The sequence below is a fragment of the Bacillus sp. FF-1 genome (assembly GCF_028548245.1).
In the GTDB taxonomy this organism is placed as follows: Bacteria; Bacillota; Bacilli; order Bacillales; family Bacillaceae_G; genus Bacillus_A; species Bacillus_A paranthracis.
Genome location: NZ_JAQQGG010000012.1, coordinates 1 through 96,680, shown reverse-complemented (window position 1 = coordinate 96,680; position 96,680 = coordinate 1). Strand labels below are relative to the sequence as shown.

The 96,680-nt window shown below is 35.9% G+C and carries 94 protein-coding genes, 20 tRNA genes, 3 rRNA genes, 1 pseudogene and 3 riboswitches; of the genes and pseudogenes, 91 read left to right on the top strand and 27 right to left on the bottom strand.

Going from position 1 to position 96,680, the window contains the following annotated elements; all coding sequences use genetic code 11:
• The 25 genes from PQF83_RS26665 to PQF83_RS26545 all read left to right on the top strand — a co-directional run.
• Positions 1–119: ribosomal RNA gene (locus tag PQF83_RS26665) — 23S ribosomal RNA — on the top strand; the annotation flags it as partial.
• Between the two features lie 100 nt (positions 120–219).
• Positions 220–335: ribosomal RNA gene (rrf, locus tag PQF83_RS26660) — 5S ribosomal RNA — on the top strand.
• Between the two features lie 8 nt (positions 336–343).
• A tRNA-Asn gene (locus PQF83_RS26655) sits at positions 344–418 on the top strand.
• 2 nt (positions 419–420) lie between these two features.
• Positions 421–512, top strand: a tRNA-Ser gene (locus tag PQF83_RS26650).
• A gap of 17 nt (positions 513–529) precedes the next feature.
• A tRNA-Glu gene (locus tag PQF83_RS26645) sits at positions 530–604 on the top strand.
• A gap of 5 nt (positions 605–609) precedes the next feature.
• Positions 610–685 (top strand) — tRNA-Val (locus PQF83_RS26640).
• Between the two features lie 17 nt (positions 686–702).
• Positions 703–786 (top strand) — tRNA-Tyr (locus PQF83_RS26635).
• Between the two features lie 65 nt (positions 787–851).
• Positions 852–926 (top strand) — tRNA-Gln (locus PQF83_RS26630).
• A gap of 5 nt (positions 927–931) precedes the next feature.
• Positions 932–1,007: transfer RNA gene (locus tag PQF83_RS26625), tRNA-Lys, on the top strand.
• Between the two features lie 5 nt (positions 1,008–1,012).
• Positions 1,013–1,084, top strand: a tRNA-Gly gene (locus tag PQF83_RS26620).
• A 10-nt stretch (positions 1,085–1,094) separates the two neighbouring features.
• Positions 1,095–1,167, top strand: a tRNA-Ala gene (locus PQF83_RS26615).
• 115 nt (positions 1,168–1,282) lie between these two features.
• On the top strand, positions 1,283–2,428 hold the full coding sequence (locus PQF83_RS26610; protein ID WP_000869604.1) for a glycerate kinase: 1,146 nt from the start codon (positions 1,283–1,285) through the stop codon (positions 2,426–2,428).
• A 209-nt stretch (positions 2,429–2,637) separates the two neighbouring features.
• Positions 2,638–3,531, top strand: a complete 894-nt coding sequence (gene rocF, locus PQF83_RS26605; protein WP_000711569.1) for an arginase — start codon at positions 2,638–2,640, stop codon at positions 3,529–3,531.
• A gap of 248 nt (positions 3,532–3,779) precedes the next feature.
• Positions 3,780–4,601 (top strand): diadenylate cyclase CdaA, encoded by an 822-nt coding sequence (cdaA, locus tag PQF83_RS26600; protein ID WP_001115701.1) that lies wholly within the window; start codon positions 3,780–3,782, stop codon positions 4,599–4,601.
• On the top strand, positions 4,594–6,081 hold the full coding sequence (locus tag PQF83_RS26595) for a CdaR family protein (RefSeq protein WP_000359576.1): 1,488 nt from the start codon (positions 4,594–4,596) through the stop codon (positions 6,079–6,081). The genes cdaA and PQF83_RS26595 overlap by 8 nt, the downstream gene beginning before the upstream one ends.
• Positions 6,074–7,420, top strand: coding sequence for a phosphoglucosamine mutase (glmM, locus tag PQF83_RS26590; protein WP_000521474.1), 1,347 nt, complete (start codon positions 6,074–6,076; stop codon positions 7,418–7,420). Before PQF83_RS26595 ends, glmM begins: the two co-directional genes overlap by 8 nt.
• A gap of 286 nt (positions 7,421–7,706) precedes the next feature.
• Positions 7,707–7,892 carry a hypothetical protein gene (locus PQF83_RS26585; protein ID WP_001208183.1) on the top strand — a complete coding sequence of 62 codons (186 nt, stop codon included), beginning with the start codon at positions 7,707–7,709 and terminating at the stop codon, positions 7,890–7,892.
• A gap of 12 nt (positions 7,893–7,904) precedes the next feature.
• Positions 7,905–9,707 (top strand): glutamine--fructose-6-phosphate transaminase (isomerizing), encoded by a 1,803-nt coding sequence (gene glmS / locus PQF83_RS26580; RefSeq protein WP_000334168.1) that lies wholly within the window; start codon positions 7,905–7,907, stop codon positions 9,705–9,707.
• Positions 9,708–10,070: 363 nt separating this feature from the next.
• Complete coding sequence (locus PQF83_RS26575; protein WP_000029403.1) at positions 10,071–10,880, top strand: alpha/beta fold hydrolase; 810 nt, start codon at positions 10,071–10,073, stop codon at positions 10,878–10,880.
• Between the two features lie 407 nt (positions 10,881–11,287).
• Positions 11,288–12,019: a gluconate operon transcriptional repressor GntR gene (gene gntR / locus PQF83_RS26570; RefSeq protein ID WP_000167471.1), complete on the top strand. Its 732-nt coding sequence runs from the start codon at positions 11,288–11,290 to the stop codon at positions 12,017–12,019.
• A complete protein-coding gene (gene gntK, locus PQF83_RS26565; RefSeq protein WP_000100545.1) occupies positions 12,012–13,547 on the top strand; it encodes a gluconokinase in 1,536 nt (511 codons plus the stop codon). The genes gntR and gntK overlap by 8 nt, the downstream gene beginning before the upstream one ends.
• 118 nt (positions 13,548–13,665) lie before the next feature.
• Complete coding sequence (gene gntP, locus PQF83_RS26560; RefSeq protein WP_001131721.1) at positions 13,666–15,012, top strand: gluconate permease GntP; 1,347 nt, start codon at positions 13,666–13,668, stop codon at positions 15,010–15,012.
• A gap of 264 nt (positions 15,013–15,276) precedes the next feature.
• Positions 15,277–16,686: an NADP-dependent phosphogluconate dehydrogenase gene (gene gndA / locus PQF83_RS26555; protein WP_000413557.1), complete on the top strand. Its 1,410-nt coding sequence runs from the start codon at positions 15,277–15,279 to the stop codon at positions 16,684–16,686.
• Positions 16,687–16,999: 313 nt separating this feature from the next.
• On the top strand, positions 17,000–18,958 hold the full coding sequence (locus PQF83_RS26550) for a S9 family peptidase (protein ID WP_000868457.1): 1,959 nt from the start codon (positions 17,000–17,002) through the stop codon (positions 18,956–18,958).
• Between the two features lie 145 nt (positions 18,959–19,103).
• Entirely contained in the window at positions 19,104–19,670 is a 567-nt protein-coding gene (locus PQF83_RS26545; protein WP_000126341.1) for a DUF4256 domain-containing protein, read from the top strand.
• A 71-nt stretch (positions 19,671–19,741) separates the two neighbouring features.
• On the opposite strand, the gene PQF83_RS26540 is transcribed toward PQF83_RS26545, so the two are convergent.
• Together PQF83_RS26540 and PQF83_RS26535 are read right to left on the bottom strand one after the other, a co-directional pair.
• Positions 19,742–20,248 carry a DoxX family membrane protein gene (locus PQF83_RS26540; protein ID WP_000236351.1) on the bottom strand — a complete coding sequence of 169 codons (507 nt, stop codon included), beginning with the start codon at positions 20,246–20,248 and terminating at the stop codon, positions 19,742–19,744.
• A gap of 160 nt (positions 20,249–20,408) precedes the next feature.
• Positions 20,409–21,710 carry a DUF5068 domain-containing protein gene (locus tag PQF83_RS26535; RefSeq protein WP_000038600.1) on the bottom strand — a complete coding sequence of 434 codons (1,302 nt, stop codon included), beginning with the start codon at positions 21,708–21,710 and terminating at the stop codon, positions 20,409–20,411.
• A gap of 432 nt (positions 21,711–22,142) precedes the next feature.
• Here PQF83_RS26535 and PQF83_RS26530 point away from each other — a divergent pair, with 432 nt between their 5' ends.
• Positions 22,143–22,919: an SDR family oxidoreductase gene (locus PQF83_RS26530; protein WP_002163775.1), complete on the top strand. Its 777-nt coding sequence runs from the start codon at positions 22,143–22,145 to the stop codon at positions 22,917–22,919.
• Between the two features lie 37 nt (positions 22,920–22,956).
• Here PQF83_RS26530 and PQF83_RS26525 read toward each other — a convergent pair whose 3' ends face one another.
• The 4 genes from PQF83_RS26525 to PQF83_RS26510 all read right to left on the bottom strand — a co-directional run bounded on the left by PQF83_RS26525 (position 22,957) and on the right by PQF83_RS26510 (position 26,656).
• Positions 22,957–23,625, bottom strand: coding sequence for a methionine ABC transporter permease (locus PQF83_RS26525; RefSeq protein ID WP_000428874.1), 669 nt, complete (start codon positions 23,623–23,625; stop codon positions 22,957–22,959).
• Positions 23,600–24,640, bottom strand: a complete 1,041-nt coding sequence (locus tag PQF83_RS26520; RefSeq protein WP_000571351.1) for a methionine ABC transporter ATP-binding protein — start codon at positions 24,638–24,640, stop codon at positions 23,600–23,602. Before PQF83_RS26520 ends, PQF83_RS26525 begins: the two co-directional genes overlap by 26 nt.
• A gap of 12 nt (positions 24,641–24,652) precedes the next feature.
• Positions 24,653–25,465, bottom strand: coding sequence for a MetQ/NlpA family ABC transporter substrate-binding protein (locus tag PQF83_RS26515; RefSeq protein ID WP_000757003.1), 813 nt, complete (start codon positions 25,463–25,465; stop codon positions 24,653–24,655).
• 86 nt (positions 25,466–25,551) lie between these two features.
• Positions 25,552–25,666: riboswitch (SAM riboswitch) on the bottom strand.
• An 81-nt stretch (positions 25,667–25,747) separates the two neighbouring features.
• Positions 25,748–26,656 carry an NAD(P)-dependent alcohol dehydrogenase gene (locus PQF83_RS26510; RefSeq protein ID WP_000643890.1) on the bottom strand — a complete coding sequence of 303 codons (909 nt, stop codon included), beginning with the start codon at positions 26,654–26,656 and terminating at the stop codon, positions 25,748–25,750.
• A 146-nt stretch (positions 26,657–26,802) separates the two neighbouring features.
• Here PQF83_RS26510 and PQF83_RS26505 point away from each other — a divergent pair, with 146 nt between their 5' ends.
• The 5 genes from PQF83_RS26505 to PQF83_RS26485 all read left to right on the top strand — a co-directional run bounded on the left by PQF83_RS26505 (position 26,803) and on the right by PQF83_RS26485 (position 32,822).
• Positions 26,803–27,567 carry a DUF6612 family protein gene (locus PQF83_RS26505; RefSeq protein ID WP_000720045.1) on the top strand — a complete coding sequence of 255 codons (765 nt, stop codon included), beginning with the start codon at positions 26,803–26,805 and terminating at the stop codon, positions 27,565–27,567.
• Positions 27,568–27,678: 111 nt separating this feature from the next.
• The gene (locus PQF83_RS26500; protein WP_000715451.1) at positions 27,679–29,115 is read left to right on the top strand and encodes an FAD-binding oxidoreductase; all 1,437 of its coding nucleotides are present in this window, start codon (positions 27,679–27,681) and stop codon (positions 29,113–29,115) included.
• The gene (locus tag PQF83_RS26495; RefSeq protein ID WP_000222369.1) at positions 29,112–29,645 is read left to right on the top strand and encodes an MFS transporter; all 534 of its coding nucleotides are present in this window, start codon (positions 29,112–29,114) and stop codon (positions 29,643–29,645) included. The genes PQF83_RS26500 and PQF83_RS26495 overlap by 4 nt, the downstream gene beginning before the upstream one ends.
• Positions 29,646–29,723: 78 nt before the next feature.
• Positions 29,724–31,445 (top strand): DUF3981 domain-containing protein, encoded by a 1,722-nt coding sequence (locus tag PQF83_RS26490; RefSeq protein WP_000670259.1) that lies wholly within the window; start codon positions 29,724–29,726, stop codon positions 31,443–31,445.
• Positions 31,446–31,610: 165 nt separating this feature from the next.
• The gene (locus PQF83_RS26485; protein ID WP_116777230.1) at positions 31,611–32,822 is read left to right on the top strand and encodes a multidrug effflux MFS transporter; all 1,212 of its coding nucleotides are present in this window, start codon (positions 31,611–31,613) and stop codon (positions 32,820–32,822) included.
• A 33-nt stretch (positions 32,823–32,855) separates the two neighbouring features.
• Here PQF83_RS26485 and PQF83_RS26480 read toward each other — a convergent pair whose 3' ends face one another.
• Positions 32,856–33,302 (bottom strand): hypothetical protein, encoded by a 447-nt coding sequence (locus tag PQF83_RS26480; RefSeq protein WP_000282866.1) that lies wholly within the window; start codon positions 33,300–33,302, stop codon positions 32,856–32,858.
• Positions 33,303–33,576: 274 nt separating this feature from the next.
• On the opposite strand from PQF83_RS26480, the gene PQF83_RS26475 reads away from it, so the two are divergent.
• Complete coding sequence (locus PQF83_RS26475; protein ID WP_000756528.1) at positions 33,577–34,080, top strand: hypothetical protein; 504 nt, start codon at positions 33,577–33,579, stop codon at positions 34,078–34,080.
• A 16-nt stretch (positions 34,081–34,096) separates the two neighbouring features.
• Here the strand turns inward: PQF83_RS26475 and PQF83_RS26470 are convergent, their stop codons facing one another.
• A complete protein-coding gene (locus PQF83_RS26470; RefSeq protein ID WP_000371392.1) occupies positions 34,097–34,312 on the bottom strand; it encodes a DUF3951 domain-containing protein in 216 nt (71 codons plus the stop codon).
• Between the two features lie 172 nt (positions 34,313–34,484).
• Positions 34,485–34,590: riboswitch (SAM riboswitch) on the top strand.
• A gap of 135 nt (positions 34,591–34,725) precedes the next feature.
• Here PQF83_RS26470 and PQF83_RS26465 point away from each other — a divergent pair.
• The 5 genes from PQF83_RS26465 to PQF83_RS26445 are packed head-to-tail and all read left to right on the top strand — an operon-like array spanning position 34,726 to position 40,005.
• Entirely contained in the window at positions 34,726–35,643 is a 918-nt protein-coding gene (locus PQF83_RS26465; protein ID WP_000289330.1) for an ABC transporter permease, read from the top strand.
• Between the two features lie 17 nt (positions 35,644–35,660).
• A complete protein-coding gene (locus tag PQF83_RS26460) occupies positions 35,661–36,665 on the top strand; it encodes an ABC transporter permease (RefSeq protein WP_000501542.1) in 1,005 nt (334 codons plus the stop codon).
• A complete protein-coding gene (locus PQF83_RS26455) occupies positions 36,622–37,632 on the top strand; it encodes an ABC transporter ATP-binding protein (RefSeq protein ID WP_000531236.1) in 1,011 nt (336 codons plus the stop codon). The genes PQF83_RS26460 and PQF83_RS26455 overlap by 44 nt, the downstream gene beginning before the upstream one ends.
• Positions 37,629–38,402, top strand: coding sequence for an ABC transporter ATP-binding protein (locus PQF83_RS26450; RefSeq protein ID WP_000205670.1), 774 nt, complete (start codon positions 37,629–37,631; stop codon positions 38,400–38,402). Before PQF83_RS26455 ends, PQF83_RS26450 begins: the two co-directional genes overlap by 4 nt.
• A 13-nt stretch (positions 38,403–38,415) precedes the next feature.
• The gene (locus PQF83_RS26445; RefSeq protein WP_000714093.1) at positions 38,416–40,005 is read left to right on the top strand and encodes a peptide ABC transporter substrate-binding protein; all 1,590 of its coding nucleotides are present in this window, start codon (positions 38,416–38,418) and stop codon (positions 40,003–40,005) included.
• Positions 40,006–40,034: 29 nt separating this feature from the next.
• On the opposite strand, the gene PQF83_RS26440 is transcribed toward PQF83_RS26445, so the two are convergent.
• A complete protein-coding gene (locus PQF83_RS26440) occupies positions 40,035–40,502 on the bottom strand; it encodes a YusW family protein (RefSeq protein WP_001259643.1) in 468 nt (155 codons plus the stop codon).
• Positions 40,503–40,675: 173 nt separating this feature from the next.
• Between PQF83_RS26440 and PQF83_RS26435 the strand changes: the two genes are divergently transcribed.
• Genes PQF83_RS26435 through PQF83_RS26425 form a run of 3 tightly spaced genes read left to right on the top strand, consistent with a single transcriptional unit; the run spans position 40,676 to position 42,132 of the window.
• Entirely contained in the window at positions 40,676–41,575 is a 900-nt protein-coding gene (locus PQF83_RS26435; protein WP_000544210.1) for a helix-turn-helix transcriptional regulator, read from the top strand.
• A gap of 18 nt (positions 41,576–41,593) precedes the next feature.
• On the top strand, positions 41,594–41,785 hold the full coding sequence (locus PQF83_RS26430) for a hypothetical protein (protein ID WP_000922544.1): 192 nt from the start codon (positions 41,594–41,596) through the stop codon (positions 41,783–41,785).
• Entirely contained in the window at positions 41,782–42,132 is a 351-nt protein-coding gene (locus tag PQF83_RS26425; protein ID WP_000156940.1) for a hypothetical protein, read from the top strand. Before PQF83_RS26430 ends, PQF83_RS26425 begins: the two co-directional genes overlap by 4 nt.
• Before the next feature lie 44 nt (positions 42,133–42,176).
• Here PQF83_RS26425 and PQF83_RS26420 read toward each other — a convergent pair whose 3' ends face one another.
• The 7 genes from PQF83_RS26420 to modA all read right to left on the bottom strand — a co-directional run bounded on the left by PQF83_RS26420 (position 42,177) and on the right by modA (position 50,726).
• Positions 42,177–43,817 carry a peptide ABC transporter substrate-binding protein gene (locus PQF83_RS26420; RefSeq protein WP_000731068.1) on the bottom strand — a complete coding sequence of 547 codons (1,641 nt, stop codon included), beginning with the start codon at positions 43,815–43,817 and terminating at the stop codon, positions 42,177–42,179.
• 387 nt (positions 43,818–44,204) lie between these two features.
• Complete coding sequence (locus PQF83_RS26415) at positions 44,205–45,845, bottom strand: peptide ABC transporter substrate-binding protein (RefSeq protein ID WP_000726497.1); 1,641 nt, start codon at positions 45,843–45,845, stop codon at positions 44,205–44,207.
• Positions 45,846–45,977: 132 nt separating this feature from the next.
• Positions 45,978–46,084, bottom strand: a riboswitch (SAM riboswitch).
• 151 nt (positions 46,085–46,235) lie between these two features.
• Entirely contained in the window at positions 46,236–47,069 is an 834-nt protein-coding gene (locus PQF83_RS26410) for an aldo/keto reductase (RefSeq protein ID WP_001054822.1), read from the bottom strand.
• A gap of 1 nt (position 47,070) precedes the next feature.
• Positions 47,071–47,874: a pyrroline-5-carboxylate reductase gene (proC, locus tag PQF83_RS26405; RefSeq protein WP_000956256.1), complete on the bottom strand. Its 804-nt coding sequence runs from the start codon at positions 47,872–47,874 to the stop codon at positions 47,071–47,073.
• 212 nt (positions 47,875–48,086) lie between these two features.
• Complete coding sequence (locus PQF83_RS26400) at positions 48,087–48,938, bottom strand: GRP family sugar transporter (RefSeq protein ID WP_000353544.1); 852 nt, start codon at positions 48,936–48,938, stop codon at positions 48,087–48,089.
• Between the two features lie 301 nt (positions 48,939–49,239).
• Positions 49,240–49,914, bottom strand: a complete 675-nt coding sequence (modB, locus tag PQF83_RS26395) for a molybdate ABC transporter permease subunit (protein WP_001996525.1) — start codon at positions 49,912–49,914, stop codon at positions 49,240–49,242.
• 5 nt (positions 49,915–49,919) lie between these two features.
• Positions 49,920–50,726 carry a molybdate ABC transporter substrate-binding protein gene (gene modA, locus PQF83_RS26390; protein WP_001032220.1) on the bottom strand — a complete coding sequence of 269 codons (807 nt, stop codon included), beginning with the start codon at positions 50,724–50,726 and terminating at the stop codon, positions 49,920–49,922.
• 133 nt (positions 50,727–50,859) lie between these two features.
• Here modA and PQF83_RS26385 point away from each other — a divergent pair, with 133 nt between their 5' ends.
• Positions 50,860–51,807, top strand: coding sequence for a helix-turn-helix transcriptional regulator (locus tag PQF83_RS26385; RefSeq protein ID WP_000712220.1), 948 nt, complete (start codon positions 50,860–50,862; stop codon positions 51,805–51,807).
• Positions 51,808–51,872: 65 nt separating this feature from the next.
• Here PQF83_RS26385 and PQF83_RS26380 read toward each other — a convergent pair whose 3' ends face one another.
• Positions 51,873–51,974 carry a DUF3948 family protein gene (locus PQF83_RS26380; RefSeq protein WP_001060016.1) on the bottom strand — a complete coding sequence of 34 codons (102 nt, stop codon included), beginning with the start codon at positions 51,972–51,974 and terminating at the stop codon, positions 51,873–51,875.
• A 255-nt stretch (positions 51,975–52,229) separates the two neighbouring features.
• Positions 52,230–53,096, bottom strand: a complete 867-nt coding sequence (locus tag PQF83_RS26375) for a LysR family transcriptional regulator (protein WP_000423059.1) — start codon at positions 53,094–53,096, stop codon at positions 52,230–52,232.
• Between the two features lie 127 nt (positions 53,097–53,223).
• Here PQF83_RS26375 and PQF83_RS26370 point away from each other — a divergent pair, with 127 nt between their 5' ends.
• Both PQF83_RS26370 and PQF83_RS26365 read left to right on the top strand, forming a co-directional pair.
• Positions 53,224–54,192, top strand: a complete 969-nt coding sequence (locus PQF83_RS26370) for a DMT family transporter (RefSeq protein WP_001225440.1) — start codon at positions 53,224–53,226, stop codon at positions 54,190–54,192.
• A gap of 21 nt (positions 54,193–54,213) precedes the next feature.
• Positions 54,214–54,354 (top strand): YrzO family protein, encoded by a 141-nt coding sequence (locus PQF83_RS26365; RefSeq protein WP_000894066.1) that lies wholly within the window; start codon positions 54,214–54,216, stop codon positions 54,352–54,354.
• Positions 54,355–54,414: 60 nt separating this feature from the next.
• On the opposite strand, the gene PQF83_RS26360 is transcribed toward PQF83_RS26365, so the two are convergent.
• Positions 54,415–54,510, bottom strand: a complete 96-nt coding sequence (locus tag PQF83_RS26360; protein WP_001060007.1) for a DUF3948 family protein — start codon at positions 54,508–54,510, stop codon at positions 54,415–54,417.
• A gap of 337 nt (positions 54,511–54,847) precedes the next feature.
• Here PQF83_RS26360 and PQF83_RS26355 point away from each other — a divergent pair, with 337 nt between their 5' ends.
• Positions 54,848–55,453 carry a lysophospholipid acyltransferase family protein gene (locus PQF83_RS26355; protein ID WP_000277774.1) on the top strand — a complete coding sequence of 202 codons (606 nt, stop codon included), beginning with the start codon at positions 54,848–54,850 and terminating at the stop codon, positions 55,451–55,453.
• Positions 55,454–55,526: 73 nt separating this feature from the next.
• On the opposite strand, the gene PQF83_RS26350 is transcribed toward PQF83_RS26355, so the two are convergent.
• Complete coding sequence (locus tag PQF83_RS26350; protein ID WP_001060001.1) at positions 55,527–55,622, bottom strand: DUF3948 family protein; 96 nt, start codon at positions 55,620–55,622, stop codon at positions 55,527–55,529.
• Between the two features lie 305 nt (positions 55,623–55,927).
• Here PQF83_RS26350 and PQF83_RS26345 point away from each other — a divergent pair, with 305 nt between their 5' ends.
• From PQF83_RS26345 to PQF83_RS26325, 5 genes are all read left to right on the top strand, one after another.
• Positions 55,928–56,905, top strand: coding sequence for a LacI family DNA-binding transcriptional regulator (locus tag PQF83_RS26345; RefSeq protein WP_001273915.1), 978 nt, complete (start codon positions 55,928–55,930; stop codon positions 56,903–56,905).
• Positions 56,906–57,054: 149 nt separating this feature from the next.
• Positions 57,055–57,384 (top strand): PH domain-containing protein, encoded by a 330-nt coding sequence (locus PQF83_RS26340; protein WP_001004218.1) that lies wholly within the window; start codon positions 57,055–57,057, stop codon positions 57,382–57,384.
• A gap of 118 nt (positions 57,385–57,502) precedes the next feature.
• Positions 57,503–58,339, top strand: a complete 837-nt coding sequence (locus tag PQF83_RS26335) for a YitT family protein (RefSeq protein WP_000248051.1) — start codon at positions 57,503–57,505, stop codon at positions 58,337–58,339.
• A 139-nt stretch (positions 58,340–58,478) separates the two neighbouring features.
• A complete protein-coding gene (locus tag PQF83_RS26330) occupies positions 58,479–58,835 on the top strand; it encodes a YxeA family protein (RefSeq protein WP_000728419.1) in 357 nt (118 codons plus the stop codon).
• 743 nt (positions 58,836–59,578) lie between these two features.
• Positions 59,579–60,343 carry a TatD family hydrolase gene (locus tag PQF83_RS26325; protein WP_033672009.1) on the top strand — a complete coding sequence of 255 codons (765 nt, stop codon included), beginning with the start codon at positions 59,579–59,581 and terminating at the stop codon, positions 60,341–60,343.
• Between the two features lie 140 nt (positions 60,344–60,483).
• Here PQF83_RS26325 and PQF83_RS26320 read toward each other — a convergent pair whose 3' ends face one another.
• The gene (locus tag PQF83_RS26320; protein ID WP_000759019.1) at positions 60,484–62,133 is read right to left on the bottom strand and encodes a DUF2334 domain-containing protein; all 1,650 of its coding nucleotides are present in this window, start codon (positions 62,131–62,133) and stop codon (positions 60,484–60,486) included.
• Positions 62,134–62,384: 251 nt separating this feature from the next.
• On the opposite strand from PQF83_RS26320, the gene PQF83_RS26315 reads away from it, so the two are divergent.
• Positions 62,385–62,918, top strand: coding sequence for a transglycosylase SLT domain-containing protein (locus PQF83_RS26315; protein ID WP_000713259.1), 534 nt, complete (start codon positions 62,385–62,387; stop codon positions 62,916–62,918).
• Between the two features lie 11 nt (positions 62,919–62,929).
• On the opposite strand, the gene PQF83_RS26310 is transcribed toward PQF83_RS26315, so the two are convergent.
• Positions 62,930–63,724: a DUF4931 domain-containing protein gene (locus tag PQF83_RS26310; RefSeq protein ID WP_000381055.1), complete on the bottom strand. Its 795-nt coding sequence runs from the start codon at positions 63,722–63,724 to the stop codon at positions 62,930–62,932.
• 134 nt (positions 63,725–63,858) lie between these two features.
• A complete protein-coding gene (locus tag PQF83_RS26305; RefSeq protein ID WP_025991723.1) occupies positions 63,859–63,987 on the bottom strand; it encodes a hypothetical protein in 129 nt (42 codons plus the stop codon).
• Between the two features lie 419 nt (positions 63,988–64,406).
• On the opposite strand from PQF83_RS26305, the gene PQF83_RS26300 reads away from it, so the two are divergent.
• Both PQF83_RS26300 and abc-f read left to right on the top strand, forming a co-directional pair.
• Positions 64,407–64,541 carry an RAxF-45 family protein gene (locus PQF83_RS26300; protein WP_000830642.1) on the top strand — a complete coding sequence of 45 codons (135 nt, stop codon included), beginning with the start codon at positions 64,407–64,409 and terminating at the stop codon, positions 64,539–64,541.
• A gap of 124 nt (positions 64,542–64,665) precedes the next feature.
• Positions 64,666–66,546 carry a ribosomal protection-like ABC-F family protein gene (abc-f, locus tag PQF83_RS26295; protein WP_000150910.1) on the top strand — a complete coding sequence of 627 codons (1,881 nt, stop codon included), beginning with the start codon at positions 64,666–64,668 and terminating at the stop codon, positions 66,544–66,546.
• A 271-nt stretch (positions 66,547–66,817) separates the two neighbouring features.
• Here the strand turns inward: abc-f and PQF83_RS26290 are convergent, their stop codons facing one another.
• Positions 66,818–67,015 (bottom strand): hypothetical protein, encoded by a 198-nt coding sequence (locus PQF83_RS26290; RefSeq protein ID WP_000369262.1) that lies wholly within the window; start codon positions 67,013–67,015, stop codon positions 66,818–66,820.
• 99 nt (positions 67,016–67,114) lie between these two features.
• Between PQF83_RS26290 and PQF83_RS26285 the strand changes: the two are divergent.
• From PQF83_RS26285 to PQF83_RS26260, 6 genes and pseudogenes are all read left to right on the top strand, one after another.
• Positions 67,115–67,390, top strand: a pseudogene (locus PQF83_RS26285) (ABC transporter substrate-binding protein); the annotation flags it as partial.
• A 242-nt stretch (positions 67,391–67,632) separates the two neighbouring features.
• Entirely contained in the window at positions 67,633–69,360 is a 1,728-nt protein-coding gene (locus PQF83_RS26280) for an ABC transporter substrate-binding protein (RefSeq protein WP_000730667.1), read from the top strand.
• Between the two features lie 108 nt (positions 69,361–69,468).
• Entirely contained in the window at positions 69,469–70,425 is a 957-nt protein-coding gene (locus PQF83_RS26275) for an ABC transporter permease (RefSeq protein ID WP_000860690.1), read from the top strand.
• A 12-nt stretch (positions 70,426–70,437) separates the two neighbouring features.
• Positions 70,438–71,361 (top strand): oligopeptide ABC transporter permease, encoded by a 924-nt coding sequence (opp4C, locus tag PQF83_RS26270; RefSeq protein WP_000447961.1) that lies wholly within the window; start codon positions 70,438–70,440, stop codon positions 71,359–71,361.
• Positions 71,362–71,371: 10 nt separating this feature from the next.
• Positions 71,372–72,352: an ABC transporter ATP-binding protein gene (locus PQF83_RS26265; RefSeq protein ID WP_000030785.1), complete on the top strand. Its 981-nt coding sequence runs from the start codon at positions 71,372–71,374 to the stop codon at positions 72,350–72,352.
• Positions 72,349–73,314, top strand: coding sequence for an ABC transporter ATP-binding protein (locus PQF83_RS26260; RefSeq protein ID WP_001294512.1), 966 nt, complete (start codon positions 72,349–72,351; stop codon positions 73,312–73,314). The genes PQF83_RS26265 and PQF83_RS26260 overlap by 4 nt, the downstream gene beginning before the upstream one ends.
• A 37-nt stretch (positions 73,315–73,351) precedes the next feature.
• On the opposite strand, the gene PQF83_RS26255 is transcribed toward PQF83_RS26260, so the two are convergent.
• Positions 73,352–74,224: a Cof-type HAD-IIB family hydrolase gene (locus PQF83_RS26255; RefSeq protein WP_000766404.1), complete on the bottom strand. Its 873-nt coding sequence runs from the start codon at positions 74,222–74,224 to the stop codon at positions 73,352–73,354.
• 450 nt (positions 74,225–74,674) lie between these two features.
• On the opposite strand from PQF83_RS26255, the gene PQF83_RS26250 reads away from it, so the two are divergent.
• The 14 genes from PQF83_RS26250 to uvsE all read left to right on the top strand — a co-directional run bounded on the left by PQF83_RS26250 (position 74,675) and on the right by uvsE (position 87,842).
• Positions 74,675–74,782, top strand: a complete 108-nt coding sequence (locus PQF83_RS26250; RefSeq protein WP_000664237.1) for a DUF3948 family protein — start codon at positions 74,675–74,677, stop codon at positions 74,780–74,782.
• Positions 74,783–74,821: 39 nt separating this feature from the next.
• The gene (locus PQF83_RS26245; protein ID WP_000664237.1) at positions 74,822–74,929 is read left to right on the top strand and encodes a DUF3948 family protein; all 108 of its coding nucleotides are present in this window, start codon (positions 74,822–74,824) and stop codon (positions 74,927–74,929) included.
• A 35-nt stretch (positions 74,930–74,964) separates the two neighbouring features.
• Positions 74,965–75,081: a DUF3948 family protein gene (locus tag PQF83_RS26240; RefSeq protein ID WP_073536510.1), complete on the top strand. Its 117-nt coding sequence runs from the start codon at positions 74,965–74,967 to the stop codon at positions 75,079–75,081.
• Positions 75,082–75,120: 39 nt separating this feature from the next.
• Entirely contained in the window at positions 75,121–75,228 is a 108-nt protein-coding gene (locus PQF83_RS26235) for a DUF3948 family protein (RefSeq protein ID WP_000664237.1), read from the top strand.
• Between the two features lie 33 nt (positions 75,229–75,261).
• Positions 75,262–75,381 (top strand): DUF3948 family protein, encoded by a 120-nt coding sequence (locus tag PQF83_RS26230; RefSeq protein WP_001993573.1) that lies wholly within the window; start codon positions 75,262–75,264, stop codon positions 75,379–75,381.
• A 309-nt stretch (positions 75,382–75,690) separates the two neighbouring features.
• Entirely contained in the window at positions 75,691–76,809 is a 1,119-nt protein-coding gene (hppD, locus tag PQF83_RS26225) for a 4-hydroxyphenylpyruvate dioxygenase (protein ID WP_000810913.1), read from the top strand.
• Between the two features lie 66 nt (positions 76,810–76,875).
• Positions 76,876–77,832 carry a fumarylacetoacetate hydrolase family protein gene (locus PQF83_RS26220; RefSeq protein WP_000674031.1) on the top strand — a complete coding sequence of 319 codons (957 nt, stop codon included), beginning with the start codon at positions 76,876–76,878 and terminating at the stop codon, positions 77,830–77,832.
• Positions 77,798–78,970, top strand: coding sequence for a homogentisate 1,2-dioxygenase (locus tag PQF83_RS26215; RefSeq protein WP_000499916.1), 1,173 nt, complete (start codon positions 77,798–77,800; stop codon positions 78,968–78,970). Before PQF83_RS26220 ends, PQF83_RS26215 begins: the two co-directional genes overlap by 35 nt.
• A gap of 230 nt (positions 78,971–79,200) precedes the next feature.
• Positions 79,201–80,616, top strand: coding sequence for an amino acid permease (locus tag PQF83_RS26210; RefSeq protein WP_000809368.1), 1,416 nt, complete (start codon positions 79,201–79,203; stop codon positions 80,614–80,616).
• Positions 80,617–80,724: 108 nt separating this feature from the next.
• Positions 80,725–81,996, top strand: a complete 1,272-nt coding sequence (locus tag PQF83_RS26205) for an MDR family MFS transporter (RefSeq protein ID WP_000799737.1) — start codon at positions 80,725–80,727, stop codon at positions 81,994–81,996.
• 381 nt (positions 81,997–82,377) lie between these two features.
• On the top strand, positions 82,378–83,463 hold the full coding sequence (locus PQF83_RS26200; protein WP_000161445.1) for a D-alanine--D-alanine ligase: 1,086 nt from the start codon (positions 82,378–82,380) through the stop codon (positions 83,461–83,463).
• A gap of 61 nt (positions 83,464–83,524) precedes the next feature.
• Positions 83,525–84,901: a UDP-N-acetylmuramoyl-tripeptide--D-alanyl-D-alanine ligase gene (gene murF / locus PQF83_RS26195; protein ID WP_000610683.1), complete on the top strand. Its 1,377-nt coding sequence runs from the start codon at positions 83,525–83,527 to the stop codon at positions 84,899–84,901.
• A gap of 305 nt (positions 84,902–85,206) precedes the next feature.
• Positions 85,207–86,784, top strand: a complete 1,578-nt coding sequence (locus tag PQF83_RS26190; RefSeq protein WP_000206582.1) for a DEAD/DEAH box helicase — start codon at positions 85,207–85,209, stop codon at positions 86,782–86,784.
• Positions 86,785–86,879: 95 nt separating this feature from the next.
• Complete coding sequence (gene uvsE, locus PQF83_RS26185) at positions 86,880–87,842, top strand: UV DNA damage repair endonuclease UvsE (protein ID WP_000961149.1); 963 nt, start codon at positions 86,880–86,882, stop codon at positions 87,840–87,842.
• On the opposite strand, the gene PQF83_RS26180 is transcribed toward uvsE, so the two are convergent.
• Positions 87,835–88,407 carry a rhomboid family intramembrane serine protease gene (locus PQF83_RS26180; RefSeq protein ID WP_000906924.1) on the bottom strand — a complete coding sequence of 191 codons (573 nt, stop codon included), beginning with the start codon at positions 88,405–88,407 and terminating at the stop codon, positions 87,835–87,837. The two genes, uvsE and PQF83_RS26180, sit on opposite strands and share 8 nt — an antisense overlap.
• A gap of 92 nt (positions 88,408–88,499) precedes the next feature.
• Here PQF83_RS26180 and acpS point away from each other — a divergent pair, with 92 nt between their 5' ends.
• From acpS to PQF83_RS26150, 6 genes are all read left to right on the top strand, one after another.
• Complete coding sequence (gene acpS / locus PQF83_RS26175) at positions 88,500–88,859, top strand: holo-ACP synthase (protein WP_000635038.1); 360 nt, start codon at positions 88,500–88,502, stop codon at positions 88,857–88,859.
• Between the two features lie 156 nt (positions 88,860–89,015).
• Entirely contained in the window at positions 89,016–89,966 is a 951-nt protein-coding gene (locus PQF83_RS26170; protein ID WP_025991724.1) for a LolA family protein, read from the top strand.
• A gap of 118 nt (positions 89,967–90,084) precedes the next feature.
• Positions 90,085–91,254 (top strand): alanine racemase, encoded by a 1,170-nt coding sequence (alr, locus tag PQF83_RS26165; protein WP_000390599.1) that lies wholly within the window; start codon positions 90,085–90,087, stop codon positions 91,252–91,254.
• A gap of 299 nt (positions 91,255–91,553) precedes the next feature.
• Positions 91,554–91,841, top strand: coding sequence for an antitoxin EndoAI (locus tag PQF83_RS26160; RefSeq protein WP_000004570.1), 288 nt, complete (start codon positions 91,554–91,556; stop codon positions 91,839–91,841).
• A gap of 4 nt (positions 91,842–91,845) precedes the next feature.
• Positions 91,846–92,196 carry a type II toxin-antitoxin system endoribonuclease NdoA gene (ndoA, locus tag PQF83_RS26155; RefSeq protein ID WP_000635963.1) on the top strand — a complete coding sequence of 117 codons (351 nt, stop codon included), beginning with the start codon at positions 91,846–91,848 and terminating at the stop codon, positions 92,194–92,196.
• Between the two features lie 67 nt (positions 92,197–92,263).
• Positions 92,264–94,432, top strand: a complete 2,169-nt coding sequence (locus PQF83_RS26150; RefSeq protein WP_000426228.1) for a Tex family protein — start codon at positions 92,264–92,266, stop codon at positions 94,430–94,432.
• A 57-nt stretch (positions 94,433–94,489) separates the two neighbouring features.
• Here the strand turns inward: PQF83_RS26150 and cmpA are convergent, their stop codons facing one another.
• Positions 94,490–94,606 carry a cortex morphogenetic protein CmpA gene (gene cmpA / locus PQF83_RS26145; RefSeq protein WP_001143642.1) on the bottom strand — a complete coding sequence of 39 codons (117 nt, stop codon included), beginning with the start codon at positions 94,604–94,606 and terminating at the stop codon, positions 94,490–94,492.
• A gap of 195 nt (positions 94,607–94,801) precedes the next feature.
• Between cmpA and PQF83_RS26140 the strand changes: the two genes are divergently transcribed.
• From PQF83_RS26140 to PQF83_RS26080, 13 genes are all read left to right on the top strand, one after another.
• A complete protein-coding gene (locus PQF83_RS26140) occupies positions 94,802–95,260 on the top strand; it encodes a SprT family protein (RefSeq protein ID WP_000344246.1) in 459 nt (152 codons plus the stop codon).
• Positions 95,261–95,374: 114 nt separating this feature from the next.
• Positions 95,375–95,449 (top strand) — tRNA-Asn (locus PQF83_RS26135).
• Between the two features lie 3 nt (positions 95,450–95,452).
• Positions 95,453–95,543 (top strand) — tRNA-Ser (locus tag PQF83_RS26130).
• A gap of 8 nt (positions 95,544–95,551) precedes the next feature.
• Positions 95,552–95,626: transfer RNA gene (locus PQF83_RS26125), tRNA-Glu, on the top strand.
• 4 nt (positions 95,627–95,630) lie between these two features.
• Positions 95,631–95,706: transfer RNA gene (locus PQF83_RS26120), tRNA-Val, on the top strand.
• A 46-nt stretch (positions 95,707–95,752) separates the two neighbouring features.
• A tRNA-Asp gene (locus tag PQF83_RS26115) sits at positions 95,753–95,828 on the top strand.
• An 87-nt stretch (positions 95,829–95,915) separates the two neighbouring features.
• A tRNA-Gln gene (locus PQF83_RS26110) sits at positions 95,916–95,990 on the top strand.
• 5 nt (positions 95,991–95,995) lie between these two features.
• A tRNA-Lys gene (locus PQF83_RS26105) sits at positions 95,996–96,068 on the top strand.
• Positions 96,069–96,084: 16 nt separating this feature from the next.
• A tRNA-Leu gene (locus PQF83_RS26100) sits at positions 96,085–96,167 on the top strand.
• 97 nt (positions 96,168–96,264) lie between these two features.
• A tRNA-Arg gene (locus PQF83_RS26095) sits at positions 96,265–96,341 on the top strand.
• A 4-nt stretch (positions 96,342–96,345) separates the two neighbouring features.
• Positions 96,346–96,422: transfer RNA gene (locus PQF83_RS26090), tRNA-Pro, on the top strand.
• A gap of 1 nt (position 96,423) precedes the next feature.
• A tRNA-Gly gene (locus tag PQF83_RS26085) sits at positions 96,424–96,494 on the top strand.
• Between the two features lie 76 nt (positions 96,495–96,570).
• Positions 96,571–96,680 (top strand): 16S ribosomal RNA (locus PQF83_RS26080); the annotation flags it as partial.

Below are 96,680 nucleotides of genomic sequence, written 5' to 3'. Positions count from 1 at the left end.
AGATTTCCCATAGCGTAAGCTAGTAAGATCCCTGAAAGATGATCAGGTTGATAGGTTCGAGGTGGAAGCATGGTGACATGTGGAGCTGACGAATACTAATAGATCGAGGACTTAACCATATAATATGTAGCAATGTTATCTAGTTTTGAGAGAACATAAAAAACTTGTTGACTTTTAAAGAAAATAAGTTATAATAATGATTGTCTCAAAAGAATAATGTCTGGTAATGATGGCAGAGAGGTCACACCCGTTCCCATACCGAACACGGAAGTTAAGCTCTCTAGCGCCGATGGTAGTTGGGACCTTGTCCCTGTGAGAGTAGGACGTTGCCAGGCAATATTATTCCGCAGTAGCTCAGCGGTAGAGCTATCGGCTGTTAACCGATCGGTCGTAGGTTCGATTCCTACCTGCGGAGCCATTGGAGAGCTGTCCGAGTTGGCCGAAGGAGCACGATTGGAAATCGTGTATACGTCACAAGCGTATCAAGGGTTCGAATCCCTTGCTCTCCGCCATAGGATTTATAATATTTGGCCCGTTGGTCAAGTGGTTAAGACACCGCCCTTTCACGGCGGTAACACGGGTTCGAATCCCGTACGGGTCACCACTTTTGGAGGATTAGCTCAGCTGGGAGAGCACCTGCCTTACAAGCAGGGGGTCGGCGGTTCGATCCCGTCATCCTCCACCATATATATTTTAAATGTCGGAGGGGTAGCGAAGTGGCTAAACGCGGCGGACTGTAAATCCGCTCCTTCGGGTTCGGCAGTTCGAATCTGCCCCCCTCCACCATTTTCTTTAAAATAACCTGAGAGGGTTTATTTTTTTGAAAAGATAACCATACTAGTAAATATTAATGGGCTATAGCCAAGCGGTAAGGCAACGGACTTTGACTCCGTCATGCGCTGGTTCGAATCCAGCTAGCCCAGCCATTTACGAGCCATTAGCTCAGTTGGTAGAGCATCTGACTTTTAATCAGAGGGTCGAAGGTTCGAGTCCTTCATGGCTCACCATTTTCGCGGAAGTAGTTCAGTGGTAGAATACAACCTTGCCAAGGTTGGGGTCGCGGGTTCGAATCCCGTCTTCCGCTTAATTACTAAGGGGCCTTAGCTCAGCTGGGAGAGCGCCTGCCTTGCACGCAGGAGGTCAGCGGTTCGATCCCGCTAGGCTCCATCTAATAGAGAAAGCTTACATCATATGATGTAAGCTTTTTTTGTGTTTAAAAAGACAACTTTCATACTTGTCATTTAAAATAGAGAAAACGTGAAAATAAAGGATGGGGATAATTATGAAAGTTGTTATTGCATCTGATTCATATAAAGAAAGCTTAACAGCTATAGAAGTATGTGAAGCTATTGAAAGAGGTTTTGGAGCAATTTTTCCTAAAGCAGAGTACGTAAAAATACCAATTGGAGATGGAGGGGAAGGAACGGTCAATTCCCTTGTTGATGCTACAAGCGGGAGGATTATATCATTTCATGTGACAGGACCGCTTAGAGAGAGCGTACAAGCCTTTTACGGTATGTCTAAAGATAAAAAGACAGCGTTTATTGAAATGGCAGCAGCATCAGGCTTACAACACGTTCCGGCTAAAAAGCGAAACCCACTTATTACGACGACGAAAGGAACAGGAGAACTTATACTACATGCGCTAGACGAAGGAGCTGAGCATATCATTTTAGGACTTGGGGGAAGTGCTACAAATGATGGAGGAGCGGGTATGTTGTCAGCTTTAGGAGTCAAGTTCATAAATGGAAAAGGAGAAGTAATAGAGCCGTCTGGTGGAACGTTACATTCGATTGTCTCTATTGATTTTTCACAAATGGATTCACGCTTAAAGCATATAAAGATAGAAGCAGCATGTGATGTAGATAATCCGTTAGTTGGAATAAAAGGAGCATCTTTCGTATTTGGACGACAAAAGGGTGCGGATGAAGAGATGATGAAAGAGCTGGATGAGAATTTAAAGCATTATGCGCATATCCTTAAACAATACCTATTTTGCGACGTATCTAAAATACCTGGTGCAGGAGCTGCAGGAGGTATGGGTGCAGCTGTTATTGCAGTGCTAAAGGGAGGCTTGCGGAGAGGAATTGAAATTGTATTAGATTATACAAATTTTGATAAGCATATAGAAGGTGCAGATTTAATTATAACTGGCGAAGGGAGAATAGATGAACAAACAGCATATGGAAAGGCACCAGTAGGTGTTGCGGAGCGTGCAAAGCGTCTTCATATTCCTGTCATTGCGATTGGGGGATCAGTATCTCCGAATTACTCGGCTGTTCATGAAAAAGGAGTTGATGCAGTATTTAGTATTACAACAAGTCCGATGACATTAGAGGAGGCATATAAAGTAGCAGAAGAGAATATTGAAATGACAGCAAAGAATATTGCAACAGTGTGGAAAATAGCATCAGAAAAACCCTTCTAAATGCGGGAGTGTTTTTTATTATTATCTAATAATAATGATAGTAGTTGCTTCATTAAGTTAACTTTATACATAGAATAGTCTTAACATTTTGATTTTGAAGCGAATATAAGTGAATAATTTGTATATCCATACAGAAAAATGTCGAGTTGAGTCAGAGTATATAAAAGATTTAAAATATTTAGTGAAGGCACAAAAGGGGGATACTATCTATGAAAAAAGAAATTTCAGTTATTGGAGTTCCAATGGATTTAGGCCAGATGCGTCGTGGCGTTGATATGGGACCGAGCGCAATCCGTTATGCAGGTGTAATTGAAAGAATTGAAGAAATTGGATATGACGTTAAAGATATGGGAGATATATGTATAGAGAGAGAAAAAGAAGTAGATGTAAATACAAGCTTAAGAAACCTTACACAAGTTGCAACTGTATGTAACGAATTAGCAAGTAAGGTGGATCATATTATAGAAGAAGGGCGTTTTCCACTTGTATTAGGTGGCGATCATAGTATCGCTATTGGTACATTAGCTGGTGTTGCGAAACATTATAAAAACCTAGGTGTTATTTGGTATGATGCACATGGTGATTTAAATACAGAAGAAACTTCACCATCTGGAAATATTCACGGTATGTCACTTGCAGCAAGTTTAGGGTATGGACATCCCACGCTTGTAGATTTATACGGGGCATATCCAAAGGTGAAAAAAGAGAATGTCGTAATTATCGGTGCACGTGCATTAGATGAAGGAGAAAAAGACTTTATTCGAAATGAAGGTATTAAAGTATTTTCAATGCACGAGATTGATCGTATGGGTATGACGGCTGTTATGGAAGAAACAATCGCGTATTTATCTCATACTGATGGTGTGCATTTATCATTAGATTTAGATGGTCTTGATCCTCACGATGCACCAGGAGTTGGAACACCTGTAATTGGTGGCTTATCTTATCGTGAAAGTCATTTAGCAATGGAGATGTTAGCGGAAGCTGATATTGTTACATCTGCCGAGTTTGTTGAGGTAAATACGATTTTAGATGAGCGAAATAGAACGGCAACAACAGCGGTTGCTTTAATGGGTTCTTTATTCGGTGAAAAACTAAAATAAATGTAAGAAAAGCAACTGAGAAGTTGCTTTTTTTATTTGAAAATAGGCGTATAATAATGATTTATATTATACTGTACGATAAGAATGTTTGACATCTTACCAATTTAGACTAAAGGGGGTTGTTTGTAATTGTCGTTTGTTTCATGTATGGTATAATTAACTAGTTGTTGGAAATACATACAGATAGAGCATAAAACAATATTTCAATATATGGATAGAATTGCTCGTAAGTAGGAGGAAGGGTTAGCATGCCTTTTGAAGATACGACCATTTTGAAATATCTTAGTACGGCATTAGATATTGCCGTTGTATGGTTTATTATATATAAGCTAATTCTCATAATCCGAGGGACGAAAGCTGTTCAACTTTTAAAAGGGATTACAGTTATTATTGTCGTTCGGATGATCAGTATTTTTCTTGAATTGCGAACGCTATATTGGCTAACTGAACAAGTATTAACGTGGGGATTTTTAGCCGTTATTATTATTTTCCAGCCAGAATTGCGAAGAGCGCTTGAGCAGCTAGGACGCGGGAGTTTATTTTCGCGTACTGGAACTCACGAGGATGATGAGCCTGAAATGGTTGCAACAGCGATAGCGAAAGCAACGGAATATATGGGGAAACGTAGAATTGGTGCATTAATTACCTTGTCAAAAGAGACCGGTATGGGTGATTATGTAGAAACGGGTATTCCGCTAAATGCAAACGTATCATCGGAATTACTCATTAATATTTTCATTCCAAACACACCTCTTCACGATGGAGCAGTAATTATGCAAGGAAGTACCATTAAAGCAGCAGCTTGCTATCTTCCGTTATCGGAAAGTCCATTTATTTCTAAAGAGTTAGGAACTAGGCATCGCGCTGCAATGGGAGTTAGTGAAGTTACTGATAGTATTACAGTAGTTGTGTCGGAAGAAACAGGCCAAATTTCTTTAACGAAAAATGGTAAGTTGCATCGTGATTTGAAGACAGAACAACTGAAAGATATGTTGTTATCTGAATTTAGTGCGAACGAAAAAACGACTTCTTCGTCTTTATGGAATTGGAGGAGAAAGCGTCATGGATAAGTTAATGGAGAATCATTGGTTTTTAAAGGGGATCTCATTACTATTGGCGTGTATGCTTTTTATGTCAGCGACTTTAACTGAAAAAAATACGACATCGGGGATACTACCTTTTGCAAATGATGCGAAAGAAACATTAACTAATTATGCTATTAACGTTAAGTATGATGAAGAGAAATATATTGTAAGTGGTATTCCGGCAGAGGGCGTTAAGGTGAAGTTAGAGGGTCCAAAAGCAGCAGTTGCTACGGCAAAAGCGAAAAAACAATTTGATATACCAGTTGATTTGAGAGGTAGCGAAAAAGGAACGTATGAAGTTTCTTTGAAAACGAATGGACTTCCAGATGATGTGAAAGGAACAGTTCAGCCATCAACAATTAAAATTACTCTTCATGAAAAAGCGAGAAAATATGTTCATGTAGACTTGAAATTATCAAATGAGGATCAAATGCCAGCTGGTGCTACTCTCGAAAAATCAAACATTAAACCTGATACGGTTGAGGTAGTTGGGACGAAAGAAGAAATTGAAAGTATTTCATCTGCTAAGGCGTATGTTGATTTAAAAGGTGTTAATAAAACTGTTACAAAAACAGCCGAAGTTACATTATACAATAAAGAAGGAAAACGTTTAAATGTAAGAACAAGTCCATCTAAAATTAGTGTAACGTTGAATGTGGCGACGCAAGCTACGGCCAATAATACTGAAAAAACTGTTCCTATAACATATGCGAAAAAGGGGAGTTTACCGGAAGGATTGGCCGTTACAAATATTAGCGTTGAGCCGAGAGAAGTAACGATAGCAGGTCCAAAAGATATATTGGATAATATACAATCGATAGAGGGGGTCGAAGTAGATCTTAGTCAATTGACAGAGTCTACAACATTCGATACCTCTGTTTTATTACCAAAGGGTGTAATAAGTGCGAAGCCAAATCAAGTAAAGGTTTCAGTAGGCGTACAAAAAACAAAACAAACGAAAACAAGAACGATTGATGGTATATCAATTCAAAAAAATGGACTTTCTAAAGACGTTACGGCCCAGTTACTTTCGCCGCAAGATGGGAAGATAAGCGTTGATATTTCAGGAGAAACAAGTATAGTAGATAAAATAACAGCTGCTCAAATAACAGCAGTGATTAATCTACAAAATGTGTCTCCTGGGACGAAGGATGTTGCTATTCAAGTGAGTGGCCCTGGTAATATTTCAATAGAGCCAAAACAAAAAAGTGCTAAAGTTACAATTGTGAAGAAAGAAAATCCCGATAAAGAAGTACAGGGTAACGGTGAGCAACCAAATTCAAATAATAATAAAGATAATCAAACTGAAAAACCAAAAAATCCTGAACCTGAACCTAAGCCTGATCCAGAAAAGGAAAAGGAGAAGGAGAAGGAATCGGAACAAAATGAAGATAAAGAAACTAGCCAAGAGCCAACAGTAGATAATCAAAAAGAGCCAGAAAAAGGAGCGAATCATAATGGGTAAATATTTTGGTACAGATGGAGTACGCGGGGTTGCGAATAAGGAGTTAACACCTGAATTAGCGTTCAAAATTGGACGTTTTGGTGGTTATGTATTAACAAAAGATACAGACCGTCCAAAAGTAATTATCGGCCGTGATACACGTATATCAGGACATATGTTAGAAGGAGCTTTAGTAGCAGGTCTATTATCAACTGGAGCAGAAGTAATGCGTCTTGGTGTTATTTCTACACCAGGTGTTGCTTATTTAACGAAAGCGTTAGATGCACAAGCTGGTGTTATGATTTCTGCATCTCATAATCCAGTACAAGATAACGGAATTAAATTCTTCGGTTCAGACGGTTTTAAATTAACAGATGAGCAAGAAGCAGAAATTGAAGCTTTATTAGACAAAGAAGTGGATGAATTACCACGTCCAACAGGTACGAACCTTGGGCAAGTGAGTGATTATTTTGAAGGTGGACAAAAGTATTTACAATACATTAAACAAACTGTAGAGGAAGATTTCTCAGGTTTACATATCGCTTTAGATTGTGCGCATGGTGCTACGTCTTCTTTAGCTCCGTACTTATTTGCTGATTTAGAAGCTGATATTTCAACAATGGGAACTTCACCAAACGGTATGAACATTAACGATGGAGTAGGTTCTACGCATCCAGAAGTATTAGCTGAATTAGTAAAAGAAAAAGGTGCTGATATTGGTCTTGCTTTCGATGGTGATGGTGACCGTTTAATCGCTGTAGATGAAAAAGGAAACATTGTTGATGGCGATCAAATTATGTTTATTTGTGCAAAGTACATGAAAGAAACTGGTCAACTAAAGCATAATACAGTTGTTTCAACAGTTATGAGTAACTTAGGTTTCTACAAAGCACTTGAAGCTAACGGTATTACAAGTGATAAAACAGCAGTTGGTGACCGATACGTAATGGAAGAAATGAAGCGCGGAGGTTACAACTTAGGTGGAGAACAATCAGGCCATATTATCTTACTTGATTACATTACAACTGGTGATGGAATGTTAAGTGCACTTCAACTTGTAAACATTATGAAAATGACGAAAAAACCATTATCTGAGCTTGCAGGAGAAATGACAAAATTCCCGCAATTACTAGTAAACGTTCGTGTAACAGATAAAAAACTAGCACTAGAAAACGAAAAAATTAAAGAAATTATTCGTGTTGTAGAGGAAGAAATGAATGGTGATGGCCGCATTCTTGTTCGTCCATCTGGAACAGAACCACTTATTCGTGTAATGGCAGAAGCACCAACACAAGAAGTTTGTGATGCATATGTACATCGCATTGTAGAAGTTGTGAAAGCGGAAGTTGGCGCTGAATAATTTAATAAATGTATTGAAAAGGAGCACAATAAGTGCTCCTTTTTCATATGTTTTATAGATGGTGAAAAAATTTTCATTGACGGTTTATCCATGTTTGTTATAAGATGGTCTTGTTCTTTTTCTCAAAGGAAATATTGTAAATTATAGAAGCGCCAGAACTACAAGTAGTGTAGTTGACGAGGTGGGGTTTATCGAGATTTCGGCGGATGGCTCCCGGTTGTTCATCACAACCGCAAGCTTTTACTTAAATCATTAAGGTGACTTAGTGGACAAAGGTGAAAGTGTGATGAGAGAAAAGGAACGGATACAAACTAGCTGTATAAGTATATACGGACTTAAACCCAATCGAGAGGAAGGTGAAAGCCGTTACAAGCTTACAGGGCTAGCAATATGTAATCCGTTTTTTAGTATAAATAAAAATGGTATCGGACTATGTCGTTACATGTTCGCAGAGCAGTGTAAGCATTTGTAACGGCGACTAAACATGTGTGGAATCGTAGGATTTATTGGAGAGCAAGATGCAAAGGAAATTTTATTAAAAGGTTTAGAAAAGCTAGAATATCGTGGATATGATTCAGCAGGTATTGCAGTACAAGCAGAGAACGGTGTTGTTGTATACAAAGAAAAAGGCCGTATTGCAAAACTTCGCGAAATCGTAGATGAGAACGTAGCAACAAGCGTGGGGATCGGTCACACACGCTGGGCTACACATGGTGTTCCGAGCAAAGTAAACGCGCATCCGCATCAAAGTACATCAAAGCGTTTTACACTAGTTCATAACGGTGTAATTGAAAACTATGAGTTAGTGAAGAAGGAATATTTACAAGATGTCACGTTCGTAAGTGAAACGGATACAGAGGTTATCGTACAGCTTATGGAACAACAAGTGAGCACAGGACTAAGTGTAGAAGAAGCGTTCCGTAATACGCTATCTCTTTTACATGGCTCTTATGCAATCGGATTACTTGATGCTGAAAATCCAAACATGATTTATGTTGCTAAAAACAAAAGCCCGCTATTAGTAGGTGTTGGTGACAACTTTAATGTTGTGGCGAGCGACGCTATGGCGATGTTACAAGTTACAGATCAATTTATTGAATTAATGGATAAAGAAATTGTAATTGTAACGAAAGAAAGTATTACAATTAAAAACTTACAAGGTGAAACGATTGAACGTGCACCGTTTACAGCGGAATTAGATGCAAGTGATATTGAAAAAGGAACATACCCTCATTTCATGCTTAAAGAAATCGATGAGCAACCACTTGTTATCCGTAATATAATTCAAAAGTACCAAGATGAAAATGGCGAGATTGAATTAGATCAAGACATCCGCAATGCGATTTTAGATAGCGATCGTATTTACATCATTGCATGTGGAACAAGTTATCATGCAGGTCTTGTTGGAAAACAATTTATCGAGAAGTTTGCAAAAATGCCAGTTGAAGTGCATGTAGCAAGTGAATTCTCTTATAACATGCCATTATTAACAGAAAGACCATTCTTCATTTACATTTCACAAAGTGGTGAAACAGCTGATAGCCGTGCAGTACTTGTACAAACAAATGAAATGGGTCATAAAGCATTAACAATTACAAACGTACCTGGTTCTACACTTTCTCGTGAAGCGGATTATACACTTCCGTTATACGCGGGACCAGAAATCGCCGTTGCATCAACGAAAGCTTACACAGCACAGCTTGCAGTACTTTCAATTTTAGCTGCAGATATTGCTAAAGCAAAAGGTGAAGTTCTTGGTTTTGACTTAACACACGAACTAGGACTTGTAGCAAATGCAATGGTACAACTTTGTGATCAAAAAGAAGAAATGGACGCATTAGCAAAACAATTTTTAGCAACAACTCGTAACTGTTTCTTCATCGGACGTAGCGTAGACTTCTACGTAGGATTAGAAGGAGCGTTAAAGCTAAAAGAAATCTCTTACATCCAAGCAGAAGGATTTGCTGGAGGAGAATTAAAACACGGTACAATCGCTTTAATCGAAAACGGTACACCAGTTATCGCACTTGCTACACAAGAACACGTAAACCTTGGAATTCGTGGTAACGTGAAAGAAGTAGTAGCACGCGGAGCTAACCCATGTATCATCTCAATGAAGGGCTTAGAAATGGAAGGTGACAGCTTCGTATTACCAGCTGTACACGAAGCACTAGCACCGCTAGTAGCAGTTATTCCATTACAACTTATCTCATACTACGCAGCACTTCACCGCGAGTGTGACGTTGATAAGCCACGTAACTTAGCTAAGTCTGTTACGGTTGAGTAGGAGATTAGTAGGTTAGTAAATATATTGTAGTTTTGAAATAAAGTTAAGACGTTTATAAAAAAGGTGAGATGCTTTATCTCTTTAATCAAAGAATTGTAAATAAGCTATGATCAAACTTTTTTATAAAACATAAACATAAACCTGTTGGATAAGAAACCATTTTGATTAGACTTTTTCAAAATGGTTTCTTTTTATTCATCATAGAATACGGTTTAACACAGTATTTTTAATCAAACTTTATTTTAAAGCTACACATTGCTTTTTCTTATGGTGAATTTGTTTCTTAGTTATTTCCTGCATTTTATATCATTCACCAATCATGTAATGTTAAGGGAGATGACAAAAGAAAGGAAGAATGTACAAATGAGTATAGTAAAAAACGGAACATTGCAAGTAATTGGAGCAAGCATCTATTATGAGGCGCGTGGCTCGGGTCCAATTCTTCTTTTGATTCATGGTGGGGGTGGTGATGCCGACAAGTTCCATAATGTCGCCGACCATCTTGCTAAATGGTATACCGTTGTTACTTACGATCGTCGTGGTCATTCCCGTAGCAATCTCGTCAATAAAAATGAGGATTACCATGTGCACACGCATAGCGAAGATGCTCATCGGTTGCTAGCTAATCTGACCAAAGAACCGGCTTATGTATTCGGAAGTAGTTCTGGTGCTGTTATCGGACTTGATTTGTGCATACGTCATCCTGAGCAGGTACAGTTACTAATTCCACACGAACCGGTTTTATTACAACTTTTATCTGAAAATGAGTTGAAGCAGGCTATAAATTTCATGGAAGACCTTAAAGGGAATCATCAAAGTGAGGTCATGAAGTTATTGTCAAATATTGATGATAGTAATTCCGAACCATCGAAGGATATGCTAACAGAGCGACTACTTGGCAATTCGATGTATTTCACTGAGTATGAAATCCCGGGAATTCTCAGCTATACTTTAAATATCGATGCATTAAAGTCCCTATTAAAACCTGCATCGATACAGGTACGTCCAGCTGGTGGAAGTATTTCAAGAGAAACTTTTCCTTATCATTGCGCATTCAACTTAGCAGAACACCTCGGAACAGAATTCGCAGAGTTTCCAGGACATCATGTGGGTTATAACACAGTGCATCATAAAGAGTTTGCTGAGAGGTTACATGATGTTATTGAGAATTAATCGGGAAACTATCAATGAGCAGTGTATAAACACAATAGCGCGAATAGATATTCATGGAGTTACAAGACAATACGTAATTTAGGGTTTTGTCTATATGTCTAAATTAATTTCAAAGCATCAGCAGAATATGAACAACTAAAAAAGCAGCTACCTCTCCATTTAAAGGTAGCTGCTTCTTTTTACATAGATTCTATAATTATTTGTCTTTCATACCACTTGTTTAGTTTTCCATTTCCTAAATCTTCTTTATCAACAATAATAGTTTTGGGGTGACTTGATTTGTTAGCTTAATAATTATGGGCTTTCCTCTAATAGAACCAACGCGAACAATAAAAGCGCTTGCATAATTAGAAATCCGAGTTATAATACTTGTATACAAGTATACTTGATTAACACGAGGTGGATTTATGACGAAATCAATGGAATTTCTTTATCCTGAAAAATGGCTTTCAAAAGCTTCTACAGGTGATCGTGTTGCGAGCGAATTGAGAATGCGCATTATTGCAGGTGCGATTGAAAGCGGTACCATCCTGTCAGAAAATAAAATAGCTGCCGATTTTTCTGTAAGTCGGTCACCCGTTCGTGAAGCATTAAAATTACTAGCTTCTGAAAATATTATTCGCTTAGAAAGAATGGGCGCAGTTGTCATTGGTTTAACCGAGAAAGAAATTGAAGAAATATATGATGTTCGTTTACTTATAGAAACGTTTATCTTTGAGCGACTTGGAAAGATGGACACAAATGATTTAGTAAGAGAACTAAATAAAATAATGGAAATGATGAAAATCGCCATTAAGTATCATGATTCTGATGAATTTTCTTATCAAGATCTCTTATTCCATGAAACGATTATTCGAACTATTGAGCATTCCTACATCCTGATGATTTGGAATAATTTAAAGCCTGTTATGGAAAGCTTAATCCTTTTATCAATGCGTACTCGTTTCAAGGAAAAGTACGAAGATTTTGAACGGATTATTAAAAATCATGAGCTTTATATAAAAGCAATCGAATCAAAAGATCGAGCCCTCATGATTAAGGCCTTACATCAAAACTTTGATGATGTTCAAGGGAAAGTCGAAGACCTCTGGATGTCACAACAAATGTTATCTAAAGGAGTTGAGCAAGGACATGAGTAGCTATATGTTAGGTATAGATATCGGTACAACAAGTACGAAAGCAGTTTTATTTACTGAAAAAGGCGAAGTCATTCAAACCGAGAATATTGGTTATCCACTTCGCACACCGGATATATCCACAGCGGAACAAGATCCAGAAGAGATTTTCCAAGCTGTTTTACAAGCGATATCAAATATAACGAAACAGCATTCAGATAAAAAACCATCGTTTATTTCATTTAGCAGTGCTATGCATAGTGTCATTGCCATGGATGAAAATGATCAGCCGCTGACACCTTGTATCACTTGGGCAGATAATCGTAGTGAAGCATGGGCACATAAAATCAAAGATGAACTGAATGGCCATACAGTTTATAGACGAACAGGAACACCTATTCACCCAATGTCACCATTAAGTAAAATTACATGGATTGTGAATGACCATCCGGAAATTGCTATTAGAACGAAAAAATATATTGGAATCAAAGAATATATCTTCAAAAAATTCTTTGATCAATATGTTGTTGATCATTCCATCGCCTCGTGCATGGGTATGATGAACTTAAAAACGCTAGATTGGGATGAGGAAGCTTTAAAAATTGCTGGTATAACCTCAGCTCAATTATCTAAACTCGTACCAACCACCAAAATATTCAGCAACTGCAATCCAGATTTAGCCCAAAAGATTGGTATCGATTCCCAAACATCGTTTGTCATTGGTGCCAGTGATGGGGTGCTTTCTAATCTAGGTGTGAATGCAATTCGGAAAGGGGAGATTGCTGTCACAATTGGAACAAGTGGTGCTATTCGGACCATCATTGATAAACCACAAACAGATAAAAAAGGAAGAATATTTTGTTATGCCTTAACAGAAAAGCATTGGGTAATTGGTGGACCAGTAAACAATGGAGGGATGGTCCTTCGCTGGATTCGTGATGAACTTGCTTCATCAGAAGTAGAAACTGCGAAAAGACTAGGAATTGATCCATACGATGTATTAACTAAAATAGCAGAACGCGTGAGACCTGGTGCAGACGGATTATTATTCCATCCGTACCTCGCAGGGGAACGTGCACCATTATGGAATCCAGATGTACGTGGCTCCTTCTTCGGTTTAACGATGTCACATAAGAAGGAACATATGATTCGTGCAGCTTTAGAAGGTGTTATATATAATTTATACACTGTATTTTTAGCATTAACAGAATGTATGGATGGTCCTGTAACTCGTATTCAAGCAACAGGCGGTTTCGCAAGGTCTGACGTTTGGCGACAGATGATGTCCGATATTTTTGCATCTGAAGTCGTTGTTCCAAAGAGCTACGAAAGCTCTTGTCTAGGCGCATGTATATTAGGTCTCTATGCCACAGGAAAAATTGATTCTTTTGAAATCGTTTCCGAAATGGTTGGTAGTACCTACAAACATACACCGAAAGAAGAAGCAACAAAAGAATACAGACAATTACTGCCTATATTTATTAACCTATCAAGGGCACTAGAAGACGATTATACACGCATTGCAAATTATCAAAGAAATTTAATAAAGTAAAATTTTCATCAGTAATCCCCCACGCCTCGCTTCTATCTAAAACACGAGGTGGGGGGGCCTTACTGCCCACGAATAGCGGGATAAATACAAATACAGCTAAGATTAGGGGGGAACTACGATGCCATTAGTCATTGTAGCAATTGGGATTTTAGCATTACTTTTACTGATTATGCGCTTTAAATTAAACACCTTTATTTCATTAATCATTGTATCAGTCGGGGTTGCTTTAGCACTTGGAATGCCACCAGAAAAGATTTTTAAAACCATTGAAGCGGGATTAGGCGGAACACTTGGGCACTTAGCACTCGTTTTTGGACTTGGTGCGATGTTAGGTAAGTTGCTTTCAGATTCTGGGGGTGCACAACGCATTGCCATGACCCTTGTGAAAAAATTTGGTGAAAAGAACATTCAATGGGCTGTTGTGACTGCCTCATTTATTATCGGGATTGCATTATTTTTTGAAGTAGGATTAGTATTATTAATTCCGATTGTATTTGCAATTTCAAGAGAATTAAAAGTTTCTATCTTATATCTCGGTATTTCGATGGCAGCTGCTTTATCTGTAACACACGGATTTTTACCACCACACCCAGGACCAACTGCTATCGCTGGTGAATTGCATGCAAACATCGGTGAAGTATTACTTTATGGTTTTATGATAGCGGTTCCAACGGTTGTGTTAGCTGGACCTGTATTTACTAAACTTGCAAAAAAACTAGTACCTGAGGCGTTCACAAAAACCGGTAATATACAATCATTAGGTGATCAGAAAGTATTTAAACTTGAAGAAACTCCTGGTTTTGGAATCAGTGTTTTTACCGCTTTACTGCCTGTTCTTTTAATGGCAGTCGCTACAATTATTACTTTGTTGCAAAAAACAATGGGATTCAAAGATAATAGTTTACTAGCAACGATCGAGTTTATTGGGAATGCAGATACTGCCATGTTGATATCCTTACTAGTTGCGATCTATACAATGGGATTGGCAAGAAATATTCCAATCAAAAACGTGATGGAATCTTGTACAACAGCGATCTCGAATATTGGGATGATGCTCTTAATTATTGGTGGAGGCGGCGCTTTCAAACAAGTATTAATTGATGGCGGCGTTGGTAACTATGTAGCCGAATTATTCAAAGGAACTTCATTATCACCGATCTTGCTCGCATGGATTATCGCTGCCATCTTACGTATTTCATTGGGGTCTGCTACGGTTGCTGCATTAACAACTGTCGGTTTAGTGATTCCGATGTTAGGCCAATCTGATGTTAACCTTGCTTTAGTTGTCCTTGCAACAGGGGCTGGTAGTTTAATTGCTTCACACGTGAACGATGCTGGTTTCTGGATGTTCAAAGAGTACTTTGGTTTAAGCATGAAAGAAACATTTGCAACATGGACTTTACTTGAGACTATCGTTTCTGTAGCCGGATTAGGGTTTACTTTATTATTAAGTTTATTTGTATAGATCTTTCTAAACAGTAAAAGGGATACGGAAGCTGTTTAATGTGATTTTTCATAATTAACCAGTTATTTTTCATGATTGATTAATAAGGATGAAAATTTCTCTTTATTTTTTAACTTGATAGTGATGTGCCGTGTCCCTTTAACCTTTTGCACGAATACTGGCAGAGCCTATTGAAATGAAAAAGTTGGATTATTTGATTAAAATGTTATTTTAGGTATATATACTATAATACAGAGTAACATACATGGAAAGGAACGATAGAATATGGAAAAGTTACAAATTGGAGTTGTTGGTGTGGGCGTTATGGGAAAAAGCCTCGCACTTAACTTTGAGAGTAAAGGGTATTCTGTTGCCCTATATGATATTTCAAAGGAAAAAGTTGATGAAACCATTGAGGAAAACCGTGGTAAAAACTTAGTTGGTACTCATATAGTTGAAGAGTTTGTTAACTCACTCGAATCACCTAGAAAGATTTTATTAATGGTTAATGCGGGGGAAATTACAGATAAAGCGATTGATTCTCTAGTCCCTCACCTCGATAAAGGCGATATTTTAATTGACGGTGGTAATACATACTTTGTCGATACAATTCGCCGAAACAAACGTCTTGCCGAAGAAGGAATCAATTTCATCGGGGCAGGTGTGTCAGGCGGCGAAGAGGGTGCATTGAAGGGACCATCTATTATGCCAGGTGGACAGAAGGATGCATACGAAAAAGTAAAGGATATGCTTGAAAACATCTCTGCAAAAGTGAATAACGAGCCTTGCTGTTCTTATATCGGACCTAATGGGGCAGGACACTATGTAAAGATGGTTCATAATGGTATTGAGTATGGAGATATGCAATTAATTTGTGAAGCATATTTCTTCTTGAAACAAACACTAGATTTGACTGCAGAAGAGTTCCATGAAATATTTGCTGAATGGAATAAAGGTGAACTGAACAGCTATCTAATTGAGATTACAGCCGATATTTTCAAGAAGAAAGATGAAGAAACTGGTAAGCCATTGGTGGATGTTATTCTTGATACTGCAGGACAAAAGGGTACAGGGAAATGGACAAGTCAAAGCGCACTTGATTTAGGTATCTCTCTGCCTATTATCACGGAATCTGTATTTGCACGTTGCATTTCTGCTTTAAAAGAAGAGCGTGTGAACGCAAGCAAAGTTTTATCTGGACCTAAAGATAAAACGGCAATTGGAGTTGAAAAAGCCGAATTAATTGAAGCGGTGCGCCAAGCTTTATATATGAGTAAAATTTGTTCTTATGCACAAGGATTCACGCAATTGAAGGCAGCTTCTGAGGAATATGATTGGAACCTTGATTTTGGCAGCATTTCTATGCTTTGGAGAGGCGGATGTATTATCCGTGCTGCCTTTTTACAGAACATTAAAGAGGCTTATGAGACTAACACTGACCTACCGAACCTTTTACTTGATCCATACTTTAAAGAAATTGTAGAGTCATATCAAGGTGGATTACGCCAAATTATCTCAATGGCGGTACAACAGGGCATTCCGATACCTGCATTTTCAGCAGCAATTTCTTATTATGACAGCTATCGTACTGCCAAACTACCTGCAAACTTGTTGCAAGCGCAGCGCGATTATTTTGGAGCGCATACGTATAAACGAGTAGATAAAGAAGGTACATTCCATACAAAATGGATATAAAATAAAAAATGGACTAAGATTAAATTCTTAGTCCATTTTTCATTCCACAATTCGTAGGCTATAAGACTCTTACTGATGGAAGTTCACTTTAAACGAATGTATGAATCAAAATGCGTTTATTTTTCCCATTTAGATGAAAACCACATAATCTTTAATTTGAGTGGATAGAACTCTATAGATTAAAGTTTTACTTTATCGGATTCACTTTTATTTATCTGAATTTTCCGTTACTATTTTAAGTATTCGTGAACAATTTCCTTTATTACGACAAAAAAAGACGAGAGATTTATGGACATTACAAGGGGGCATATTGATGAAAGTGAGTGAAAAAACATATTTAAGTATAGAAGAGATTATTTCATTACCAACCTTATCAAGTACCAATATAAGCGATGATGGCAAAAATGTAGCATTTGTTAAGAGGACAGCTAACTGGAAAGACAATACATATAGAAATCATGCATGGATATATGAAAAAGGTAAAGGGCAGAGTTATCCATTAACAAATGGGGATATAGATAGTACATGCCCGTTATGGTCTCCAAATTCTAGGGATATTGCATACCTTAGCCCTGTTGGTAATGGGAAAAATCAAATCTTCGTTAAGTCATTAGATGGTTATGGTGGGGTGCAAATTACTAATGAGGAAGAAGGAATCAGTATATTCAAATGGAATCCTACCGGTAAAGGTTTTTATTATATTACACAGTCAAAAGAATGTGAGGAAATAAAGAAACGTAAGGAGCTATATGGAGATTTTCAACATGTAGGTAAGGAACATCAAAATAATTGTTTATGCTACGTTGAAATAGAAAAAGTGATACAAAATGATAAAGAGGAACGAGAGATTAACGGTGTTTATCAATTAACTGATGGTAAGGATTTTTATATCCATGACTTTGATATTTCAAATGATGGGAAAAAAGTTGTATGTATGGCTACACCAAGCCTAAACGATTATATGAATGGTGATCTATACATATTAGATGTTGAAGCTGAGGAACTACAAAAGATGAATGTAGATAGGTTGTTGGGCGGGAGCGTTTGCTTTTCTCCTGAGGGCAACAAAATATGTTACTCAGCAAGCATAAGAGAGAAGGAGTATTATAGAAGCCATATACAAGAGAGTACATTAGAGATATATGATATGAATACTGGAGAGGTACTTCAGCCCTTAACAAACTTTGATAGTACGGTTATGCCATTACAGTGGACAGCTAAAGGGATTTTAATTAGATGGCAGGATAAAACGAATTATCGTATTGGATTACTAGCTGAAGATGGCACTATGGAAGTATTAAGTGACAACGTAGATGGTTTTATAATGGATGCTTCTATAACAAAGGATGGAAATCATATAACCTATAGTAAAGCTATAACAAATGAGACCTTTGAAATCTATTTGGACGATAAAAAAATAACGAATGAAAATAGCTTTTTCGAAGGGAAGCTTAAAAGCAACAGGGAAATTATCTCATGGCAAAGTAGTGATGGTCTTAAAATAGAGGGTGTTTTATCAAGACCAGTAGAGTTTGACTCAAATAAAAAATATCCTTTATTAGTAGTAATTCACGGAGGTCCGGCTTGGGCATCTTTTCCGATATTTTCAGACTGCTTCAATGAGAAATATCCGATTGAACAGTTTGTTGAAAAAGGCTTTATCGTTTTAGAGCCAAACTATAGAGGAAGTTCTGGTTATGGCAATGAATTTTTAAAAGCGAACTACAGAAAACAAGGACTTGCTGATTACGATGATGTTATATCTGGAGTGGATGAACTAGTTGAAAAAGGGATTGTAGATAAAGATAGAGTAGGAGTTATGGGATGGAGTAACGGAGGATATATATCAGCTTTCTGTGCTACATTTAGTAGCAGATTTAAGGCAATTTCAGTTGGGGGCGGAATTACGAACTGGAGTACTCATTACGTAAATACAGATATCCCTTACTTCATTAGGATGCATTTAGGAAATACTCCATGGAATGATCCAGATATATATACGAAAACATCACCAATGACGTATATTAAATTAGCTTGTACACCTACCTTAATCCAACATGGCGAAAAGGATGCAAGAATTCCAGTTACAAATGCATATGAGTTATATGAAGGATTAAGAGATATGGAAGTTGATACAGAACTAATTATATTTAAAGAAATGGCATATAGTTCTGATCAGCCAGGAATTCATGTAGCTATTATGAAGCAGAACTTGATGTGGTTTTCACACTATATACTTGGGGAAAGTATGAAAGATTTTAGAACTATATAATAGATATCCGCGCAGGGATTTTCCGTTGGGTAATCGGGTCAGATTGTTGAAAAAGAGATTCAACAAATTATATAATTTGTTGTAAACTAAACTATTATTGAAGAGATTTAAGTGAGTATAAAGAAACGTAATTCGGAGGACGAATATGACAGCGAATAAAAATGAGTTATCTGTAGAACAACGTGAAGAACTAATAAAAGTATTACAAGCTCGTTTTGAGAAAAACATGAACCGCCATGAAGGTCTTGAATGGGCTAAAGTTGAAGCGAAGATAGAAGCTAATGCTGAAAAATTATGGTCACTTAATGAAATGGAAGTAACAGGCGGTGAGCCGGATGTTGTTGGATATGACAAAGAGAAGGACGAGTATACTTTCTATGATTGTTCAAAGGAGAGTCCTAAAGGTCGTAGAAGCCTTTGTTATGATCTTGAAGCGTTAGAATCAAGAAAGAAGCATAAACCAGAAAATAACGCTATTGATGTGGCAGCCGCTATGGGTATTGAACTATTAACTGAAGAACAATATCGAGAGTTACAACAACTTGGAGATTTTGATATGAAATCATCAAGCTGGGTACAAACACCTTCAGATATTCGAGAACTCGGTGGTGCGCTATTTTGCGATTATCGCTTCGGACATGTTTTCGTGTACCACAATGGAGCAGACTCTTATTATGCTGCCAGAGGTTTTCGTGGCTCGTTAAGAGTTTAAATTTGGAGTAAATAAAAAAGAGCCTATACGCAGGCTCTTTTTCTTATTTATATTTTAAGAGTAAACCGTTACTACGCAGTTTTACTTAATTTATATGTTCCGTGGTTGTTTTTACGGAAAAGTTTTGGGAAAACATAGCCATCTAATCCAATGCGTCCAGCATTCTGTCCTGCAACTAAAATGAACATAGTCAAAATAAGCAGGTTTGGATTTACACTAACAGTTCCGCTTAATAAAAATGAAAGATTCATTATGATTCCGAAAAATGCAGCTGTTTTTGTTAATCCGCCTAAAATTAAACCTAGACCTACTAAAATTTCTCCCCATTGAACTAAAAAGCTAAATAGGTCTGCGTTTGGAAGAACAAAGTATTGAAGGAAATCTGCCCACCAACTTTGTACGGCAGGGTGGTCACCTGATGCTTGAGCAATAGCGCCCTTTAGAAAACCACTTGCGTCAAAAGATTGTCCAAAGACTTTGCCGATTCCAGCAGCGAGCCATGTATATCCTATGTAAAGTCGTAAAAATAATAATATGAAAGTAGCACGTTTATCAGTTCTTAAAAAATTGATAACCATTGAAATCCCTCCAATATTGTATTTACAAGTTTATTATATATCTATTGTGAAAAAGTTCACAATGGATAAAGTGTGAACAAAAGTAGTGTTTTTTTATGAAAATAAAGAAGGCATATAACAATCATATGTTATATGCCTTCTTTATTATATATTTAGTAATTTATTTAGGTAATGTAAATTTAGCTTTTTTACCTTGTGAAATATCTTTAGCTTCTTTATTTCTCATAGGTCCTAACTCAATCTCAAAGCTTTTGTCTTTCCAAATCTTTTCATACTGCTCTTGATCTAAAATAAATACTTGCAGTAACTCTCCAGATGTTCCTGTTTTGACTGCAGCGTTATAGTCGTAATTTAGTAGCATACCTTCATTAATTGTATATTGTGTACCATCATTCACTCTTAATGTAGAGCTTATAGGAGATAATGAAACGTCTTGAGTATCTTTGTTATCAAGCTTGAATTTCACTGTTAATAGAACAATACCATTTTTGAAATTTGCAAAGCGTGGTGCTTCGACGGAATTTGGTGTGAATTGAGTAAATTGGTATCCGTCTAATGTAACATGAACAGCACCTAATTCTTGGCTGTTATTAATACTTGATTTCTCTTTTAACATTTTTTTATCGCCCATGTTATTAGCTGTAGCTTTATCTTGGTAGAAAGTTTTATCTGTTGCAACCTTTTCAGCACCTTGTTTATTTAAACTTAATGAAAAGCTTCCAGGGCTTCCGATTGGAGCATCGAATTTTCCTTTATTAGCTTGTGCAGTTGGGACTGTGACTGAGACTGTTGAGAGACTTGAAATTTTTTCTAGATCATCTTTTCCGAATGGATACGCGATATAACCAGAAATGGTTTCTCCTGCTTTTACTAAGTAATCATTCGTTGGAGCAAGCTTAGTTGGCAGCTGATCTTCTTTTGGAATTAAGTCTTTATAGTTACTATATACTTTCTGCGCACCAGTAAATGACATGTCCAATGCTGGCATATAATAAATATCTTTAGCTGAACTATTTTTTACGCTATAGTTCACAAGAATAACTCCGCCCTCTGTTTGACGGTTAAATGGAATGTTAAAGTCCGTATGGAATCCATTTAATTCAACTAATGTATAGCTGTTCATCGATACTGAAACATCTTCAGCTTTATAAACTTGTGGTTCCTTATTTTCAAAAAGAACTTTTGTTTTACCACCTGTTTCTTTTTCCATGTAGGAAATAAGTTTAGAATAATCGCTGGAGCTAGTAGCGGTATTTTCCGTCTTTTTATCTTCAGTTTTCTTGTTTTCGGATTTTTTATCTTCAGGTTTATTTTCTTTCGTCGTATCCGTTTTTTCCGTTTTGCTTTCTTTTGTTGCATTTTCTTTTTGTTCTTTATTTGTCGTATCGCTTTGACCACAGCCGGTTATTACAAAAGCTGCTACGATTACTGCAGAAAATAAAGAAAGTAATTTTTTGGACATGTTTCTTCCCCCTATTTGTTTAAAACTAAACTCTCACATTAGCCCCACATTTTATTATAAGAAGGCTAGTCAATATTTACCAGTGTTTTTTCTGATTATTTCCATTATTTAAATATTATAATATAATAAATTTGATAGAAGTTTGGAATGGAATATTGGTTTTTATTTTTTATCATTTAAAATATTACATCATATTGTTAAGATAGAAATAGAGGTATATGGAAAGGAGACAAGGACTCAATATGTGGATGAGCTTGTAATGATTCGAAACTAGATAGATAAATTTTTCTCTCGTAAGTGAGGGTTTATTTAGCTATCTGTAAATCATGCAAGGACTGCATATTCGGCCTGTACATCCCTTTTGTAAGGATAATGTGTAGGGAAATTCATATCTCTTATATAAAGTATGCGTCCTTTAAATTGGAGGAGTATATGATGAATCAATTAAAACATAAAGTAGTAGTTGTTACAGGCGTAAGTCGTCTAGATGGTATAGGCGCAGCGATTTGTAAAGAATTAGCTGAAGCAGGATACGATATATTTTTTACGTATTGGACAGAGTATGATAAAGAGATGCCTTGGGGCGTTGATCAAAGTGAACAAATACAATTAAAAGAAGAGTTACTAAAAAACGGTGTGAAAGCATTGAGTATGGAGTTAGATTTAACTCAGAATGATGCACCGAAAGAGCTTATAAATAAAGTTACTGAACAACTAGGCTACCCTCATATATTAATTAATAATGCAGCGTATTCTACGAATAATGACTTCTCTAATTTGACTGCTGAAGAATTAGATAAGCACTACATGGTCAATGTTCGTGCGACTACATTGCTAAGTAGTCAATTTGCCCGAGGATTTGATAAGAAATCTGGTGGTAGAATTGTAAATATGACTTCGGGGCAATTTCAAGGACCTATGGTTGGAGAACTGGCGTATGCAACAACGAAGGGAGCTATTGATGCTCTTACTAGTTCGTTGTCAGCCGAGGTAGCTCATTTAGGAATAACAGTGAATGCAATTAACCCAGGTCCAACTGATACAGGCTGGATGACTGAAGAGATAAAGCAAGGATTAAAACCGATGTTTCCATTTGGTAGAATTGGTGAACCAAAGGATGCAGCAAGACTTATTAAGTTTTTAGTAAGTGAAGAAGCGGAATGGATTACTGGACAAGTTATTCATTCAGAAGGTGGATTCAAAAGGTAAAAAGAAGGTATCTCACCCTGGTGAGATACCTTCTTTTTTAATCTTTTTTCAATCTTCGTGCAATACCATTCCCTAAAGACTGTAATCCTTGAACGAGGATAATTAAAATAAAGACAGTTGCATACATTACTTCAGGTTCATAGCGTAAATGTCCGAATCGATATGCTAAATCCCCTAGCCCACCAGCGCCTACAAGACCAGCCATTGCTGTTGCGCCGATTAAGCCAATCGTTGCAATTGTTAATCCAAGTACAAGGGAGGGACGAGCTTCTTTCACCATGACGTGCCAAATAATTTTTATAGTAGAAACGCCCATCGCTTGGTAAGCTTCAATCACACCACGATCGACTTCTAATAATGCGGTCTCCATCAATCTTGCGATATAGGGAGCAGTGAAGACGACAAGCGGTACGATAACACCTTGCACACCAATGGATGTTCCCATTAGAAATTTTGTGAAAGGTAGAATGAAGAATAATAGAATGATAAATGGAAGAGAGCGAATGATATTAATAATTGTATTAAGAATTGGATAAATGATTTTGTTTTCTCGCTGTCCACCAGGTCTCGTTAAAACAAGTGTGACACCAAGTGGCAGTGCAATAAGGATCGAGATGAGTAATGAAATAGATGTCATTTGAAAAGTTTGTATGGTCGCCTCCCATATAACTTTACCCCATTCATCCAAAAAGGACTTGTTTTCCATGGTCTGTTCTACCTCCTTCTACAATGATTCCCTGTTCTTGTAAAAATGATAAAGCACGGTTGATTTCATTTTGTTCCCCTTGCATATGGATGATAAGTTTCCCGTATGCCTCATGTTTTAACTGTGTAATATTACCGGATAAAATATTCGGATATACTTGGAATCGTTTTGTAGCGACAGCTAATGCTGGTTCTCCTGAAGAATTTCCTATAAAAGAAAGAGTTACAATTTCACCAGTAGTTTGAAGTTCTTTTTGTACCTCTTCTGGAATTTTCGCTGCAAATGCGCTATTTACAAATTTCTTCGTTGTTACATGTTGTGGGTTTGTAAAAATATCTTTCACAGTCCCGCTTTCAACTACTGCTCCATGTTCCATAACAGCAACTCGGTCGCATATACGCTGGATAACGTTCATTTCATGTGTAATGAGTAAAATCGTAATTCCGATTTCTTCGTTGATTTTTAATAATAAATCAAGAATAGAGTCAGTTGTTTCTGGATCTAAAGCACTCGTTGCTTCGTCGCTTAATAACACTTCAGGTTCATGTGATAGTGCACGCGCGATGGCTACACGTTGTTTCTGGCCACCAGAAAGTTCACTTGGATAGGCATCCTTTCGATTAAAAAGATCGACAATGCGTAAATACTTTTCTACTCTTTTTTCAATTTCTACTTTTGGAATGCCTGCAAGACGTAACGGTAATGCGATATTTTCATAAACGGTAACAGTTTTAAGTAAATTGAATCCTTGAAAAATCATACCGATTTTTTGTCTCGCTTTTGCTAGTTCTTTTGTAGACAGTGTTGTTAAATCTTGCTCGTTTACAATGATATTTCCTGTCGTTGGTTTTTCTAATAAATTTACACAGCGAATTAATGTACTTTTGCCAGCGCCACTATATCCAATGATTCCAAATACTTCGCCCTTTTTTACTTGAAGAGAAGTAGACTTAAGAGCTTCCACATTTCCCTTTTTTGTTGTAAATACTTTGGATACATTTTTTAATTCAATCATTATCGTCAGCTCCTACCAAGACGGTAAAACAGAACCATCAAATTTTTTATCGATAAATTCTTTTACTTCTTTAGATTGATAAGCTTTCTTTAATTTATTTACAACAGCATCATCTTTATTTTCAGTACGAACAACGACCCAGTTTACATATGGTGAATCTTTTCCTTCGCGGAAGATAGAATCTTTCGCAGGGCTTAATTTTGCACCTAATGCAAAGTTTGTATTAATGGCAGCTGCTTTCACTTCACTTAGTTGTGTTGGTAATTGAGATGCCTCTAATTCAACGATCTTTAAATTTTTTGGATTTTCAATTACATCTTTTGCAGTCGCTTTTTCTGTCGCTTTTGGATCCACTTTTAAAACCCCTGCTTTTTCAAATAGTTTTAAAGCTCGAAGTTCATTCGTTGGATCATTTGGTACAGCAATTGCATCGCCCTCTTTTAATTCTTTTACATCCTTTAAGCTTTTTGAATATACGCCCATAGGGAATGTTACTGTTGAAAATACTTCAGTTAATTTCATATTACGTTCAGCTTTAAATACGTCTAAATATGATTTTGTTTGATAGCTATTTACATCAAGGCTTTTTTCATCGAGGGATACGTTCGGTGCTACATAATCATTAAATACTTTTATATCAATTTCGAGACCGTCTTTCGCTGCTACTTCTTTTACCTTTTCAAAAATTTGTTCATGTGGCCCTCCTGTTACACCGACAGTAATCTTTTTCTCATCTAACGCTTTTACTTCTTTATCTGAACTCCCGCTACATGCGCTTAATAATAATACAGCCCCACTTACAATGCTTAATAATACTTTCTTCATCTATAATTCCCCCTTAAATATACGTTCCAAAATAAAAAGCACCTCTCAAAAATAAGAGAGGTGCCGAATAGACAAAATAGATTCCTCTCTTATCTTCCAAAACGAGAACTCGTTTTGCAGGAATTAGCACCTTAGCTTATACGTTATAAGCTCGGTTGCCGGGCATCATCGGGCCAGTCCCTCCGCCACTCTTGATAAGAGTATGTGTATGTAGTTTTTTTAATATGGTACTAATAGTAAATCTTGCAAAAAGAATTGTCAACGTTATTTTCTGAATATATTTTATTTTAAGGTAATCGAAACGTTCCCCTTTTTATGCCCTTTTTCTACATATATATGAGCTTCAGCAATTTCTTCTAATCGGTAAGTTCTATCAATAACAGGCTTTAAATTTTCTGTTTCAGTTAGTTTTTTTAGTAGAAACATATCTTCTTTACTTACCTTTGCCATCATTCCATTAACAGATACATATATTCCATTAGGTGTTAATAATTGTTTACAAAGGGATTTTTTATATTTTCCAACTGTATCAAATATAACATCATAGTATTCCCCCTGCTTAGTAAAATCTTCTTTCGTATAATCGATTACTTTGTCAGCCCCTAAAGATTGCACGAGTTCAAAATTTGAATGACTACAAACAGCTGTAACGGTTGCGCCGAAATATTTAGCAAGTTGTACGGCAGCTGTTCCTACTGATCCAGATGCGCCATATATTAGTACTTGTTGCCCCCTTTTTATACGGGCCTTTCTTAGGAAGTGTAGTGCCGAAGTTGCGCCAAAGGGAATAACTGCTGCTTCCTCATACGTTACATTGGTAGGTTTTAATGCTACTAATCCACTTTCATGTACACATGTATATTCTGCATAACCACCGACATTAAGCTCTGTTAATGCAAAAATTTGATCTCCTTTTTTAAATTGAGTTACATCTGTTCCTATTTCTTCGATTTCGCCGGATAACTCTACACCGAGTATAGGCTTTCTCGGTTTTCTAAAACCTAATATGATTCGCATAGGAATCCAAAATAAGAGAGGGCTATTAAACCCACGTATTCTACAATCTCCAGTCGTTACACTCGTTGCGTGAATCTTGACTAATACTTCGTTCTTTTTAGGTATAGGTTTCTCTATATTTTGAAGCTGAAGAACGTTAGGTGGTCCATACTGTGTGCAAATGATCGCCTTCATAATGACCTCCTGAAATGAGTTGTCGTTATTTACATCATATTTAAACTCTTCATTAAACATGTCGCTATATAGCGAATATAGATTGAAATTTATATAGATTTCATAGGAAAAGAGATGATATTATTTTGGGAAAGGGGGGCGGAATTATGAAAAAAATTATTTTTATTTCAAGTTTAGTGCTTGCAATCAGTCTAGGGGTAGGATGTAGTAATGAGAAAACAGCAAAGACGGATGAGCCGAAAAAAGAATCCGTTCAAAAAGAAAAGGAATTAACGGCGAAAGATGTTTTCAAGAAAACGAATGAAGCTTTTAAAAATGAAGAACATGTAACGATGACATATGGTGTAGGGGTAAAAGCTGAGGGAACAGAGATGGATATATTAAAGGCTAAGATGCAATTAGAGCCAAAGACAAAGAATTCTCGTTCTGAAATGAATATTTCCGGTACAGATGTTGTAGTGTATACTGTGGATGGTAAAGTTGCTGGTGAGGTAAAAAACCCTAATACAGGAGAAGTTATAACCGTACCAGAGGAGCAATTAAACGCTGGTGGAATGAAAGCGACTCAAGATATTATAGATAAATTAGAAGTACCGGAAGTAGTTTTAGATAAAATGAAGCTGGAGAAAAGCGGAGATAAATATAAACTGAAATTTACATTAAAAGGGCAAGAAACAGAAAGTATGTTAACTAGCATGGATGAAACGCAGAAGAAAATGTTACAAGCACAAAATGCGAAGATAGAAGAAGTGGATGCAGAATATATCATTACAAAAGATTTTAAATATGAATCAGCAAAGATAGACATGATTATGAGTAGTAATGGCAAGGATAAAGCACACATTATTACGAACGCAAAATATACGTCGTATGAAAAGTTTGACCCAATACAATTGCCAGCAGCAAAGTAACAGTTTTGATAAGGAGGGACCTAAAATAAGGTCCCTCTTTTTGGTATTCTTTCTTCATAGGAAAATAGGTACAATATAAAGAGGAAAAGATGTAGAAGAGGAGAGTGTCATTTGAAAAAAGGAAAGATAGCGGTGGTCATTGTAGCATATACAGTGTTGCTTGCAACGTCTGTACATACATATAAAAAACAACTCGATCATCCTATTATGAGTGATGTAGGTAAATTGCTTCCGACAAAAATAAAACGTGTTGAAAGTGCTACTGATGAGCAATCGTTAATAAAATTAGTGCAAGATGCGAATGTTTCTGGAGAGAAGATTTCTATTGCTGGTATGCAACATAGTCAGGGCGGGCAGACGTATTATCCACATGGTACGATGCTTGATATGAAAGGGTATAATAAAATATTAGAATTTGATCCAGAGAAGAAGCGCATTACAGTTCAAAGTGGTGTCACGTGGAATGATATTCAGAAGAAAATAAATCCATATGGTCTTGCAGTTCAAGTTATGCAATCTCAAAATATTTTTACGGTTGGTGGTTCATTAAGTGTAAATGTACATGGTCGTGATATTCGTCATGAGGCATTGATTGATACAGTCGAATCATTTCGATTACTAATGGCAGATGGCACTGTACGTAATGTAAGTAGAGAAGAGAATGCGGATTTATTTCCTTACGTCATTGGCGGTTATGGGTTATTTGGTGTCATTTTAGATGTGACTTTAAAGTTAACAAATGATGAATTATATGAAACGCATACGAAAATGCTAGATTATAAAGAATACACGTCTTATTTCAAAGAAAAAGTGAAAAAAGATGCTAATGTTCGTATGCACTTAGCTCGTATTTCTGTTGCTCCAAATTCATTCTTAAGAGAAATGTATGTGACAGATTATACATTGGCACAAAATCAAAATATGAGGGAAGAGTATAGTGAACTAAAAGAAGAAACTATTATAGCAGCGCCGAAATTTTTACTTGGATTATCACGCTATAGTGATTGGGGAAAGAATACGTTTTGGGATATACAAAGAAGTTATTTCGAACGTACAGATGGAAAGTATGAGACGCGAAATAATGTTATGAGGTCAGATAGTGCCTTTATGGAATATGAAAATCCGAATAGGACAGAGGTGTTACAAGAATATTTTGTACCTATAGATTCTTTCACGGAATACATAGATGATTTACGTAACGTATTAAATGAAGAAGAGTTTAATTTGCTCAATATTACGATTCGTTACGTGGAAAAGAATGAAAATGCAGTTTTATCCTATGCGAAAGGTGATATGTTTGCACTGGTTCTTTTAATTAATCAAGGGCGTTCTGAAAATGAGATAAAGAAAACAGAGGATGTTATTCAGAAGATGATTGATGTTACGTTAAAGCATAACGGTAGTTATTATTTACCGTATTATTCTTATCCAACGAAAGAGCAGTTAAAGAGAGCATATCCTCGTATAGAAGAGTTTCTTCAGAAGAAAAAAGAAGCGGATCCAAAAGAGAGATTTGTGAATTTATTTTATAGGGAGTATACGAAATGACATATAGAAGATTTGTAGCTTCACAAAGCATCATTATGATGGCAGGAAGTATGGTATTTCCTTTTTACATTCTATTGCTTCGGAATGTTGGAAATAGCTTCTCACAGTTTGGCTGGGCATATGGCTTATTTGCCTTAACTTCAGCTCTAGTATATCCGTTAGTTGGAAGAATATCTGATAGAGTAGGTGATAGAAAGTTACTAATTATATACGCCTGGTCTATGGCAATATTAATGCTTTGTTTTCCTATTGCAACAGAAGTATGGCATGTATACATTCTTCAAATTTTAATGGGTATTTTAGGGGCTGTGCAGCGTAATACGGAGAAGACTTCGTTAGCACGAAAAGTTGTACAAGAAAATGCTGGTTATGAGATTGGAAAATATCATGTGTGGACATCGATTGGAGGAGCAGTAGCAATTATTGCAACAGGATATTTAGTAGATTTCTTTACGATCGGCACGATTTTTTATATTGCATCTATCTTATATGTAGTGAGCGGAGTTGTACTAAGTAGTAAAAAAATATAACAATTCCCATTTTTACCTGAATAACCTTTATTTGTTATACTAAAGGGGAAGACAAAAGAAAAGGGGACATTGCCTTTGATGAAATTTTTAATTTTAGCTATTCTCACTTTGTTTTTGATTCCATGGACAAGAAGAAGCGGTAGTAAACTTCGAGCAGTGGATAAGAAAGGGGATGAGAAGGTTGTAAAGGGTAAGAAATCATCTATTTTAGTTATTCCAGTTTTATTTTGGATAGGTATTGCAATCTATGAATATTTTTGGCTAATTGATGATCGAGCAGATTCAATTCTTACTCATTATTCTGTTGCAGTAGCGATTTTAATTGGGCTTGTTTTATTTTCCCAAGATCAAATAGGTAAATTAGAAGGCACGTTAAAAGGACTTCTAATGTTTGTTTTACTTGCAAGTTACGGCTACTTTGGTTATTTGCACGATATAGTAATCTCGCAAAAGAAATATGATTCTGTTGTAAAGGTAGAGAAAGATATTTCAGAGCCATTTACTGAAAATGATCAGCCATTTACAGTGCCGCCAAAGACAGCGGAGAATAAGATGAAAAAAGTATTTGGGGATATTCCGAAAGTAGCTTATTTTGAGCTAGGAGAATTAACGCCACAAATGGTAAATGGCGAGGCTTTATATGTAGCACCGATTGAAGTTTCAGGATTTTTTAAAGCACGTAAAGCTGAGACAATTCCAGGGTACGTCACGATGTCAGGTACGAATCCTGATGCAGAAGCAAAGCTGCACCTTGGTTATAAAATGAAATACGTGCCAAGCATGTTTTTCGGAAATAATTTAGAGCGTGTGGTAAGGAAAGCAGAACCAAATTTAATCTTTAAAGGAAAACCTAAATTTGAAGTGGATGATAAAGGGAAACCGTATTATACAATGACGTACGGTGAATTTATTTCAGGAAGATCTGGATTTGAGGTAGAGGGCGTTGTAGTAGTAGACGCACAAACAGGTGAAGTGAAAAGATACGATAAAGGAAAGGCACCTAAATTTGTTGATGGCGTATTAAATCACGAGACCGCATCTACATTAAATACGTATTTCGGTAAGTACATTCACGGATTTTGGAATACAAAATTCTCGCAAACGGACATGAAGATTCCGACTGAGTGGGGAACGAAAGAAGGAGTTACACCAATCTTCGGTAAGGATGGAACGTTATATTACTTTACTGATTTCACCTCTCCGAAAGAGGGAGTAGATTCTGCACTAGGTTATTCACTTATCGATGCGCGTACAGGTAAGTTGTATTACTATAACGGAAAAGAAGTAAAGGGAATTATGGATGGTTCGGCTGCTTCGGAAGTCGTGGATAATTCCTTTAAGAGAGAGAAATGGCATGGAACGATGCCGGTTATTTATAACGTGTACGGTAAACCTTCTTGGATTGTACCTGTTATTGATGATGGAGGGTTAGTGCGTGCCCATACGGTTATCTATGCTTCTAATGCGAAAATATTTGCAACAGGTTCGACGCAAAAAGAAGCGCTTGAGAATTATAAAAATGCGCTGAGTGGAAGCGGAGATTCATTTAGACCGACTTCAAATGGAAAAGAGGCGCAAAAAGAAGGCGTTGTACAACGTGTATATAAAGAAAAATCAGGTGAAAATACAATTGTTTATGTACTGTTGGAGAACGAACAAAAAGTGTTTATGATACCTGCGAAAAAGTTCCCATATGCTATGTTTACAGAAGTGGGAGATCCAATTCAAATCACATATTTAGATACAGGAGAGGCGATGTCTTCCGTATCTAAATTTACAAATAGTAATTTGAACAAGTAAAGCGATAGAGATTCTATCGCTTTTTTTACAAAATTAAACAGGAAAATGCGCTATACTTGACGTATGTTTATGTTGTAACTATAATTGTTACGATTTAGTGTGTATAGGAAAGGGTGAACGAAAAAAGTGAATGAAGTTAATCAGGAAATATATAAGCCTGTAAAGATGAACAGGTTATGGATGATTCTTGTATTAGGAACACTTACGGCGATTGGACCATTATCTATTGATATGTATTTGCCTTCGTTACCGAAATTAACGGATGACTTGCAAACAGGTGCATCTCTAGCACAGCTTACATTAACAGCTTGTTTGCTTGGGCTTTCAGTAGGACAATTATTTGTTGGCTCAATTAGTGATATTTACGGAAGACGCAAACCTCTTATTATTGCTCTTATTATTTATGTTGCTTCTTCTTTACTTTGTGCTGTTGCGCCATCTATTTGGACTTTAGTGTTATTACGCTTTCTACAAGGAGCTTCAGGATCAGCCGGTATTGTTATATCACGTGCAATGGTACGTGACATGTATTCAGGTTCTGAAATGACGAAATTCTTCTCACTGCTTATGTTAGTAAACGGAGCAGCACCTATTTTGGCACCGATTATTGGGGGACAATTATTACAGTTTACAACGTGGCGCGGTGTCTTTATCGTTCTCGGAGCAATAAGTGTATTTATGTTAATATCAGCTACTTTCGTATTACGTGAAACATTACCTCCTGAAGAAAGAGAAACAGGCGGTTTGTCAGGGACGTTAGCGACGTACGGAAAATTGTTAAAGGACCGTTTGTTTATGGGATATGCATTGTCACAAGGATTAGTAACGGCGGCAATGTTTGCATACATTTCGGGATCACCATTTGTGTTGCAGAACATATACGGAGCATCACCACAGCAATTTAGTTTATTCTTTGCAATCAACGGTATCGGTATTATTATTGCGAGTCAGGTTACGGGTCGTTTAGCAGGGAAAGTGAATGAGAAGACATTATTTGTCTCTGGTATTGTTATTGCAGCTGTTGGTGGTTTATCTTTACTACTAACAATCTTATTAGGAATAGGGTTAATTGGTGTTTTATGCTCGTTATTCCTTGTCGTATCAAGTGTTGGGGTTGTCTCAACAACTGGGTTCTCATTAGCGATGAGAAATCAAAAACAAGCTGCAGGAACAGCATCAGCTTTATTAGGCTTATTACAGTTCATTTCAGGAGCGCTTGTTGCACCGCTAGTAGGTATTGGTGGAAGTAATACCGCATTACCGATGGGTGTTGTAATAGCTCTTTGTGAAATTGGTGCGGTACTATGCTATTTATTTATGGCTAGAAGAAGTGAAAAGCAGTTTGAACTGCAAGCAAGACAAAATTTAGAGGCTTAACAAAAAAGAACTGATTCAAAGGGAATATTTGAATCAGTTCTTTTTTTCATTTCTTTCAAATACCTCATACATATTATTCATGATCGTATCATATAAAATAGCAAGTTTATCCCACACCCAGCGATTACTATCAACTTCTTTTTCCCCGCAGTCGATAATATCGGTATGGTCGGTAATTTTATACGCTTTTTTAACGATAATAGGAGCAATTTTCGGTATACGTGGGATTTCTTTTAAGATATCTGCGAAGTTTCCAATGTAGACATGACCGATGATTTCGATTGTTAATGATTTATCTGATATATTTAGCACTGTATGAAATTGATTTGTATGTTGTTGTTTTAAATATTGGGCTAACTTAAATGGAGCATGCTTCTTTTTTAATACGCGGCGAAGGCTCTCTGTATTTTCGATATGAAGTGATTTTTCGCGAATAAGTACACGAATATCTTCTCCCATAAAAGGCATTGTATTGTACATAGATGATTCTCCTTAAAAACTTACATATGTTTGCGTTATGCATATGTAAGTCTAGCATGGTTTGTTCTTTATGTGTGCTTACAGTTTTGTAAGGTGCTGTAGTAAAGCAGTGCAAAAGTTATTTGTATAAAGTGACGATACTGTGACAAACATGTTGGTATATATATTACGATGTCGTCTTAAGTGTAAAAAGTAGGATGTTCTCGGTATAATAACAAGTGGAGATAAAAGAAACTATAATGAGTAGTAGCTGTAGATAAAAGGAGAAGAAGAGATGAAGAAGGTTTTGGGTATTGCTGTAATGGGAAGTATGATCCTTCTAGCAGGATGTAATGGAAATAAGGATACGAAAGAACCGAAAGAAAAGGTAGAGCAATCTACAGAACAAACAGAAGAAATGAAAGAATACCGTGCAGTACATGAAAAATACGATTTGAAAATGAATAAAGAAATTAATAACGCACTGCAGTTATTTGAAGTGGCAAAAGAAAAGGGCGGTAAGGAAATAACGACTGCTACATATAAAGAAGATGTGCAAAAGGTAACAACGAGCATGTTAGAAGATATTGATCATATACGAAAAGAAATTCGTGTTCCGAAGTCGAAAGAGCAAGAACATGAGGTATATGTCGGTTTCTTGAATGAATCGGAACAAGCAATGAAAAAATTACAGAAGTTAGCTAAAGAAGAAGATTCATCGTTGATTCGTGATATAGAAATTAATTTTGCAACAGCATCGACATACTATAAACGTTTTCAAGCAGAAACGAAAAAATAACCTTGCCTGTGCAAGGTTATTTTTTCTTCTTACGATCGCCGTCTTCATCCTCGGATACTAATACCTTCTGTTCTTCGTGAAATTCGGAAATAGTTTGCCCGGTAATATTATCAAAGGGGGTGTAAAAAGAGGTAATGCTTTTCTTTTTAATGAAAAGTTTATAAAATCCAATGATAACAAGTATAACGATTGTTAATGGTAATCCTATAGTTGCTAGAAGTAAGGGATCCATCATATAACTCCTTTCATATCGTTTTTTTTTATTATAGGCGAAAAACTGTAATTTAGATAAACACACTATTAAAAACTGATTTTTCTAAATATATCCAATTTGATTGACTTTTCATTTTTTCAGAATTATAATTCGAAATATACAATTTGAACCAAATAATAAAATAGCAATTTACTTATCCAGAGAGGTAGAGGGACTGGCCCTATGACACCTCAGCAGCGGGTTCTGTAATAGGAACACCGTGCTAATTCCAGCAAGCAAGTCTTGAAAGATAAGTGATAGGCCTTTGTTTATTAAGCCTTGATCTTATTTTTTAAGATCAAGGCTTTTTGTATTCTAAAAAGAGAAAGGGAGTAATGGAAAAAGCACGTTCATAAAACTAAGTAAATATATGTGTTTAGGGGGTTATTGGAATGTATGTAATTAAAAAATTATCGGTTATGGTGTTCACACTATGGGTTATTACGACAGTGACATTTCTAATTATGCATATTATTCCGGGAGATCCATTTTCATCAGATGCAAAGATCTTTCCGGAGGAAGTTGTGCAAAATATGAGAGCGAAGTATCACCTTGATGAACCGTTATGGAATCAATATGTTGCTTATTTAGACGGCGTAGTTCATTTTGATTTTGGTGAATCTGTTCAATCAACCGGGCAAGGTGTATCAGAAATCATAACAACTGGCTTTGGTCCATCAGCAATTATTGGTTTACAAGCACTTATTATTTCATTGCTAGTCGGAATTGCTGCAGGTACATTTGCTGCTCTCTATCATGGGAAGGTAATTGATTATGGTGTAAGTTTACTTGCCATCCTCGGTATTTCTATTCCGAGTTTTATTTTAGCACCACTATTTATACAAATATTTGCTATTCAATTCGAGCTCTTACCAGTAGCCTCTTGGGGTACATTTGAACATACAGTATTGCCATCCTTTGCATTAGCGTTAGGACCAATCGCAGTGATTACAAGATTTGTTCGCTCTAATATGATTGAAGTTTTGCAGAGTGATTATATTAAGTTAGCGAGAGCGAAAGGTATACCGATTAAGAAAATTATTATAAGACATGCTCTTCGAAATGCAATTGTTCCAGTGCTTACATTTGTTGGGCCGTTAATGGCTGGGTTGTTAACGGGGACTTTTATTATTGAAAAAATCTTTGCAATTCCTGGTCTCGGAAAATATTTTGTAGATAGTATTTTTAACCGAGATTATCCAGTCATTATGGGGACAACGATTTTCTATAGTGCATTATTAATTTTTTGTATTTTCATTACAGACATTATTCATCGTATTGTTGATCCGCGTATTCGTTCTATTACGTAAGGAGGGAGGATATTTAAATGGGTGCTTATGAAATTAATAAACAGTTATTGACAAATGAAGAGAAAAAAGAATTAACGATAAATAAAGATCAGCAAGCAATTAGCAGAAAAAAAGAAGTGTTCCGTAAGTTTGTATCAAATCCAATCGCAGTTCTAGGAACGGTGACATTGTTACTCATTATTATTTTTTCTCTTATCGGTGAAAGTTTAACCACTTTCACTGCGAGTGAACAAGTAAAAGAGGCGACAAATTTACCACCTAGTAGTGAGCATTGGTTCGGAACAGATGATTTGGGAAGAGATATTTGGGCGCGTACTTGGGCTGGTGGGAAGATTTCGTTAGTAGTTGGATTAGTAGCAGCTGTTCTTGATATAGGACTTGGTGTGCTAATTGGAGGATTTAGTGGATATGTGAGAGGGCGTAATCGCCTTGGAACGTTAATAGATGAGTGGATTGTACGAGGGATTGAAATATTATACGGTATTCCATATTTATTAATTGTAATTTTATTACTAATCATTATGAAACCAGGACTTTTTACAATTATTATCGCCCTTGCATTAACAGGTTGGATTGGTATGGCACGTCTCGTTAGGGCGCAAGTCTTATCTTTAAAGCAAAGAGAATTTGTTATTGCAGCGGAGCGATTAGGTACATCACATATGAAAATTATATACGGACATATCATTCCGAACTTAACAGGTATTATTATCGTAAATTTATCATTTACAATTCCAGCAGCTATTTTTTCAGAATCATTTTTAAGCTTCATTGGACTCGGGGTACAATCACCAGCAGCAAGCTGGGGGACAATGACGAATGATGCGCTTGGGACATTATTAAGCGGAGAATGGTGGCAACTTTTCTTCCCATCACTAATGATTGCGCTTATTATGTTCGCATTTAATGCAATTGGTGATGGTTTGCAAGATGCAATTGATCCGAAAATCGTAAAACGGAATCGAAAGGAGAAACGACATGGGACAGCTTTTATCTTTAGAAAACGTAACGTTAGCCGTTGAAAAAGAGAATAGTAAGCAAGCAATTGTGAAACATGTTTCCTTTTCTATTAACGAAGGTGAAATTGTTGCACTTGTAGGAGAGAGTGGTTCAGGGAAAAGTGTTACAGCACAAGCTATTATCGGCTTAAATCAAGAATCAATTCAAATTGATGATGGAAATATATCTTTCGAATCAAAGGCATTAACTAAGTTACAAGAATCAGAATGGAATCAAATTCGTGGGAAAGATATTTCTTTTATCTTTCAAGATCCGCTTTCATCTTTGAATCCAACGATGAAGGTGGGAAGGCAAATTACAGAAGTGATTTTGCAGCACGAAAAGAAATCGAAAAAAGAGGCAAAAGAAATTGCAATTAACTTATTAAATGATTTAGGAATACATGAAGCAGAGAAACGCTTTGAACAGTACCCACATCAATTAAGCGGAGGTATGAGGCAACGTATTTGTTTAGCAATCGCATTTGCTTGCCACCCAAAACTCGTTATTGCGGATGAACCTACGACAGCATTAGATGTAACAATTCAAAAGCAAATTATGGAGTTATTAAAGGAAAGAAAGGAAAAGCAAAATACGAGTATTTTACTAATTACGCACGATTTAGCACTTGTACGTGAAGTAGCGGATCGAGTAGTTGTGATGTATGGAGGACGTGTTGTTGAAAAAGGAACGATAGAGGAAGTGATAGGTTCTCCTAAACATCCATACACAAAAAGCTTATTACAAGCAATTCCCAATATGGATGATTCCGAAAAAGTATTACGTGCAATAGAAGGGACGACACCTTCCATTGAGACGTTAAATAGCTTTGGTTGTCCTTTTGTAAATCGTTGTCCAGTAGCGATAAAAGAATGTATTCATCGTTTCCCAGAGAGAACAACATATTCTGGGGAGCATAGTTCACATTGCTGGCAACATGTTCTGGAGCATAATAAAGCGAAATCAAAAGAGAAGGTGAATGCCTCATGACGACAGATTTAATTACTGTAAAGCAAGTAACGAAAACGTATGGAAGTAAAAATAAAGAAATCGCAGCGTTAAAAGACATATCGCTTGCGATCCCGAAAGGCACAACGCTTGGCATTATTGGAGAAAGTGGTTCAGGAAAAACAACACTTGGTAAGCTCATAGCTGGGATTGAGAGCCCAACGTCTGGTGAAATTGAATATAACAATCAAGTCGTTCACAAGCTGAAGGCAGCTCATAAACGTGATTTCTTACAGAAAGTACAGTTTATTTTTCAAGATTCCACAGCAGCATTAAATCCGCGCTGGAAAGTACGCGATAGCGTAACGGAAGGTTATATTTCATTCGGTTTAGGTGATAAAGGATTAAAGGATAAAGTAGCAGGTGATGCGCTAGAACGTGTGGGATTAGATAGACGATATATCGATCGCTATCCGCACGAATTTAGCGGAGGGCAACGTCAACGTATTGCTATTGCAAGAGCTTTATTATGTGAGCCAGAAGTATTGATTCTTGATGAACCAATTTCAGCGTTAGATGTTTCACTTCAAATTCAAGTTGTACATCTGTTGCAAAAAATTCAAAAGGAACAAGGCTATACATATTTATTTATCGCGCATGATTTGCCAATGGTTCACTATTTATGTGAAAAAGTGGCTGTCTTATATAAAGGAGAACTTGTTGAATTTGGAAATACGGATGAAGTATTCCGTAATCCACAACATTCTTATACAAAAACATTATTAGCATCTACACCAAAAATTTCAGGTTAAAGGGGAATGGAAGATGAAGAAGTTTTTATTATTTGTCATTATGACCGTATTAGCAATTACTTCTGTCGCTTGCGGTAAGAAAGATACTTCAAAAGCAAGTGCTAGTAAAGGAGACCGTTTTGTAACGAATCTCGGTAGTGATCCTTACACGTTAGATTCAGCGATTTCAACAGATAATAACTCTAATTATGTAATTGAGCACTTATTTGCAACTTTGTATAGACAGACAACAGATGGGAAGTTTGAAAAGGATTTAGTAGAGAAAGAGGAAGCTGGGGCAGATGGAAAAGAGTATACATTCTATTTGAAAAAAGGATTGAAATGGTCTGATGGTTCTCCATTAACAGCAAAAGATTTTGAATTTGCTTGGAAGAGAATATTAAATCCTAAAACGGGTTCTATGAATGCAACTGAACTCTATTTCATTAAAGGTGGAGAAGCATTTAATACGGGGAAAGGTGCAGAAGATGCAGTAGGAATTCAAGCAGTAGATGATGTAACTTTAAAGCTACAATTTGAACATCCGGTAACATCTATTAAGCGAACATTAGCCCAGTCGTTATATATTCCACTTAATAAAAAATCTATTGACGAAAAAGGTAAACTAAAAGTAGATCCAAAAGAATTAATTACAAATGGTCCTTTCACATTGAAAGAATGGAAGCATAATCAAGCGATTATTTTAGAAAAAAATAAAGAATTCCATGATAAAAAAGTAGCATCAAAAGAAATCGAATTCCGTATTATTCCTGAAGGTAAAACAGCGTATCAATTATATAAATCTGGAGAATTAGATTTATTATCTAACATACCAACGGATTTAGTTGAAAAAGAACAAAACAATAAAGAGTTTAAAAAAATGCAAGACTACTCAACTCATATTTACTCATTTAATTCAGAGAAACCACCATTTACAAATGCTAAAATTCGTAAAGCCTTTGCATTAGCTGTAGATCGTAAGTTTATCGTAGAGAAAATATTAAAGAATAATGCAAAAGAAGCATATGGATTTGTTCCAGAAGGAGCAAAAACAGAAGGTGGTCGTGACTTCCGTAAAGAGAAGGGTGATTATTTTAAATATGATCCTGCGGTAGCTAAGAATCTATTAGAAGAAGGAATGAAGGAAGAAGGATGGACTACACTTCCAGAAGTAACGGTGAAATATTCAGATAAGAAAAAAATAGCTGAAACACTTCAAGAAATGTTTAAGAAAAATCTTGGTGTAGACGTAAAGATAGAAGGTAAAGAGTGGAAAAGTTATATTGATATGTACAAACAAAGTGACTTCCAAATCGCATATATGGGATGGGGAGGATCTACATTAGATCCAGCTGCTCAATTAGAAATTTATGCAGGTGATGGACCAAATAACTATGCGAAATGGTTTAATAAAGACTTTGATAATTTAATTAATCAAGCAAAATTAGAACAAGATGAAAATAAACGCTTTGACTTATTACATCAAGCAGAAGATATTATGTTTACAGAATATCCTTTAATCCCACTTGTATTCCCAACAGACTCTTATTTACAAAAGTCATCTGTATCTGGATTAGAATACTACGTAGGATCTCAACCAAGTTTGCGATATGCTAAAAAATAAAATAAAGAAGTAGGCAACTGCCTACTTCTTTATTTTATTTCTCTTTTATATTCTTTTTTCGTTCCATCAGAGAAGACAACTTCTAAATCAAATTTTTGATAGTCTTTATCAAGTTTGAACACGTTCACTACTTGATCGATTACTTCTTGGTCAGCAGTATCTTTATCAAATTTTAATTCTTGTAGAAGTGGGCTTAATTTTGTGATAGCCTCGTCTCCTGTTAATTTTACATCTGCTTTATGATCTTCAATTTTTGCTTCCATTTTCTTATCAGCTGCTACATTTTTATAGTCTGCTTCGTAGTCTTTCTTTGTATCTTGGTAGTCTGCCTTTAAATCGAATTCATTGAAGTTTAGTTTTAAATCTGCAGGAGCCTCGTTTTTTGCTTCTTCAGTCGTCTTTTTATTAGAAGTTGTATCTTCTTTTGCAGGAGCTTTACATCCTGTTAATGCAGGTACTAGCATAAGAGCTAATAAAACTGATAGTAGAGTTCTCATTATAAATTCCTCCTTATGTAAATTCGTTCTATACAAGTTTTTCCCAAAATCATGTAATTATGTATGTGTTAAAAATAAATTATTATTCTGTAGTCATAAGGGCTAATCCGCAATTTAAATCAAAAACGATTTGTATGTATATGGTAAATTGAAGTTGTGAGGGAGGGACTAAAATGCATGAAGAGTATAAAGAGATAATAAAAAAATCAATTGAATATATAGAGAATCACTTACATGAGGAGCTTACAACAGAAAGAGTGGCATCTTACAGTGCAGTATCGATGTACCATTTTCATCGTATCTTTCAAAGATATGTTGGGATGAGTGTAACGGATTATATTCGAAAGAGAAGGTTAACTCATGCTGCGCAGACTTTAGTATCGACTGAAAGAGCAGTTATTGATATTGCAATGCAATATGGTTTTTCCTCACAAGAGGCATTTACGAGAGCTTTTAAAAGAATGTTTCAATTGCCACCAAAGAAATATCGAAAGTACTTCCAGTCATTTTATATAGAAAGAGAGGGTGTTTCAATGCAAAAAGGTATACCGAAAGGATGGATCTTAAGTGGAAGTCATCCTGCTGAATATGAGATGGGTTTAGATTATGAAGTTGTCCATCAAGGGAAAGTATCTGCATACATAAAAGCAAAAGAGAATGTTACGCACGGAGGATTTTCAACATTAATGCAAATGTTCCGAGCAGATAAATATGTAGGGAAGAGATTACGTTTTACAGCATTTGTTAAGAGTGAAAATGTAAGAGATTGGGCAGGATTGTGGATGCGAGTAGATGGAAAAGAGACAGAACCGCTTGCTATGGATAATATGCAAAATCGTCCCATTAAAAATACGAATAATTGGCAATCGTACTCAGTTGTATTAGATATAAAAGAAGGAGCGCTTGGTATTGCATTTGGTGTTTTATTATCAGGAGAAGGTTATGTGTGGCTAGATAGTATTCGATTTGATGAAGTAGATGAAAAAATTCCTACAACAGATTTGGCAGAGAACTTTTATGAAACACTCTTAGAAGAACCGGTGAATCTACAATTTGAAGAAGTAGAAAAATAAAAAACAAGGAGAAAAGATATGCTCAAATATGTAAAACTAATAAGTATTAGTTTAGTAATATCGTCTTGCATTATGGGAATTAACTATTTAGTTAGCTATATTTGGTCAGGGCATACACCTTCTTTGACATGGAGAACATATTTGATGTTTTTGTTTATATTTATGATGAGTTTTAGTTCAATGCAAAAAGAAGGGGAAGAGGATTATTGACAATAGTTTTCTTCGCATTTCTTTCATTAACACAAATGTTTCTAACTGTGTTTGGAAACGCAGGTATGATTTTTAATATTATCTCACTATCGTTACAACTTGTAAGTTCCGGTGTAATTGTCCCACATGAAATGCTTTCTAAAACATATCAAACAATCGGCGGATTATTTCCTGCAACATATGCAGCGAATGGCTATTATACAATAATATTTGGAGGAGTTAGTTTAGAGAGAAATATTATTTCATTATTAGTTATTGTATTGGTTACACAATCAGTAGCAGTGATGACTTTAGCTATAAAAGGAATGGTAAAGGGAAGAAGAAGCTCTGTAGTTAAAGAAGCATAAAATAAAAAGGTATCCTCGGTGGGATACCTTTTTATTAGCACTTATTATTTTGCAACTTCTGTCCACTTGTAGTTAAACTCACCACCGAAGTCAGTTGTTACAAGTCCTTTAATGAAAGAGCGTTGTAAGTAAGAACGACCTTGTTGGTATAAAGGAGCGACAGCACCGTCTTGTAATAGAATTTTTTCAGCTTGCTTCATTGCTTCCCAGCGAGCTTTTTCATCACCAGCTAAATCTGTTTTTACTTTATGAATTAGCTCATCGTACTCTTTGTTAGAGTATTTATCGAAGTTGTAAGCACTATCTGTTGTAAATAAATCTAAGAATGTAATTGGATCAGCGAAGTCAGGGCCCCAGCCATCAATACCGATTTCATAGTCACCACTTAACAGTAGTTTTAACTGTTGTTTACGTGGTTGTGGTTTTAAATTTACTGTTAATCCATCTAAGTTCTTTTCTAGTTCACCTTTTAAATATTCACCAGTCTTTTTAGCTAAAGCATTATCACTTGTTAAGAGTTCAATTGTTACTTTGTCAGTACCCAGTTCTTGCTTCGCTTTTTTCCAGTTTTCTTTCGCTGTTTTCACATCATCTTTCACTAGATTTCCATTTTCTTTACGGAAGTCGTTGCCATCAGGACTTTTTGCAAATTTCGCAGGAACCATTCCTTCAGCTGCAACAGCGCCGTTATTTAAAATTGTTTCTACGTATGCTTTCTTATTCATTGCTCCGTTAATAGCAAGGCGTGCATGTTGATTTTTTAATGTTTCATTTTTTTGATTGAGTCGTAAAAATTGAATGCCAACTTCAGCGCGTTCTTTGAAGTTTGGATCGCCCTTATATTTATCAACAAACTCCGCAGTTAAAGCAACGCGATCAATTTGTCCTGAATCATATAAATTAACTTCTGTAGACTTATCTTTAACGACATTGAAGTTGATTTCTTCTAATTTCACCGTTTTAGCATCCCAATAGTTAGGATTCTTCTTCAGTTGGAAGCTTTGCTCGTGTTTCCAGTTATCTAATGTGAAGGCACCGTTGTAAATTAAATGATTTGTTTCTAAACCGTATTTATCGCCTTGAGACTTTAAGTACTCTTCATTAATTGGTAAGAATGTTGAGAATGTCGTTAAACTTAAGAAGTAGGGAACAGGACGATCTAGTTGTACTTCTAATGTTTTGTCATCAATAGCTTTGACCCCTAGTTGATCAATCGGCAATTGTTTTTGGTTTATTTGTTTCGCATTCTTTATATCGAAGAATAAGAATGCATATTCAGCTGCTGTATCAGGGGTTACGGCACGTTGCCAAGCGAAGACAAAGTCTTTTGCTGTAACAGGAGTACCGTTTGACCATTTTGAATCACGCAGATGGAATGTATATTTCGTTTTATCGGGACTAACGTCAACCGACTCAGCGACACCAGGAATCGGTTTATTATCTTCTCCCATTGCATATAACCCTTCAAAAACATTACGCATTACGTTCATGGATTCCCCATCCGTTGCTTTTGCAACATCCATTGTTGGAATTTCTGAAGCAAATGATAAGTTAATTGCTTGTTTATCAGGTGCTTTATCAATTGCTTTCGCTCCGCTTGCGTTATCTTTATTTCCCCCGCAAGCAGTTAGTAATAGACTTGCCCCTAAAACAGATGCAACAACAGGTACAACTTTTTTCTTCATTGTTCGTTCCTCCCTAAATGTGTTGTTTCGTAACGTCATAATGTCCATGTTTTGAAGTGTATCTATAGAAGAAGAGAAAACCTATTATAAATATGTACATGTAGGTAATCAGGTGTTCTATATGTATATACATGTTGAACTATAATTTATCATTATATGCTTCGACGTAGTAGACGTTATATTATGATGGTGAAATATTTCGTTTCTTTGATTATTTAGAATATTAACACTGGAGAGAACTATATGTCAATAATAAAAATTTGAGCATTAATTTTTTAGAATAATATATTAAAAAAGCGGATTTCCTCTTATTGAGAATCCGCTTTTAATACATTTTTTTAATAAAATAATTACTGTAGATAGAAAAATATCGATTCAGCTTGCCTTTTATTTTTCAATTTGTGCCCATTTGAAGTTTAATTGGCCTGCAAAGTCTACTTGCACAATTCCTTTCACATAAGAACGTTCTAAATAAGATTCGCCTTTTTGGTAAAGGGGAGCGATAACAGAGTCTTTAAATAATATTTTCTCAGATGCTAGTAATGCTTCCCAGCGAGCTTTTTCATCACCAGCTAAAGTCGTTTTCACTTTTTCAATTGTTTCATCGAACTCCTTATTAGAGTAATGATCCAAGTTGTAAGGGTTATTCGTTGTAAACAATTCAAGGAATGTAATTGGATCAGCAAAGTCAGGGCTCCAGCCATCAATACCGATTTCATAGTCACCTTTTAATAAAAGTGAAACTTGTTGTTTACGTGGTTGTGGTTTCACATTTACTGTTAATCCATCTAAATTCTTTTCTAGTTGTCCTTTTAAGAACTCACCTGTTTTCTTATCAAGGTCAGCATCACTCGTTAATAATTCTAATGTAATCTTTTCAGAACCAAGCTCTTGTTTTGCCTTTTTCCATAACTCTTGTGCAGATTTTGTATCAACTTTAGTTAAATCTCCATTTATAGTACGGAAGTCCTTTCCATCAGGCCCTTTTGCAAAGTTTTTTGGAACGAGACCAAAGGTTGGTGTAGAGCCATCATTTAATAACGTATTTACAAAGGATTTTCGATCAATTGTTTGATCAATTGCTTGGCGTGCAGAAACGTTTTGCAGTACTTTGTTTTGTTGATTCATACGTAAAAATTGTACGCCTACGTTCGGGCGTTCTTTAAAGTTTGCATCCTTTTTATATTTATCAACGAAATCAGATGTTAATTTTATACGGTCTAATTGTTTTGATTCGAATAAGTTTACTTCTGTTGATTTTTCTTTTACGACGTTAAAATTGATTTCCTCTAGTTTGACAGTATCTTTATCCCAATAGGTAGGGTTTTTCTTGAATTTAAAGCTTTGTTCATGCTTCCAATCGCTTAGTGTAAAAGCGCCGTTGTACAAGATTGTATTGTCTTCTAAAGCGTACTTATCACCTTGTTTTTTAAAGAATTCCTCGTTAATTGGTAGAAATGTTGGGAACGCTGTTAAGCTAATAAAATAAGGAACAGGACGCTCTAATTCTACCTCAAACGTATGGTCATCAACTGCTTTTACACCAAGTTGGTCGGCTGGAAGTTCTTTGTTGTTAATTTTTGTTGCATTTTTAATATCAAAGAATAGAAATGCATATTCAGAGGCTGTTGCTGGATCGACAGCTCTTTGCCAAGCGAAGACAAAATCTTTCGCTGTAACAGGAGTACCGTTTGACCATTTTGAATCTCGCAGGTGGAATGTGTATTTCGTTTTATCGCCACTTACTTCATGAGATTTTGCAACACCAGGGACAGGTTTATTACCTTCACCAAGGTTATACAAACCTTCAAATACGTTTCTCATTACTTGACCAGAATCAGTATCTGTAGCACGAGCTGTATCCATTGTTCGTATTTCAGTAGGTGAAGATAAGTTTAAAACCTGTTTACTAGGCGCCTCGTCTTTTGCATTTGCTCCGCTTGCTTCGTTTTTATAACTACTGCAACCAGTTAATAAAATACTTACTCCTACAACTGATGCAATACCGGGTACAAACTTCTTTTTCATTTGATTTTCCTCCTAAATAATTAAGTTTGGATGATGATGAGGGAAATGAAAAATAAAAAATCCCTCTTTTCATATTGAGAAAGAGGGATTTTTACGTACAAGTTATGCACCCGTATATAAACGAAGTCCCTCATTCTATCTTTCAAGCTATAAAGCTTGCAGGAAGTGGCACAGTATTCAAAAATGAACCTGCTGCCGAGGTTTCAAAGGGCCAGTCCCTCCACCTCTCTTGATACAATGAGTAAACGAATAAACTTTATTAATTTTTGTGTTTCTTTGATAATTCAAAATCTTACACCTTGGATGATGAAGTGTCAACTGAATGAAATATAGTTTAAATTTTCAGTTTTCTTTAACGAAAAATCACTGCATATGGCAGTGGTTTTTCTACTAGAAGTTAAAGTTATCTGGATCTGGACCAACGCGACGATCTTCATTTAAAGCTTGAATTGCTTTTATATCATCAGCACTTAATTCAAAGTCGAAGATGTTTGCATTTTCAATAATACGATGTTCTTTAATTGATTTGGGAATTGTTACAACTTCGTTTTGTAAATCCCAGCGTAAAATAATTTGCGCAGTTGATTTATTATATTTTTTCGCAATTTCTTGCAACGTTGGATTATCTAGTAGTTGTCCTTGCATTAACGGTGACCAAGCTTCAAGCTGGATATTATGTTCTTTACAGAAATCGTGTAATTCTTCTTGTGCTAAACGTGGGTGGTATTCCACTTGATTGACCATTGGCTTAATTTCAGCAATTTCAAATACGTCTTGTAAGTGGTGAATATGGAAATTACTCACACCGATAGCGCGAACACGGCCATCTTTATAAAGCTTTTCTAACGCTTTCCATGATTCAGTATATTTTCCTTTTACAGGCCAATGTACTAAATATAAATCTAAATATTCTAGACCTAATTTTTCTAATGTAGTTTCAAATGCTTGAAGTGTTGTTTCATATCCTTGATCGCTATTCCATACTTTTGATGTAATAAATAATTCTTCACGTGCAACACCTGATTCACGGATTGCTTGTCCAACGCCTTCTTCGTTTTGATAGATTGCTGCAGTATCAATACTGCGGTAACCATTTTTAATTGCTGATTTTACAGATTCAATTACTTCTGAACCATCTTCTACTTTAAAAACACCTAAACCGAACCAAGGCATTTTTACACCGTTATGTAATGTTGTATAGTCTTTTAAACTTGTTAAATTCATATTATTTCCCCCTAGCTTTTTTGTTTGTTGCTTCTACTGCTTTTTGAATTGCCTCTGAAAAATTATATTCATATAAAGCTTTGAGACCTTCAGCTGTGGAACCACCTGGCGTTGTTACTTGTTCACGGAGGTTAGCTGGATCTTGTGTTTGTTCAAGCATAGAAGCAGAGCCAGAAATCATTTGAATGACAAGGTGTTTTGCGGTTGCTTCATCGACTCCATAACTTTTTGTTGCTTCAATTAAACTTTCAGCAAAGTAATAAAGGAAGGCTGGTGCACTTCCAGTAACTGCAGTAAGTTGATGAACTTCTTCCTCGGTACAAAGTTGCGAAGTACCAATGCCCCCTAAAAGCAATTGCAGGGTTTCTTGATCAGTCTCGTTTACGAATTGTCCCATCGTGTATAAGGAGATAGACTTACCAATTTCAGCAGCTGTATTTGGCATAATCCAAGCAACAGGCGTTCCTTTAGGAAGTCTTTCTTCTAAATAAGATGGGCCGATGCCGGCAGCTACCGTTACGACAAGTTGATTCGATAGTAACGGAGATAACTCTGCTAATAATTCTTCATGTGCAGAAGGCGGTATTGCTAAAACAATCGTATCAACAGATGTAACATGTTGCTTCCAATCTGTTGTAGTAGACACATTATATCGCGCTCGTAATTGATCTAGCTTTTCTACGTTACTTCGGTTAGAAACGATAATCTCTTCGATGTATTCTTTGCTTGTTTTAAGTAATCCGGAAAATATAGCTTCTGCCATACGACCAGCACCAATAAATAGAATTCGATGTTTAGTTAGCATATCCTCTATTCCTTTCTAGTGGAGATATGTTATAAAAAACGATACCATTTTTAAGAGAATTTTGTAAAAAGAAAAGGCTTATTGTGAGAAGGATGAAAATGGAGGGAAGAGGTTTAATACAAATAAGGTTATAAAAATTATTATACTTAAAAAACAGTTGTAATAAAAAATCTCTGAAGCATAACTGCTTCAGAGATTAATAATTTATAAGTTTATGCTTTTGTCATACCAAGTAATACAGCGCCGCCGATAATTAAAACACTACCTAGTGCAATAAAGATCAATTGACGTTTCGTTTTCTTTTCGCCTAAGAAGACAATCGCACCAAATGTTGAGATAACGATTCCAGTTTGAGATAATGGGAAGCTTGTTGCTACTCCGACACGTGGTAATGAAAGAAGTAAGAATAAGTTTCCAGTTCCCCATAGTAAACCAGATAAAGCGTTACGGATTGCATATTTGTTAAATGGTTTATGTTTAGATGTCAGTACAACCGCACCAACAAACATACCAACTGCTTGTGGTAAAATAGCAGACCAACCATCGATGTTATACCAACGAATAATAATTACATATACAAGATAGCCAAAAGTAGAAACAATTAAAGTAAGAAGTCCCTTTTTCAATTGTCCTGGTGGCTGAGCATTTTCTTTATCATCTAATGATGTGAATACAACACCAACTACGATTAATAGGATTGCAATCGTTCCCAGAATGATCGTTGTAGTAGTAGTCCACTCACGGAAAGCGATAACCCCAAAGATAGAAGTTGCAACAAGTTGCATACCAGTAGAAATTGTTACAGTAGTTGAAACGCCTAGTTTTTCAACTGTTTTTAATTGGTTTACTTGTCCTAAAGCCCAGAATAAACCTGAAATAAAACCAACAATCAAGATTGTCATTGTTAAAGCTGGTTGAGTAAATACATACATAATTGTTGCGAAGAATAGAGCACCGATTGTCATACCTACCGTTTGGCTATATGCACCACCGCCCATTTTTACGCTTACTAATAAGATGTTTCCCCATGCAATTGCAGGAAGAAGCGCTAATAAAATGTCCATTACAAGACTCCCTTCGTTTTGCTATACCAATATAATTACATATCGTTCTAACGATCGGTAATGCCCCACTACTAGAGTAGAAGATTACCGATCGCTAAAACAGGATGAAGAATTCAAGATATAAATGCGTTTTCATTTCTTCATTTTTTCAAACACCTCCATATAATAACAGGAAATTGCCTATTTTAGAAAGTAAATTCAAATAGAATGTATATTTAAATAAAATTTTAAATTCAGTTATTTCCCGGTGGTATATTTTTATTTCCTAAGAAATAAAAAAGCAGCTTCAAAAAGAGCTGCCTTAAGAGTTAGTAATTCTTTTATTAATAAGCTGAATACATAGCAAAAATAGGAGGGACATACTAATAGTGATAACTACTAGTGTCCAGGCGAGCTGCATATTACTTGCATCAATCGCCATGTAAATGGCAGTTGGGATAGTCTGTGTTTTACCAGGAATGTTTCCGGCAAACATGAGCGTAGCACCAAACTCACCAAGCGCACGAACAAAGCTCAAAATCATTCCACTTAGTAAGGCAGGAAATGCAAGCGGAAGTGTGACGTGTAGAAAAACTTGATATTCACTTGCACCAAGGTCACGAGCACTTTCTTCAATTTGTACATTCGCGATAGAAAATCCTGTTTTTGCTGATTGGTACATAAGCGGAAATGCAACAACTGTAGAAGCAATGATAGCAGCAGTAGATGTGAACATAATAGATTGCTGAAATATTGATTCTATCCACGTTCCAATAGGACTGTTATTTCCAAAAATGATAATGAGAAAAAAGCCGATTACAGTTGGCGGAAGTACCATTGGTAGTAAGAAAATAGTTTCTAATATTACTTTATATCTCCATGAGGAGCGTGCTAGCGCTCGTCCGATTATCGTTCCTAAAATGGTAACGATAATGGTGGCACATGCAGCTACTCGTAAAGATAGAAAGATTGGTGATAAAATAGTATCAAAGCTCATGGCAATTATGATAGGACTGTAAATCCGTATTTTTTAAAGATAGATTGTGCATCTTTTGACTGCAAATACTCATAAAATGAAGTCGCCTCTTTCTTGTGTTTAGATTCTTTTATAACACCTAAAGGATAGTGAATTGGCTCATGAGAAGTAGCCGCTGCTGTCTCACCAATTTTTACTTTGTTTGAAATAAGAGCATCTGTTTTGTATACAATACCAGCATCAACATTACCTGTTTCTACATATGTTAACACTTGGCGAACATCTTTTGTAAATACGACTTTATTTTGAATGTCATTCCAAAGATTTTCATGTGTGAGAGAAGCTTTTGCGTATTTTCCCGCAGGTACAGATTCAGGTGTACCAAGTGCGATTTTTTTTATTTTTTCATCTTTTAAATCTTGAATTTTTGTAAGAGAACTATCTTTTGGGACGACTAGAACGAGTTCGTTTCCAAGGAGATTTTTCCCCTCTTGTTCATTAATGAATCCTTTTTTAACGAGAGTTTGGAATTTATCTTCGGCTGCTGAGAAGAATAAATCAGCAGGTGCACCTTGTTCGATTTGTTGTTGAAGTGCACCAGAAGCGCCGAAGTTAAAAGAAAGTTTAATATTAGGTTCTTTTTCTTTATATTTTGTTTCAATTTCTTTTAGCGCATCTTGTAAGCTTGCAGCTGCTGATATAGTAAGTTCAACTGTTTTTCCTTCTTTAGCGGTTGATTTCTCTTTCTTCTCTCCGCTTGTACATGCAACACTAAATATAAGAAGAAAAGAAAGGATAAGTGCCCCGATGGATTGTAATGTAAACTTATTCATAAAAAATCCCCTTTCGTTTTGACATAATTAATTATAACTAAATATAACTAAATATAACTAGTTATAATTGAATATAATTTGAACGATGTAGTTATTTTTAAAATATAGGAGAAATATTCTTTTCTTTGTTACAATGAAGAAAGAAAGTGAGGAATCGTCTATGAATCATCATTCCTACACAACGGAAGAAGTAGCGAAGCGATTAAAAGTATCAAAATTAACTGTATACGATTTAATTAAAAAAGGAGAACTGCCTTCTTATAGAATTGGTAGACAGATGCGCATTGATGCAGCAGATTTAGAACAATATATTAAGCAAATGAAAACAGGTAACGTACAAGTTACTTCTGTAAAGAATGACAGTAATAGTATCTCGAATACATGTATTATTAGTGGACAAGAACTAACGTTAGACATGTTGGCAAAACGTATAGAAAATCGCCTGCCAAGTTCAAATATATTAAGGGCATATCAAGGTAGTTTAACGAGCCTAGTAAAAATGTATCAAGGAGAAGGAAGTATCGTTAGCTTGCATTTGTTTGATGGCGAAACGGGTACATATAATGTTCCTTACGTAAAACGTATTTTAGTAGGACAACCATGTACGATGATTAATTTATTAGCAAGGAACGTTGGGTTTTATGTGCAAAAGGGAAATCCAAAAAATATAAAAACATGGGCTGATTTATCTCATTCATCTATACGATTTGTAAATCGAGAAAAAGGTTCTGGTATTAGGGTACTAGTGGATGAACAATTGCGCATTCAAAAGTTAAATAAAGAGAATATTAGTGGATATGAATGGGAAGAGTCGAATCATCTTGGTGTTGCCACGCAAGTCGCGAATGGGAAAGCTGATGTGGGAGTAGGATCAGAAAAGTTTTCGCAAATTGTAAATGTAGACTTTATTCCAATCATGAAAGAGCAGTATGATTTAGTGATTTTGAAGAATAAAGAAAATGAAAAGCTGATCGAAGTTGTAAAAGACATTCTGCAATCGGAAGAATTTCATAATGAACTAAAAGCGATTGGCGGATATGATATGACGAAAACAGGTCAAACTATATATGAAACAAACTAAAAAGCTGCTTGTCTATAAGACGAGCAGCTTTTTCTATATATAAAGGGGTTTGGGGAAACAAAGTGTTAAACAAGACCTTTAGCAAGTGTGTAAATGAAAGCTGTAAGAAGAGTCGCTCCACTTGCAAGTCCGATAAAGTCTGATTTGTTAAATGTAATGTTGTTCATTATAATCTCTCCTTATTTGTTTAATGTAGTTGCAACAGCTTTTGCATCGACAAGTGCGGATAGCACCATGCCCATTGTATTTAAAAATTTGTTTGATTTCATTTTGTTCATCATGCGTATCCGCTCCTTTTCGAATTGTTGTTGCCCTGCTTTATGTCTTAATTATAGGAAATATGATCGCCGGCAACTATCGAATTAGCTTACGGAAGACTTACACTTTTGTAAGAAAAAAAGACATTCGTGTAAGAATGTCTTTTAAAGCATATTAATGTGGTGGTGCTCTTCGATTGTTTTTAAAAAGCTACGCATTGAATTTGTCATATAGCTATCTTTACGGCGTATGAAAACCGTTGAAATACTACCGTATTTTTCAGGGATTGCATGGCAATGCACTTTACCTGCTTTAGAAAGATGATGGACAGCAGACTGTGGTACGAGTGTAATTCCAAGGCCGAGTGCAACACTGTTTAATATTGTCTCTAATATATTGAATTCCATAATTCTTTTTGGTAGCAAACCTTCATCTTTCAGCCATCGTTCTAGTTTGGAACGGTATCCACATCCTTGGTTAAAAACGAGTAAAGGCGTTGTTGTAAATTCTTCTATATGAAAAGCTTTATTTTGTGTTACAAGCATTAATTTCTCTGTACTAACATCGTATTGTTCAATAAGGGGATGTTTTATTGGCCCTGATATAAAAGCACCGTCTAATTGATGATCGAGTACTTCTCTAATTAATTCTTCTGTTAAACCTGCTTGTAATGATAAATCGACGTTCGGATAGCTTTTATAGTAAGAAGATAAAATGGTAGGTAATGTACTTACTGTTTCGACAGTACCGATTTTTAATATGCCAGAGGGTGTTTCACTATCTAAAAATACTTGTTTTAGCTCCTCAACATCTTGCAAAATTTTATTAACATAAACGAGCATTTTTCTTCCTTCAGCTGTTAAAGTCATGCCTCGTTTATGACGATAAAAGAGCGGTGTTTTCAGCTCGTTCTCCAGTTGTTTAATACGCGTTGTTACATTTGATTGTACGTAATTTAATTCCTTTGCTGCGCTACTTACACTACCTTGGTCAGCAACGCTCTGGAAGATTTGTAAATCTCTTAATTCCATAATACGATCCTCCTTGATGTTAACTATCATTATAAATGATAGTTAACATCATTTTGAATCATTTTACGTGATATATTTTTTCTTTTACAATTCTCTTTGTGCAAATAGAAAGAAGTGGGGGATTGCGGTGAGAAAAGGTCAAATGATAATAGGCGCTTTAGCGTGTTTAATTGCAAGTATGTCATGGGGAGCAATGTTTCCAGTTGCTGATCATGCGTTAGAATACATAGATCCATTTTACTTTTCGCTTATTCGCTATGGAGCGGTGGCGATAATGCTGATTGTATTGTTGTTAATGAAAGAAGGAAAACGGGCATTTCGTTTAGAGGGAAGAGGAAAGTTACTCGTCTTTTTCGGAACGATGGCGTTTACTGTATATAATGTACTTGTATTTTTAGGTCAAATGTTAATGGGAAAATCAGGTGTGATGGTAGCCTCCATTATGGAAGCACTTATGCCGATGATTTCTATTTGTATTTTATGGGGATATAAGCATGTAAAACCGAAAAAATATATGATAACGAGCATGATTATCGCTTTTGTAGGGGCTGTATTTGTTATTACAAAAGGTGATATGAGTTTCTTTTTAACATTGAAAGATAACATGTTTTCACTAGCATGTATATTTGTTGGAGTTGTAGGTTGGGTTATTTATACGATGGGTGGTCAAACGTGTAGCGATTGGTCGACATTACGTTACTCTACATTGACGTGTGTATTCGGTACGACCGTTACAGGAATTATAACGATAATTATAACGGCGTTTGGATATGTTTCAGTTCCGAGTATGGGAACGATTTTTATTGTGAAATACGATTTATTATTTATGATGACATTACCAGGAATAGTAGCGTTACTAGCTTGGAACTATGGTGTGAAAATTTTATCGTCCATTAATGGGATTTTATTTATTAATTTTGTACCAATTACAACTTTAGTTATTATGATGATGCAAGGATATCAAATAACAATGTTTGATATTGTAGGGACTTTACTTGTTATTGCGGCACTTATTCGTAATAATGTTTGTCAGAGGAAAGAAGAAAATATAAATAAGAAGATTTTACAAGAAGAGCAATTACGTCAAGCTGTTTAATAGGCAATTGGAGGATTTCACATGTTAGAAAGTTTATTGTTTTTCTTCGCCGTCGGAGTTGCTTGTGAGCTTGCAGCAATTAATCGAAATGGTCGTAAGAAGATAAAACAACAAGCTGAAATGATAGAGCTTTTAAAAGAGTTAAAAGAAAGAAACATTTAAAAAGACGACCGGGCATAGACGGTCGTCTTTTTCTATATAAAGGGGAAAGGGGACACAAAGTTATACAAGCGTAGCAGCGTAAATAAAAGCAGTAAGAAGAAGAGAGCCGCTAGCTAATCCTAAAAAATCTAATTTGTTAAAAGTAATGTTATTCATGATGCATTCTCCTTACTTATTTAATGTAGAAGCAACAGCTTTTGCATCGATAAGAGCGGAAAATACCATGCCCATTGTATTTAAAAGATTGTTCGTTTTCAGCTTGTTCATCATATTGATCCGCTCCTTTTCGAATAATGGTTGCCCTGTTTCTGACTTAATTGTATGAAATATCGCAAGAAGTAACTATCGAATTAGCTTACAAGAAAATTACACTTTTGTAAGAATTGAAATTTAACAATTAATACTCATTTTTATTACCAACTCCTATAACTTAGTGTTATAATTGAGGTGAGAAAATGACTATACTTCGGATGTTCAGAAAGGAACGAAACCAATGTATAAACCAATTACATTTTTGTTGAAATATATATTTAAAACAGCTGGGAAAGTAGAAGTGCAAGGAAGAGAAAAGCTACCAGAAGGTGGCCCGTATGTTGTTGCGTGTACACATACAAGTTTTATGGATGTATTAATGTTAGCTACAGGGATGTACCCAACAGAGATTCATTACATGGCCAAAAAAGAATTATTTGAAGGGAAATTCAAAAATTGGTTCTTTAAAAATGTAAATGCATTCCCTGTAGATCGTGCAAATCCAGGACCGAGTACACTTAAAATTCCATCACGCTTATTAAAAGAAGGAAAAGTGGTAGGGATTTTCCCAAGTGGAACGAGATCGACAGAAGATGTTTCGTTAAAAGCTGGTGCTGTGACAATTGCGATGCGTTCTAACGTTCCATTAATACCAGCAGCTTATGTTGGTCCATCAAGTGTAAAAGAATTAATAAAGGGGAAAAAGGCACAATTGATTTTTGGAGATCCGATTCAAATTGATGCTGAAGAACAAATAGATCGGAAAACAGCTATGAAAATGATGACCGACCAATTAAATGAGAAGTTTGAGGAGCTAAAGGAAGCTTTGGAATCAAATCAAAAGTAAGAAAAGACGACCGGGCATAGACGGTCGTCTTTTCTATTACTATTTATAATAAAGGGGAAAGGGGACACAAAATTTATACAAGCGTAGTGGCGTAAATAAAAGCAGTAAGAAGAATCGAGCCACTAGCTAGTCCTAAAAAATCTAATTTGTTAAAAGTGATGTTATTCATAATATATTCTCCTTACTTGTTTAATGTAGAAGCAACAGCTTTTGCATCGATAAGAGCGGAAAATACCATGCTCATTGTATTTAAAAAATTGTTTGATTTCATTTTGTTCATCATATAAATCCGCTCCTTTTCGAATAATGGTTGCCCTGTTTCTGACTTAATTGTATGAAAAATAGCAGAGAGTAACTATCGAATTAGCTTACAGGGAAATTACACTTTTGTAAGAAAAATGAATGAAGGTGTAATGATGAGAAGGTTTGACATATGTTCATGGAATTTATTAGTTTAAAAGTAGAGGTGAATGTATGGCTAATATTAAAGATATTGCAAAGATGGCGGGAGTTTCAGTTACGACTGTTTCGAGAGTATTGAATGATCATCCGTATGTAAGTGAAGAAAAAAGGAAAGCGGTTATAGAGATAGTTGAGAAGTTGAATTACTCACAAAACGCAAATGCTGTTCATTTATCAAAAGGAAAGACGAATATTGTTGGTGTAATTCTCCCTTACATTAATCACCCGAGCTTCGATGCAATGGTAGGGGGAATGATGGAGGGAGCGTTAACTCATAACTACAGGGTGCTACTTTGCCAAACAAACTATAATAAAAAAGAAGAAATGAAAAGTTTACATATGTTAAAAACGAAACAATTAGATGGCCTTATTATTTGTTCACGTGCAAATGATTGGGAAATGATAGAACCGTATGCTTCATACGGCACAATCATTGCTTGTGAAGACAATGATATTTCAAATATCTCAAGTGTATATACAAATCATTCGGCAGCTTTCCAGCTAGGAATGAATCACCTTATTGAAAAAGGTTATAAAAAAATTGGTTATTGCACGGGGAGAAAGCTAGGACCGAGTAGTCAAAAGCGTTTTGATGTGTATAAGCGTCAATTGCAATCTATAGATGAAGAAGTGAATGAAGAATGGATTTTCACAGAATGTTTTACGTTAGAAGATGGTGTGAGAGTGGCTCATAAATTAAAGGAGATGCAGCATCTTCCTGAAGCATTAATAGTAGCAGGAGATGAGGTTGCAATTGGGGTTATGACGGAAGCTGAAAAATTAGGTATTCAAGTTCCTGAAGACTTAGCGATTATTGGATTTGATAACCAACCTATTTCGCAAGTGTTACAACTTACAACTATTGATCAAAATTTAAAGGAAATAGGTAAAAAAGCCTTTGAAATGTTTTATAGGCAAACAAGTGATGAACGTTCTAAACAAGAAAAGGTGGAAATTCCGTATGAACTTGTGGAACGCTCTACCGTTTAGTTTTAATCCGTTATGCACATAATCGCATAACGGATTGTTTTTTTGAAATATCTTTGACAGGAAACGCGTTTCATAATTTATAAAGGAGTTAAACCGGTCTGTAATAGTCCATGGATTCTTTTCAAGAATAGTATTTTGGAGGGATATGCATGAATGAACTTTTATTAAGTATGAAAAAGTATCTAGAGAATAACGAAAAGATTTTAGCCTTTGTGGTAGGGATTTTTGAGAAGGATAATTTTACATTATGTTATCAACATGGGATTTTTGTTGCCACTACTAGACGTCTCCTGTTTTACGGGGAATTTCTGCACTACCCTTCAATATTTAAAGAGTACTCATATTTGCATATAGATAGCATAGATTGTCATCCGTACTTTGAGTTTACTTGTAATCATGAAACGGTTAGAGCTAAGCATATTCAGAAAGGGAATGTGGAGCGATTTGTCCGTGCAGTGAGAACAAATGTGAATAATTAATCACCCCTTTGTTTAAACATAATATCTCAAGGTTTAAGAGGTAAAATGCGGAATAAAAACAACTTCTAAACCTCTAGGAGATAGTGATACAATGTCAAATGGGGGGAGGGTATGAACTATGGTTAATCAACGTATAAAGGAAATAACACTAATTACAATTGGTTCATTATTATTCGCAATTGGTATTAATTACTTTGCAATTCCAAACCGTTTATCGGAAGGTGGAATTATTGGTTTAACGGTTGTTACGTACTACTTATTTGATTGGTCACCAGGGGTTGTGAACTTTGCTATAAATGCAATTTTACTAGCTGTTGGTTATAAATTTTTTGATAAGAAAACGATGGTTTATACAATTTTAGGGATTGTAGAAACATCTTTGTTTTTATATGTTACGGAACATATTGAGTATCATGTAAATAGTGATACTTTATTAGCGGCACTATTTGCTGGTGTATTTGTGGGTATCGGATTAGGCTGTATGTTCAAAGCTGGAGGTACATCAGGGGGATCGGCAATTTTAGCACGGTTAGCAAATCAATATTTAGGTTGGAGCGTCGGTAAAGGTGTACTTATTATTGATATCGTTGTAATTGCTGGTTCCGTATTTATAATAGGGCAAGAAAAAGCGATGTACACACTTGTTGCAGTATTCATCGGAGCGAAAGTAATTGATTTCATTGTAGAAGGAATGGACACAAAAACGGCTGTTACAATTATTTCAAATCAACCAGAGTTAATACGTGAGGCTATTACGAAAAACATGACACGCGGCGTTACTGTATTAGAAGGGCGCGGCGGATATACTGGTAAAAATAAAGAAGTTTTATATGTTGTTATTAATAAACAAGAGCTTGTTAAGTTAAAGCAAGTTATTAGTCGAGTAGATGACGATGCTTTCGTCGTTATCCATGATGTACGTGATGTACTTGGTGGGGGCTTTAAAGCGAGCTAAAAGGTGAACGAGTAAATTCGTTCACCTTTTTTTAATTCTTACAAAAATGTAAGTGTAATGTAATGAGATTCAATAGTAGATTGTATTCCTTCTTTTTAAAATGGATGTATATATATCCTGCAGAGGAGGAATGTTTATTATGAAGAAAAAAATGATCACTACTATAATAGCGATGATAGTCATAGTAATAATGTTACTACCTACGAAACTTGGACCGGTTATCGATAAATATAATCCATTTTATAAGACGAAAGAATACTATACGGTTGTGAATACAATTGGTCAGCATATTGGCGATGAGTGGTATGAATATGAATTTATTGCATTTGACGAACGTGGAAGAGAACAAAAAATAAAGAAGACTGTTAAGCATATGTTAAAGAGAGATGAAACATTAAAGGTGTACGCAAAAGGACGCTACGGCGAGTCGATTGAAGAAATTGAAGCTGTAAATATTCCTATTAATGCAAAGAGTAAACTTTTAGCGATGAGATAGCGGATTATACCCCCACCTATTTTTTGTCGAAAATAAAAATACTAGGTAGGGGTATTTTAGTGTATGTGAAAAAGCCTTGGTCCATATGGACCAAGGCTTTTTTTATTATATAAAGGGGAAGGGGGTACATTGTAGTAGCATGAGTGAAAGGTATAAGAAGAGTGGCTACTAACAATGCAATTTGGTTATGTGAGTGTTCTTCTTATTTGGCTTACTTTCTAAATTTATTGTACGAAATATTGATAAGGGAAACTATCGAATTACATTACACCTAGCTTACAAACATGTAAGTCTTCTGTAATGTAATTCGATAGTTAAAAGCTATTGAATTTCATATAGTGTAATTAGAAAGTCTCACTATATTACTTTCTGTTTGTAATGTAATGAAGAATGAAAAACCAACTACTTTTTAATAGCCCTCATCTGTATGTAGATGGGGCCTTTTTTATAAACCTTACAACATTGTAAGGTTTACGTAAGTTAATTCGATAGTAAATTTGTCATATTTTTTGCATAATAGATACAAATAGATAAAAATAATTAGGGATATAGTAAGAAGGGAGAAGAATGGGATGCGTAAAGAAGAAGTAGTGAAGTTTCCAATTAAAGATTTCTGTAGCTACTTTACTGTTGCCGTAGTATGTATTGGATTATTTGATATCATAACAAACTTAATTGTTAAATAACATAGATGATAAAACAAGAAAGGAGATCCTTTCTTGTTTTTTTATGGGGGAATAAAGGTGAAGTGGATTGATAGTCATATACATGTTGACCAATATAAGGATGAAGAGAAAAGTAAATTACTTAAAGATGTGGAGCATAGTAAAGAGATAAATGGGCTTATTGCAGTATCTATGAATTATCAATCATGTAAAGAAACTTTATCTTTAGCAAAACTATATCCTTTTGTACATCCAGCAATAGGTTTTCATCCGGAGCAACCGATTCATAAAGAAGAATGTGAGCAAATTTATAAATTAATTGAAGAGCATGTAGATGATATAGTTGCGATTGGTGAAGTTGGCTTACCGTATTATTTAAGAAAAGAAGATGAGCGCATTGCTATCAATTCGTATATATCAGTGTTACAACGGTTTGTTGAACTAGCTAGTAAATATGATTTACCAATTATATTACATGCAGTGTATGAAGACGCTGATATTGTATGTGATTTACTGGAGAAATATAAAGTTTCACGTGCACACTTTCATTGGTTTAAAGGAAGTGAAACAACAATGAAACGGATGATGAGGAATGGTTATTACATTTCTATCACGCCAGATGTTTTACATAAGGAGAAGATTAGAAAAATTGTTTCGTATTATCCTCTTGAATATATGATGGTAGAAACAGATGGACCGTGGGAATTTCAAGAGGGTGTTATGACACATCCGAGAATGATTCGAGAGGTATTAAAGGAAATTAGTGTTATAAAAAACGTAGCTGTTGATAAGGTTGCAGAAACGATATATGAAAATACGATTCAATTTTATTTGAAAGGATAGAATTGTTATTTTAGCCCTTCTTATTATAGAGAAATAGAAGTTGAATTTATTTATGAACATAATCAATGGGTTATTAATAATATGCCACGTTTTGGTTTAAGTTAAAAAAACCACCAAGCATTTTGCTTGGTGGTTTTGTATTAGGATTCTAATTTTTTCGCACGTCTTAATAATAAGAGAAAGACAATGACGAGGAAACCGAGTATAAGGAAGAATCCATATTGTTTTATATAATCTATTATGTCACTTGCGCTTGTTGGTTTTTCAACGTGAATGCCGTCTTTATTAGTAGTGATATGAATATCTTTCATTTTCACTTCATTTGTTTCTTTTTGTAAATCAATCCATTCTATATTTGGAATACTTTCTAGATCCTTTAGTACTTCTTTTAATGGTTTTACACCTAAGTAAGGATGATAGAATGCACCAATAACTCCATCGGATAATTTGGCAACAGATACAGCATTTGCTTTCATTTTAGCAATAGCGTGTGGTTTATCTTCTTCGATAAATCCAACTGTTTCAGGCATTAATTTCATGCCATGTAAAAATGATGGTGTACTTCTGTATGCCGGAGAGTGCATAGATTTCCAAGTTGTGTCACTTAACTGTAGTTGTCCTACATAAGTTGAAAAGTATCTTGATAATATTTCATATCCTTTTTGAGACATCGTGTAATGAGGTGCTTCAAATGCGACCGGATACAGTTTGGCATCTACAAGTTCTTGAATGCCTTTTTCAATATGATCAGTCGTATATTTTTCTTCAAATTCTTCCCCTTTTTTTACGTATGTATTATATGCCTCTATATTAGGGAAATCATCTTTTGTTTTTGGTTTTTCATGCTTCGGTTGACGAATTGGTTGGTCTGTTTTTACGTCCCAAAATTCAAAACCTTCACCAGTTTCACTATCATAAAATTGGTGAGTATAACCATGCATAATAATTGCTGCACCATCATCTTGCATAGAGCGTAAAAGATCGACTAGTTCGGGTTTATCTTTTAAATGTAGTGTTTTACCTGTTTCTGGATCCGTATATACAGGAATAACAGTGATCATGTATGGCATCTTTTTCTCTTTTAATAATTCAGCAATTTCTTTTAATTGATTTATATCTGCGGCTGGATGAACGTCTTCAAGACGTAAATAAGCTTCCACTTTATTTTTCGTTGGCTTTTGTTCAAAGTAAGAAAATAGGCTTTCGCCAATATAATAAGATATCCAATCAAAGAGGTTAGAAGTTGCAACATAATAAGAATTATTTTGTTGTACAATTAATGGGTAAGTAGTATTTCCTTTTAAAGCATTGGCAAGAATTGTTCCATTTGTATCAAGGTTTTTAATGGATCGTTCGTCCTCTAATGTATTCTTTAGTTTACGTGTTGGATATTCAATTGTATCAGAGTTTATATCTTCATTTTTAAGTATAATAAATGAAAAACGTTTGGATAATTGTTCTATATTTTGACCTAAAACGAGTAGTGGTCCTGAGAAATTTTCTAGAAATTCTTTTGTTTCAGTGGGAAGTTCTTCTTGTTTTTCACCTATGTAAATAACATGTGTATATGAAGATTTATCAGTTATTTCAGCTAACTGTTTTATGTTTTTTATTGTTATGTTATTAGTAAAATGTCCTACTTGTGTATTAAGTATTTGGGTATCACTTGTAATTTGATCATCGCTCGAACTGTATAAAATAAGGACTTTTGGATTTTCGTTTTTTTGTGCGGAAATAGGGACAGGAATTAATAGTAGTAAACTAAATAAGAGTAGCAACCATTTTTTCATATTATTATTCTCCTAGTTTATATTTAGAATTCAGTTTACAATTATATACAAAAAATATGTTTCAGTCTATGAAAGTTACATTTTTTCACGTATTTACCAGCTGTTTTTTCACAAAATCGGTCTAAAGCATGATGATAATATGTATAGTTATTTGCTATGATAAAAGAGTAAGAGAATGATAGAATGTGGGTAATTGTAAAGGGAAGAAGGCTGAAAGGGGACAAATTTCAGCGGAGAAAGAGGTAGAGGTAGTGAAGAAATTCTTTGTAGGATTTTTAGTTGTTCTTGGGGTGTACTTATACTTCCAAGGAAAGTCTGAAGGAATGGGCAAATTAGTAAATGAGACAAGCTATGTTGACTCAGAAGAAGCAAAACAGATGAAACAAATTATTATAGAGGAAGCAAAGAAAGTCAATCTTCCAGAATGGATACCTCTTACAATTGCCGAACATGAAAGTCGATTAAATCCAAGAAGTGTTGGAGATAACGGAACTTCATTCGGATTGTTTCAATTGCATCGCGGTGGTGGACTTGCACCGGATCATTTAACGGATGACGAGCTGAAAGATCCACGTACAAATGCGCAAATTGCAATGCCGCATTTAATGAAAGGATATAAGCGCGGGGTGCAAAAAGGTTTGACGGATTTTGCATTATTAAAATATATAGCAAATACATCTGGATGGCCAGGGAATTTAGGGCCAGAGTGGACGGATAATAATATGAAGTATAACATCGGATTAGAAGATGTGTACTATCGAAATAAAGGTGTAATTAAAGAGTAGGTTTTTGATACCTACTCTATTTTTTTGTGGATAATCGCGTCGTTTTGTTTTGTGAAATACGCTGCTAGTTGTATTTTTACGTCTTCTAGTTTGGTGGAAACTTGCGGTATTTTATATCCTACATATAACGGTGAAACGACAAATCTAGGAACAACTTTACAAATGATTTTTCCGTTTAAGTAATAGAAGAATAAGTTATAACTACTACATCCTTTATGGAAATCTGTCAGTATGTAACGTACAGTTTGCTGAATATAAGTTGCTAGTTCATCTATGCATCCAATATCTTCGATAATGATATTAAATTCAGTAAAACCGATAATAGGACGATCTGAGATATTGAGTTCAATGTGTTCGTTCTTTTGAACAATTACGCCTTGGAAGTTGTCGTGTTCTACGTTATCGAGGTAGTTTACATATTTCATTCCAATAATCTGCATGTGTGCATGATGCAAACTTCCACCTGAGAATGGACCATGATTTTTGTATAAAATTACAGATGTGAATTCTTCATTCTTCTGTAAATCTAACCAATGTTTAATGGAGAAACGAATTAGCGATTTCATATGTTCTTCTGTATATGTCGCAATATGGTCTTCACAATTATCTGTTTCGATTAGCACCGTTTGAAATGTATCTTTTAATGTAGGAAATTTGTTTTTTAGCCAAATAATTGAGCCCTCAATTGCTAAAATATCCGTTAAACTTTCTCTGTCACAAAAAGGACATGCAGCGCTTCTATTCCGGATGCTTTCTGGTTTTTGTTTGCCAATATCGTTTAAAAAGTATAGTTGTTGTGTATCCATTTGTATATATGCCCCTTTAAAATATGTGTAAAAATCCCGCTTAATACATTCGGGATAAGGAGAAGAAAATCCTTTAAAGGGAATATAAAAAATAAAAGACAAGATATCCTCATTAAGATAGGGTACCTTGTCTTTTATTTTTTCTTTAATAATGTGTATGGATAATATAGATTGTTTTTATTATACTTCTTTTCTCTATTTTTTATTGTGTATAAGGCAATTGCTGTACTTGCGATTACAAAAATGGCTTTCTTCATATTCACATACCCCTTTTTATTGTTGGTTTAATTCTTGGCTAACTGCTTTTGCATCAACTAGAGCGTGTAAAATCATTTTTACCATGTTCATCATATTCTTTCACTCCTTTTTATAGTTCATTTAGTTCTTTTACAACTGCTTGTCCGTTCACTAATACCTCAAAGATTGCTTTTACGATTTCTTTCATCATGATTGTTTCCTCCTTTTGTTGTCTCTCTTGTTTACATCTTTATTGTATAGGGAGGCATCTTTTCGTACTATCGCTTTCCATTACGTGAACATAACAGTTTTGTAAGATTTGATGTCACTTATTGAAATGTTTAGTCTATCTTCATTATTTTCAGAAAAATGACTATTCAAACATGAAATGGGAAAGTATAATAAAGAAGTAAGTATTAAATTCCGTACGAAAGAGGTGAATGAGATGAAACGTTCTTTAGCTGCACGTGCCAAATTTTTAGATTTTATCTATTTTTGTCGTGCGATTTTTCATGATGTAGTTGTTAACGGGATACGTCTGTCCTTTTTTAACAATTGCATAGTAGCTATAGAACGATAGAAATCTCTTCACCCATTTTTAATAAACGTGTGAAAAGGGAGCTATTTAGCTTCCTTTTTCTATGCCGAAAACCATGGGGAATGTTTCTTTCCTATGGTTTTTTATATTGAAAGGAGTACGGAAAATGACAATTTGTAGTGTAAATAATGTAACGAAATCTTTTGGTGGAAACATCATATTTGAAAATATATCGCTTGAAATAAAGAATGGTGAACGTGTTGGATTAGTTGGTCGTAACGGTAGTGGGAAGACAACAATCTTTCAGCTTTTAACTGGAATGGAAAGTTTGGATGCAGGAGCCATTCATATGAAGAAAGGTACACGTATTGGTCATGTGGCACAAATTCCGAAATTTGATGAGAGTATGACTGTATATGAAGTATTGAGTTCCGCTTTTAAAATAGAAAAGGAATTAGAAAGAGAAATGCGTACTTTAGAAAAACATATGGCGGAAGAACAGGAAACTTCTGTTTTACAAAAATTAATGGAGAGATACGGAATCATCCAAGAAAAGTTTGCGTTTCTTGGTGGTTATGAAATCGAAGCGAACATTATGAAGGTAGCAAATGGTTTACAGGTGACAGAACTATTCCCACGATCATTTGTGGAGATAAGTGGTGGGGAGCAAACAAAAGTAAGCCTTGCATACATGCTGTTGCAGAAACCAGATTTACTTTTATTAGATGAACCAACCAATCATTTAGATTTATTTGCAGTCGAATGGTTAGAGCAATTTTTAAAAGAATACAACGGAACACTTATGGTTATTTCACATGATCGCTATTTCCTTGATGAAGTTGTAACGAAGATTTTTGATTTAGAAGATGGAGAGATTCACGTGTATCATACAAACTATTCTCGGTTTGTTGAAGAGAAGGAAGAAAGGTTGCTTCAGGAGTTTCAGGCTTATCAAGAACAGCAAAAGAAAATAAAGAAAATGAAAGAAGCAATTAAGCGACTGCGTGAATGGGCAAATCAGGCGAATCCTCCGAATGAAGGATTGCATAAGAGAGCGAGAAGTATGGAACGTGCACTGGAACGTATGGAGAAACTAAAGAAACCTATTTTAGAACGAAAACAAATGGGACTTCAGTTTGAAGGGCAAGAGAGAAGTGGAAAAGATGTTGTTGTAATGAAAGAAGTGAGTAAAGGATTTGCAGAACATCTTTTATTTAACGAAGCAAATTTACATGTTCGTTTTCAAGAGCGTGCGGCTATCGTTGGTCGTAATGGTACAGGAAAGACAACGCTATTAAAGTTATTATTAGAAGAAATAGAACCAGATGCTGGAGAAATTCGAATTGGAAGTAGTGTGAAAATCGGTTATTTATCCCAGCATGCGTACGGAAATATGAAGAGTAATGTATTGGAGGCTTTCAGGGAATGTGTAGCTGTAACAGAGGGAGAAGCGAGACATATATTAGCTAAGTTCTTATTTTATGGTCCAGCGGTGTTTAAGAAAGTAACGCAACTGAGCGGTGGAGAAAAAATGAGGTTAAGACTTGCACAACTTATGTATCAAGATATCAATTTTTTAATTTTAGATGAGCCGACAAATCATCTCGACATTGAATCAAGAGAAGTTTTAGAGGAAGCTCTTGAACAATATAATGGAACGATTTTAGCTGTTTCACATGATCGTTATTTTTTAAATAAGTTATTTGAAAAGACGTATTGGATTGATGAGCGTAAATTATTTGAGTTTGCAGGGAACTATGCATGGGCGCGTCAAAAGTGGGAGGAAAAGCTCGAGACGCAAGTGATAAAGCAGCAACACCAAGGAAGAAAAAATATTGAAACAGTCCCTGTAAAAAAGAAAGAAGTTAGGAATATTGAGGAGATTGAAACCGAGTTAATGCATGTTGAAGAAGATATATATACGCTTGAGTGTAAGATGGAACAAGTAGTTGATGTTGAAATGCTTGAACAATTGTATGAAGAAAAAACGAAGAAAGAGTTGTTACGAGCGGAGTTATATAATGAGTTAGAGAATATTGTGGAGTGAAAACTAAAAAGCGAATCCCTTTCAGTTTTACTGAAGGGATTCGCTTTTTAGTTTTACTGAAGGGATTCGCTTTTTTATACTGCTGTTTTGCTTTAAGAGATAAATAAAAGTTGTGTTTCACGTGAAACAGTAAATTTGATAAATCTTTGTTTCGTAACTTGCATAGATTGTGAAACATAAATCGTATTAGGAGCTTTTTAGATCGGTTAATTATTTCCCGAGACATAAGTATGTGTAACGGCAAAGCATGATTGAAAACAAAAAAACAGAGTTACAGCTTTACACGCTGAACTCTGTTTTCTTTTTGTGTCGTATCTTCCCTTGTTGAAATGATAATAGCGATCCCGAGCATCATAAAAAAAGCTAAAAAGAGGACGAACTTTGGGAAGAACGGGAATAGTAATAGCGCCCCGACTATCATAATTGTTAATAATACGTAGTGAAGGACGTATTGGAATAGGTTGTCCATGTTTTCGCCCCCTTTTTGGTAATTGGTTATTAGTATTCTATGTTTCATACGGAACGAATAGAAGTGAATTTTTAATTTTTTAATACGAAATAAAAAAGAACGGTTGAAGAGTTTGTTTCAACAAGTAAACGAAACTATGATGGATACCATAATCCGAAAGTAGATGAATTAGCGAAGCAGGCACTAGAAACATTAGATATTGAAAAACGAAAAGAAATTTATAAAAAGTTGTACCAGGAGTTAAGTGAAGATCCACCTGTAATCTTCTTAAATAATAGCAAGGTTGTGTCTGCACATCATGCGCGCATTCAAGGATTGCAAGAAGATAACTATAACGGTATCTTGTTAAGTTTACCTAAATTAAAGATAGAATAATAATTTTTGAAAAATTTTAAAAATATTTATTTAGAAAGAATTGACAAAATATAACGGAAGATATAAGCTAATAACCATAAAGTCTACCGGAAAGGTCGGAATAGGATTGTTACCCCTCAAAAACATCTATTTTTTTACGATTAAAACCGACTTTTCCGATTGGCTATAAATGTTGCTGTGGGAGGCATACATAAGGTAATAAGTTCAAAGGGTATCACTATTAAAAAGTTAGGGTGGGGACAATGAAGAAAAAGACAAAAAAATGGGCTGGTGTATTTTCGGTATTACTGAGTAGTTCGCTTGTGTTATCTGCTTGTGGGGGACAGGAAGATACTGCTTCTACAGAACCGGTAAAAAAACAAGACTTAAAAGACGCTAAGATTGAATCAATTCCAGCTACAGATAAAAAGAAAAGTCCAGAGAAAGCAAATCAGCGAAAGGATACTTTTATTACGGCCATTTCTAAGCCAGGGGGAGTTTTCCTTCCATATTTCCAAGAGAATGGTTGGGATGGAAATGTAACGTCTGTAATTTTTGCATCACTAGTAACAACAGACAAACAAAGTAAACCCATTCCGGACCTTGCAGAAAAATGGGATATTTCTGCTGATCAGTTAACATATACATTCCATTTACGTAAAAATCTAAAATTTAGTGATGGTTCGCCTTTAACGGCTGAGGACGTAGCATTTACATTAACACTACTTCATGATAAAGCGTATGAAGGTGGAATGGACATTGCTCAGTATGCTGTTAAAGGTGGAAAAGAATATAAAGAAGGAAAAGCAACTTCTATTGAAGGAATTCAAGTTATTGATCCACAAACAATTAAAATTACAACTGAAAAAGTTAATTCACAGGCGCTAATTAATTTAGGTGGTCCAGTGCTATCAAAAGCTTATTATGGAAAAGATTATAAACAAAATACAAGTTTAGACTATTTAAAAGCATTATATGGGCAACCAATTGCGGCGGGTCCATATAAATTTGAAAAATATGTTCCAGGTCAAGAAGTACGCTTTGTTGCTAACGAACATTATTATGCAGGTAAACCAAAAATCCAAAACTTTATTTACAAAATCACATCAGGTGATACTGGATTCCAATTATTCCAAACCGGTGAACTGGACTATAGTGGATTTAGAGCAAATCCTGAGAATATAGACCAATTAAAAGGATTAGAGTTTGCAAACATTAATCTTGAATCATCAAGTGACATTGCTTATATCTATGTAAATAATAAGAAATCGTATTTGAAAGATAAAAAGGTACGTCAAGCACTTACTTATGGATTAGACCGTAAGAAGTATGTGGATACAGCTTTACAAGGATATGGATCTGTTGCTAACGTACCAATTGCGCCAGTTTCATGGGCATATACAGAAGAAGGTATTAATAAATATCCACACGACGTAGAAAAGGCTAAAAAATTATTAGATGAGGCTGGTTGGAAGGTAGGTTCTGACGGGGTTCGTGAAAAAGATGGTCAAAAATTAAAATTAACATACTACGCATCAAATACAGGTAAAACAAATGATATCTTTATTCCAATTGCAAAAGAAAGTTACAAAGAAATAGGTGTTGAATTAAATCCAGAGTTGATGGACTTTAATACGATGCTTTCAAAAGTAGGGAAAGGTGACTACGATTTAGCGGCAGTTTCAACACCAGGAATTAGTGATCCAAGTGAAGTTGTAAGTGATTACTTATCGACTAATCCAAAAAGTGATACGGGTTATAGTAATCCGAAAGTAGATGACTTGATTGTAAAAGGCATAGGGACGACAGATATTGAAAAACGTAAAGCAATTTATAAAGAACTGTATAAAGAGTTAAGTGATGATCCACCAGTTATTTTATTAAATTATCGTAAACTACTTTATGCTCATAATGCACGTATAAAAGGAATTGATCCAGAAAAGTACGATAGCATCAGTTCCAACTTACCAGTGTTATCTATTGAACAATAAGGGTTGACCTAAATAATAGAAGACGTTTTTTCACACAGCAATGGAATGGTAGCTGTTTTGAAAAAATGTTCTTCTATTTTTAAGTAAATAGGATTGGGGAGACAAAAGGTGAAAACATATATCATTCGTAGGTTCCTTCAAATGATCCCTACATTGTTTGGTACATCTATTATTATTTTTTTCTTATTTGCACTTTTGCCGGGAGATTATATCGATTCAAATCCGAAGTTAACACCAGAGAGAGCCCAAGAATTAAGGGAATTATACGGCTTAAACAAACCAATTATTGAAAGGTATTTTCATTGGTTAGTGAATGCGTTGCATGGTGATTTTGGATTTTCTTTACAGTACCAAGAACCAGTAACTTCATTACTTAATAAATTCATTTGGAATACATTTATTGTTGCTGTTGCAGCTTTATTTTTCACTTGGATTATTGCTCTTATTATTGGGGTTATTTCTGCAACAAAGCAGCACTCTTGGTTTGATAGATTGGTAACAATCGGTGTCTTTGCAGCAATGTCATTTCCATCATTCTTTATCGGACTATTTTTAATAAAATTATTAGCAGTTGATTTAAAGTTATTACCTATTGGTGGCATGATTGATATCGGGAGTAACTCAACAGGGATAGCATACATATTAGAAGTATTACGTCATATGATTCTACCTGTATTTATTTTAACGCTTCTTGGTGTAGGATCGTTAACACGATATTTTAGAACCGGCATGTTGGATGTTATTAGACAAGATTATATTCGTACTGCTCGTGCAAAAGGCTTAAAAGAAAGAAGCGTTATTTATAAACATGCATTGAAAAATGCAATTTTGCCAGCAATTACATTACTCGCTTTTGAATTACCAGGTTTATTTTCAGGAGCTATTATTATTGAACAGATTTTTAACTGGCCAGGAATCGGGAGTATTCAATTAGAAGCATTAAACTTCCGTGATTATACAGTATTAATGGCCTTTACGATGTTTCTTTCGTGTTTAACAATTATGGCTAATTTCTTAGCAGATATTGTATATGCGTTTGTTGATCCAAGAATTAGATTGAAGTAAGGGGGGAAAGATATGGAGACCATTACACCAATAATAGAGAAAAAGAAAGAACGGAAAAAGAGAAACGAATCATCACCATGGCGCCAAGCGTATAAAAAAATTAAGAAAAATAAGATGGCATTGTACGGATTATACGTTTTAATATTTATGTTTTTATTTAGTTTTATCGGTCCAATCTTTTCACCATATGCTGATGGAAAAGTACAAGTAACACAAATTAATAAACCACCCAACCTATCACATTGGCTTGGAACAGACCAGTTGGGACGGGATATTTTAACTAGACTTATGCAAGCAGGTCGTATTTCATTAACAATTGGTTTAGCGTCGATGCTACTATCCGTTATACTAGGAGCTTTATTAGGAGCAATTGCTGGTTTTTATCGAGGGGTTGTGGATCATTTAATTATGCGTGTTGCGGATGTGTTAATGTCCATTCCGGGATTACCGCTACTTATTATAATGGGAGCAATTTTATCAGAATGGAAATTACCATCAGAATACCGTTTATATGTTGTAATGATTATTTTAAGTTTAGTAGGATGGCCAGGACTTGCTCGTCTTGTGAGAGGACAAATTTTAACATTGCGGGAGCAAGCATTTATGCAAGCAGCAGATGTATTAGGATTAAAGGATTCTCGAAAAATTATTCATCATTTAATTCCTAATGTCTTTCCGTTGCTTATTGTTGTAGCAACTTTGGGCGTGGCTGGATCTATTTTAAGTGAGTCCGCACTAAGCTACTTAGGTCTCGGCGTTGTCCCACCTACACCATCATGGGGGAATATGATTAGTGCAGCGAACTCATTAATTGATTTTCAAAAGCGCCCATGGTTATGGATTCCGCCTGGTTTTGCAATCTTTATAACAGTTGTATCCATTAATTTACTTGGTGATGCACTTCGTGATGCGTTAGATCCAAAGATGAGACGGTAGGTGAGGGAATATGAGTAAAGCAGTAGTAGAGCTAAAAGATTTACAAACACACTTTCAGACAGAAGAAGGAACAGTAAAAGCTGTGAATCATGTTAGTTTTTCTGTTCGAGAAGGTGAAACTGTTTGTGTTGTAGGTGAATCTGGTTGCGGGAAAAGTGTAACGGCTTTATCTATTATGGGACTTATTGCTGAATCAGGTAGTGTAGTAGGTGGAGATATTTTATATGAAGGAAAAAGTCTTTTAGGAATGAAAGAGAAAGAGCTTCGTAGTTTACGAGGGAATGATATTGCGATGATTTTCCAAGAACCGATGACATCGCTAAATCCAGTCTTTACTGTAGGGGAACAAATTGTAGAGACGTTAAGGGAGCATGAATTACTTAGTAAAAATGAAGCATATAAGAAGGCAATTGAGTTAATTCGTAAAGTCGGTATAGCCCGCGCGGATGAAATCGTCCATTCTTATCCACACGAACTGAGCGGTGGTATGTTACAACGTATTATGATTGCTGTTGCACTTAGTTGTAATCCTAAGTTATTAATTGCTGATGAACCGACAACGGCTCTTGATGTTACGATTCAAGCTCAAATATTAGATTTATTAAGGCAAATAAAAAAGGAATTTAAAACATCCATTTTATTAATTACACATGACTTAGGTGTCGTAGCGGAAATGGCTGATTATGTTGTCGTTATGTATGGCGGGAAAGTTATTGAAGAAGCACCGGTACTAGAAATATTCCAAAATCCGAAACACCCGTATACGAAAGGTTTGTTAAAATCAAAACCAGTGATGGGAAAAAGAATAGATAAACTATATTCTATTCCAGGGCAAGTTCCTAATTTAGTTGGTTTGGATGAGTTTTGCTACTTTAGCAGCCGTTGTGAGCATTGTATGGAAATATGTAAAGAAGAAGCGCCAAGTTTGAATGTACATGATGAGAATCATAAAGTTGCTTGCTGGTTATATGAGGAGCGTGCGAAACAATGAGTGAACCATTATTAGAAGTAAAAAACTTAAAAACATATTTTCCAATTAAAGGCGGCATATTTAGTAGAACGGTTGGACATGTAAAAGCAGTTGATGGAGTAAGTTTTACTATTAATAAAGGTGAAGTATTCGGCCTCGTTGGTGAATCGGGAAGCGGAAAAACAACGATAGGAAAAACAATTTTACGTCTCGTCCAAAAAACGGAAGGGGAAGTGAAGTTTAAAGGGCAAGATGTTCACTCTTTATCTAAGGAAGAATTGAGAAAACATCGTCCTAATATGCAACTTGTCTTCCAAGATCCATTTAGCTCATTAAATCCGAGAATGAGAATTGGGGAAGCGCTTGGTGAACCGATGTTAGCTCACGGATTAGCGACGAAAGAAAATGTTCGTGAAAAAGTGACAGAAGTATTAGAGTTATGTGGCTTAGCCCCATATCATATTGATCGGTACCCTCATGAATTTTCGGGTGGACAACGCCAACGTATCGTTATTGCAAGAGCTATGGTATTAAACCCAGAATTTATTGTAGCTGACGAACCTGTGGCAGCATTAGATGTATCTATTCAAGCACAGATCATTAATTTATTTAGTGAGCTACAGGAGAAAAAGGGATTATCTTATTTGTTCATTTCACATGATTTAAGCGTAGTAGAGCATTTATGTACGAAGATTGGAATTATGTATTTAGGAACGATTGTGGAAACAGCGCCGCGTGATGAGTTATTTACGAATCCACTTCATCCGTATACGAAAGCATTGCTATCCGCTGTTCCAATACCAGATCCAACAGTGAAGCGAGAGAGAATCATACTAGAGGGTGACATTCCAAGTCCAGCGAATCCACCTTCGGGGTGTCGTTTTCATACACGTTGCCCGTTTGCAACAGATATTTGTAAACAAACGGTACCTGAATTTCGTAATGTTGGTGAGGAGCATTTTGTTGCTTGTCATCATGTATAAAAGAGAAGGACTCTTTCAAATAGAAAGAGTCCTTTTTTTATTTACTAGATGAAGTTTGTTTCAATACAAATTGTTCGATTGCATGAGCAACACCATGTTCATTGTTTGTTAATGTTACAACATCACATAGTTTTTTTACATCTTCTTCAGCGTTTCCCATTGCAACTGATAAACCAGCTGCTTCTAACATGGGTACATCGTTAAAATTGTCACCGATAGCAACTGTATCTTCAATTGGTATATTAAAATGGGCTGCCATTTGTTTCAGTCCATTTCCTTTATGTCCATTCTTGTCCATAATTTCTAAATTAGTAGGAGCAGATGCTGTAACCATAATATCAGTATCTTCTTGTAACATACTCAATAGCTGTGCGCGATGCCCTGCGTTAAATGTCAAAATAAAGAATTTAGATATTTCTAATTCTGGATTATTTACAACATCTTCTATTTTTTGGAAATCGGTAATTAAGTTTGATTTCTTTTGTTTTTCTGTAATTCTTTCAAGTTCCTCAAGCGTAACATCTAGTGCATGCTTGTTTTCTTCGAACGCTTGCATAACTTGATCTTGCCATGTATATGGAGAATAAACTCCTTTATTTGTATATAGCTTATAAGGAAAGCCTTCAGATTCTAGTAATTTTGCAAGTTTGTACACTTTGTCGTTTTGTATACAACGTGAGTTAATTACTTCTCCATCCACATAAACAATTGCCCCATTGCTTGCTCCAACTGGAAGAGATAGTTTATACTCTTCCAATAATTTCAAAGCATCCTCTTTTGCACGGCCAGAACAAATCATGACAATATGACCAGCCTCTTTTGCAGTTTGGATAGCTTGTAAGTTCTCTTTGGAGATTTCAAGATTAGATGATAGTAGTGTACCATCCATATCTAATGCGATTAATTTCAAAATGACCACCTCTTTGTTCTTATTATACATAGTTATATAAAGGAAACATATAAACTTATCTTGGAAAGATTATATTTTATCTCTCATGAACTATCAGTAAGAATTTGATAGATTCCACTTTATTAATGAAAGATTTATCTTACTTTGTAACAAAAGTAGAGGTAGGTATAGGGATGTTTCGTTATATGACTGTAATATTACATGAATGTTACAAATATGGATTTAGTAGAAAATGCATTAAATCAAGGTTTTTGAAGGTGTTTATAAAAAAACGTAAAAAAAGTGTAATAAAATTTACGTAATTATATTGCAACGTAACAATAGTTATGTTACATTAATGTTACAAACATTACGTTATTAAATTTAATGTAACGTCAACATAAAAACTATGAAATAAACATTTCTTAGAAATTACATATAGATAACTTATTAAAAAGGAGGATACATAATATGAAAGAGCAAGTATTACAAGTAACAAAAGGTGACTTCGTAGGATCAGCAAGTGGAGCAGTAGTATTAACAGCATTAATCGTATTCTTATCAAGCGTATTAGTATAATAGAAGTTTTGTAAAAAGAAAAAGAGAGGAGAATGCAAAATGAAAGAGCAAGTATTACAAGTAACAAAAGGTGACTTCGTAGGATCAGCAAGTGGAGCAGTAGTATTAACAGCGTTAATCGTATTCCTATCAAGCGTATTAGTATAATAGAAGTTTTGTAACAAAGGAAAAAAGAAGGGAGAATGAAAGATATGAGAGAGCAAGTATTACAAGTAACAAAAGGTGACTTCGTAGGATCAGCAAGTGGAGCAGTAGTATTAACAGCATTAATCGTATTCTTATCAAGCGTATTAGTATAATAGAGGTTTTGTAAAAAGAAAAAGAGAGGAGAATGCAAAATGAAAGAGCAAGTATTACAAGTAACAAAAGGTGACTTCGTAGGATCAGCAAGTGGAGCGGTAGTATTAACAGCATTAATCGTATTTCTATCAAGTGTATTAGTATAATAGAAGTTTTACATTATACAAAATGAAAGGAGAATGAGGAATATGAACGGTGAGCAAGTGTTACAAGTAACAAAAACAGATTTATTAGGATCATTAGGTGGAGCGGTAGTATTAACATCATTTATTCTATTCCTTGCAAAAGTATTAGTATGAGACATATAAATACAATCATTCAAAAAAAATAAAGACTCTAGCATATTAGTAAGTAATTAATATGTTGGAGTCTTTTTTATTTTTCTTCTATATATCCCTTCAAGTATGAATAGCCCCCTTTATTTTAAAGAGAAAAAAGTCGAATTTTATATGTAAGAAAAAAAGAGGAATTTGACAGAAAAGATAGAAAATTTTAAAGGTCAGAATTTGTTAGCTTGCTAACTAATTTCTATCAATTGATGTTGGAAGCGTTTTCGGTTGGTTTTAAGTATGAACCATTTAATCTATTTACAGGGGGATGAGGATTTTATGAAACAAAAATCTATGGATACGCTAGCTGCACAAATGGAGGACTTTTTTCCAGTACGTGATGTAGATCATTTGGAATTTTACGTAGGAAATGCAAAGCAATCAAGTTACTATCTTGCGAGAGCATTCGGATTCAAAATTGTGGCTTACTCTGGATTAGAAACTGGTAATCGTGAAAAAGTATCTTATGTTCTTGTGCAAAAAAATATGCGTTTCGTTGTGTCTGGGGCTTTAAGTAGTGACAATCGTATTGCAGAGTTTGTAAAGACTCATGGTGATGGCGTGAAAGATGTGGCATTACTTGTTGACGATGTTGATAAAGCATACTCAGAAGCGGTGAAACGTGGTGCCGTCGCAATTGCTCCGCCTGTAGAGTTAACAGATGAGAACGGTACATTGAAAAAAGCAGTTATTGGTACGTATGGTGATACAATTCATACGCTTGTAGAGCGTAAAAATTATAAAGGGACATTTATGCCAGGATTCCAAAAGGCTGAGTTTGATATTCCATTTGAAGAGTCAGGTTTAATTGCTGTAGACCATGTAGTTGGTAATGTTGAAAAGATGGAAGAGTGGGTTAGTTATTACGAGAACGTTATGGGCTTTAAACAAATGATCCATTTTGATGATGATGATATTAGTACAGAGTATTCAGCATTAATGTCGAAGGTTATGACAAATGGAAGTCGTATTAAGTTCCCTATTAACGAGCCAGCGGATGGAAAGAGAAAATCACAAATTCAAGAATATCTAGAGTTCTATAATGGAGCAGGTGTACAGCATCTTGCTTTACTAACAAATGACATTGTTAAAACAGTAGAAGCGCTACGTGCAAATGGTGTGGAGTTTTTAGATACACCAGATACTTATTATGATGAGTTAACTGCACGAGTTGGAAAAATTGATGAGGAAATTGATAAGTTGAAAGAATTAAAGATTTTAGTAGATCGCGATGATGAAGGATACTTACTACAAATCTTTACGAAACCAATTGTAGATCGTCCAACTTTATTTATTGAAATCATTCAGCGTAAAGGTTCTCGTGGATTTGGAGAAGGAAACTTTAAAGCGTTATTCGAATCAATTGAAAGAGAACAAGAGCGTCGCGGGAATTTATAAAATTTATATCCACCAGCAATCATTCTTTTGCTGGTGGAAATTTCATTTTCATAAGGAGGAATTAGGATGAAATTCGTTACATTTCGTCTTCCTTCAAAAGAAATGCGAGCTGGATGGCTTGAAGGTGACAAAGTAATCGATATGAATCTTGCTAGTGGTGGAAAATTACCTTCTTCTATGTTCGCCTTTTTAGAGAAAGCGGATGAGTATGTAGAAGTGTTGCGTAATATTAATAATCCGGAAAAGGGCATATATTCTTTAGAGGAAGTGCAATTAGCAGCAGCGATTCCTAATCCGAGTAGTATTAGGGATTTTTATGCATTTGAACAGCACGTAAAAACGGCACGTAGCCGAAGAGGGTTAGATGTTGTACCTGAATGGTACGATATCCCGGTTTTTTATTTTACGAACCATCGTGCTGTAATTGGTCCAGATGATGTTGTAATTAGTCCGAAGAAATCTAAAAAACTTGATTATGAGTTAGAGATTGCTTGCGTAATTGGGAAAGAAGGAAGAAATATTTCTCGTGAGCAAGCAGAGGAATACATTTTTGGTTATTGTATTATGAATGATTGGAGTGCAAGGGACTTACAAGCAACAGAAATGAAGGTAGGACTTGGTCCAGCGAAAGGAAAAGATTTTGCAACTTCATTAGGAGCGTACCTTGTTACGAAAGAGGAACTAGATATTTATCGTAATGGTGACCGTTATGAGTTAGAGATGACTGCTCATGTAAATGGAAAGCTATTATCAAAAGGGAACTTTCGAGATATTTACTATACATTTGCTGAAATGATTGAACGTGCTTCGGAAGATGTTACGTTATATCCAGGCGATGTGATTGGTTCTGGGACAGTAGGAACAGGTTGTATTTTAGAACTGGGTACAGAAGAGTGGCTGCAAGATGGTGATGTGGTAGAGCTTACGATTACTGGTTTAGGTACATTACGTAATACGGTCAAAAAAGAAAAGGAAGCAGGTGATGAGCATGTTTTATCGTCACATGGGGGAGCTACCTCATAAACGACATGTACAATTCCGTAAAAAAGATGGATCACTTTATCGTGAACAGGTAATGGGAACAAAAGGTTTTTCTGGTACGCAATCTATTTTGTATCATCATTATATGCCAACGGAAGTAGGGCATGCGGCATTATCTCATTCTTGTCAGTTGCAGTATGAAGAAGATGTTGCTCTTTCTCATCGTCACTTTCGCACGAAAGAAAATAAAAAAAGTGGTGATGCAGTAAGCGGAAGAAACTTTATACTTGGGAATGAGGATTTATTAATCGGAGTAGTGAGCCCAACAGAAAAAATGGACTATTTCTACCGTAATGGTGATGGCGATGAAATGTTGTTTGTCCATTACGGAACAGGAAAAATTGAAACGATGTTTGGAACGATTCATTATCGAAAGGGCGATTATGTAACAATTCCAATTGGAACGATCTATCGTGTTATTCCAGATGAAGGAGAGACTAAGTTTCTTGTTGTAGAGGCAAATAGTCAAATTACAACACCGCGTCGCTATCGTAATGAATATGGACAATTGTTAGAGCATAGCCCGTTTTGTGAGAGAGATATTCGTGGTCCTGAAAAATTAGAGACGTATGATGAAAAAGGTGAATTTGTCGTAATGACAAAGTCGAGGGGATATATGCATAAACATGTTTTAGGACATCATCCGTTAGACGTTGTTGGTTGGGATGGTTATTTATATCCGTGGGTCTTTAATGTTGAGGACTTTGAGCCAATCACAGGTCGTATTCATCAGCCACCTCCAGTACATCAAACGTTCGAGGGTCACAATTTTGTTATTTGTTCTTTCGTACCACGTTTATATGACTATCATCCAGAATCTATTCCGGCACCGTATTATCATAGTAACGTGAATAGTGATGAAGTACTGTACTATGTAGAAGGTAACTTTATGAGCCGAAAAGGTGTGGAGGAAGGGTCTATTACACTTCATCCGAGCGGCATTCCTCACGGGCCACATCCTGGGAAAACAGAGGCGAGTATAGGGAAAAAAGAAACGCTTGAATTAGCTGTTATGATAGATACATTCCGTCCGCTTCGTATTGTAAAACAAGCACATGAAACAGAAGATGAAAAATATATGTATAGCTGGATTGAAGAGGGATCATATACTGTGAAATAAGTAAAAAAGGCATGCTCAATAACAGAGCATGCCTTTTTCGTGGAATCGACATGTATAATAATACCAAAAAAAGTTATAGAAAGATATATAGAAAGAATGATAAAAATCGTGCATATTCATAAGAGTTTCTACTTATTTCGACAAAAGTATTGACTGGAAAAAGTACTATGAGTAAAATGAAAAAGCGAATTAAAAATTTTCAGAAAATTTAAAACTTGGAGGAGCATGCTATGAAGCAAATTTTTCAAAAGAAGCCTATTGCAAAGTTAATGCAAGAGAGTAAACAAAAGACGTTAGCAAGAACATTGGGCGCACTAGATTTAACGATGCTTGGAATCGGGGCAATTGTTGGAACGGGTATTTTTGTTCTAACGGGCGTGGTAGCAGCGAAACATTCTGGACCAGCTATTATATTATCATTTGCGATAGCCGCGTTAGCATGTGCCTTTGCTGCATTTTGTTATGCTGAATTTGCTTCTTCAGTTCCTGTCTCAGGCAGTGTGTACACGTACACATATGCGACGATGGGAGAAGTATTCGCATTTTTAATTGGATGGGACTTAATGCTTGAGTATTTACTTGCAACCTCTGCTGTGGCAAATGGTTGGTCCGCGTACTTCCAATCTTTATTAAAGGGATTTGGAATTCATATTCCTACCATTCTTTCCTCAGCCCCTGGTACAGGAAAGGGTGGAATAATTGATTTGCCAGCAGTTCTAATTATTTTAGTGATGACAGTTCTTTTATCTAGAGGTGTTCGTGAAAGTGCACGTGTAAATAATATTATGGTATTTATTAAACTAGCGGTTGTTCTTATTTTTATCTTTGCTGGTTTTAATTATGTGAAACCTGAAAACTGGACGCCTTTTATGCCATTTGGCTTAGATGGTGTAATGGCTGGAGCTGCTACAGTGTTCTTTGCATTTATAGGGTTTGATGCAGTTTCAACGGCAGCAGAAGAAGTGAAACGTCCACAACGTGATTTACCAATTGGTATTATTGCATCTTTATTAATTTGTACGGCTCTTTATATTATCGTTTCGCTTATTTTGACAGGAATTGTTCCATACGGGCAGTTGAATATATCAGATCCAGTCGCTTTTGCACTTCAATTTATTGGACAAGATAGTTTAGCGGGAGTAATTTCAGTAGGCGCAATTACAGGAATCACAACAGTAATGTTAGTTATGATGTATGGGCAAGTACGAGTTTCATATGCAATGAGTAGAGATGGATTGTTGCCGAAACGTCTTGCTAAAGTTCACCCGAAATTTAAAACACCGTTTTTAAATACGTGGACAACGGGAATTATTGCAGCACTTATTTCAGGATTAATAGATTTAAATGTGTTAGCGCATCTTGTAAATATGGGGACATTGTCAGCCTTTGCACTTGTAGCTGTAGCTGTTATTGTAATGAGAAGAACGCATCCTGATTTACCAAGAGCATTTAAGGCGCCGCTTGTACCATTTTTACCAGCGTTAACGGTAATTTTTTGTTTATACTTAATGCTTCAATTATCCGGGACGGCTTGGATTAGTTTTGGTGTATGGATGATTATCGGTATTGCGGTTTACTTCTTATATAGCCGAAAACATAGTGCTTTAAATAATAGTAAAGAAGAAGACGACGCAGCCAATTTATAAGTAGAAAAATCCATTCTAATTCTGTTAGAATGGATTTTTAATTTTGAAAATTTACATTCTTCTGAACTTGTTATAAGATAATTATTGTTGAACAAAAGGGGTGAAATAATGAAAAATACGTGGCGTGAGTTAAGGGAGATGGACCGTAACGTATGGATTCGGTTTATTGGTGAGACGTTAAATGGAATTGCAATGATGATGTTGATGCCTTTTTTTGCATTATATTTAAAAGATAAGGTAGATTCATTATTACAGGTCGGAGTGATTATGGCACTGTCTCCAATTGCTGCCAGCTTTGGATCAATTATAGGGGGAAGAATTGCTGATATATATGGAAGAAAACCGATTATGATATTTTCGATGGCGAGCAATGCAGTATTCATGCTCGGTTTTTTATTTATAGAAGGATTTATTCCATATGCGATTTTATCTGTTTTTTTAGGATTAAGTAATTCGTTATTTCATCCAGCTGCATCAGCGATGGTTGCGGATGTAACGGCGCCAGAAAAAAGAACAGAAGCATATGGTTTATTGCGAATGGGGCACAATATAGGTGCTGCAATTGGTCCGATAATGGGGGCTTCAGTAGTTATGTTATCGAAGAACCTTGTGTTTATTATTGCCGCATCTACGATGTTATTTTATGCATTGCTTGTATTCGTCCTTATTCAAGAGACAATGCCAAAGAGTACGAATAAAGAAGGTGATACAGAAAAAGAATCAGGAGCAGTGTGGAAAATTGTATTGCGAGATAAGGCACTCATGATTTATTTATTAGCAGGTATCATTATTTCGATGGGATTTTCTCAAACAGAAGGCATGTTGCCACTGCACTTTGACAATGAAATGAAAGGTATTTTTGGAACTAACAATCCATATCCATATTTAATGGCTTTAAATGGACTATTAGTTGTGTTGTTCCAATTTCAAATTTCAAAATGGGTCACAGATAAACCTGTTGGAAAGACGATGTTATATGGTGCATGTTTGTTTGGGATTGGGTTATTTTTTATAGGGTGGTTACCGAAGTGGTTTGGAGGACTTGATACAAATGCTACGATTATTTTAATAACGTTACTGTTTGTATATGCCATATATACGTTAGGTGAGATGATTATGTCGCCTGTACAGATGACGTTTGTAGCGAATTTGGCTCCTGAGCATTTGAGGGGGACTTATATGGGAGCTGCAAGTTTGCAGTGGATTACAGGAAGTGCATTCGGCCCACTTCTTGGAGGTTTTTTATTAGACCGATTACTTGGCCACTTTTTATTTACAATTTTAGCTGTCGGTTGTGTAGTTGCAGGTATTGTATATATTTCTTTAGACCGTCTCGTTGAACAAAGGCAAAAAAGCACACTAACCAAACAATCTTCTTAATAATTAGATGACATACACAAAAAGGGGATTTCTACATATTTTAGGTACATAACTAGGTTGGATTGCAATTTTATCCCACTTTAATGGGCAGTAAGACCCCCACCTCAAAATTCAGCGAAAGCAAGGAATTTAGGTGGGGGTCGGGCTGCCCATAAAAGTCCGATTGGTTCAACTAATAATCAGTAGGGGATGAAGCCCCCACTGATTAAAGTTTCACTTTATATATTTATCAAGAAAGTTAAGTGGAAAAAGTATAGAAAACCAATAAGTGGTGTCATTTAATTATTTGTGGAAGTTGCATTTTATTTCAAATAGGAACTACCTATTTTTATAAAAAGTGCTAAAATAGAAAAATGAAAACAATTGGTTAGGGTGATTTCAGTGACAAAAATTAAATTAGGTTTATTATATGGTGGAAAATCAGCTGAGCATCAAGTTTCGCTACAAACGGCTCTTGCTGCTATTAAAGCATTAAATCAAGATAAATTCGAGATTCATCCAATTTATATTACAGAACAAGGTCAATGGGTACGCGGTGAGCGTATTGAAGGTGAAGTAACAGATGTTGAAGTTCTAAAAATGAGCGGTGCAGAAAATGCGATTTCTCCGCTATCATTAAGCACAGAAATCATTCCATCTGCAAATGCTGAGGAAAATGCTATCGACGTTATTTTCCCATTACTACATGGACCAAATGGTGAAGATGGAACGGTACAAGGATTATTAGAATTAATGAATATTCCTTATGTAGGAAATGGTGTTCTAGCATCTGCTGCTGGTATGGATAAAGTTGTTATGAAAAACATTTTCGCAGAAGCTGGATTAAAACAAGCGAAATATGCATCATTCATTCGTAGCGGATGGGAAAAAGATCGTGAAACAGCATATGAAAAAGTAGAAGAAGTATTGGGTTATCCTTGCTTCGTAAAACCAGCAAACCTTGGTTCAAGTGTTGGGATTAATAAGTGTAAAAATCGTGAAGAACTTGAGAATGCATTTGAAGAGGCATTCCAATTTGACCGTAAAATTATTGTGGAAGAAAATATCGTTGGACGTGAAGTAGAAGTTGGTGTACTAGGTAATGATGAACCGAAATGTTCAGTTGTAGGTGAAATCGTACCTAAAAAAGACTTCTATGATTATAAGTCGAAATACATCGATGGTGATACAGCGTTAATTATTCCAGCTGAAATGACAGAAGAAGAGTCTAATGTTATTAAGCGAGATGCGATTGTTGCATTCCAATCGTTAGATGGTGCTGGCTTAACGCGAGCTGATTTCTTCTTAACGAAAGATGGAGAAGTATACATTAACGAAGTGAATACGATGCCAGGATTTACGCCGTTTAGTATGTTCCCTCTACTATGGCAACATACTGGATTACCGTATCCGGAATTAATTGAAGAGCTAATTCGTTTAGCAATGGAGCGTCACGAAGAAAAACAAAAAATTAAATATACAATCTAACAAAAAAAGGAGGAGGCACTATTCGAAGGAATAGTGCTTCCTCTATGTAAGGAGTGTTTTTATGATAAATCGAACGTTAAAACAAGTAGAACAAATGACAAATGGTACGGGATTAGCAGAGCAGTATGAGGGAATTACTATACAAGGAGTGTCTATTGATACGAGAAAAATCGAAAAAGGAAACTTATATGTTCCGATTCAAGGTGAACGTTTCGATGGACATGCTTTTGTAGATAAAGCTGTTGAAAATGGAGCTGTGGCGACATTATGGATGAAAGATGTAGCAAATCCACCTGAGAATCTTCCGGTTATTTTTGTAGAAGACACGCTATCAGCATTACAAATGTTAGCAAAAAACTATCGCGACCAATTGGATGTTAAAGTGATTGGTGTGACAGGTAGTAACGGTAAAACATCTACAAAAGATATTGTAACAAGTCTTCTTGCGACTAAATTCAAAGTTCAAAAAACAGAAGGAAACTTCAATAATCATATCGGGCTACCTCTTACTATTTTAAACTTAGAAGAAAATACAGAAGTAGCTGTATTAGAAATGGGAATGTCAAGCCGTGGGGAAATTGAATTCTTATCTAAGTTAGCTCGTCCAAATGCAGCTATCATTACGAACATTGGTGAAGCGCATTTAATGGACTTAGGCTCTCGCGAGGCAATTGCTGAAGCGAAATTAGAAATTGTGACAGGATTACAAGAAGGTGGAGTGTTCGTATATAACGGAGATGAGCCATTATTAACGAATCGTGTTCCTGAGATGAATTTAATAGCTGAAACAGTTACGTTTGGTGATGCTAGAGCAAATGATTACTATCCAACGACTGTAACGTTACAAGCAACTGGGACACACTTTAAAATGAATAGAGAAGAAAACATTTCATTCTATCTACCGGTATTAGGGAAACACAATGTGTATAATACGCTTGCTTCTATGGCAATTGCGAAACATTTTGGTGTAACGTGGGAAGAGATGAAAGAAGGTTTAGTAACACTTCAAATGACAGGCATGCGTATGGAAATTGTAAAAACAAATAGTGGATTAACAATTATCAACGATGCTTATAATGCAAGTCCAACAGCTATGGAAGCAGCATTCCACCTAATGAATGGTTTAGATGGATTCTCTAAAAAAATTGTTGTTCTCGGCGATATGTTAGAGCTTGGAGATCAAGAAGTACAGTTTCATTATGAGGTAGGTAAATTAATCGATCCAGCAAAAATCTCCTATGTGTTCACATATGGTAAATTAGGAGCTCAAATTGCTGAAGGAGCGAAAATTAATTTCCCTAACGAACGTGTAAAGGCTTATGATAATAAAGAAGAGTTAGTAAAAGAGTTGCAAGCAGTAGTCGATGCAAAAGATGTTGTATTAGTCAAAGCATCTCGCGGTATGAAATTGGAAGAAGTAATTACGATGTTGAAATAATTGGTGTATATAAATAGGGATGATAGCAACGAAAAAAGAAGAAACTTATAATAAGCGCTTACAGTAAATATAAAAAAATAAAAGTGAAGAAAAAAACTCTTAATATGAAAATAAGGTAACAGTTGGGTTTGCTTTTTACACATACAAAACTTATAATTGATAAAGTGTAATAACGTTTAGAAGTATTTTCGTGAAGAATATACGCCCGTTTATATACGTGAGCATTCAGGAAAAGGGCTTTTCCGCAAATTCGGAAAACGCCTTTTTTTAAATGATAAGTATAGGATAGAAAAGGAGAAGTAACATTGACAACATTTCGAGAATTAGGATTAAGTGATTCTTTACTGCAATCTGTTGAAAGTATGGGCTTTGAAGAGGCTACGCCAATTCAAGCTGAAACAATTCCACATGCATTGCAAGGTAAGGATATTATTGGGCAAGCACAAACAGGTACAGGGAAAACAGCAGCATTCGGATTACCACTATTAGATAAAGTGGATACACATAAAGAATCGGTTCAAGGTATTGTTATCGCGCCAACGCGTGAATTAGCAATTCAAGTTGGAGAAGAGCTATACAAAATTGGTAAACATAAACGCGTTCGTATCTTACCAATTTACGGTGGTCAAGATATTAACCGCCAAATTCGTGCTCTAAAAAAACACCCACACATTATTGTTGGTACGCCGGGTCGTATTTTAGATCATATTAACCGTAAAACACTTCGCTTACAAAACGTAGAGACAGTTGTTCTTGACGAAGCGGATGAAATGTTAAACATGGGCTTCATTGAAGATATTGAAGCAATTTTAACAGATGTGCCAGAAACACACCAAACATTACTATTCTCAGCGACAATGCCGGATCCAATCCGTCGTATTGCTGAGCGTTTCATGACTGAGCCTCAACACATTAAAGTAAAAGCAAAAGAAGTAACAATGCCAAACATTCAGCAGTTCTATTTAGAAGTGCAAGAAAAGAAAAAGTTTGATGTATTGACACGCTTATTAGACATTCAATCTCCAGAGCTTGCGATTGTATTCGGTCGTACAAAGCGTCGTGTTGATGAACTATCAGAAGCATTAAATTTACGTGGTTATGCTGCGGAAGGTATCCATGGTGATTTAACTCAGGCGAAACGTATGTCTGTATTACGTAAGTTCAAAGAAGGTTCTATTGAAGTTCTTGTTGCAACAGACGTTGCTGCACGTGGTCTTGATATTTCGGGTGTAACACACGTATACAACTTCGATATTCCACAAGATCCAGAATCATACGTTCACCGTATTGGCCGTACTGGTCGTGCAGGTAAAAAAGGTATTGCAATGCTATTTGTAACACCACGTGAATCTGGACAATTAAAAAATATCGAGCGTACAACAAAACGTAAAATGGACCGCATGGATGCACCAACACTTGACGAGGCACTAGAAGGTCAACAACGTTTAATCGCTGAAAAACTTCAAAACACAATCGAAAATGAAAACTTAGCATACTACAAGCGTATTGCGGAAGAAATGTTAGAAGAGAACGACTCTGTAACAGTAGTAGCTGCTGCTTTAAAAATGATGACAAAAGAGCCAGATACAACTCCAATCGCTTTAACATCAGAACCACCAGTTGTTGCAAGAGGTGGCGGTTCTAAAAAACGCGGCGGTAACGGAGGCGGATACCGTGATGGTAACCGTAATCGTAGTCGTGATGGACGCGGTGGCGATGGTCGTAACCGTGACCGCAATCGCGATGGTCGTAATCGTGACGGTAACCGTGATCGCAATCGTGATGGCGGCAACCGTGGTCGTCGTGGCGAAGGTCAAGGACGCCCAGGATCTTCAAACGGACGCGGCGAAAGAAAACATCATAGCCGTAAGCCACAAGCTTAATAATGAAAAAGAGAATGCCCTTTGCCGGCATTCTCTTTTTTTATTTTTGTAATTGTACATACTACATAATAACTTATGTAGAAATGAGGTGCCGCATGCTTGTAAGGCTTGGCTATGTCGCGATGAGTGTACATTTGAAAAATGCATCTCCATCTCAAACGATGACGTACGCGCAGTTTCAAAAAATAGATGATCGGGAAGCGGCGATTCGTAAACTTGAAAGAATTGCTAATTCGAATTTGGAAAACTGTTTACGATTATTAAAACATAATAAAGGACATGACATATCGTTCTTTCGACTTAGTTCCAAGCTGATTCCTTTAGCGAATCATGAGGAGTTGTTAGATTGGAATTATATTCGCCCTTTAAAAGAAAATTTAAAAGTGCTAGGTGATTACGCTATTCGAATGAATATGCGTATTGATTTTCATCCAGATCATTTTGTTGTACTTAATTCACCCGAGGAGAATATTTTTAAACAATCTGTAAAGACGTTACAGATGCATAGAAAATTATTAAAAGGTATGGGGATTGAACATAAGCAACGATGTGTAATGCATGTTGGTGGCGGATATAAAGATAAAGAGCTTGCATTAGAGCGTTTTATAGAGAATTGGTCTAATGTCCCAAGAGGTATTCAGGAAATGATTATGTTAGAAAATGATGATACAACTTTTACGCTCGAGGACACATTATATTTAGGAGAAAAATTGGACATTCCCGTTGTATTTGATTTACATCACCATATGATGAATCATGATCGAGAAGATTGGCATGAAGATTGGGCGCGTGTCGTACATACGTGGGAATCGTCTTTGTTACCAGTGAAAATGCACATTTCTAGTCCTAGAGAGGGAAAAGACCCGAGAGCACATGCGGACTTTATTGATGTAGATACTTTTTTATCTTTTTTAAAAAAGATAAAGGGAAGTGTTCCGCAAATTGATTGTATGATTGAAGCGAAGATGAAGGATGAGTCTTTATTTCAACTCATGAGGGATTTAAGTGAACAAACAGATGTGGAAATTATCGATGGTGCGAGCTTTTATATTAAATGAGCTCTGCACCATCGAGTTTTTTTATTAATAAAGGGGTGCAAATACCACCAATGATCAATCCTGTTAAATGGCTGATAGGGTTGGCAGAGGGATTGAAGAAAGTGAATAGTAGTAATATACATATCATGATTGAAAAAATAGCGATGTCTCTTGGATTGGAAGAACGATAGCGGCTATACATTAGAAATAACTGTGCACCTAGCAATCCGAAGATACCACCAGATGCCCCGGTATGAATATATTCATGGGGCATAATAAGATAAGAGAAAATATTTCCGAGAATGCCAGAAAGGAAAAAAATAATGATGAAAGAAAAGTGGCCTAGTTGTTTTTCAATAGAAGAGCCAAGGACGAATAAACAAATACTATTAGAAAGAAAATGTGGTAAGTCTACATGTACGAGTAGGGAAGTTATGAGACGCCACCATTCTCCTTTAGCGATATATTCATTAGAAGCTGCCATAGGAAAGAGGAAAAAATCGCCTAATATAATCATGATTAATTGTACGAGAAGTAAAGCGATGACGATTGGTTGTAAGGAAATGCGGGCGGATGGTATTAGCATATTGTGAGTATCACTCCTTTTGCATCAGAAAGATTCTCTGTTATTCTTACAATATGAAAAAAGAAAGCTAAATAGAAGAAGGGGATTTTGAAATGATTGTAGGGATTGGAATCGATATTATTGAATTGAATCGAATTGAAAAAATGATAGATGGAAAGCTTAAATTTATGGAACGTATTTTAACTGAAAGTGAACGTAATGTTGCTAAGGGGCTGAAGGGAAGCCGCCTTACAGAGTTTGTAGCTGGAAGATTTGCAGCGAAAGAGGCGTATTCAAAAGCGGTAGGAACTGGTATTGGGAAAGAAGTGAGTTTTTTAGATGTTGAAGTAAGAAATGATGATAGAGGGAAGCCGATTCTTATTACAAGTACAGAGCATATTGTTCATTTATCAATTAGTCATAGTAAGGAATTTGCTGTTGCTCAAGTTGTTTTAGAAAGCTCGTCACGCTAGTCTGCATATTTTATATCTTTGTCTCATATATTTGTGGTAGCGATAAGGAAGGTACATCTTCCATTCATTTATAGGGGCAAAGGGGCTGAAGTGATGAAAAGGCGTCTGTTTTTAGTTCTTGTCGGTTTATTAACCGTTTTTGTGTTGGCCGGTTGTATGGAAAAGAAACAAGATGATGTTGTGAGAGATTTAGAAGCGAAAGTAAAAGGGTTGAAAAGCTATCAAGCTGAAGCGAAATTATCTATTAAAACAGGGAATGAGCCTCAGGAGTATAAGGTAGAAATATGGCATAAGGAACCTTCTTTTTATCGTGTGAATTTGCAGAATGCGAAAAAAGACCAAAGTCAAATTATTTTAAGGAATGAAGAAGGTGTATTTGTATTAACGCCAGCGCTTAATAAGAGTTTCCGTTTCCAAAGTGATTGGCCGCAAAATAGTAGCCAGGCTTATTTATACGAATCTCTTGTGAGGGATATTTTGCAGGATAAGAAAAACCTTACTTTTGAAAAAACAGATAAGTATTATATCTTTAAAACAAAAACAAACTATCAGCATCAAAACATGTTGCCGAGACAAGAGATTACATTGAAGAAAAGTGATTTAACACCAGTTTCGGTGAAGTTAATGGATAATGATCAAAATGTTCTTGTGAAAGTAGATTTCTCTAAAGTGAAATTTGATGCGAAATTTGATAAAGGTGCATTTGATACGAAACAAAATATGTCTAGAGCGCAAGTAGATGTTCAAACGACAGCGAAAGAAGACAAACCATTTGCTATTTTGTATCCGCGTGATACGCCGCAAGGTATGACTTTGAAAGATGAAAAAGAGTTGAAGACAGACAGTGGCAAGCGTGCGATACTCACATACACTGGAAGTAAGAAATCCTTTACTTTAATACAAGAAAAGGCAAAAGTTGCAGAGGCTTCGTCAGCGATAAGTGTGAGCGGGGAATTGGTTGATCTTGGCTTTACAATTGGAGCATTGACGAAAGACTCTTTAACGTGGTCGCATAACGGAGTAGAATATATGCTCGTGTCTAAAGGTTTAGAGCCGAAGGAGCTGTTAATGGTTGCTCGTTCAGTTACAGAGAAGCAAGTGAAGTAAACTTCTTAGACGTGGTGATATATGTGCACCACGTCTTTTCTTAGTTTGAAGGGTGGATTTCATAAAAGAAGCATATAAAAGAATAAGCTTCGCATATCGTGTATAAGGAAGTGTGTTTATGGAAGAAGCGCCATTTTACCGTGACACTTGGGTGGAAGTGGATTTAGATGCCATTTATAACAACGTTACACATATTAAAGAATTTATCCCGAGTGATGTAGAAATTTTTGCCGTTGTTAAAGGGAATGCATATGGGCACGATTATGTACCGGTGGCTAAAACAGCATTAGAAGCGGGGGCGACAAGGTTAGCAGTTGCGTTCTTAGATGAAGCTTTAGTGCTTCGAAGAGCTGGTATTACTGCGCCGATTTTAGTGTTAGGTCCTTCTCCTCCTCGTGATATAAATGTAGCTGCTGAAAATGATGTAGCATTAACTGTTTTTCAAAAGGAATGGGTAGATGAAGCAATCAAACTTTGGGATGGTTCGTCTACGATGAAATACCATATTAATTTCGATAGTGGTATGGGGAGAATTGGAATACGTGAACGTAAAGAATTAAAAGGATTTTTAAAAAGCTTAGAAGGTGCACCATTCTTAGAATTGGAAGGAGTTTATACGCATTTTGCAACGGCAGATGAGGTGGAGACTTCTTACTTTGATAAGCAATATAACACATTTTTGGAGCAGTTAAGTTGGTTGAAAGAATTCGGAGTGGATCCTAAGTTTGTTCATACAGCTAATAGTGCTGCAACGCTACGTTTTCAAGGGATTACATTTAATGCAGTACGAATTGGTATTGCGATGTATGGGTTATCTCCATCTGTAGAAATACGCCCTTTTTTACCGTTTAAATTAGAACCAGCGCTATCATTGCATACGAAAGTTGCTCATATTAAAGAGGTGATTAAAGGGGATGGAATTAGTTATAACGTCACTTATCGAACGAAGACGGAAGAATGGATTGCGACCGTTGCAATTGGTTATGCAGATGGCTGGCTTAGAAGATTACAAGGATTTGAAGTGCTTGTAAATGGTAAAAGGGTACCGATTGTAGGGCGAGTAACAATGGATCAATTCATGATTCACCTTCCTTGTAAAGTGCCTCTTGGTACGAAAGTTACACTCATTGGAAGGCAAGGAGATGAATATATTAGCGCTACAGAGGTTGCGGAATATTCAGGTACTATTAATTATGAAATTATTACAACGATTAGTTTCCGTGTGCCGAGAATATTTATACGGAACGGTAAAGTTGTGGAAGTAATCAATTATTTGAATGATATATAGAAGGTAGTATGATTTGCTTCTTGTCATGTGAGAGGACTTTTCGTTGGCTAAGAATAAGTTCGTTTTTTGACGAGAAGCTTTTTACTTATCATTACTTTTAACATAATTTAACGTGGAAACTCTTCCGTTTCTTGTTGTAATGAGATAAAAAATAAAAGAATATGAATGTTTTGTTTGTGAATTGGAAAACATAAGCAAGGAATAAGGAAGTCTTTGCAACAGGCTCCATACAATGGTATTATTACAATAGGTGTCATATATATATTTGGGTGTGTAGTTGACGGTGGAGGTGTATTTTTGTGTCCGAATCAAGTGTAACTACTGAAATCGTGGTTCGGTTGCCAAAGCAAATGGTAACGGAATTGGACGGAATTGGAAAACAAGAGAATAAGAATCGCCATGAACTAATTTGCCAGGCAACACAACTGTTATTGCGTCAACATAAGACGAAGAAACGCTACCAACATGAATCAATGCGACGTGGGTACATTGAAATGGGAAAAATTAATCTTGGTATTGCATCTGAAGCTTTCTTAGCAGAGTATGAAGCAGCTCATACAGTAGAACGCTTAGTTAGCGGGGGGTAATATTTTGATTGTAAAACGCGGCGACGTGTATTTTGCAGACCTTTCCCCAGTTGTTGGTTCTGAGCAAGGAGGCGTTCGTCCGGTTCTTGTCATTCAAAATGACATCGGAAATCGTTTTAGTCCAACGGTGATTGTAGCGGCTATTACTGCACAGATTCAAAAAGCGAAATTACCCACTCATGTGGAAATTGATGCGAAAAAGTACGGTTTTGAGAGAGATTCTGTTATTTTACTTGAGCAGATTCGAACAATCGATAAGCAGCGCTTAACGGACAAAATCACTCACTTAGATGAAGTGATGATGATTCGTGTAGATGAAGCGCTACAAATTAGTTTAGGACTAATAGATTTTTAAATCGGCAGTTTAAGTTGCTCTCTTTGAAGGGCAACTTTTTTTATTATAGAGGAGGTTGCGGTTGTATATGGAAATGGTAGATAATCGACAAGCGTTAATGAAAATGTTAGTGAAGGAATTAGGCTTTACCGAAAAGCAAGTTCGTCATGTTATTCAATTAACAGAAGAAGGTAACACAGTTCCATTTATTGCTCGTTACCGAAAAGAATGGACAGGCTCTTTAGATGAAGTGCAAATTCGTACAATTTTAGAGAGATGGCAATATATAATGCAGCTTGAAGATAGAAAAGAAGAGGTTCTTCGTCTTATTGATGAGAAGGGGAAACTGACAGGAGAATTACGTCAGCAAATTGTGAAAGCTACAAAGTTGCAAGAAGTAGAAGATTTATATCGTCCATATAAAGAGAAGAGAAGAACGAAAGCAACGATTGCAAAAGAAAAAGGACTAGAGCCATTAGCTGAATGGTTATTGTTATATACAAAAGAAGATCCGAATCAGAAGGCAATGGAGTTTATAAATGCCGAGAAAGAAGTGCAATCTGCAGAAGAGGCATTACAAGGTGCTCAAGACATTATTGCAGAAATCGTTTCAGATGAAGCAGCATATCGTAGTTGGATTCGGAATGTTACTTTTAGAAAAGGTGTTATGTCTTCGGCTGTAAAAGATGAAGAGAAAGATGAAAAAAATATATATGAAATGTATTACGATTATGAAGAACCGTTGCAGAAAATCGTGCCGCATCGTGTATTAGCGATGAATCGCGGTGAGAAAGAAGATATATTGAGAGTTTCTGTTGTTCCGCCAGTAGATGAGATAGTAACTTTCTTATATAAGAAAGTAATTCGTGATAACGATTCAAAAAGTGCACAGTATGTAAAGTTAGCAATTGAGGATGGTTATAAACGATTAATTCAATCCTCTATTGAAAGGGAGATTCGAAAAGAATTAACAGAAACAGCTGAGGAACAAGCAATACATATTTTCTCTGAGAACTTACGTAATTTGTTATTACAACCTCCAATGAAAGGAAAGGTTGTGTTAGCTGTAGACCCTGCATATAGAACGGGTTGTAAATTAGCTATCGTAGACGATACGGGGAAAGTTCTATATATTGATGTTATTTATCCGCATCCACCAGTGCGTAAATATGAAGATGCAAAAGCGAAAGTTCTTTCTATTATAGATAAATATCAAGTTGAAATGATTGCGATTGGGAATGGTACAGCTTCTAGAGAATCGGAAGAATTTATAGTTGATGTATTACAAAATGTGAAACGAGAAGTCTTCTATATTATTGTGAACGAAGCTGGTGCGAGTGTGTATTCGGCTTCTGATTTAGCCCGCGAGGAATTCCCAGATTTACAGGTTGAAGAAAGAAGTGCGGTTTCTATCGGTAGACGTCTGCAAGATCCACTTGCTGAACTTGTAAAGATTGATCCTAAATCAGTTGGGGTTGGACAATATCAACATGATGTGTCTCAAAAAAGATTAAATGAATCATTAACGTTTGTAGTAGAGACAGCAGTTAACCAGGTCGGTGTGAATGTAAATACAGCTTCAGTTGCGTTGCTGCAATATGTTTCAGGCTTATCAAAAACTGTTGCGAAAAATATTGTAGCAAAGCGTGAAGAAGAAGGGAAATTTACAAAACGAACAGACTTAAAGAAAATACCACGTCTAGGTGCGAAGACATATGAACAATGTATAGGTTTCTTACGTATATTAGAAGGGGCAAATCCGTTAGACCGTACAGGTATTCATCCAGAACAATATAAAAATGTTGAATTGTTATTGAAGAGTCTAGGATTATCGAAAGATGACGTAGGGCAACCGCAATTACAAAAGAGTTTAGAAGAAGTAGAGATTTCTAAGTTGTCGCAAGAAACGGGAGTTGGAGAACCAACATTAGTTGATATTATAGATGCACTCATTAGTCCAGAGCGAGACATGAGGGATGAGTTGCCTAAACCGCTTCTGAAAAAAGGGATTTTGAAGTTAGAAGATTTAAAACGTGGTATGGAACTGGAAGGAACAGTTCGTAACGTTGTTGATTTCGGTGCTTTTGTTGATGTAGGTGTGAAACAAGATGGTTTAGTACATATTTCTAAACTAAGCAAACAATACGTGAAGCATCCGTTAGATGTTGTATCTGTCGGACAAATCGTCAAAGTATGGGTAGATGATATTGATACGAAAAAAGGTCGCGTTGCATTATCTATGTTGCCGATTGAATAGTAAGAGAAGAGAGCAGATGAAACTGCTCTTTTTTTATAGGATAAAACGTGTAATGGATTAGGAACTTTGATGTATTTTGCTATAATAAAACCAGCATTCATTTAGTAATTTAATTTGATACCGGTTTTTTTCAAAATATGCGCGTTGCATTTGTTTTTTGAGCCATGTAGGCATAGGAATCCCTCCTTGTTTAATCCTACTCTCATAAATGTAAAGTACTATTGATGAGAGGTTGGTGAGTGGATTTCTATTTTTGCTATGTTTTTAGAAACCACGCTTCTTGAATGAGGATGGGTATATGTACTATTTAATATATGTATAAGAGAGGAGAAAAGTGTAAAAATATTTTTTTGTTTAGGAGGAATGAAAATGGATGAGCAAGAAATACAGCGGCTAGTGGAAGAAGTATCACTACAATATTTCGGAATGCCGTTTTTACATAAAGCAATGTTTAATAGTAGGTTGCGTACAACTGGTGGACGTTATCTGTTGAATACACACAATATTGAACTGAATTATCGATATTATGAAATGTATGGGAAAGAAGAATTAGTTGGGATTGTTAAACATGAACTTTGTCATTATCACTTACATATTGCGGGAAGAGGGTATAAGCATCGGGATAAGGATTTTCGAGAATTATTAAAGGCAGTTGATGCACCACGCTTTTGTAAACGAATGATAAATGAAGAGAAGGGAAAAAAGGTTTATATGTATGAATGTATGGAATGCTCACTTCAATATGTAAGGAGGCGTCAAATAAATACAAAAAGATATGTCTGCGGAAAGTGTAAAGGGAAACTAATCTTGATAAAGAAAACATCTTGACAGTGAAAACGCAATCCAGTATATTATAAACATGTCACGTTTGTACAAGATGTTGTGAAAAAACTTCTTGACTTACGATGAGAATTTTTATAAGATACAAATTGTCTTTATTATTCCGCAGTAGCTCAGTGGTAGAGCTATCGGCTGTTAACCGATCGGTCGTAGGTTCGAGTCCTACCTGCGGAGCCATACAGAGAAGTACCCAAGTGGCTCAAGGGGCTCCCCTGCTAAGGGAGTAGATCGCGAACGCGGTGCGAGGGTTCGAATCCCTTCTTCTCTGCCATTCATATTGGCCCGTTGGTCAAGTGGTTAAGACACCGCCCTTTCACGGCGGTAACACGGGTTCGAATCCCGTACGGGTCACCACTTCGGAGGATTAGCTCAGCTGGGAGAGCACCTGCCTTACAAGCAGGGGGTCGGCGGTTCGATCCCGTCATCCTCCACCATAATATTATAATGAAAAGTAAAATGACATTAATGTAAAGATTAAATGGTCCCGTGGTGTAGTGGTTAACATGCCTGCCTGTCACGCAGGAGATCGCCGGTTCGACCCCGGTCGGGACCGCCATTTTAACTTCTGCTAATTGGCAGTTGTTTTTTATTGGTCATTATGGTACAATAACATTTGTCTTTGAAAATAAGATAAGCATTTCGATGGGCTATAGCCAAGCGGTAAGGCAACGGACTTTGACTCCGTCATGCGCTGGTTCGAATCCAGCTAGCCCAGCCATTTACGAGCCATTAGCTCAGTTGGTAGAGCATCTGACTTTTAATCAGAGGGTCGAAGGTTCGAGTCCTTCATGGCTCACTTTTGTTTTTTCCGCGCGGTCGTGGCGGAACGGCAGACGCGCTAGGTTGAGGGCCTAGTGGGGGAAACCCCGTGGAGGTTCAAGTCCTCTCGGCCGCATCGAAAAAATCTTTTAAAAAGTACTTGCATTTGAAAATGTAGTATGATAAGATAATTGAGTCGCCAAAACACAACGACGAAAAAACATCATGAATAAGCGCCCGTAGCTCAATTGGATAGAGCGTTTGACTACGGATCAAGAGGTTAGGGGTTCGACTCCTCTCGGGCGCGCCAATTACGGGAAGTGGCTCAGCTTGGTAGAGCACCTGGTTTGGGACCAGGGGGTCGCAGGTTCAAATCCTGTCTTCCCGACCACGCGGGTGTAGTTTAGTGGTAAAACAAGAGCCTTCCAAGCTCTGGTCGAGAGTTCGATTCTCTTCACCCGCTTTTAGTTCTTTGAAAACTGAACGAAACAAACAACGTGAAACGTCAATTTTTATTTTAGATGCTAGACAAACTAACTTTATTGGAGAGTTTGATCCTGGCTCAGGATGAACGCTGGCGGCGTGCCTAATACATGCAAGTCGAGCGAATGGATTAAGAGCTTGCTCTTATGAAGTTAGCGGCGGACGG

Coding starts and splice junctions, on each gene's coding strand:
- PQF83_RS26610 (WP_000869604.1), top strand. CDS start 1,283: ATGAAAGTTGTTATTGCATCTGATTCATATAAAGAAAGCTTAACAGCT.
- rocF (WP_000711569.1), top strand. CDS start 2,638: ATGAAAAAAGAAATTTCAGTTATTGGAGTTCCAATGGATTTAGGCCAG.
- cdaA (WP_001115701.1), top strand. CDS start 3,780: ATGCCTTTTGAAGATACGACCATTTTGAAATATCTTAGTACGGCATTA.
- PQF83_RS26595 (WP_000359576.1), top strand. CDS start 4,594: ATGGATAAGTTAATGGAGAATCATTGGTTTTTAAAGGGGATCTCATTA.
- glmM (WP_000521474.1), top strand. CDS start 6,074: ATGGGTAAATATTTTGGTACAGATGGAGTACGCGGGGTTGCGAATAAG.
- PQF83_RS26585 (WP_001208183.1), top strand. CDS start 7,707: ATGAGAGAAAAGGAACGGATACAAACTAGCTGTATAAGTATATACGGA.
- glmS (WP_000334168.1), top strand. CDS start 7,905: ATGTGTGGAATCGTAGGATTTATTGGAGAGCAAGATGCAAAGGAAATT.
- PQF83_RS26575 (WP_000029403.1), top strand. CDS start 10,071: ATGAGTATAGTAAAAAACGGAACATTGCAAGTAATTGGAGCAAGCATC.
- gntR (WP_000167471.1), top strand. CDS start 11,288: ATGACGAAATCAATGGAATTTCTTTATCCTGAAAAATGGCTTTCAAAA.
- gntK (WP_000100545.1), top strand. CDS start 12,012: ATGAGTAGCTATATGTTAGGTATAGATATCGGTACAACAAGTACGAAA.
- gntP (WP_001131721.1), top strand. CDS start 13,666: ATGCCATTAGTCATTGTAGCAATTGGGATTTTAGCATTACTTTTACTG.
- gndA (WP_000413557.1), top strand. CDS start 15,277: ATGGAAAAGTTACAAATTGGAGTTGTTGGTGTGGGCGTTATGGGAAAA.
- PQF83_RS26550 (WP_000868457.1), top strand. CDS start 17,000: ATGAAAGTGAGTGAAAAAACATATTTAAGTATAGAAGAGATTATTTCA.
- PQF83_RS26545 (WP_000126341.1), top strand. CDS start 19,104: ATGACAGCGAATAAAAATGAGTTATCTGTAGAACAACGTGAAGAACTA.
- PQF83_RS26540 (WP_000236351.1), bottom strand. CDS start 20,248: ATGGTTATCAATTTTTTAAGAACTGATAAACGTGCTACTTTCATATTA.
- PQF83_RS26535 (WP_000038600.1), bottom strand. CDS start 21,710: ATGTCCAAAAAATTACTTTCTTTATTTTCTGCAGTAATCGTAGCAGCT.
- PQF83_RS26530 (WP_002163775.1), top strand. CDS start 22,143: ATGATGAATCAATTAAAACATAAAGTAGTAGTTGTTACAGGCGTAAGT.
- PQF83_RS26525 (WP_000428874.1), bottom strand. CDS start 23,625: ATGGAAAACAAGTCCTTTTTGGATGAATGGGGTAAAGTTATATGGGAG.
- PQF83_RS26520 (WP_000571351.1), bottom strand. CDS start 24,640: ATGATTGAATTAAAAAATGTATCCAAAGTATTTACAACAAAAAAGGGA.
- PQF83_RS26515 (WP_000757003.1), bottom strand. CDS start 25,465: ATGAAGAAAGTATTATTAAGCATTGTAAGTGGGGCTGTATTATTATTA.
- PQF83_RS26510 (WP_000643890.1), bottom strand. CDS start 26,656: ATGAAGGCGATCATTTGCACACAGTATGGACCACCTAACGTTCTTCAG.
- PQF83_RS26505 (WP_000720045.1), top strand. CDS start 26,803: ATGAAAAAAATTATTTTTATTTCAAGTTTAGTGCTTGCAATCAGTCTA.
- PQF83_RS26495 (WP_000222369.1), top strand. CDS start 29,112: ATGACATATAGAAGATTTGTAGCTTCACAAAGCATCATTATGATGGCA.
- PQF83_RS26490 (WP_000670259.1), top strand. CDS start 29,724: ATGAAATTTTTAATTTTAGCTATTCTCACTTTGTTTTTGATTCCATGG.
- PQF83_RS26485 (WP_116777230.1), top strand. CDS start 31,611: ATGAACAGGTTATGGATGATTCTTGTATTAGGAACACTTACGGCGATT.
- PQF83_RS26480 (WP_000282866.1), bottom strand. CDS start 33,302: ATGTACAATACAATGCCTTTTATGGGAGAAGATATTCGTGTACTTATT.
- PQF83_RS26475 (WP_000756528.1), top strand. CDS start 33,577: ATGAAGAAGGTTTTGGGTATTGCTGTAATGGGAAGTATGATCCTTCTA.
- PQF83_RS26470 (WP_000371392.1), bottom strand. CDS start 34,312: ATGGATCCCTTACTTCTAGCAACTATAGGATTACCATTAACAATCGTT.
- PQF83_RS26465 (WP_000289330.1), top strand. CDS start 34,726: ATGTATGTAATTAAAAAATTATCGGTTATGGTGTTCACACTATGGGTT.
- PQF83_RS26460 (WP_000501542.1), top strand. CDS start 35,661: ATGGGTGCTTATGAAATTAATAAACAGTTATTGACAAATGAAGAGAAA.
- PQF83_RS26455 (WP_000531236.1), top strand. CDS start 36,622: ATGGGACAGCTTTTATCTTTAGAAAACGTAACGTTAGCCGTTGAAAAA.
- PQF83_RS26450 (WP_000205670.1), top strand. CDS start 37,629: ATGACGACAGATTTAATTACTGTAAAGCAAGTAACGAAAACGTATGGA.
- PQF83_RS26445 (WP_000714093.1), top strand. CDS start 38,416: ATGAAGAAGTTTTTATTATTTGTCATTATGACCGTATTAGCAATTACT.
- PQF83_RS26440 (WP_001259643.1), bottom strand. CDS start 40,502: ATGAGAACTCTACTATCAGTTTTATTAGCTCTTATGCTAGTACCTGCA.
- PQF83_RS26435 (WP_000544210.1), top strand. CDS start 40,676: ATGCATGAAGAGTATAAAGAGATAATAAAAAAATCAATTGAATATATA.
- PQF83_RS26430 (WP_000922544.1), top strand. CDS start 41,594: ATGCTCAAATATGTAAAACTAATAAGTATTAGTTTAGTAATATCGTCT.
- PQF83_RS26420 (WP_000731068.1), bottom strand. CDS start 43,817: ATGAAGAAAAAAGTTGTACCTGTTGTTGCATCTGTTTTAGGGGCAAGT.
- PQF83_RS26415 (WP_000726497.1), bottom strand. CDS start 45,845: ATGAAAAAGAAGTTTGTACCCGGTATTGCATCAGTTGTAGGAGTAAGT.
- PQF83_RS26410 (WP_001054822.1), bottom strand. CDS start 47,069: ATGAATTTAACAAGTTTAAAAGACTATACAACATTACATAACGGTGTA.
- proC (WP_000956256.1), bottom strand. CDS start 47,874: ATGCTAACTAAACATCGAATTCTATTTATTGGTGCTGGTCGTATGGCA.
- PQF83_RS26400 (WP_000353544.1), bottom strand. CDS start 48,938: ATGGACATTTTATTAGCGCTTCTTCCTGCAATTGCATGGGGAAACATC.
- modB (WP_001996525.1), bottom strand. CDS start 49,914: ATGAGCTTTGATACTATTTTATCACCAATCTTTCTATCTTTACGAGTA.
- modA (WP_001032220.1), bottom strand. CDS start 50,726: ATGAATAAGTTTACATTACAATCCATCGGGGCACTTATCCTTTCTTTT.
- PQF83_RS26385 (WP_000712220.1), top strand. CDS start 50,860: ATGAAGAAAGAAAGTGAGGAATCGTCTATGAATCATCATTCCTACACA.
- PQF83_RS26380 (WP_001060016.1), bottom strand. CDS start 51,974: ATGAACAACATTACATTTAACAAATCAGACTTTATCGGACTTGCAAGT.
- PQF83_RS26375 (WP_000423059.1), bottom strand. CDS start 53,096: ATGGAATTAAGAGATTTACAAATCTTCCAGAGCGTTGCTGACCAAGGT.
- PQF83_RS26365 (WP_000894066.1), top strand. CDS start 54,214: ATGTTAGAAAGTTTATTGTTTTTCTTCGCCGTCGGAGTTGCTTGTGAG.
- PQF83_RS26360 (WP_001060007.1), bottom strand. CDS start 54,510: ATGAATAACATTACTTTTAACAAATTAGATTTTTTAGGATTAGCTAGC.
- PQF83_RS26355 (WP_000277774.1), top strand. CDS start 54,848: ATGTATAAACCAATTACATTTTTGTTGAAATATATATTTAAAACAGCT.
- PQF83_RS26350 (WP_001060001.1), bottom strand. CDS start 55,622: ATGAATAACATCACTTTTAACAAATTAGATTTTTTAGGACTAGCTAGT.
- PQF83_RS26345 (WP_001273915.1), top strand. CDS start 55,928: ATGGCTAATATTAAAGATATTGCAAAGATGGCGGGAGTTTCAGTTACG.
- PQF83_RS26340 (WP_001004218.1), top strand. CDS start 57,055: ATGAATGAACTTTTATTAAGTATGAAAAAGTATCTAGAGAATAACGAA.
- PQF83_RS26335 (WP_000248051.1), top strand. CDS start 57,503: ATGGTTAATCAACGTATAAAGGAAATAACACTAATTACAATTGGTTCA.
- PQF83_RS26330 (WP_000728419.1), top strand. CDS start 58,479: ATGAAGAAAAAAATGATCACTACTATAATAGCGATGATAGTCATAGTA.
- PQF83_RS26320 (WP_000759019.1), bottom strand. CDS start 62,133: ATGAAAAAATGGTTGCTACTCTTATTTAGTTTACTACTATTAATTCCT.
- PQF83_RS26310 (WP_000381055.1), bottom strand. CDS start 63,724: ATGGATACACAACAACTATACTTTTTAAACGATATTGGCAAACAAAAA.
- PQF83_RS26300 (WP_000830642.1), top strand. CDS start 64,407: ATGAAACGTTCTTTAGCTGCACGTGCCAAATTTTTAGATTTTATCTAT.
- abc-f (WP_000150910.1), top strand. CDS start 64,666: ATGACAATTTGTAGTGTAAATAATGTAACGAAATCTTTTGGTGGAAAC.
- PQF83_RS26290 (WP_000369262.1), bottom strand. CDS start 67,015: ATGGACAACCTATTCCAATACGTCCTTCACTACGTATTATTAACAATT.
- PQF83_RS26280 (WP_000730667.1), top strand. CDS start 67,633: ATGAAGAAAAAGACAAAAAAATGGGCTGGTGTATTTTCGGTATTACTG.
- opp4C (WP_000447961.1), top strand. CDS start 70,438: ATGGAGACCATTACACCAATAATAGAGAAAAAGAAAGAACGGAAAAAG.
- PQF83_RS26265 (WP_000030785.1), top strand. CDS start 71,372: ATGAGTAAAGCAGTAGTAGAGCTAAAAGATTTACAAACACACTTTCAG.
- PQF83_RS26260 (WP_001294512.1), top strand. CDS start 72,349: ATGAGTGAACCATTATTAGAAGTAAAAAACTTAAAAACATATTTTCCA.
- PQF83_RS26250 (WP_000664237.1), top strand. CDS start 74,675: ATGAAAGAGCAAGTATTACAAGTAACAAAAGGTGACTTCGTAGGATCA.
- PQF83_RS26245 (WP_000664237.1), top strand. CDS start 74,822: ATGAAAGAGCAAGTATTACAAGTAACAAAAGGTGACTTCGTAGGATCA.
- PQF83_RS26240 (WP_073536510.1), top strand. CDS start 74,965: ATGAAAGATATGAGAGAGCAAGTATTACAAGTAACAAAAGGTGACTTC.
- PQF83_RS26235 (WP_000664237.1), top strand. CDS start 75,121: ATGAAAGAGCAAGTATTACAAGTAACAAAAGGTGACTTCGTAGGATCA.
- PQF83_RS26230 (WP_001993573.1), top strand. CDS start 75,262: ATGAGGAATATGAACGGTGAGCAAGTGTTACAAGTAACAAAAACAGAT.
- hppD (WP_000810913.1), top strand. CDS start 75,691: ATGAAACAAAAATCTATGGATACGCTAGCTGCACAAATGGAGGACTTT.
- PQF83_RS26220 (WP_000674031.1), top strand. CDS start 76,876: ATGAAATTCGTTACATTTCGTCTTCCTTCAAAAGAAATGCGAGCTGGA.
- PQF83_RS26215 (WP_000499916.1), top strand. CDS start 77,798: ATGTTTTATCGTCACATGGGGGAGCTACCTCATAAACGACATGTACAA.
- PQF83_RS26210 (WP_000809368.1), top strand. CDS start 79,201: ATGAAGCAAATTTTTCAAAAGAAGCCTATTGCAAAGTTAATGCAAGAG.
- PQF83_RS26205 (WP_000799737.1), top strand. CDS start 80,725: ATGAAAAATACGTGGCGTGAGTTAAGGGAGATGGACCGTAACGTATGG.
- murF (WP_000610683.1), top strand. CDS start 83,525: ATGATAAATCGAACGTTAAAACAAGTAGAACAAATGACAAATGGTACG.
- uvsE (WP_000961149.1), top strand. CDS start 86,880: ATGCTTGTAAGGCTTGGCTATGTCGCGATGAGTGTACATTTGAAAAAT.
- PQF83_RS26180 (WP_000906924.1), bottom strand. CDS start 88,407: ATGCTAATACCATCCGCCCGCATTTCCTTACAACCAATCGTCATCGCT.
- acpS (WP_000635038.1), top strand. CDS start 88,500: ATGATTGTAGGGATTGGAATCGATATTATTGAATTGAATCGAATTGAA.
- PQF83_RS26170 (WP_025991724.1), top strand. CDS start 89,016: ATGGAAAAGAAACAAGATGATGTTGTGAGAGATTTAGAAGCGAAAGTA.
- alr (WP_000390599.1), top strand. CDS start 90,085: ATGGAAGAAGCGCCATTTTACCGTGACACTTGGGTGGAAGTGGATTTA.
- PQF83_RS26150 (WP_000426228.1), top strand. CDS start 92,264: ATGGAAATGGTAGATAATCGACAAGCGTTAATGAAAATGTTAGTGAAG.
- cmpA (WP_001143642.1), bottom strand. CDS start 94,606: ATGCCTACATGGCTCAAAAAACAAATGCAACGCGCATATTTTGAAAAA.
- PQF83_RS26140 (WP_000344246.1), top strand. CDS start 94,802: ATGGATGAGCAAGAAATACAGCGGCTAGTGGAAGAAGTATCACTACAA.